This is a genomic window from Marinobacter sp. M-5 (assembly GCF_032911545.1).
Taxonomy (GTDB): Bacteria; Pseudomonadota; Gammaproteobacteria; order Pseudomonadales; family Oleiphilaceae; genus Marinobacter; species Marinobacter goseongensis.
The window spans coordinates 56866-172208 of record NZ_JAWJEK010000004.1 but is presented as its reverse complement, the minus strand read 5'-3'; the positions used below and the strand labels follow the sequence as shown (position 1 = coordinate 172208).

Sequence of the window (115343 nt, the reverse complement as noted above, 5' to 3'; positions counted from 1 at the left end):
CCTTGCGGATCACCTCGGGAATCTCTTCCGGGTGGCGAACGCTCAGGTTGTGTTTCACCACGGGACGGGAGACACCGATCATGTCGGTCTCCTGGAACGCATCCTCGCCAATCAGTGTGGACGCAACCTGACCGCACAGAACCACCATCGGGATGGAGTCCATGAACGCAGTGGCAATGCCGGTAATGGTGTTGGTGGCTCCAGGACCCGAGGTCACCAGCACGGTGCCCGGTTTTCCGGTTGCCCGCGCGTAACCGTCAGCCATGTGGACTGCGGCCTGCTCGTGCCGAACCAGAATGTGTTTGACCTTATCCTGCCTGAACAGCGCATCATAAATATGAAGGGCTGCACCACCCGGATAGCCGTATATGTATTCGATGCCTTCGTCTTGAAGGGACCGGATCAGCATATCGGCGCCAGACAATAACTCCACGTTTTCTACCCTCTTCTACGAGTGAATGAGCCGGGATAGCTCCCGGTTGCCTGGATACCCGGTCTGTCTGCTTCTTTTGAAAGCGACACCGGCTGCTCCTCCACACTACCTATAAGAGGTTGTCTCCTGGCCAGCCGCCCTCCTGAGGGTTGCGGAGAACGGCCAATCGACGGGTTGCAAATAAGCAACAACCATCCCGCGACCTGTGCGCGGCGCGTTCAGTGTGGTGATTAACGGGGGATACTCGCTCGGGATTGCCTGCCGTATTGACCCCTGTCTTCAGGCAATCGGTAATTTTGACAGCGGGAAACTCCCTGTCAATAGCAGTGTGAGGATTCTACGCCCATAGTGGTGAAAGGTCTGCCATACTTTGTGCAGGTATTTGAACCAGCCTGAAGAAATCATGAACGCCAACTGGCATGATAAATAGATCAAAACACAACGGAGCAACCCACAGTTGCCCCGGCTTGGCTAACGCAAGACGAGTAGACTGATGAACAAAAAAACCCTGACACTGGCAATGATTCTGGCAGTAGTGCCTTTGATGTTTCCCCAGGCAGCTACCGCCGCCTCCGTTTACAAGTGGACGGATGAGAACGGTGTGACGCACTTTGGCGACAGAGAGCCCACCGGCAAGCAGACTGAGCGGGTCAATATCCGCACCGGCAAAATCTCCGGCGATCAGCGGCCCAAAAGCCCACAGCAGCAACTGGACGAGCTGGAAGCGCGCCAAGCGGACGCCGCCGGCAAGCGTGAGGAATCTGCCGTGGAGGAGGCCCGCCGCAAACAACGTGAAGCCAACTGTGAGACCGCGCGCAGCAATCTCACCATACTCGAACGCAACAGCCGGATCCGGGTAGAGGAGAACGGTGAACAGCGCTACCTGTCCCCGGAAGAGGTTCAGGAGCAACGGCAGAAATTTGAAGATATCGCCAGCGAAAACTGTGGCGCGGAAAGCAGCGAAAACGCTGAACGCTGAACGCGGCCATAAAAAGAGGCGACCTGATTGGTCGCCTCTTTTTGTTTCAGCCGCTGGCCCCGAAAGGGGCATTGTCAGACCTTGTCAAACACCAGTTTGTGGTCACTTACCTTACCGCGAATGGTGTCACCGGACACGAAATCACCCTGTAACAACCGCTGCGCCAGAGGGTTTTCAATCATACGCTGGATGGCCCGCTTCAACGGTCGCGCGCCATACACCGGGTCGTATCCCACTTCCGCCAGCAACTCCATAGCCGCCTCATCCAGCTCAAGCTTCATCTCCTGCTCTTTCAGGCGTTTGCCGAGCGATTCGATCTGGATCTTCGCGATGCCCTGAATCTGGGTTTCTGCCAGCGGATGGAACACCACAACCTCGTCCACACGGTTGATGAACTCCGGGCGGAAATGCGTCCCTACCACCTCCATCACCGCCTGTTTCATGTCCTCGTAATTGTCCTCTCCGGCTTTCTGCTGGATGATGTCAGAGCCGAGGTTTGAGGTCATTACAATCACGGTGTTGCGGAAATCCACCGTTCTGCCCTGACCGTCGGTCAGGCGCCCGTCTTCCAGCACCTGCAACAGGATATTGAACACATCCGGATGCGCTTTCTCCACCTCATCCAGCAGCAGTACCGAGTAAGGTCTGCGGCGGACGGCTTCGGTGAGGTAACCACCCTCCTCATAGCCCACGTAGCCCGGAGGGGCACCGATCAGACGGGCGACAGAGTGCTTCTCCATGAACTCCGACATATCAATGCGCACCATGGCCTCTTCGGTGTCAAACAGAAACGAAGCCAGGGCCTTGCACAACTCGGTCTTGCCCACGCCGGTGGGACCGAGGAACAGAAACGAGCCGTTGGGCCGGTTCGGGTCCGACAGCCCGGCCCGGGAGCGGCGCACCGCATTGGACACTGCTTCCACGGCCTCTTCCTGACCGATGACTCGGCCATGGAGCGCCTCCTCCATGCGCATCAGCTTGTCACGTTCGCCCTCCAGCATTTTGGAGACCGGAATACCCGTCCATTTGGAGACGATTTCAGCAATTTCTTCATCCGTGACCCGGTTGCGCAGCAGCTTCATTTCCATCATCTCGGCCTGGCTGGCCATATCAAGCTGGCGCTCAAGCTCCGGAATCTGGCCATACTGCAACTCAGACATCTTGCCCAGATCGCCGGCACGGCGGGCATTCTCCAGATCAATCCGGGCCTGTTCGAGCCGGCTTTTGATTTTCTGGGAACCGTGCAGGGCAGCCTTTTCGGTGTTCCAGACCTCTTCCAGGTCGGCGTACTCAAGCTCGATCTTGGTGATCACATCGGACAACTCGTCGAGTCGCTTTTTCGATGCGGCATCGGTTTCTTTCTTCAGCGCTTCGCGCTCAATCTTGAGCTGGATCAGGCGGCGCTCCAGGCGATCAAGGGCTTCCGGCTTGGAATCCATCTCCATACGGATCTGGCTTGCCGCCTCGTCCACCAGATCAATGGCCTTGTCCGGCAGCTGGCGATCGGCGATGTAGCGGTGCGACAGTCGGGCCGCTGCGATGATCGCCCCATCGGTCACTTCAACCCCGTGGTGCACTTCGTAGCGCTCCTTGAGACCCCGCAGGATGGCAATGGTGTCCTCTTCACTGGGCTCACTGACCAGCACCTTCTGGAAGCGACGCTCCAGTGCCGCATCTTTTTCAATGTTCTCGCGGTACTCGTCCAGCGTTGTGGCGCCCACACAGTGCAGCTCGCCACGGGCCAACGCCGGTTTGAGCATGTTGCCGGCGTCCATGGAACCCTCGGCCTTGCCGGCCCCCACCATGGTGTGGATCTCATCAATGAACAGGATGATCTGACCTTCCTGCTTGGACAGCTCATTCAAGACCGCCTTCAGGCGCTCTTCAAACTCACCGCGGAACTTGGCGCCGGCAATCAGCGAGCCCATGTCCAGCGAAAGTACTTTCTTGTCTTTCAGGCCATCGGGCACTTCGCCGTTCACGATGCGCTGAGCCAGGCCCTCGACGATGGCGGTCTTGCCCACGCCGGGCTCACCGATCAGGACCGGGTTGTTCTTGCGGCGACGCTGCAGCACCTGAATCGTACGGCGAATCTCGTCATCGCGACCGATCACCGGATCGAGTTTGCCGGCTTCAGCGCGCTCGGTCAGATCGATGGTGTACTTGGAGAGCGCCTGGCGGCTTTCCTCGGCGGCGGCATCGTTGACCGACTCACCGCCACGCACCTCGTCGATGGCCTTTTCCAACGCCGCCTTGTCGACCCCCTGTTCCCTCAACACCCGCCCCAGCGTGCCGCGATCCTCCAGCGCCGCCAGCAGCATCAATTCGCTGGAGATAAACTGATCCTTTCGCTTCTGCGCCAGCTTGTCTGCAATATTGAACAGCCGCCCCATGTCGTTCGACATGGACACATCCCCCGCCGAGCCCTGAACTTCCGGCAGGTGTTCAATCTCGCGGGCCACCGCCTGTCGAACCCGTCCGGGTTCCACGCCCACCTGTTTCAGCAGCGGCTTGATGGAGCTGGCGTCCTGGTCCAGTAAAGCCTGCATCAAATGCAGGGGCTCGATAAAATTATGATCCTTGCCAACGGCAAGTGACTGTGCGTCCGCGAGAGCGGTTTGCAGCCGACTGGTGAGTTTGTCGATTCGCATAATCTGTTTTCCCCGATTCGGTGACCGGATGCCCGTGCACTATCGCCGACATCCCGTTTGCTTTGATCTTAAATGTAGGGGCAACCGGGGGGACTTCAAGCGGGGAACGACAGAAACTGTCAGAAAATTGACGGGGATCAGGAAGGGTCAGTCAGCCAGATCAGGCTGGCCATGCGTCCGGTCTGACCGTCGCGACGGTAGGAGAAGAACTGCCGCGACTCTGAGACCGTGCACCGGTCACCGCCGTAGACCTGGCTGACACCACAGGCTGCGAGACGCTGGCGCGCCAGAAGGTAGATATTCGCCAGAAAATGGCTCTCCCGTGCGCCGCGAGACTCAAACGCACTGGCCGCGGCGGCATCATGGGCCAGGAACTCGGCCCGCACCTCCGGGCCTACCTCAAACCGGGTCGGCCCGATAGCCGGGCCCAGCCAGGCCATCAATTCCGCCGGCTGACCACCCATGCCGCTGACCAGGGCCTCAACCACACCGCCACACAGACTGCGCCAGCCGGCATGAGCGGCGCCCACCCGCGAGCCTGACCGGTCACACAGCAATATGGGCAGGCAGTCCGCGGTCATGATGACGCAGGCGTGCCCGATCTTACGAGTGTAACTGGCGTCCGCCCGTGGCACGCCGGCGGTGGGCAGAGACACCACGTCGGTGCCGTGGACCTGCTCCAGCCAGCCGATGCTGCCGGGTTCGATCCCGGCAGCATCGGCCAAACGCTGGCGGTTTTGCCGCACGTGATCAAGATCGTCACCCACGTGGGTACCGAGATTCAGCGAATCCCACGGCGCCTCGCTCACACCGCCACAGCGCGTCGAGCACACGGCTTTAACGCGGTCCGGCGCCGGCCAGTCAGGGGTAATCAGCGGCACCTCAGAAGTCATTACTTTCCAGGCCCTGGACGTGCTGGCGCAACGCCGCCAGCAGCTGTTGCATGTCGTCCGGCATGGGTACTTCCCAACTCAGGATTTCCCCGGATTCCGGATGCTCGAGCGTCAGCTGGCGCGCGTGCAGGGCCTGGCGATGGAACGCCGCCAGCACCTGCCGGAGGGCCTCGGTGGTGCCTTTGGGGAGACGCAGGCGACCGCCGTACTGTGGATCACCGATCAGCGGGTGTTTCACATGGGCCATGTGAACACGAATCTGATGGGTGCGGCCGCTCTCCAGTTTGCAGCGCACGTGGGTGTGGGCGGCGAACCGCTCAACCAGCCGGTAGTGGGTGACTGCCGGTTTGCCACCGGGCACCACGGCCATTTTTTTGCGCTCCTGCGGGTGGCGACCGATAGGCGCATCGACGGTGGCGCCGCCGGTCAGCGTGCCGACAACCACGGCCTCGTACTCCCGTCCCATGGTGCGGGTCTGGAGTTGATCCACCAGGGAGGTATGTGCGATCAGGCTGCGCGCCACCACCATGATACCGGAGGTGTCCTTGTCCAGCCGGTGCACAATCCCCGCCCGGGGCAGGTTCTCCACTTCCGGGGCGTAATTGAGCAGCGCATTCACCAGGGTACCGTCGGCGTGGCCGGCAGCCGGGTGCACTACCAACCCCGCCGGTTTGTTGATCACCAGCAGGTGTTCGTCCTCATAGACCACGTCGAGGGTAATCGCTTCTGCCTGCCAGCTCACCTGAACTTCCGGCTCGGCGTCGAGCTCCAGACGATCGTTCAGCATCACCTTGTCCCGCGGCTTCCGGGTCTCGCCATTCACAGTCAGGGCGCCGCTTTTGATCCATCCCTGAAGACGCGAGCGGGAATGTTCCGGCATCAGTTCCGCTGCGGCCTGGTCGAGGCGACGGTCACTCAGTTCCGGCGGAACGGAAAAGGCAGCGGTAATTCGATTTTCAACAGACATTAAGCCCCCGGGGCCGGTAAAGGTGTGTTACGTTTCGGTCAGAAATTTCCAATCAGTCTGGTCAGCCACTGCACAAGGCAATGGTTCCTCGTTACAATGGCTGATCATTCGTTTTTGTCATTATACGGGATTCCGGCATGAGATCAGTTGTTCGATTATTGCTATTGGCCACGACCGCATTGTTGATCAGTGCCTGCGCCTCCAATCAGGAGGAGGAAGTGCTGCCGGAACAGACCTATTACGAGAATGCCCGCGACGCCATGAGTTCCGGCAATTTCAACGAGGCAGAAGAAAATCTCGACGCCCTGGAAACCTATTACCCATTCGGCCGCTATGCCGAGCAGGCCCAGATGGACCTGATCTACGCCCGTTACCAGAACCTTGATCTTGAGGGTGCCCGGGCTGCCGCTGACCGTTTCCTGCGGCTGAACCCCCAGAGCGAGCATGCGGATTACGCCATGTATATGCGCGGACTGGCCTCCTACAACCTGGACATCGGCCTGGCTGCCCGTTATTTCCCGATTGACGTGTCAGCCCGCGATCCCGGTGAGCAACGCCAGGCCTTCCGGGATTTCTCTGACCTGCTCAACCGCTACCCGAACAGCGACTACGCGCCTGACGCTCGGCAGCGTATGATCGCGATCCGCAACCGTATGGCCGAGCTGGAGGTTCATGCGGCGCGTTATTACATCAAGCGCGAAGCCTATGTGGCCGCCAACAACCGCGCCCGTTATGTGGTTGAGAACTACTCCACATCGCCAGCGGTTGAGGAGGCCCTGATCATTCTGGTGGAAACCTTCCGTTTTATGAAGCTGAACAAGGCGGCGGATGACTCCATCGCCCTGCTGGCAGAGAACTTCCCGGACAGCAACGCGCTCGACGACAATGGCGAATTCGTGCCCACGCTGCTGAAACGCGAAAACCGCTCGCTCACCAGCGTGGTGACCTTCGGCCTGATAGGCGATGAATAACGCCGGCGGAAAGTAGGGCCAGCCCTTACTTTCCGATTTTCCAGCCGTTGGTGATCGGATATCGGCGATCCTTTCCGAAGCCCCGCTCGGTGATCCGCACGCCGATGGGCGCCTGGCGGCGCTTGTACTCATTGATATCCACTAGACGCGTCACCCGCTCCACGTCCTGCCGCTCAAAGCCCTCGGCTACAATGGCGTCGGCACTGAAATCCCGCTCCACGTACAGGTTGAGAATCTGGTCCAGCACGTCGTAACCCGGCAGACTGTCCTCATCCTTCTGGTCTGGCGCCAGTTCCGCCGACGGTGGGCGGGTTATCACCCGCTCCGGAATCACCGCAGACAGGGTATTGCGATACCAGGCCAACTGGAACACGAGAGTTTTCGGTACATCCTTCAGTACATCAAAGCCGCCGGCCATGTCTCCGTAAAGGGTCGAGTACCCCACGGCCATCTCGCTCTTGTTACCGGTAGTCAGCACCAGTGAACGGAACTTGTTGGAGAGAGACATCAGCAGCACACCGCGCAGGCGCGCCTGCAGGTTTTCTTCGGTGGTGTCTGGCGTGGTGCCCTCAAACGGCTTTGACAAGGCGGCCATGAACGCGTCGTACATGGGCTCGATGGAGTACACATCGTACTGAACGCCCAGAGCCACGGCTTCCGCCTCGGCATCTTCCAGGCTCATGCCCGAGGTGTAGCGGAACGGCATCATCACCGCTCTGACCCGCTCCGGCCCCAGCGCATCGACGGCCACAGCCAGCGTCACCGCGGAATCGATGCCGCCGGACAAGCCCAGTACAACGGATCTGAATCCGTTCTTGTTGACGTAGTCGCGAACACCGAGCACCAGTGCCCTGTAGACATTCGCCTCCAGCGATGGCTCCGCCGGTACCGGCTGGGAGATAGGCTGGCAGTGATGCTCGCAGAGGAAGTCCACCGGGAACAGCCCCTCCTCGAACTGAGGCACCTCCACATCCAGATGCCCCGAGTGGTCGAACACCATGGAGCCGCCATCAAAGACCAGCTCGTCCTGACCGCCCACCAGATTGACGTAAACGATGCTCACCCGGTTTTCACGGGACTTGCGCTCCAGCAACGCTTTGCGGCGTGCCTGTTTGTCGATGTCGTAGGGCGAGGCGTTCAGGTTGAAAATCAGCTGGGCACCGGCGGCCGCCGCATCCTCGACCGGACCATCACTCCAGAGATCCTCACACACCGTGATACCCACCGGCACGCCGCGGATAGTCATCACCAGAGTATCGCGGCCTTCTGCGAAATACCGCTTCTCATCAAACACCTGGTAGTTGGGCGGAAAGCGCTTGAAGTAGCGTCCGGTGATGGCACCCTCGTCAATAACCACGGCGGCGTTGTACAGCAGCCCACCCTGTCGGAGCGGCGCACCCACCACAATCGCAGGGGCCAGGCTTGCCTGCCTGAGCGTTTCCAGCGCCTCGTTCACGCGCAGGTCCAGGCTCGGGCGCAGCAACAGGTCTTCTGGCGGATAGCCGGTCAGGCAAAGCTCCGGAAACACCACCACGTCGGCCCCGTGCTCCTCGTGGGCTCTCTGGGCTGCGTCAATCACCGCGCGGGTGTTCCCCGGAATATCGCCCACCAGAAAATCCAGCTGGGCCATCACAACACGTAAGCACCGGGGCGCCTCGCCGGTGGCAGACGGTGGCCGTGACTCAGACATAAAGGCAGCTCCTGTAACTTATTGCCGTGAAAAGGCTATTATAACCCGTCAAAGCCACGGAATTCTCGCGGGAAACCCATCAGATTATGACCACACCGGCCACCAACACCCGGGACAACTGGCCCAGCAGCCCCGTCATGACCCAGCGCGGCAAACTGTTCCGCATCTACAACCACTACCGCGTGGTCATCAGCCTGGTGCTGGTGGCGCTGCTGTTCGTTGACCCGGTGAATTTCGACATCCAGTTCCGCATGCTGGATATCTATCAGGCCGGGGTGGTCAGCTACTTTGCCCTGAACGGCTTTATGGCACTGATCATGCTGGCCGGCTTTCATCCCCAGCAACGCCACATCACGCTGTCGGTTCTGCTCGATATCCTGATCATGCATGCCCTGCTGCTGGCCAGCACCGGCATCACCAATGGTCTGGCCAATCTGGTGATTGTGTCCGTGGCGGCAGGCAACATCCTGACGCCAAGTCGCATGGGCACATTCTATGCCGCCCTGGCGGCGATCTGCTCCCTCGGCATTTCCGGCTGGGCCGTGCTGGCATTCGGCGAGTCGGCGGATGACATTGTGCGCGCCGGCTCCCTCGGCATCCTCTATTTCGCAGCGGCCTTCATCCTCCAGAACATCTCCAAACGCATGCTGCGCAGTGAGGAGCTGGCGTCGTCACGGGCACGCAGCATCGCCGAGCTGGAGCAGATCAACCGGCAGATCATCCAGCGCATGCGCACTGGCATTCTGGTGCTGGACCGGTACGGGCAAATCCGGCTGGCCAATGCTGCCGCCGAAGAGTTGCTGTTTGGTGCCGTTGCCGGCTATTCGGACAATGCCAACCGCGGGCGCATCCTGCCACAGCCGCTCCGCCTGGGGCTGGAAGCCTGGCTCAAAGATCCACTGCGCAAGGTCGAGCCCTTCCAGGCGTCGTCAACCTCGCCCCTGCTGCAGGTGAACTTTACCCAACTGGATCAGGACCGTGGCGACCACATTCTGGTGTTTGTGGAAGACATGAGCAAAGTCACCCAGCAGGCCCAGCAAATGAAGCTGGCGTCGCTCGGACGCCTGACCGCCGGCATAGCCCATGAGATCCGCAACCCTCTCGGCGCCATCAGCCATGCTGCCCAGCTAATGGAGGAGTCCACCCACCTGGACACCAGCGACCGGCAGATGCTCGACATCATTCACCGGCACTCACGGCGGGTTAACGGCATCATCGAGAACGTGCTCGACCTGTCACGGCGGCGGGCGGCCAACAGCGAGCTGATCAACGTGGGCGAGTGGCTGGAGCAATTCCGCCGGGAATATGTGCAGACCCAGAGCCAGAATCCGCAGTCCGACGCCGAGATCGAGCTTGAGCTGGACAACACTCTGGCCGCGGCGCGGTTTGATAAAAGCCAGATCGAGCAGGTGCTGATCAATCTCTGTGATAATGGCCTGCGTTATAGTGAACAGCACAGTGGAAGGCGCTATGTTCACCTGCATGCCGGCGCGATCGCCGGCGGGGCAAGAACCTATTTGGACGTTCGCGATATTGGCCCTGGCATCTCAGCGGACAACCGTGCTTCGGTTTTTGAGCCTTTTTTCACAACCGACAAGCGCGGAACCGGCCTCGGCCTTTATCTGGCTAGGGAACTGTGCGAGGCTAATCAGGCTCACCTTTCCCTGGTGGAAGACGATAAACCCGGCTGCTGTTTTCGCATAACCTTTGCCCACCCCGGGCGAATGATTTAACGCCCGCAACCTGGCCGGCGACAGAATAATGATAGGGAATTGATACCATACGATGACCACTCACACCGCGCTGATCGTAGACGATGAACCGGACATCCGGGACCTGCTGGAAATAACCCTCACGCGCATGGGCATTAAAACCCTGACCGCCCCCGACATCACCTGCGCCAAAAAATTGCTGGACGAGCACAAACCCCAGCTCTGCCTGACTGACATGAACCTGCCAGACGGCAACGGCATTGACCTGGTGCACTGGATTCAGAAACACAGCCCGTGCACGCCGGTAGCCGTGATCACAGCGTACGGCAATATGGACACCGCCATCGAATCACTGAAAGCAGGCGCGTTCGATTTTGTCTCCAAGCCGGTCGAGTTACCGCGTTTGCGCGAGCTGGTGAGTAGCGCGCTGAAGCTGTCTGAGGCCCGGCCAAACGACCAACCGACCTCTGATGAGCCCGGCCTTCTACTAGGCAACTCCAGCGAAATCAAGCGACTGCGCAATCAGGTGCGTAAACTGGCGCGCAGCCAGGCACCGGTGTTTATCAGCGGGGAATCCGGCAGCGGCAAGGAGCTGGTGGCAAGGATGATCCACCTGCAAGGGCCGAGAAGAGACGGCCCCTTTATTGCGGTCAACTGCGGCGCTATTCCCTCCGAGCTGATGGAAAGCGAATTCTTCGGCCACAAGAAAGGCAGTTTCACGGGCGCTGTGGACAACAAGGACGGGCTGTTCCGCTCCGCCGACGGTGGCACCCTGTTTCTGGACGAGGTGGCCGACCTGCCACTTGCGATGCAGGTGAAACTGCTGCGAGCCATTCAGGAGAAAGCCGTTCGCCCGGTTGGCGACACCAAGGAAGTGCCGGTGGATATCCGGGTCCTCAGCGCGACCCACAAGAATCTGCCGCAACTGGTGCAGGACGGCACCTTCCGCCAGGACCTGTTCTATCGCATCAACGTAATCGAACTGGCGGTGCCCTCTCTGCGCCAGCGCCCGGACGACATTGAGCTGCTGGCCAATCACATTCTCGAGCGGATTGCGCGGGAATACGAATGTGCGCCCGCTACCCTGACACCGGATGCCATTGAGCGCCTGCAGGCCCATGACTTCCCGGGCAACGTCCGGGAGCTGGAGAACATCCTGGAGCGGGCCTTCACACTCTGCGACGACGAGCGCATCGGGATATCAGACCTGCACATCGGCAACGCTCCACTGTCCGTCGAGCCCGGCGGCGCCCCCACCCAGGAAATCACCCGCAACGCAGAGCCCGCCGACGTGCCCGAAGGCGAAATCAACCTGGAGGGCTACCTGGAGACCATCGAACGACAGACCATCGAGAAGGCACTGGAGGCTACCCGCTGGAACAAGACCGCAGCGGCCAAGCGGCTGGGAATCAGCTTCCGGGCGTTGCGGTATCGATTGAAGAAATTGGGAATGGAGTGATCATTCGGTAACATTCGCAGTGGTCAGCGAGGATCGCTGGCCCGGATAGATCCGGATTAAATCAGACCTGCGTTCCAGGATGGAACGCGACAGGGAGACTCAAGGATGAAATTTTCTTCGCGCGACCGGGGCATCACGCTGGTCGAAATGTTAGTTGTGCTCGTCATCGTTGCTATCGTTGCGATGCAAGTAACCCCTTCTTTTACCCGCCTCCTGAGTACATCGGACCGTCACTCAGAAATCAGTGACTTGATCACCCTGATCAACGTAGCGCGAAATACGGCCATTTACGAGCAAACAACCGTAACCCTCTGTCCAGTCGATGCGGACAGCCGCTGCAGCCGGGACTGGAAGCTTCCGTTGGTGGCTTTTCGGGACCCCCAGCGCACAAAAACCGTCGCCATGCCCTCACAAATCATTTGGCAGCGCCAAATCAACCGTATCGGCACCATTCGGGGGGCCACAGGAATACACACATATTTCCAGTTCAACTCTTCCGGGCTCGCATACGGTGCAATTGGTAACATCACGTGGTGTCCGGACAACGGCGATGCCACCCTCGCTGCTCAAATAAGAATAAACATGGGCGGTCGCCCCACGTTGGCCAAGGACCGGGATGGTGACGACATCGTAGAGGATTCCGGCGGGCGCCCGGTTGCCTGCAGTTAACACACTCTTCCAGAGTGCTTACTTGGACCAGGTGTTTTCCGCTGCACTTAACGAGCCAGAGTTGTCAACATCCCACCCTCTTTGGCCGGTTGACGTCAGCTGTACGAAGCCGTCGCCCGCCTGTGCAGAACCAGCAATCGGCACAGCCCGCAATTCGAAGCTGTTTGCCGTCAGGTTGTAAATGCGGAGGTTGTAAAAGGGCCTCCCATCCGCAGGCGACTGGCTCACAAACACCCCGCCAGCCGGAGCCGTCAGGGTGTTGGTGATTGCTGAACTTCCGCCATCAGCGCCGATATAAGTGTTGTTTTGAGTGTAATAGCGCTCCATCGCGTTGGCGAACGAGGCCAACGCGCCCTGAGCATCCCCGCGCCTTGTACTCGTTACCTGCTCCAGATAACTTGGATATGCAATCGCTGCAATAATGCCAATGATCGCAACCACGATCATCAGCTCAATCAAGGTAAAACCGGACTGCCTGGTTGGCTGTAGATATTTCATTTTGGCTCCTTACTGCTCAAAGATTTCACGCCAACCGGACCGGCCCAGAGTTTTGCCACCGCCGAGGTTCACTTTGGACTGATCAACAGTGCCATCTGAAGCCTGGCGATAGAGGTTATCACCCAGGATATTCATATTGAGAATCATCGCATCTCCATACCGAACGCCGGCGACAATCTCATCGTCGCTGTTCACCAAGCCGTCGTTGTTTACATCAAATACGGAAATATACGGTGTGGTGCCATCAAAGCGCAGTGCCATCGTCCAGCTGGTACCACCGCTTTGGCAAAGGCTCTGCATTGGCGTGACCGTATTGAAGAGAACATATTCACCTCTGACCAACGGGCTCTGAATCACGCGTTCACCAGCCTCGGTATTAAAGTCGACAACCCAACCCAGAACAGCGTTGGCCGACGGATCAACCCAGTTAATGCTTTCTCCGCTGACATCTCTGAGTTCACGGCCCTCAGACGTGAATTCGGTGATCGTGCGCGGCTCCAGATCACTCCGCGCAACCGTTTCTCCCCGGTCCCACACTCCATAAAAACTCTGCTCTGCGGTGTTGGTTGGATCAGTGTCAGTGAGGTATCGCCCGGTGCCGAAAAACACAAATAGATTGGGCGAATCACCGCTCGTATTGTAGATATTTCTCCCCATCACTGGGGCAGTGGTGATGGGTTGACGATCACCGTCACTGTCCGTTGCAATAAAGAATGGGGAGCTATTGTAGACACTGCCCCAGTTGTTCACCCCACCACTCAGATCGATCGCCCAGACGTTACCATCCAGATCTCCAGCGTACACCCGATCCAGAATGCCATCTCTCACTCCGGTTCCGTCTTCATCCATGTAGTCAACCGCACGGGCAGGAGACAATCCCTGCCCTGAGCCCAGCGGGACGAATTCGAAATCCTGACCTTCTGACCAGCCATCCTGGCCCCCTTCAATGTCCAGAACAAACAGTCCGGATTGCCCACTTCCACTGTTATAACCGTTGGGAATCATGGCACTCCATCGATAGTCATTATTCTTCCATTTCACCAGGGCGACCTGCGGCGGCTCAACAACCTGGCCGAGGCGTGGATCGGAAAACTCCCATAGAACCATGTCTTCTGCGGCAGCAGCAGTGGTGTCGAAGTTAGCCGGGTTCGTCACGTTCAGTGCAAAAAGCCCTTTACCCCCTGCTCTAAGACCGCCTACAAGAATTGTTTTCCAACCCGTATTCAAACCACTGGCATCGCTGATATAAACATCTGATACCGCTGGCGACAGATCCACGTAGAAGCGGTGCTCATAGGCAGGATCAGAAAGATAGTTCAGTCCTTGCCCCTCTTGTTCGGAATACACAAAGCTGGGGACATAGGCCATCAGTTCTTGACCGGTTTCTGCGTTGAAGCCATGGAGCATTCCGTCATTGGCGCCAACGTATACCATGGGGGTTCTGTCCGTGTTCTGACGGAACGTGGAATATCGTCCAGTATCAGCAGCACCAAAAGGATCAATGTCTGGCCACCCACTGGCAGGCTTACCCGCGTACACAGGTGACGAATTGACTACGTCACCCAGAACCGTTGACCGTTTGCGGAACGTGCTACCTTCGCTCGAACGATCACCTCGAATATAGGCCAGGCGATTAGGTCCAAGGCTGTCGTTCAGCGGTCCATCGAGATCACCACGCTGGGCGGTGTTCAGCGAGTCCCAATTGAACGGCACACCGCCACCGTTATAGGTCACAATATTCCGTTGGCTCGGCGATAGTTCGTTCAAGGTGTCTGCCGCGTCCCAAACCACACTACCAATGTTGCCTGTGACCGGATTAAGGGCCCGGGCAGCCACCGAACCGGACCAATCACCACTATTGAAAGAGGCGGTGTACACGTTACTACCCTCTTCAAGAGTAGCGGTGTTGAACGTGACGTTTGTAGCTGAACCGGTAGAGCGGATGATATCCCGGAGTGCGGCGGAAATAGAGCTCCTCAACTCGTCAACATTACTGGCATTGTAGAACTCTCCACGACCATTGACTGCCGCGTGGTAAAGGTCGTCTACCTGATTTGCATCAGCTGCCGTGTCATCAATTTCGTCCCAATCCGGGAAAGTACCATATGCATCTTTTACCTTGTTGTACTCCCGGCCTGCATATAAAGCCCCCTTCGCTCCAAAACCGACGGTATAGGTATTCATATGCAAATTCGTATTACAGTCTGCAGAGGCGTCGTAACTGGGGTCTGCTGGCTCTGCCAACGTCAGAGCCGTACTGCTGAACCCGGGGTCCCCTTCCTGCTTAAAGCAGGCTGCAGGTCGACGCACGCCTCCGGCATCGTAGGTTTCACTTCTCAACCGACGCTCGTAAAACTCCATCGCAATGTCTGCAAGCGTGTCAGATGCGCTATCCTCATATGGCGCCCCCTTACCGTCGTCTGCGTTATTAACGGTCACGGGAAAATCATTATTGAAACCGTCTGTAAAAACCAAGGAAAAGTTTTTCTGACATTCTGCCTCGATGATGTTTGCGTTTCCGGCGTACTGATCCCCGGCATGCTTCAACGCTGCTCGGAGAGGCGTACCTCCCCCACCCCAACCAGCCCCGAAACGACCATAGGTATCGTCGAGAAACTCTCCTCTCTCATCATCGAGGTCCTGCATCTCAACTGTTCGGAGGTTGTGCAACCAGAATGTACCAATTTTCATCCCCGACAAGCCCACAAGTGACTCACCAACCGAAGCGCGCGTGGCGTGATGCAAACGTCGATAATAAGTGAACCAATTTGCAAAGTTCTGAAGCTCGTCAGCATCGGTGATTTCAACCCTTGTCAGGCAGGTGTTATCCGGAGCGAGCCCCACAACCCCTTCAGGCAGAGTGGTATCATCTGGGTAACCAGCCCAGTCCTGGTAGAGAGTGGCGGTGTAATTATCCTGGCTGTATAACTGCGGCTCCGGTGGAGAACCACACTCATAAGAGACATTGAAATAGGTGTTTGTCACCGTGCCCCGGGTGGTTGGCTCGAAATAGGTTGCCGGGTAATAACTATTGCCAGCGGAGTCCGTTGTATTGCTTGTCAGATCAAGTGTTTTGCTTGAATTCGATGTGGGCTCATAAGGGGCTGAGCTTGGACTGGCATCCGAGTACGTTTTTGAGTCAGAGTCTGGCCACGGGCTGTAGTCCGACTCCGGATTGTAATAGGCCGCATTAAAATCAGATGAACGCAAAAAATAGTGTCGCGGGATGAACGAAACCTGGCCGGTTCTTCCTGTATTGGTCAACCATCCACCAATATTGTCGTCACCGACAGCACCACTGTTAAACAAATAGGCTCGGCCTGAGTCCCAGAACTCGCTGACAATCTCAAAGTCCATACTCCCTGAGTCATCCACCACGAACATCAGGTTCGGCTTGGCTGATCCGGAGACGAACAAAGGAACGTCGGCAAAAGGCACATTGGCGTAACCGAGCGCTGGAGCAATCAAGCCAACACCAAGTACAAAATGCACGGCCTTACTTGTAGATTTATTCATTAGCAGGTCCTCCAGAGCGCGTTAGAACTCACGCCGATAGTATTCTTCAAGAATTCTCTGACCCTCGCCTGTGGCACCGGTGCCACGGGCAACGATTCGAAAAGCTTTGGCAACCGACGCGCCCGTCTCATGGGAATAATTGGTCATATTCACGTCGGCCGATTCGTTGCCTACCGAAACCTGGGCATCACCTACGTACTCCACCAGATACCGAGGCGCTTCTGGAAACAGTGGGCTGTCATTGACGGTCGGCACTGTTACCGCAACAGAATTGGAGCCGCTCCAATTACTGGCCAGAAAGATATTCTTGCCACGGGGTGCTTCGCCCCTCTCGTAAAAGCCTGCTAAGGAGCCAAGCCCTGAAGGACTCGCCAGATTATCGATGGCGCGCTCTGCCTCACGTAACGCCAGCTCTGCACCTTCCATGGCCATAAAGCCCTCCCTTTGAGCTGACACCATTCTCTCCTGAAGCGTGCTGTTCTGCATGCTTGAAACGGCCAATAGGCTGAGCACCAGCAGTATCAGAAGGCTAGTCAGTAGAACAGCCCCAGATTGACGCCATTGACTTGCTCTCATGTTCACGCCCCTCAATTCTGTTCTACTTTCAATATGCGGTTTCTGATAGTCGCCATGGATGAAAACACGCGATAAAGATGCCTCGAATCCGCAGCCACTTCGTCCACGACGTTAAATTCTCCAGCCCCATCACAATCCGCCCAGTGCGGATAACAAAGCTCCATAGGGCTGTTGACGACACGATTCTCCGGTGACCTGACGAGCATTGAAATTTCAACGGCTACTACATTCGCCGCCGCGGCCTGGCTAAGGGAGTTTGGAGCAGTAATCTCTACCCAGTCGGTTACCTCACCATTCGACAAACCGGTATCGAGACCGACGCGCATCTGTAAATCCCAAACGCCATCCATGATTTCCTCAGCTGTGCCATTAGCTTCCTGGCGGTAAAGCGCCCGATTGCCATCAGCGTCCTCATCAACGAAATACTGATGGTAATACGGTGCAAAAATCTGAGCTGTTTCGTCATACTGTTTGGACAGACAATTCACTGCCTGCCCTGGGCAATTGTTGTCAACCACAACATCCACACCCTCCCTGGGCTTACCATTTCCCGGTGACACGCTGCCGCCGGTATTGTGGTTGATACCTGGATTTGCCCCCGTCTGCAAACCGGTCACCTGGAAGATGTCGCCCGCAATGCAATCACTGATCAGAAGAACGTCGGCCTCATCGATGCCGCTGACCGTGTTCACTTTCAAATTGGCCGACGAGTTGGGCATCTCCTCGGTGATTGAGACATCACCAGCTCCGCCAACTCCGCGCAGAATCATCACGTCGGTCCCTGCCAAACCAAGACCGCTTCCATCACTCTGGAAAGACATAAATCCGTCCTGGAAATCAAACAAATCGGCGACGTAATCAGGGCTGGTGCTGTCGAGCTTGTTGGCAACATTCTCTCGGGGAATGCACCCCCAGTAATCCGCATTTCTGACCGCCCGTCCAAGAAATTCCGACGTCATTCGTCCAGACTCCTGAACCCGCATGTTGGCCTCTGCGACGGTGAAGGAGCGCTGGTTGCCGCTGAAAATTTGCACCAAGCCTGCGGTCAATATCAGGCCCAGGGTTATTGCAATCATCAATTCGACAATAGAAAGGCCCTGCTGCCTGAAGGATATAGAGTTCATCTCAACCTCACATACAAGGTGTAATTCTGGGCAATCGCATCATTGCCGATACCCCGTTCAGTCCAGTTAACGGTGATTTCAGCGAAGGTGCTGTTCGCGGTAGTCGTAACATCCACCTCCGACGCCGCGGTGGGAACATCACTGACCAACAGACCGTGCCACGCCGCGAGATCGCTGTTGCAATCGGTACACTCGGCCGAAAGCGCTTTTTCGAAAGTTGTTACATCGCTGAATTCGGATCGCATACGCTCCGACAGGTCGTAGGCGTGCATGGTAACCAGTGAGCGAATGTTAGAGTTGCTGGTCTGTTTCAGCGACAACGCCTGCATACCGGCGACTCCCAGCAAACCAATTGCGAGAATAATCAGTGCGACCAACACCTCGATCATGGTGAATCCGGCGGATCTGGGCACCGTTGTCTTTGAAATTACGCGCATGGCTCGTCTCCCGCCCTTACTCGACCACCCAGGGTTATGGTGATCTGGCTACCGGTTTCCCCGCTGCGATCATCGCAGACATCGACTGTTACTGCGGAGCCGGCAAACGAAGAGCCACCGCCCGTGAAACCAAAACTGCCTGTAGACGTTACCGTGACGGCGCCCGGAGCGGCAGAGATGACCCGAACAGCTTCCGTGGCATCGAAGGCGTTGTTCGCATTCTGATCAATCCATGCAACCATTCCGTTCGCCCAATCATTACCATCCTGAGGGGATACCCGCACAACGCGGCCCTGCTTTACCGCTTCGGCGCGGGCGTAATTGATGAGCCCGACAAGGTCATTGGACGTACTGGCGATCCGGCTATTGGCAATTATGGTCGCAAAGGAGGGAACCGCTATCGAAGCCACTATCGCAACGATAGCGACAGTGATCAGCAGTTCAACAAGCGTAAAACCTTTTGTTCTGACGTTACGGTACATAGTCCACTTCCAGTTTGGCCTAAGGAAACGTTACGCAGAGTTAACGCCTACTTCCATGAGGAAACGACAAGCGGACCGGATCAGCAGATGAGCGGCAGGTGGGGGCGAGATTATGAGAAAAATATCACGTTATTGCAGGTACTCAGACCTCAGGAAACCTCAACCACATCAATCCGAAGCTCCTTCGGCATCGAGAACACAATGTTCTCCTCGCGCCCCGGGATTTCTTCGGGCACGTCACCGCCGAGCTCTTTCAGGCGGGAAATCACATCATTCACCAACACTTCCGGAGCCGAGGCGCCGGCGGTCACGCCGACTATCTTCCTGCCCTCAAGCCAGGCGGGGTCAATCTGTGCGGCCTCGTCGATCAGATAGGCGGGGGTGCCCATGCGCTCGGCCAGTTCCCGCAGGCGGTTGGAGTTGGAGCTGTTGGGAGAGCCGACCACCAACATCAGGTCGCAGTCGCCGGCGAGCTGCTTGACCGCGTCCTGGCGGTTCTGGGTGGCGTAGCAGATGTCGTCTTTTCTGGGACCCTGGATTTCCGGGAACTTGGCACGGAGGGCATCGATCACCCGTGCGGTATCGTCCATGGACAGGGTGGTCTGGGTGACGTAGGACAGCTTGGCCGGGTCGTTTACCTGCAGGTTGGCGACGTCTTCCTCGTTCTCCACCAGGTAGATTTCGCCACCATTACTGTGATCGTACTGCCCCATGGTGCCTTCCACTTCCGGGTGGCCATGATGACCGATAAGGATGCACTCGCGACCCTCACGGCTGTAGCGCATCACTTCCATGTGCACTTTGGTGACCAGTGGGCAGGTGGCGTCAAACACTTTCAGCCCGCGACGGGCCGCCTCGTTCTGCACCGCCTGGGAAACGCCATGGGCGCTGAAGATCACCAGTGTGTCGTCCGGCACTTCATGCAGCTCGTCCACGAACACCGCACCGCGATTGCGCAGGTTGTCCACCACGAATTTGTTGTGCACCACCTCGTGTCGCACGTAGATGGGCGCACCGAACACATCCAGCGCCCGGTTTACAATTTCGATGGCACGATCAACGCCGGCACAAAAGCCGCGGGGATTGGCGAGTCGGATCTGCATATCAGCCTGCTGCTCTGGTTAGTGGGCCGGTCCGACCGGCTCCACGTCAATGATTTCCACTTCAAAGGTCAGTGTACGCCCTGCCAGCGGATGGTTGAAGTCCACTTCCACCTCGTCGCCCTCGACACGGCTGACCACCCCCGGCAACTCCTGCTGGCGCGCGTCGGCAAAGGAGATCATCACCCCTGGCTCGAGCACCATGTCTGCACTGAACTCATGGCGCTTGTAGGTTTGCAGGTTGTTGGGGTTGTGCTGGCCAAAGGCTTTCTCCGGCGGCACTTCCACAGTTTTGTGTTCACCGGCGGTCATACCCATCAGGTACGCCTCGAAGTTCTCTGGCAGGTTTTCGTCGCCAATTTCCAGGGTCGCCGGGGCCTTGTCGAACGTGGAATCCACCACTTCGCCATCCTGGAATTTCAGAGCGAAGTTCAGGGTCACGCGGGTGCCCTTGTCTACCGGAAGGTTTTTCATCAGTGTTGGTCACTCCCGTCCGCAACGCCCTCGGCGGGCTTGCGGAACATGTCGAGAATCATCATGCCGGCACCGATGGTGATGGCGGTGTCGGCCAGGTTGAAGGCGGGGAAATGCCAGTCGTTCCAGTAAAAATGCAGAAAATCGACCACATAACCATGCACCACCCGGTCATACACGTTACCGAGCGCGCCGCCGAGAATGAGTACGATGGCAATCGCCGTCCAGGTTTCATTGCGCTTGAGGGTTTTCAGCCAAATCACCAGAGCCACGCTGACACCAATCGCCAGCACCACGAAGAACCAGCGTTGCCAACCGGCGGCACCGGCCAGAAAGCTGAACGCCGCGCCGGTGTTGTGCAGCAGGGTCAGGTTAAAACTGGGCATCACCGCCACCGGGCTGGCGTAGGTCAGCATGGCGGTGGCCATGGCCTTGGTGCCGAGGTCGAGGGCGATGACCAGCACCGCCAGCCACAACCACTTCATCTTGGAACCGCTGGCGTCGTCCGTCATGACCGCGTCCATCAGGCGAACGAGCGGGCTTCGCCCGTTCCTTCGACGTTGGTCACACAGCGGCCGCAGAGATCCGCGTGGGCGGCGTGCTGGCCGACATCCTCACGGTGGTGCCAGCAGCGTTCACATTTGGCATGGGCAGCCGGAGTCACTTTCACCAGCAGCCCCTCGTAGGCCGTGGGTTCAGCGTCGCCCGCTTCCGCCACCGGTCTGACCGTGGCCTCGGAGGTAATCAGCACGAACCGCAGCTCGTCACCCAGGTGCTTCAGAGCCGCCGCCAGATCGCCCTCACAATACAATGTGACCTCGGCGCTCAGGGAGCCTTTGATCTCGCCACGCGCCCGCGCCTCTTCCAGGCGCTTGTTGACGGCTTCCTTGACGCTGTAAATCTCGCGCCAGTAATCCCGCCCCAGTTCAGCGCTGTCTGGCAGCGCGGTCAGGCCGTCGTACCAGGCTTCGTAGAACACGGTGTCACCGCGCTTGCCCGGCAGCGTCTGCCAGATCTCGTCGGCGGTAAAGCTGAGAATCGGTGCAATCCAGCGCACCAGCGCCTCAGCCACATGGTACAACGCGGTCTGGCAGGAGCGCCGCGCCAGGCTGTCGGCCTGGGTGGTGTACTGGCGATCCTTGATGATGTCCAGGTAGAAGCCGCCCAATGTGGCCTCACAGAAGTTGTACACCTTCTGATAAATCCGCAGGAAGGCGTAGTTCTGGTAGTCCTCGTTGAGCTCGTTCTGTAACTGCAGGGCGCGGTCCACCATCCAGCGGTCGAGGGCGATCATGTCGTCCGGCGCCACCATGTGCTGATCCGGCTCGAACCCGGTCAGGTTGCTGAGCAGGAAGCGGGCGGTGTTACGGATGCGGCGGTAGCCGTCCGCGGTCTGGCGCAGGATGTCCTTGGACACGGTCATCTCGCCGCTGTAGTCCGTCGCCGACACCCACAACCGCAGAATGTCGGCACCCAGCTCGTTCATCACTTCCTGGGGCGCGATCACGTTGCCCATGGACTTGGACATCTTGTGGCCCTTGCCATCCACCGTGAAACCATGGGTCAGCACCTGCTTGTAGGGTGCCACGCCGTTCATGGCGATGGAGGTTTTCAGGGAGGACTGAAACCAGCCACGGTGCTGATCGGAGCCTTCCAGGTACATGTCCGCCGGGAACTGCCCCAGTTCAGCGCGCGGGCGCAGAACCGAATCGTGGGTGACGCCGGAGTCGAACCACACATCGAGCGTGTCCGTCACTTTCTCGTAGTGCTCGGCATCGTCCCCAAGCAGCGCGCTGGCGTCCAGGTCGTACCAGGCATCAATGCCAAGGGACTCGATCTCTCTGGCGACGGCCTCGATCAGGCTCTGGGTGTCCGGGTGTAGCTCCTGGGTTTCCTTGTGGATAAACAGGGTGATTGGCACCCCCCAGGTGCGCTGACGCGAGATACACCAGTCCGGGGACTGCTGGAACATGGCTTCAATGCGGTTCTGCCCCCAGGCAGGAACCCAGCGCACACCCTTGATGGCTTCCAGCGCGTCGGCACGCAGGTGTTCTTTTTCCATGCTGATGAACCACTGCGGGGTCGCCCGGTATATCAGCGGGGTCTTGGTACGCCAGCAGTGAGGATAGCTGTGGCGGAATTTCTCGGAGAACACCAGTTTGCCCTCCCGACCCAGCGCTCCGCACACCGGCTCATCGGCCTTGTACACATGTACACCGGCGAACTCGCCGGCGGCACTGGTGTAGGTGCCATCCGCCTGCACCAGATTGATGGTGCCAATGCCGTAGGCCTTGCCCACTTCAAAGTCTTCCATACCGTGGTCTGGTGCGGTATGGACCGCGCCGGTACCGGCATCCGTAGACACATGATCGCCCAGAATTACGGGCACCTGCTTGTCGAACACCGGGTGCTTGAGCATCAGATTCTCGAGCGCAGAACCGGAACAGGACGCCAGCACTTCAAAGGCATCAACGGACCAGCGTGCCATGATGCCCTCCACCATGTCAGCGGCAAGAATCATGCGCTCTGGTCCATGACCGGCGTTGACCTGAACCAGCGCATAGTCCAGCTCGGCATTCAACGACACAGCCTGGTTGGCGGGGATGGTCCAGGGCGTGGTCGTCCAGATCACCACCGACACGTCACCCTCACCCTTGTCAGTGCCAAACGCGGACAAGGCCCTCGCCTGGTCCACTGCGGTAAAGCGCACATCGATCTGGGTCGAGGTCTTGTCCTGATACTCCACTTCCGCTTCGGCCAAGGCAGACTGCCCGACCACACTCCAGTACACCGGCTTGTAACCGCGCACCAAATGCCCCTTGGCGACGATCTTGCCCAAGGCGCGAACGATGCCGGCTTCTACTTTCGGGTCCATGGTCAGGTAGGGCTTATCCCACTGCCCCATGACGCCGAGGCGGATAAAATCGGCCTTTTGCCCGGCAATCTGCTTGGTGGCGTAATCGCGACAGGCCTGGCGGAAGGTTTTGTAGTCCACCTTGACCCCGGCCTTGCCAATTTCCTGCTCCACCTTGTGTTCAATGGGCAGGCCATGACAATCCCAGCCCGGCACATAGGGCGCGTCATAGCCCATGAAACCGCGGGACTTGACGATCATGTCCTTGAGAATCTTGTTGACCGCGTGACCAATGTGAATGCTGCCGTTGGCGTAGGGAGGGCCGTCATGCAGAATGAACTTTTCCCGACCCTCACGCTGCTTGCGCAGATTGCCGTATACATCCAGATCCTGCCAGCGCTTGAGCATATCCGGCTCGCGCTTGGCCAGGTTACCGCGCATGGGGAACGCGGTGTCAGGCAGATTCAGAGTGTGCTTGTAGTCGCTCATGGTCTGTGTGCGTGCTCTTGTCGGTCGGTTGTCATCAGAAAAATAGGGCCGGACTGCGCCGGTTACGCCTGTTGTTCGCTGGCGGCGGAGCCATGTTCGGCAATCCACGCCCGGGCGCTGTCAAAATCGCGAGCGATCTGCGCCTTGAGTTCGTCCACGGACTCGAAACGAACCTCCTCCCGCACGCCGTGGCGGAACACCACCTCCAGAGTCTGGCCGTAAAGTGTGCCAGCAAAATCGAAGAGGTGCACTTCAAGGGAGGGCTGTTTGCCATCCACCGTTGGCCGCACGCCAATGTTGGCGACGCCGTCCCGGATCGAGCCGTCCTGTAATCTCGCGCTGACCACGAAAACTCCCTGCAAGGCGGGCATTTGTCGCAGCAGGATATTTGCAGTCGGGGCGCCGATCTCACGGCCCAGCTGGCGGCCATACACCACGCGCCCGCGAATCCGGTACGGATGGCCCAGCAGTTTCTCGGCCGCTTCCAGGCCATTCACGTTGAGCAACTCCCGAATCCGGGTGCTGCTCACCCGCTCTCCGGCCACCGAGACTGTGCGGGTATTCTCGACAGAGAATCCGCGGGCAGCCCCGACGTCTTGCAGCAGGGTAAAATCGCCGGCCCGGTCACAGCCAAAACGGAAATCATCGCCGACCACCAGGTGGCGCACGGCCAGCCCATCAATCAGGACGTCCTCAATGAACCCCATGCCGGAATAGCTGCGAAAACGCTCGTCAAAGCGCAGGCACAGCACCATATCAATGCCCTCGGACATCAGGGTTTCAAACTTCTGGCGGAACGCCATCAATCGCGGCGGCGCCTCGCGGCCCTGGAAAAACTCCCGGGGCTGAGGTTCGAAAATCATCACCACCGAGGGCACGTTCAGCGCCCGGGCCTTTTCCTTGACCTGCTCAAGAATGGTTTTGTGGCCCAAGTGCACGCCATCAAAATTGCCGATGGTCGCAACACAGCCATGGGCCAGTGGCGACGCCTCTTGCAGGGACAGAATTTTCAGGTTGGTCAGACCCCGGATCAGACGCATGTAATGCGAACCTTCAATTGCCAGCGTTGCAGTCAGCCGATTCCCGGTCACCAATGGGAGCCCGGGAATCGCTGGTGAGAAAACGCGCGATTATAACCTACCTGTGGCGGAAATGTCTTACCCGCACGCCGGCCAACGCCAGCGCAATGAAGTAAACCGCCACACCGGCGGCGACCAGGATGCCCATATCGGCTGCCCGCTGCATCCCGGGTGCCGCCAGCCAGTCACTGACCGGAGCGCGAAGGTAGAGCACCACCGCCGCCAGCGCCAGGTTGGCAAACGCCAGTTGCAGCAGAAAACGGGGCCAGCCGGACTGACTTTTCCAGGCGCCCTCTTTTCTGAGCCCCCACCAGAGCAGCAACCCGTTCAACCAGGCCGACAGCGAGGTGGCCAGCGCCAGCCCGGCGTGGGCGAGCGGCACAATCAACGCCAGGTTCATCGCCATGTTCGCTACCATGGCGATGATACCGATCTTGACCGGGGTTTTGGTGTCTTCGCGGGCAAAGAACCCCGGCGCCAGCACCTTGATCAGCATGAACGCCAGCAGCCCGGCGGAGTAAGCCCGCAGACTCTGGGCCGACATGGCTACGTCCCGATCCGTCACCTCGCCATAATGAAACAGCGTGGCAATCAGCGGTTCGGCCAGCAGCGCCAGCGCCACCACCGCCGGCAGACCGATCAGCAACACTGCCCTCACCGCCCAGTCCAGCGTGGCCGCAAACTGGTCCGCCGACGCCGCCGCGTGCTTGCGGGACAGGCTCGGCAGAATCACCGTCGCAATGGCAATGCCGAACACCCCCAGGGGCAACTCGGAAAGGCGGTCAGAGTAATACAGCCAGGACACACTGCCGGTTTGCAGGAACGAGGCCAGCACCGTATCCAGCAACAGGTTGATCTGACTCACCGACACCCCGAACAACGCCGGCGCCATCAGCTTGAGGATGCGGCTGACCCCTTCGTGACGGTAATCCACCCGTGGCCGCGGCAACAGACCAAGCCGCATCAGAAACGGCAACTGGAAAAACAGCTGCAGGGCGCCGGCAATGAACACCCCCCAGGCCAGCGCCATTACCGGCGTTTCCATCAGCGGAGTGAGGAAGATGGCCGCGCCGATCATCGCCAGATTCAGCAGCACCGGCGTAAAAGCAGGGATGGCGAACCGATCGTAGCTGTTGAGAATGCCACCGGCGAAGGCGGTCAGGGAGATCAGCAGCAGATAGGGAAAGGTGATCCTCAGCATGTCGCTGGCCAACCCGAACTTGTACTCGTCATCCAGGAAGCCCGGTGCGAACACCGCAGTCAGCAGCGGCGCACCCAGCATCGCCACAATGGTTACCCCCAGCAGCACCAGGCCGAGGGAACCAGACACAGCGTTAACCAGACGCCGAACTTCCGCGATGTCCTCGTTTTGCCGATAGGAGGACAGCACCGGCACGAAGGCCTGGGAAAAAGCCCCTTCGGCAAACAGACGGCGGAGAAAATTGGGAATCTTGAACGCGACGAAAAAGGCGTCCGCCCCGGCGCCCGCGCCAAAATAACGGGCAATTACCATATCGCGAACCAACCCCAACACCCGGGACAGCATGGTCATGATACCCACCACGCCAGACGAGCGAAGCAGCCCGGGCACTTTAAGGGGCAGGGGCTGTGGTGACGGATCTTCTGCTTGGGATGACATTCGGGCCCTGACATCGGAAATGGCTGAATCGGATGGCGGCAGCTTGTGAGTGTGCTGATATCTCGGTAAATACCTGCGCACTCCGGGACACTGCTGTCCGCTGCGGAGCGAGTTTAGCACAGCCCTTGCGTACCGCGGGATGAAATGGGTTTAAGCCTTGACATTTAAACCCATCGGCGGCATAGTTCCGCGTCATTTATTTCGACGCGCTGGTTTTGGCGCGCCCGCGAATTTTCGAATCAATTACAGATTTTCAGGAGTTACACGGTGGCAAATTCCCCGCAAGCCAAGAAGCGCGCACGTCAGAACGAGAAGAACCGCAAGCACAATGCCAGCCTGCGTTCTATGGCGCGTACGTACATGAAAAAAGTTCAGGCCACGATCGAAGCCGGCAACTACGAAGAAGCCCAGGCGGCTTTCCAGAAGTTCCAGCCGATCATGGACGGCATGGTCAACAAGGGCATTTTTGCCAAGAACAAGGTTGCTCGCCACAAGAGCCGCCTGAGCAGCAAGATCAAGGCCCTGAAGAGCGCGTAAGCGGTTTTACTTCAGCGTCGAAAAAAACCGGCTCGCGAGCCGGTTTTTTTGTGCCTGTCAGACGATCACCATGTTGTCCCGGTGAATCATCTCTTCGCCGGAGACGTACCCCAGCACGTCCAGAATACGATCGCTTGACCGGCCCGCAATCGCCCGAGCCTCATCGGCGCCGTAGTTGACCAGTCCCCGCGCTATCTCCTTGCCAGCGCCATCCACGCACGAGACCATCTCGCCGCGACGGAACTGACCGGCCACGCTCTTGACCCCGACGGGTAACAGGCTGCGGCCACCAAGACACAGCACCCGAACCGCACCATCGTCCAGAGTCAGCTTGCCCCGGGTCTGCAGATGGCTCGCCAACCACTGTTTACGGGCGGCGATCCGCCCCTGCTCAGGCAACAGCAGGGTGCCGATCACGTCACCGGCGCGCAAGCGGGTAATCGCGTGCTCGATCCGGCCACCCACAATTACCGTGAAAGCCCCGGACCGCGCCGCCAGCCGCGCGGCGCGCACCTTCGTCTGCATACCACCACGCCCCAGCGCCCCGGCTCCGCCACCGGCCATGGCATCCAGCTCGTGGTCGCCCGCCTTGCGTTCGGTCACCAGCCGGGCATCCGCGTGCTTGCGCGGATCCTTGTCAAACAGCCCTAACTGATCGGTCAGAATGATCAACCCGTCTGCCTCGATCAGGTTGGCCACCAGCGCTCCCAGGGTGTCGTTATCGCCAAAACGGATTTCGTCGGTCACTACCGTGTCATTCTCATTGACGATCGGCACCACCCCGAAATCCAGCAGCGCCCGCAGCGTGCTGCGGCCGTTGAGGTACCGTTTGCGGTCAGAGAGGTCGTCATGGGTCAGCAGGATCTGGGCGGCATGGATGTCGTGACGCTTGAACTGGGCTTCCCAGGTCTGTACCAACCCCATCTGACCAACAGCCGCAGCAGCCTGAAGCTCATGAAGCTGTTGCGGCCGGGTTTTCCAGCCTAGCCGGCTCATCCCCTCAGCCACCGATCCTGAGGACACGATCACCACTTCCACGCCCGCCTCAATCAACTCGACGATCTGGTCCACCCAAAGCCCAAGGGCGGCGACATCCAGACCCTTGCCGTCGTTGGTCAGCAGGGCACTACCTATTTTCACCACCAGACGGCGGGCCTGGCGTAACTGGGCGCGTTCACTCATGATCGGTCCGGATGCTCTCTGGGCTGTTGTGAGATTATTCGGGGGCGTACACCACTTCGACGTCGTAATCGTCGTCGTCAAAGTCGTCATCATCGTCGTCTTCACGGGCGGCGCGACGGGCCTGACGCTCCGCCTCGATGCGGGCGCGCGCCTCTTCGTCCATCTGGCGTCGGCGAGCGGCCTCGCGCTCGGCGAATTCCGGGTTCTGCGCCTCTTCCTCCGCCTGCTCTTCGATCCAGCGCATGACCGCCTGGGTCAGCGGCTTGGTGCCCTCGCCACTCAACGCCGAGATGCGGAACACCGGACCCTTCCAGTCAAGCTCATCCACGATGGCCTGACAGTGAGCGTCACGGTCTGCTTCCGCCACCATGTCCACTTTGTTCAACACCAGCCAGCGCTCACGATTGGCCAGTGTCTCACTGAACTTCTCCAGCTCGTGGGCGATGGCGCGTACCGCCCCGGCCGGAGAGGAACCGTCGTAAGGCGCTACATCCACCAGGTGCAGCAACAGGCGCGTGCGCACCAGGTGCTTGAGAAAGCGGATCCCCAGGCCAGCACCTTCAGCGGCACCCTCTATCAGCCCGGGAATATCAGCAATCACGAAACTCTGGTGAGCCTGCACGCTGACCACGCCGAGATTAGGCACCAGCGTTGTGAACGGGTAGTCCGCTACCTTGGGTCGCGCCGCCGACACCGACCGGATAAACGTGGATTTGCCCGCATTGGGCATGCCCAGCAGCCCCACGTCCGCCAGCACCTTGAGCTCCAGCCGCAGGTTTCTCAACTCACCCTCGGAACCTTTGCTGGTCTGGCGCGGAGCGCGGTTGACCGACGACTTGAAGCGGGTATTACCGAGGCCGTGGAAACCGCACTGGGCCACCTTAAGACGCTGGCCGGCATGGGTCAGATCGCCGAGCACTTCGTGGGTGTCCATATCGACAACCGTCGTGCCCACCGGCACCGGCAGGATGAGATCCTCGCCCTTGTTGCCGGTGCAGTTACGACCCGCGCCCGGCTCTCCATTCTGGGCCTTGTGCTTGCGCTGGAACCGATAGTCGATAAGGGTGTTCAGAGCGCTGTCCGCTTCCAGATACACCGAGCCGCCGTCACCACCATCGCCGCCGTCGGGACCGCCTCGGGGAACGTACTTTTCACGCCGGAAACTGAGGCAACCGTGACCGCCTTTGCCGGCTTCCACAATGATGGTGGCTTCGTCTACGAATTTCATGGATCAACCCTTTGCGCCGTGCGCATAAACTAAAAAGCCCCGCAGCCTCTAGGAAGCTTTGCGGGGCTCCGGATGGCTCGGTACCTGATCCTGTCAGGATACCAGCGCCACCCAAGGTTCGACAGAACCGGATCGCCGCTGCTTACGCAGCCGGAACGATACTCACGAACTTACGGCTCTGCGGGCCTTTGACTTCGAACTTCACCTGGCCGTCTGCTTTCGCAAACAGGGTGTGGTCCTTGCCAATGCCAACGTTGCTACCAGCGTGAAAACGGGTGCCGCGCTGACGAATGATGATGCTGCCTGCGGATACAGACTCACCGCCATAGCGCTTCACACCAAGTCGTTTCGACTCGGAATCGCGACCGTTACGGGTACTACCTGCTGCTTTTTTGTGAGCCATTACAAGCCTCCTTCTTTAAGGGGTGTGTCGAGAGCTTCAGCCCTTGATACCCGTGATCTTGACTTCAGTAAACCACTGACGGTGGCCCTGACGCTTCATGTGATGCTTCCGGCGACGGAACTTGATGATCTGGATCTTGTCGTGACGGCCGTGGCTGACCACTTCCGCTGTCACTTTGGCACCATCAACTACCGGCGCGCCTACCTGAACCTTGTCACCATCGGCGATCAGCAGAACGCGGTCAAACTCGACGTGGCCGCCGGTTTCCACTTCCAGCTTCTCCAGCTTCAGAGTTTCGCCTTCCTTTACACGGTGCTGCTTACCACCGCTAACAATAACTGCGTACATTGATGCTCTCCGCGATTGACCCATCCCTGCTCTTATCCACCTGGTTCTAAGGGAAGCGCTTCGGCAACCCTATAGCAGGGAGCGCAGGTTGGGATGAGTTGGGCGCGTGATTGTACGAAAACACGCCCGGCAATACAAGCCAAGTTGACACCGAAAGCGCCAGTACCTAGCATTGCCGCGACCTGCCTCATTTACCGACGAACGCACCAGACGAACTGATCATAAAGGGACTCCCAAGCCGCATGACAGCCCAGCGCATCTACGACACCGTGGCCGACGACTTCAGCCGCGTGAACGACCTGATCATCAAACGGCTTTCCTCCGACGTCCCGATGGTGGAGAAAATAGCCCACTATATTATTGAAAGTGGTGGCAAAAGGCTGAGGCCCCTGTTGGTGCTGCTGTCCAGCCGTGCCGCCGGCTACCGCCAGGACGATCACCTGAAGCTGGCCGCGGTGATCGAATTCCTGCACACCGCCACCCTGCTTCATGACGACGTAGTGGACACTTCCGACATGCGCCGGGGCCGTTCCACCGCCAACGCCCGCTGGGGCAACGCACCCAGCGTTCTGGTAGGTGATTTCCTCTACGCCCGCGCCTTCCAGATGATGGTGGAACTGCAGAACCTGCGAATCATGGACGTGCTGTCCCACGCCACGGCTGTGATTGCCGAGGGCGAAGTGATGCAGCTGATGAACGTGAAGAATCCGGATCTTGATGAATCCCAGTACATGGAAGTCATCCACAACAAAACCGCCATGCTGTTCGAGGCATCCTCCCACACTGGCGCCCTGCTCGCCGGAGCTGACAACACTCAGGAAGCGGCGCTGAAAGACTACGGCAAGCATCTGGGGTTGGCATTCCAACTGGTGGACGACGTGCTCGACTATCGCGGCGACGCCGAGGCCATGGGCAAAAACGTCGGTGATGATCTGGCGGAAGGAAAAACCACGCTGCCGCTGATCTACGCCATGGAGAGAGGTGTCGAGGAAGAGCGTCAGCTCATCCGCCAGGCCATTCGCAAGGGCGGTCTGGACGACCTGCCGGCCATCCTCGGTATTGTCGAAAGTTCCGGCGCACTGGAATACACCATGGCCAAGGCGCGAGAACAGGCCGCCCTCGCCGCGGCCTGCCTTGACGCCCTGCCCGACTCCCCTTACCGCGAGTCGCTCAACCTGCTCACTGAACTGGCGGTGGCGCGGGTAAGCTGATTCTTCAACCCAGCGCCTCGCGGCCGTGGGGTGCATCAAAATCGAGGCTCGGCCCCACCGGCACAATCTGGGTGGGATTGATGGTGCGCTGGCTGACGTAGTAATGACGCTTGATCTGCGCTATATCCACGGTTGCGGCCACGCCGGGCACCTGATAAAGGTCCCGCACATACGCCGAGAGCGCCGGATAATCTCCGATGCGCTGCCGGTTGCACTTGAAATGGCTGTAATACACCGCGTCAAAGCGGATCAGTGTGGTGAACAGGCGCCAGTCGGCTTCGGTCAGCTGCCGTCCCGCCAGGTAACGCTGGCCCGATAGCCGCTCTTCCAGCCAGTCCAGTGTTTCGAACAATGCCACGTAGGCCTCTTCGTACTTGTCCTGAGCGGTGGCGAAACCGGCCTTGTAGACACCGTTATTTACCGCGTCGTAAACCCGCGCGTTGATGCCATCAATCTCGTCCTGCAGGGCTTCCGGGTAGAAATCGAGATCCGTACGAACACCGTCGAGACCGTCAAACGCCGAATTGAACATGCGGATAATGTCTGCTGACTCATTGCTGGCAATGGTCTGTTTTTCGGTGTCCCACAGGGTGGGCACGGTTACCCGCCCGGAGTAATCCGGCGCCGCGCGGGTATAAAGCTGGTGCAGAAACTGAAAATCGTGCAAATGATCACGGTGCTGTTCGTCGCCGGGCCGGAACTCCCAGCCGTTCTCGACCATGTCCGGGTGCACCACCGACACCGGAATGTGCTTCTCCAACCCCTTCAAGGCGCGAAAAATCAGCGTGCGATGGGCCCACGGGCAGGCCATGGAAACATAGAGATGATAGCGGCCGGACTCCGCCTTGAACCCACCCTCGCCGTCCGGACCGGGCGATCCGTCCGCCGTGACCCAGTTGCGGAAACGGGCGGCTTCGCGCTCGAACTTGCCCCCGGTTTTGTCCGTGTCGTACCACTGGTCATGCCACTTGCCATCCACTAACAGGCCCATACCCTTCTCCTCGCTATAACCGGTCAAATTTGCGAGAAGAATACCGGCCAGCCTGCTAACCTCTCAAACAAGCAATTTCGGCCAACTACCTCAGATAATTCGAACATGCATACAGCCATCACCATCGACGCCCTTAAAGTTCTGGATGCCATCGAGCGCAAAGGCAGCTTTGCCGGGGCCGCAGGAGAGTTGTTCCGGGTGCCTTCCGCCATCAGCTATACCGTACAGAAGCTGGAAGAAGACCTGGACATCGCCATTTTCGACCGCAGTGGTCACCGTGCCACCCTGACACCCGCGGGCCGTTACCTCCTTGAAGAAGGCCGCACCCTGCTGGAGGCGGCGGAAAACCTGGCGCACACCACACGCCAGGTCGCTCAGGGCTGGGAAACCCGGTTGCGCATCGGATTCAACTCGCTGTTGCCGGCCGACAGCCTGTTCGCTGCCATTGGCGAGTTCTACGCACTGGGCGTTCCGGTGGAAGTGCAGTTGGTAGAGGAAGTGTTCGCCGGCGCGTGGGACGCCCTGCAAAGCCGGCGGGTGGATCTGGTTGTGGGTGCTGACCAGCTCAGCAAACCCGCGGGGCCATTCACCACCAAGGCCCTGGGCACCATGAACTTTGTCTATGCCGTGGCGCCCGATCACCCGCTGACGTCCGCCCCACAGCCATTGAGCGAAGAGGACATCAGCCGCTACCCCGCCGCCGTGGCCGCCGACACCTCCCGTTCCCTGCCACCGGGCAACGCCGGGATCTTCCGCCGGCAACGTACCATTACCGTGGCGAACGTCGACCAGAAAATCGCCCTGCAGCAGGCCGGCCTGGGGGTGGGCTGGCTACCGCTGCCACGGGTGCAGGAACAACTGGCCGCAGGCCAGCTTGTCGCGCTGGAGGTACACGACACGCGACAACCGATCATGCTGCACCTGGCTCGGCACGCCGAAGACCAGGGCAAGGCCCTGATGTGGTTCTGGGAGCGGCTGGGACAACCGGACGTGTTCACCCATTGGCTGGAATCCTGAACCGCTCGGCGAACCTGACTCCCGCGCCGGCAAGATTTGAGGCAAAACAGCCAACGGAATCGGGTCCTACTCGTTTATACTGCCCCAAACTCAACCGCAGAACGGAGTTTATGCATGCGGCAGCTGTCGGAACTGGATGCCTCATTCCTTTACCTGGAGTCGGAAACGGCACCGATGCACATCGGCGGCATCTATCTGTTTGATGCTCGTGGCAGTGGCCAACCGCTGGCCTTCAGCACGTTCGTGGCCTATCTGCGCAGCCGCCTCCACGTGGTTCCGGTGTTCCGGCAACGCCTGAAGGAAATACCGCTTCGCCTTGGTCGTCCTTACTGGATTGACGACCGGGATTTCAGCATTGAACGTCATCTGGCCTACGTAAACCTTGGGGAGCATGGCCAGTCCCACAGCCTGACCGAGCTGGCATCGAAGATTCTGGAAGAACCACTGAAACGTGACCGGCCACTCTGGCACATCACGTTTGTTGACGGTTTTCCCGCCGATGAGGAGGATGACGATCACCACGGATTTGCCTTGATTGTGAAGCTCCACCACGCCGCTATCGATGCCTTCAGCGGTGAGGAAATCATGGGCAAGTTACTGGAATACACGCCCGACGCGCGGCCGATTTCCCAGCCCCGGCCCTGGTTTCCCAAGCCAGAGCCGTCAGAGGAAAGGGTCATACTCCAGACCGGGGCCAACCTGCTGCGCAAACCGCTGCAGGTGACGTCGCTGGCCATCAGTGCGGCAGAAGTGACAGCGCGTGGCCTGGTGCAACGTCAGATTCGTAAACTGCCGCTGCCATTTCCGGTGTTTTCTGCCCCTCACTGTCCATTCAATCGTCAGATCACCGCCAATCGGCAGATCGTGTCCGCGGAAGTGGAATTGTCACGGCTCAAGGCGATCAAAGCGAACCTGGGCACCGTCACCCTGAATGACGTGGTCCTGGGTCTGTGCGCGGAAACCCTGCGGCGCTATCTCGAGAACCACGGCAGTGATGAGGGCAAGTCGCTGGTGGCGATGACGCCGATATCGGTGCGCTCGAACAGCTTGCGCAAAGCCACCGGCAACCAGATGTCCGCGATGTTGCTGGACCTGGCGACCAGCGAGCCGGATCCGGCCCGACGGATTCGCACGATCCACCGCAACGCTGTCGCTTCGGAACCCTATCGCGAGGCCATCGCCGCCGATCGTCTGACCGAATTGCTGCCATCCACCATGCTGGCGCTGTCTGCACGGCTGTATTCGGAGCTGCAAATCGCCCAGCGTTATCAGCCGGCGTTCAACTTGCCGATCACCAACGTGCCGGGTCCTCAGGTGCCACTCTATCTGCAGGGCGCAAAGCTGGTGCGCCAATACAACTCAGCTCCTCTGTTCGACAGCATGGGGTTGGTGATTGTGGCGGTGAGCTATCAGGGGCGCCTGACCATCAACTTTACCCTGTGCCCCGATGTGGTCGCTGACGGTAACTCCCTGAAAACCCTGTTGGAGGAGAGCCTGGGCACCATCGAGACGGCCGCCTCAGCGTTGCCGGAGACAGAAGAAGCGTACAACGAGGGAGGGCAAAGCCATCAGAGCCTGACCGACGAGGCTCTGACCATGCTGGAGGGTGTACTCAAGAAAACGTTTCGGCGGTTTCGCCACTGACGAAACCGCCCTCGGGTGCTGTTACTCGAACGCCCAGCGCAGGAATGCGCGCTTTTCTTCTTCTGATGCATTCTCCCAGAGCGCTTTCAACTGTTCCAGATTGTCGCCCTGTACCGTCGCGGCGCCGCTACCCACGGTGTCCCCGGAAACCGGGGTGCGCGCCGGTGTAGCCGGTGCCTGTCCGTCCCACAACTCGAAACTGGCCACCTCGGTGCCGGCGCTATTGACGATCGCGCCGGAGAAATCCTTGGTCAAGGATTCGGCATCGCGGCGGGACGTGGGCTTGTCGAACTCGAACCGATAGGTTTCCCCCGCCTGAGCGGTGAAAGACGCCACATGGGGCTCGGTCTCTACCACATAGACCTTGGACTCGCCGTTTCTGACCACGCCAGACTTCGCCCAGATGGTCTTGTAGCTGAACACCACCTGGTTCTTACCCGGCAGAAGATCGTAATCCAGTGCCAGATCCTCCATCAGAAAGTTGCCCATGGAGCGACCATTCACACGGGTTACGCGGATTTCGCCGGGAGTCTCCAGCACAGCAGAGCCCTCTGCCGCGGCTTCACCCTCCCAGGTCTGCACTCGGGTCATGGAAGAACTGCACCCGGCCAGCACCAAGCCTGCAATAAGCAGGGTGACTATGCGCAGTGGCGATAGCGGATGCCGGGCAAGCTTGAAGTCCTCAAAAACGCGACAAATACTCATGAAAAGTCCTTCTGGTTTGAATTCGGTTTGTTCGCATTCTGCCGAGTGCGTGTTACGAGGGCAAGACGGAAGACAGGGTTTCGTCATGTCCGCTGGGGCGGGCCTGCAGAGGCGGAATGAGACCCATGGCTTACAAATTGTAAATAAATGTTGAATTCGGCCGGGATTGATTTAATTTTAAACAGATCGGCACACACAACACGGAGCCCTCCCTACAAAAAATAAAACCGGGGCGCAGGAGACGCTATGGACACTCAACGCCGGATCGGAGAAGACGGGCACGTACCGTTTCGCAGCAGCCGTTTTTTTTGTGTGGGGAGCAAGTGGTATTTCACCACCAGAGAAGGCTTCGACAGCGGTCCGTTCGCGACCCGCGAACGAGCGGAAACGGGGCTGAAACGTTTTCTGCACGTCGTCCGTCTGCTGCCTGAAGAGCAACAGCACAAGATTCACTAGGCTCAGGGCGCTTTGTAGCGCTCGGCCGGTCAAAGAATAAGCGGCATGACCCACAGGTCGATGGCGAATAGACACGCCAGTGCCATAAATCCGGCCACCACATCATCCACCATGATCCCCAGTCCGCCCGGAGCACGCTGGTCAATCCAGCTGATCGGCCAGGGTTTGACCACATCAAACAGCCGGAACAGCGCAAAGGCCGTCAGGATGCCGTAAACATTGTCCGGGATCAGGGCCAACGCAATCCACATACCCACGAACTCATCCCAGACGATACCGCCGTGATCGTGAACCTTGAGATCGTCCGCCGTTTTGCCACACAACCAGATGCCCACCAGAAACGCGACAGTCACCACGGCCCAATAGGCAACAGGGGGCAGCCAGGCGATACAGAACCACAGCGGGATAGCCGCAAGACTGCCCCAGGTGCCGGGGGCACGGGGAGCCGCGCCACTGCCGAACCCGAACGCCAGCAGGTGTACCGGATCTTTCAGAAAGCCCGGGGGCAGCAACTCTCCCGCAAATTCAGGCTCCTGAAACTGGTCATCACTGCTCATGTCGTGCTCCCGAAATGGTCATATCCAGAACTGCCTGCCGACGTGTCTACACCGGCGACACCTTGCCCAGCCACCACCTTACCAATAATGGTCAGCTGCGTCCGTACCGACGCGGGCAAAGCGTCCCAGGACGCCGGCGAGATCGTGATGCACAATTCGTAGTCATCCCCGCCGTGAAGCGCAAGGTCCAGAGCGCGCTCCGGCCCGCAAAGCCGACTTACCGCGTCAGACAGCGGTATGGCCGAAAGCTCGAGCTCCGCCCCCACACCGGATGCCTCGAGAATATGCCCGAGGTCGGCCACCAGACCGTCCGAGACATCAATGGCGGCCGTTGCCGCCGCTCTCAGCGCCATACCAAGCTCCAGCCGCGGCGCCGGCTCATGATAGCGCTGCAGAAGCACTTGCTGATCGGCGGTGGGCCGGCTGACACCCAGATAATCCAACGCAGCCCCGGCTTCCCCGAGCACACCGCTGACACACACCAGATCGCCGACACGAGCACCGGATCGCAGCAACGCCGTGCCTGCAGGAACCTCACCGTGCACCTGCAGGGAAAGGGTCAGGGGTCCACGGGTGGTGTCGCCGCCCGCCAGCGTCATTCCGAACTGCCGGGCAGCGCGGCCGAGCCCCCCGGAAAAGCCTTGGAGCCAGCGGGGGTCGGCAGCCGGAAGTGTCAAAGCAAGGGTAAAGCAGACCGGGCGGGCGCCCATGGCAGCGAGATCACTGGCGGCAGCCGCAAGCGCCCGCCAGCCAAGGCGATCGGCATCGTAATCGGCGGGAAAATGAACCCCCTCCACCAGGGTGTCCACGGAAAAAACCAGTTGATGATCGGGCGTGATGCGCTCAATGGCGCAGTCATCGCCAGGGCCAAGCACCAGGAGATCGGTGTGGCCCTGCCCGTTCAGAGGGCTGAAGTAACGGCGTATCAGCTCGAACTCGCCCATGCGTTAGCGCGGGCGCGTCTCGGCCAGTCGCAGGCGGCGGCTGAGTTTGTCGAGGATGCTGTTGACGAACTTGTGCCCTTCGGTACCGCCGAACTTCTTGGCCATCTCGATACCTTCGTTGATGACCACCTTGTAGGGCACGTCCAGGCGATGCTTGAGCTCGTAGGCACCCAGACGAACAATGGCCAGCTCAACCGGGTCGACTTCGTGCAGCGGTCGGTCGAGGAAGGGCTCCAGCAGCCGATCCAGCTCCGCCTGCTCACGGTGAACGCCCCGCAACAGGTCGCGGAAGTAGAGGGCATCGACCTTGCTCATGTCGTTATCGACCATGAACTCGGCTTCGATGTCGGAAACCGGGCTCTTACTGAAATGGCGCTGATACAGACCCTGCATGGCCAGCGCTCGGGCGCGGCGGCGATCGCCGGCTTTCGGTTGCCCGGTCGCGCCCGGCTGGGGAGACGTGTCTTCCGTTGTGCTCATCACTCACCCAGCTTCTTGAACAGGCTGACCATTTCCAGGGCCGTGATGGCGGCTTCCGCGCCCTTGTTGCCGGCCTTGGTACCGGAGCGCTCAATGGCCTGTTCAATGGAGTCGACGGTCAGTACCCCGAAAGTGACCGGTACGTCGGTTTCCAGGCTGACGGCCCCGAGACCACTGGAGGCTTCGCCGGCGACATACTCGAAATGGGGGGTTCCGCCACGGATGACCGCGCCCAGAGCGATGATAGCATCGTGGTTGCCGGTTTCGGCAACACGCTTGACCGCCAGCGGCATTTCATAGGCACCGGGCACCCGTACAACGGTGATGTCGTCGTTGGCGATGCCGTGGCGACGCAGGGTATCCAGCGCACCTTCCACGAGGCTCTCCACCACGAAGCCGTTAAACCGACCAACCACCAGGGCGTAACGGCCGCTGCACTGGGTAAAATCGCCTTCAATCACTTTGATCTCTGCCATGAATGGCTCCTTAACGGGCGGCTCGGCAACGCCAAACCACCGGGTTCATCATTCGGGGGTGTAGGGTACGTACTCTTCCACTTCCAGGTCGAAACCGGAAATGGCGGAAAATTTGATGGGCGGGCTCAGCAGCCGCATCTTGCCAACGCCGATATCCCGCAGGATCTGGGAGCCTGTGCCCACGGTGAAGTACACACCGGAGCTGCCCTTCGCTGCGGACGCCTGCTCCTCGCCAAAAAACTCGTGGATACGGTCTTCCAGGTTGTAGCTGTCTGCGGCGCTGTTGAGCAGAACCACCACACCCCGGCCTTCGCTGGAGACTTTTTCCAGGGCATGGTGCAACGGCCAGCTGCGGGAGTCGGCGCGGCGGGCGCCGAGCAGGTCACGCAGGGTGTCGGTGATGTGCACTCGCACCAGCACCGGCTCCTGAGGCTGGATGTCACCCATGACCATGGCCAGATGGGTCGAGCCCTGAATGCTGTCGCGGTAGGTACGCAGGTTGAACACGCCGTACTCAGTGTCCAGGTCGTATTGCTCGACACACTCAATGGTGCGCTCGTTCAGGGTGCGGTAATGGATCAGGTCGGCAATGGTGCCGATCTTCAAATCATGCTCCGCGGCGAACTTCTCGAGATCTTCCCGACGTGCCATGGAACCATCGTCGTTCATGATTTCGCAGATCACGCCGGCCGGCTCACTGCCGGCAAGCGCCGCCAGGTCACAGGAAGCTTCGGTATGTCCGGCACGGCTCAGCACGCCACCCGGATCGGACATCAGCGGGAAAATATGGCCCGGCTGTACGAGATCGGAGGCCTTGGCGTTCCTCGCCACCGCCGCCTGTACGGTGCGGGCGCGGTCAGCGGCAGAAATGCCGGTGGTGACGCCTTCAGTGGCTTCGATCGACAGGGTGAATTTGGTACCAAACCCCGAGGCGTTGCGCTGAACCATCAATGGCAGACCCAGCTGTTCGCAGCGATCACGGGTCATCGGCATGCAGATCAGGCCACGACCGAAACGGGCCATGAAGTTGATGGCTTCCGGCGTACAGTGTTCTGCCGCCATGACCAGGTCGCCTTCATTTTCGCGGTCCTCGTCGTCCATCAGAATCACCATCTTGCCCTGACGGATGTCTTCAATAATGTCTTCTATGCTATTCAGTGCCATAGGTTGTTGCACCCTTGCAGTTCGCGAGCTCCGGCCTCCGGAGCGAACAAACCGTGAATTTGAAAAGTTACCGTGGCGCCAGGATCAGACGCTGATCCTCACCCACCTGACGACGATCCAGCACCGTCCATTGTACTTTATCCGCCATGGTTTCCAGTGGCAGGTGGGCGGTTGGCCGCCCGGTACTGCCCAAAAATATCGGCGCCTGATAAAGCCAGAGCTCGTCGACCAGGCGCTCATCGATGAAGGTTCCAGCCAGCGTCGGACCGGCCTCCACCAGCAATTCGTTGATGCCCAGGTCACCCAGGGCATCCAGCAGTTCCCGCACATCAATGCCGTTGTCTTTCCAGGCAACCCCGGTAAGACTGATTCCCAGGGCCGCAAGATCTTGCGCCGGCGCGGTGGCCAATGTCGGCGAGGCACAGAACACCTGTACGTTGCCACCCTGCAGGATTCTGGCGCCCGGCGGCGTTCTCGCGTCCCGATCAGCAATCACTCGCAACGGCTGACGGGACGGTTCGGTGGCATCGCCAATGTCGCCAAGTTCCTCACGCCTCACGGTGAGCGAGGGGTCATCAGCCAGCACCGTGCCTACCCCGGTGAGGATGGCGTCGCTGATGGCTCTCAGCCGCTGCACATCCTGACGAGCCTCGGCTCCGGTAATCCACTGGCTCTCACCTGACGCCATTGCCGTACGGCCGTCCAGACTGGCCGCCATTTTCAGCCTCACAAAAGGACGCCCTGAATTCATCCGCTTCATGAAACCGGGATTCAGGCGGATTGCCTCATCGGCCAGCAACCCTTCGGTTACCCGGATTCCGGCATCCCGCAGCATGTCCAGGCCACGCCCGGACACCGACGGATTGGGGTCCTTGGTGGCCGCGAACACATGGGCAACACCGGCTTCGATCAGGGCTTTCGCGCAGGGCGGCGTGCGGCCAAAATGACTGCACGGCTCCAGAGTCACGTAAGCCGTTGCCCCCCGGGCTGCCGGCCCGGCCTGACTGAGCGCACGGATCTCGGCATGGGCTTCACCGGCGCGTTCATGCCAGCCCTCACCCAGAATCCGGCCTCCACGGGCGATGACGCAGCCCACCCTCGGATTCGGGTGCGTGGAGTAGCGCCCGCGCCAAGCCAACTGCACCGCGCGGGCCATGAGTGCAACATCCCGGCTGTCGATCATGCCTTGCCTTTGGTGGAATGGTTGTCTGCCAGAACCTTGGCCACATCCACCGGATCCTCTCCGGAGCTGACCGACAAGCGCTCGATCTCTTCCTTGAACTCGTTGATATCCTGAAAACTGCGGTACACCGACGCGAACCGCACGTAGGCCACCTTGTCCAACTGGCGCAGTTCGGTCATTACCTCCTCGCCCAGCTGCATGGATTTGACCTCACGCTCCCCCGTCGCTCGCAGCCGGAAGCGGATCCGGTTCAGCGCCGCATCGATTGCCTCGATACTGACAGGACGCTTCTCCAGCGCCTTCATGAGGCCCGACCGCAGCTTCTCCTCGTCGAAAGGCTGACGGGTACCGTCCTGCTTGACCACCCGAGGCATCACCAGTTCGGCGGACTCAAAAGTGGTAAAGCGCTCACGGCAGGACAGGCACTCGCGACGACGACGCACCTGATCACCCTCGGCCACCAGCCGGGAGTCGATCACCTTGGTATCTGCTTCACCACAGAAGGGACAGTGCATAGTCGGGAGCTCCGGAAAATAGCCGGGGAAGAGTCACCGGGGGTCAGGGTGGCCGGGCAACCTCGTGGATTGCCCGGCCCGATTACCTGAGTTTAGCCCGCATAGACCGGGAAGCGAGCGCACAGAGCTTCTACCTGCTCGCGCACACGGGTGTTGACCGCTTCGTCCTCGAGATTGTCGAGGATGTCGCAGATCCAGCCCGCCAGATCACGACACTCGGTTTCACCAAACCCACGGGTGGTGATGGCCGGCGTGCCAATCCGCAGACCGGAGGTCACGAACGGCGAGCGCGGGTCGTTAGGAACCGCGTTCTTGTTCACGGTGATATGGGCACGGCCGAGCGCCGCGTCAGCGTCTTTTCCGGTGATGTCCTGCTTGATCAGGCTGAGCAGGAACAGGTGGTTCTTGGTGCCACCGGACACCACGTCGAAACCACGCTCAACAAACACCTCTGCCATCGCTGCAGCGTTCTTGACCACTTGCTTCTGGTAGGTCTTGAACTCTTCGCTCATGGCCTCCTTGAAGCAGATCGCCTTGGCGGCAATCACGTGCATCAGCGGGCCGCCCTGACCACCCGGGAACACCGCGGAGTTCAGTTTTTTCTGCAGGTCGGCGTCGTCGCAGGCCAGAATCAGGCCACCACGGGGACCGCGAAGGGTCTTGTGGGTGGTGGTCGCGATCACATGAGCATGGGGAACCGGATCCGGGTAGACACCGGCAGCAACCAGACCGGCCACGTGGGCCATGTCGACAAACAAATAGGCACCGACCTTGTCTGCAATTTCACGGAACCGGGCAAAATCCAGCTCCTGGGAGTACGCCGAGAAGCCGGCAATGATCATCTTGGGTTTGTGCTCAAGGGCCAGGGCCTCGATCTCATCGTAATCGATCAGCCCGGTCTCCGGGTTCAGTCCGTACTGAACAGCGTGATAGATCTTGCCGGAAAAGTTGACGCTGGCGCCGTGGGTCAGGTGACCGCCATGGGCCAGGCTCATTCCCAGCACGGTGTCGCCCGGCTTGAGCAGCGCCATGAACACGGCGGAGTTGGCCTGGGAACCGGAATGCGGCTGCACGTTGGCGTAAGCCGCACCAAACAGCTGCTTGGCCCGTTCAATGGCCAGATCCTCGGCGATATCCACGAACTCGCAACCACCGTAGTAGCGCTTGCCGGGGTAGCCTTCGGCGTATTTGTTGGTCAGCACGCTGCCCTGGGCTTCCATCACCCGGGGGCTGGTGTAGTTTTCTGACGCAATCAACTCGATGTGAGCTTCCTGACGCTTTTCTTCCGCCTGCATGGCGTTCCAGAGTTCGTCGTCAAAGCCTGCGATTTTCATATCACGATTAAACATGGATGCGCTGCCCCTGTGTGCGTAGCTGCCCGAAAATTTGGGTCGCTATTCTATCTCACAAATGGGTGAAAAATCATCCTTTATACCCGCAGAAGCCCCTCCGCAGAAACCGTCACACCGCAATCGGGGATGCCCCCGGGCGGTTTGCGTCAATTGCTATAGCCTGCCGGTTTCGCTACCTTACGGGGCTTATCTGGCAAATTCCCTTTTTACCTCCGAATCAACAGAGGACATAACCCGTTATGGCCCAGTACGTATACACCATGAACCGCGTGGGCAAAGTGGTTCCGCCCAAGCGTGAAATCCTCAAGGACATTTCCCTGAGCTTCTTTCCGGGTGCCAAAATCGGCGTACTCGGCCTTAACGGTTCTGGTAAATCCACCCTGCTCCGCATTATGGCGGGCGTGGACCAGGATTACATCGGTGAAGCCCGGCCCCAGCCCGGAATCAATGTGGGTTACCTGCCCCAGGAGCCGGAGCTGGACGACACCAAAACCGTGAAAGAAATTGTCGATGAAGCGGTGTCTGGCGTTCACAATGCCCTCGCTGAGCTGGACCAGGTCTACGCCGCCTACGCCGAACCGGATGCGGATTTCGACGCGCTGGCCAAGAAACAGGGCGAGCTGGAAGCCTACATCCAGGCCACCGATGGTCATGACATCGAGCGCAAGATGGAAGTGGCTGCGGACGCCCTGCGCCTGCCAGCCTGGGACCAGAAGGTCAACGTGCTGTCCGGCGGTGAACGTCGCCGCGTAGCCCTGTGCCGCCTGCTGCTGTCCGGCCCCGACATGCTGCTGCTGGACGAGCCCACCAACCACCTGGATGCGGAATCGGTGGCCTGGCTCGAGCGCTTTCTCCACGACTACGAAGGCACCGTGGTTGCTATCACCCACGACCGCTACTTCCTCGACAACGTGGCGGGCTGGATTCTGGAACTGGACCGTGGGCACGGCATCCCGTTCGAGGGCAACTACAGCCAGTGGCTCGAGAACAAGGAAAAGCGCCTGGAGATGGAATCCAAACAGGAAGCCTCCCACCAGAAGGCCATCAAGCAGGAGCTGGAGTGGGTGCGGAGCAACGCCAAGGGCCGTCAGTCCAAGAGCAAGGCTCGCCTCGCCCGCTTTGAGGAAATGAGCTCCCAGGAATTCCAGAAGCGCAACGAAACCAACGAGCTTTACATCCCGCCCGGCCCGCGCCTGGGCAACAAGGTGATCGAGGTGGAGGGCATCAGCAAGTCCTTCGGTGACCGTCTGCTCTATGAGGATGTATCCCTGAGCATACCGCCCGGTGCCATTGTCGGCATCATCGGTGGTAACGGCGCCGGCAAGTCCACCCTGTTCAAGATGATCGCCGGCTTCGACAAGCCCGACTCCGGCAGCATTACCGTGGGCGACACCGTGGAGCTGGCCTACGTCGACCAGATGCGCGATCTGGACGGCAGCAAAACTGTGTGGGAAGAGCTTTCCGACGGCAATGACATCATCAAGGTGGGCAACTACGAGACGCCTTCGCGGGCCTACGTCGGGCGGTTCAACTTCAAGGGCAGCGACCAGCAGAAGCGGGTGGGCGACCTGTCCGGGGGTGAGCGTAACCGCCTGCACTTGGCCAAACTGCTCAAAGAGGGCGGCAACGTCCTGCTGCTGGACGAACCCACCAACGACCTGGACGTGGAAACCCTGCGCGCGCTGGAAGAAGCCCTGCTCAACTTCCCCGGCTCCGCGCTGGTGATTTCCCACGACCGCTGGTTCCTCGACCGGGTCGCGAGCCACATCCTGGCGTTCGAAGACGACGGCGACGTGGTGTACTTCGAGGGCAACTTCAGCGACTACGACGAAGACTTCAAGAAGCGCAAGGGCGACTCGGCAATGCAGCCCAAGCGCATGAAGTACAAGAAGCTGGCCTGATGGCAAAAACCAGAACCGCCTATGTCTGCACCGAGTGCGGTGCGGACTATTCCAAATGGCAAGGCCAGTGCACCGCCTGCCAGGCCTGGAATACCATCAGCGAAGTTCGCGGTGTCAGCGCCAACACCAAGGGTGCCCGAGGCGCCCGCTTCGAGGGCTTTGCCGGCAGTCTGGCGGAAGTCCAGAGCCTGGACGATGTCAGCCTGGCCGAGCAAACCCGCATCAGCACCGGTATGCAGGAATTTGACCGGGTGCTGGGTGGCGGCCTGGTGGAAGGCTCCGCGGTGCTGATGGGCGGTCATCCCGGCGCGGGTAAAAGTACGCTGTTGCTTCAGGCGGTCTGCCATCTGGCCACCAGCGTGCCGGCACTGTACGTCACCGGCGAGGAGTCCCTGCAACAGGTGGCGATGCGCGCCAAACGCCTGGGGCTCCCCACCAAAGACCTGAAAATGCTGTCGGAAACCAGTGTCGAGCGGTTGATGCAGGTGGCGGAAGCCGAGAAACCGCGGATTCTGGTGGTGGACAGTATCCAGGTGATGCACGTGGCGGAAATTGAATCGGCCCCGGGCAGCGTGTCCCAGGTTCGGGAAAGCGCGGCGTTCCTGACCCGCTTTGCCAAACAGACCGGCACCATTCTATTCCTGGTCGGCCATGTCACCAAAGACGGCAGCCTGGCCGGCCCGAAAGTGCTGGAGCATATGATCGATTGCTCTATCCTGCTGGAAGGGTCCAACGACAGCCGCTACCGCACCCTGAGAGGCATCAAGAACCGCTTTGGTGCAGTGAATGAACTGGGCGTCTTCGCGATGCTGGAACAGGGCCTGAAAGAGGTGAAAAACCCTTCGGCCATCTTCCTGAACCGCGGCGAAGAAGCCGCACCGGGTAGCGTGGTGATGGTGGTCTGGGAAGGCACCCGGCCAATGCTGGTGGAAATCCAGGCGCTGGTGGACATGGCCCAGGGGGGCTACCCCAGACGCGTCGCTGTCGGCCTCGACCAGAACCGGCTGGCGATGCTGCTGGCGGTGCTGCATCGCCATGGCGGCCTGCATGTGTCGGATCAGGATGTGTTCGTGAACGTGGTGGGCGGTGTGAAGGTCAACGAGACCAGTGCGGATCTGGCGCTGCTGGCCGCCGTAGTCTCCTCCTTCAGGGACCGCGCCCTGCCCCAGGATCTGGTCATTTTCGGCGAAGTCGGTCTGTCCGGTGAGATTCGCCCGGTACCCAGCGGCCAGGAGCGCATTTACGAGGCCTCCAAGCACGGCTTCACCCGCGCTCTAGTGCCGAAGGCCAACGTGCCGCGCAAACCTGTGGAAGGGATGAGGGTGATTCCGGTGGCCAAGCTCAGTGATGCGCTTTCGGCCTTGGAGGAACTCTGACTTTCGGGCGCAGCCTTACGATACGGGTGTCGGGGCGGGACTGGATGAGGCAAAGCCGTCATCCGATCAACCAGGACAGTAACCCCCTAATCGATCAAATGCGCGAATTCCCGCTCCAACAGCGCCTGATCACCCAAATTCAATTCCACCAATCGCTTCAGATGCGTCGCGCTGTCCAGATCAATGTATTTGCATTTGAAGCCCAGCCGCTCAGGCTCCACATGCCGCAATTCCACCGCCATCACGATGCCACTCTTATGACCGTCAAGGTGGATAATCACCTCACACGGCTGCTTTAACGGCACGTTCCACCGGGCAGGACGCTTGACCAACAGGCCCTTGAGGGAGATATCAAGCACCTCCGTTGCCCACACGCCGTCCTGACAATGGAGCTCGCAGGGAGCGTCAAACTCGATGCGGTGGAAGCGGCGTTTTTCGGGGGGCTGAATGGTCAAGTGGTTACTCCTGTCTACCGGTCTTGGTTTGTATGACTATAGACCCGACACGGGGGATACGGCTAGCGGAGTTTTTGGGTGGCTTTCGGGGATAGATGTCGGATTCGGAGTTAGGCCGTTATGGGGCCCTTTTCAAAACTTCCGGAGGCCATGGATGGTCGGAGAGAAGCACACAGAAATGCGCTCGTAGCGGTTTGGGGAATCCCTTTCCGACCGCTGCCATCCCCTCGCTTACAGGCCAGGGAATGGCAAGCACCAAAATCAGCGGTGATATTCAGGACTGAGCTCAACCACAGCCTCGATAAATGCCTTGGCATGCTCAGGATCCACGTCGGGGGTAATCCCGTGGCCCAGGTTGAAGATGTGCCCCGAACCGGAACCGAAGCGGCGCAGGATATCCGCCACTTCCTCGCGAATCCGCGCCGGCGGCGCGTACAGCATGGCCGGGTCCATGTTGCCCTGCAGGGCGACCCGGTCGCCGATGCGGGCACGGGCGTTACCGATGTCGGTGGTCCAGTCCAGACCGACTGCGTCGGCGCCCGAGTCAGCGATGGACTCCAGCCACTGGCCGCCGTTCTTGGTGAACAGAATCACCGGCACCCGGCGACCCTCGTTCTCGCGGATCAGGCCATCCACAATCTTCTTCATGTAGCGCAGGGAAAACTCCTCGTATGCCCAGCTGCTGAGCACACCGCCCCAGGTATCGAAAATCTGCACCGCTTGCGCACCGGCACGAACCTGGCCGTTCAGGTAGTCGATGACGCAGTCCGCCAGGTGGTCCAACAGGCGGTGCATCACCTCCGGCTGGCCGTACATCAGTTTCTTCGCCTCGCGGAAATCCTTCGACGAACCACCCTCGATCATGTAGGTCGCCAGCGTCCAGGGGCTACCGGAGAAGCCGATCAACGGCACGCTGCCATTGAGTGCGCCACGAATCGTGGACACCGCATTCATCACATAGTCCAGATCGACCTCGGCCTTGATGGTGGGCAAGGCCTCAACGTCTGCCGCTGAGCGGATGGTGTTCTTGAACTTCGGACCCTCGCCGGTCTCAAAGTACAGGCCCAGCCCCAGGGCGTCAGGGATGGTCAGGATATCCGAAAACAGAATGGCGGCGTCGAGTGGGAAGCGCTCCAGAGGCTGCAAGGTGACCTCACAGGCCAGCGGGGTGTTCTTACAGAGACTGAGAAAATCTCCCGCCTGGGCACGGGTTGCACGATACTCCGGCAGGTAGCGGCCAGCCTGACGCATCATCCAAACCGGTGTGCGGTCAACGGGCTGGCGCATCAGTGCGCGCAGGAAGCGGTCATTTTTCAGCTCGGTCATAGGAGTTCCAGTCTGCTCTCGGTCTGCGAAGTGAAGGGCAATGATACCCCGTTTACAGCAATAAAAAAGGGCGGCTTACCCTTAGCAAGCCGCCCTTTTGATCGGAATCCGATCGGACCTCAGATATCGAGATAGTCCAGAATTCCTTCAGCAGCCTGGCGGCCTTCCCATATAGCGGTTACGACCAGATCCGAACCACGGACCATGTCACCACCGGCGAAAATCTTGGGGTTGCTGGTCTGGAACGCAAACTCGGATTCCTCGGGCGCAGCCACGCGTCCGGAATCGTCGGTGTTGACGTTCTGCTCGCCAAACCAGCCGGCCGGGCTTGGCCGGAAACCGAAGGCAACCAGCACGGCATCGGCGGGGATCACTTCCTCGCTGCCGGGAACCACTTCCGGACGGCGACGGCCATTCTCGTCCGGATCACCAAGGCGGGTCTGAATGACCTTCACCCCTTCCACCCGATCTTCACCGATGATGGCGATGGGCTGACGGTTGAACATGAACTTGACGCCTTCTTCCTTGGCGTTGGCCACCTCTTTCCGGGAGCCGGGCATATTGGCTTCGTCACGACGATAAGCACAGGTCACGCTCTCAGCCTGCTGCCGGATGGAGGTACGGTTGCAGTCCATGGCAGTATCACCACCGCCGAGCACCACGACGCGCTTGCCCTTCATGTCGATGAAATCCGCCGCGTCCTGCTCGTAACCAAGGCGGCGATTGACGTTGGAGATCAGGAACGGCAGCGCATCGTAGACGCCCGGCAGCTCTTCACCCGGGAAACCGCCTTTCATATAGGTGTAGGTGCCCATGCCCATGAACACGGCGTCGTAGTCGCCGAGGATGTCTTCCATCATCACATCCTTGCCCACTTCAGTGGACAGGCGGAATTCCACACCCATTTCCTCGAACACCTGGCGGCGACGGGTCATCACCGATTTTTCCAGCTTGAATTCCGGGATACCGAAGGTCAGCAGGCCTCCGATTTCCGGGTAGATATCAAACACCACCGGCTTGACGCCGTTGCGCACCAGAATATCGGCGCACCCGAGCCCGGCCGGCCCCGCGCCAATCACCGCCACTTTCTTGTCTGTCCACTTGACGGCGGACATGTCGGGCTTCCATCCCAGCGCGAACGCGGTGTCGGTAATGTACTTCTCGACCGAGCCGATGGTAACGGCGCCGTAGCCGTCATTCAGGGTGCAGGCGCCCTCACAGAGGCGATCCTGTGGGCAGACACGGCCACACACTTCCGGCAAGGAGTTGGTCTGGTGGCACAACTCCACCGCCCTCATGATATTGCCTTCCGATACCAGCTTCAGCCAGTTGGGGATGTAGTTGTGAACCGGACATTTCCACTCACAATACGGGTTACCGCATTCCAGGCAGCGGTGTGCCTGTGGCGCAGCCTGCTCCTGGGTGAACGGATGATAGATTTCCCCGAATTCCTTCTTGCGTTTCTTTGCGGGTACTTTCTTGGGGTCCACGCGCCCAACTTCGACAAACTGGAAGTCGTTATTCAGTCGTTCTTTCATCATGCTGCTCTCATCAACTCGATTTCGACGGGGGCGACGCTGTCTGGCGCCCCCCTTTTACCCTGTTCAGTCCGGCGCTTATTCCGGGCGCGCGCGCGTGCTTGCCAGCAAGCTGCGGAGGTTCGCCGCCTTGGGTTTCACCAGCCAGAAACGGCCGATGAAGTCGTCGAAATCTTCAAGAATGTGTTCTGCCCACGGACTGCCGGTCTCCGAGATGTGCTCACGGATCACTCCACGCAGGTGATTGCGGTAGGACTCCATGTCCTCACGTGAGATGCGCTGGATTTCCACCAGTTCGTGGTTGTACTTGTCCACGAAGGTGTTGTCCATATCCAGCACATAGGCAAAACCGCCGGTCATGCCGGCACCAAAGTTATAGCCGGTCGATCCCAGCACGGTAATCAGACCGCCGGTCATGTATTCGCAGCAATGGTCGCCTGCACCTTCCACCACCGCATGGGTGCCGGAGTTACGAACGGCAAAACGCTCGCCCGCGGTACCTGCGGCAAACAGCTTGCCACCGGTCGCGCCGTACAGGCAGGTGTTACCCACAATGGAGGTTTCGTGAGTCTTGAAGGTGCTGCCGCGGGGCGGTTTGACCACCAGCTTGCCGCCGGTCATGCCCTTACCCACGTAATCGTTGGCGTCGCCTTCCAGAATCAGGTTAAGGCCACCCACGTTCCACACCCCGAAGCTCTGGCCGGCAGTACCGGTCAGATCCAGCGTGACCGGCGCATCCACCATGCCCTGGTTACCGTGCCGCGCGGCAATTTCACCGGACAGACGGGCACCGATGGAGCGGTCGCAGTTGGTCACACGGTAAGACCAGGCGCCACCGGACTTCTCATCAAGTGCACCGGCAATGTCCCTGACCATCTGCTCGGCGAGAGCGCCCTCATCAAACGGCTGGTTGCGCTCCACCTGACAGGTCTGCGGCTTGTCCGCCGGGATGTGGTCGTTGGCCAGCAAGCGGCTCAGATCCAGCTTCTTCTGACGCTCAGTGTCACCCGGCAGGCGCTCCAGCAGGTCAACCCGACCCACCAGTTCCTCCAGGCTGCGCACGCCCAGCTTGGCCATCCACTCGCGGGTTTCTTCCGCCACAAAGCGGAAGAAATTCATGGCCATTTCCACCGTGCCTTTGAAGTGTTCTTCACGGAGGTGTTCGTTCTGGGTAGCCACACCGGTGGCACAGTTGTTCAGGTGACAGATGCGCAGGTACTTACAGCCCAGCGCCACCATCGGGGTAGTACCGAATCCGAAGCTTTCCGCGCCCAGAATGGCGCCCTTGACCACATCCAGACCGGTTTTGATGCCGCCATCCGTCTGAAGGCGGATCTTGCCGCGCAAATCGTTGGCGCGCAGCGCCTGCTGGGTTTCGGTCAGACCCAGCTCCCACGGGGAGCCGGCGTAACGGATGGAGGTCAGTGGGCTGGCTGCGGTGCCTCCGTCGTAACCGGAAACGGTGATCAGATCGGCGTAGGCCTTGGCCACACCGGCGGCAATGGTGCCGACACCCGGTTCGGAAACCAGCTTCACCGAAACCAGAGCCTGCGGGTTCACCTGCTTCAGATCGAATATCAGCTGCGCCAGATCTTCGATCGAGTAGATGTCATGGTGCGGCGGCGGAGAAATCAACGTCACGCCGGGCACGGAATAACGCAGTCTGGCAATCAGGTCGTTGACCTTACCGCCCGGTAACTGGCCACCCTCTCCGGGCTTGGCGCCCTGCGCCACCTTGATCTGCATGACATCGGCACTGCGCAGGTATTCGGCGGTAACGCCGAAGCGCCCGGAGGCCACCTGCTTGATCTTCGAACGCTTCTCGGTGCCGTAACGCGCGGGGTCTTCACCGCCCTCACCCGAGTTGGAACGACCACCCAGGGTATTCATCGCAACCGCCAGCGCCTCGTGGGCTTCCGGAGACAGCGCCCCCAGGGACATGGCCGCGGAGTCAAAGCGCGGGAAGATGTTCTCGACCGGCTCAACCTCGGTGATATCGATGGCCTGAATGTCCTTACGGAAGCCCAGCAAGTCCCTCAGGGTTGCCACCGGGCGCTCGTTTACCAGCCCTGCGTACTCCTTGTAGTGACCGTATTCACCGCTGCTCACCGCTTCCTGCAATTTGCCAACCACGTCCGGATTGAAGGCATGATATTCCTGACCGTGGACGTACTTCAGCAGACCACCCTGGGAGATCGGCTTGCGGGGTTTCCAGGCCACGGCCGCCAGCTGCTCCTGATCCTGCTGAAAATCAAAGAAGCCAGCGCCCTGGATACGGCTCGGCACGCCTTTGAAGCACAGATCGACCACGTTATCCGCCAGACCGATGGCCTCGAACAACTGGGCGCCCCGGTAGGAGGTAATGGTGGAGATGCCCATCTTCGACAGGATCTTCAGCAGGCCCTTGTTGATGCCCTTACGGTAGTTGTTTTTGGCCTCGATCGGATCCATCAGCACTTCGCCGGTGCGGATCAGGTCGTTCAGAACCTGGTAGGCCAGATACGGATAGACCGCCGTGGCACCGAAACCGAACAACACCGCAAACTGGTGCGGGTCGCGGGCCCAGCCGGTCTCCACAATGATGTTGGAGTCGCAGCGCAGGCCTTTCGCCACCAGATGGTGGTGAACGGCACCGGTGGCCATCAGGGCGTTGACCGGCAACTCGCCTTCTTTCAGATCCTTGTCTGACAGAATCAGCAGAACTTTGCCGTCGCGGGTCGCCTGCTCGGCCTCGTCGCATACCTGACGGATGGCCTGCTCCAGCCCCATCTCGGCGCGGTAGCCCAGATGAATTCGCGCCACCTCAAAACCAGGGCGATCATTATTGGCGATTTTCAGGAACTTGGCCGGCGACAGAACCGGCGTTGTCAGGATGATCCGGTCGGCGTGCTCCGGTGTTTCCTCGAACACGTTCCGCTCGGAACCCAGACAGGTTTCCAGGGACATCACGATTGCTTCACGCAGCGGATCGATCGCGGGGTTGGTTACCTGGGCAAATTTCTGGCGGAAATAATCCCCTACATGGCGAACGCGGCTGGACAACACCGCCATCGGGGTATCGTCACCCATGGAACCGACCGCTTCCTGAGCACTCTCCGCCAGTGGGCGAAGTACCTGATCGCGCTCTTCGAAGGACACCATGAACATTTTCTGGTGAACCAGTAGCTCATCGGCATCCATCAGGCGGAATTCAGGTGTGTCCTGGTTCAGCGTGGTCTCTACCCGCAGGGAGTTCTCGCGCAACCACTGCTTGTAGGGGTGCGCGTTCTTGAGACGCTCATCAATATCCGGCGTGTGGAGCACTTCCCCGGTCTGGGTATCGACAGCGAGCATCTGGCCCGGGCCAACACGGCCCTTGGCCACAACGTCATCGGGCTCATAACCGTAGGTGCCGATCTCGGACGCCAGGGTGATGAAGTCGTCCTTGGTGACCACCCAGCGTGCCGGGCGCAAGCCGTTACGGTCGAGCATACACACCGCGTAGCGACCGTCGGAGAAGACCAGGCCGGCGGGACCGTCCCACGGCTCCATGTGCATGGAGTTGTACTCGTAGAAGGCGCGCAGCTTGGAGTCCATGGTGTCAACGTTCTGCCACGCCGGCGGAATCATCATCCGCACCGCACGGAACAGATCCACGCCACCGGCCAGCAGTACTTCCAGCATGTTATCCATGCTGGATGAATCCGAACCGGTCAGGTTAACCAGCGGCTGCAGGGTTTGCAGGTCCGGCAGGTCCGGCGAGCTGAACTTGGCCGCGCGGGCGATCGCCCAGTTGCGGTTGCCATCAATGGTGTTGATCTCACCGTTGTGAGCAAGGAACCGGAACGGCTGGGCCAACGGCCAGCGCGGCATGGTGTTGGTGGAAAACCGCTGGTGGAACACGCAAATCGCGGTCTGCAGGTCCGGATCGCCCAGATCCTTGTAAAAGTTCGCCAGATCGGCCGGCATCATCAGGCCTTTGTAGGCCAGCGTGCGGTGAGACAGGCTGCAGATGTAGAACTCGGCGTCGTCCGCCATATCACGCTCGGCGTAACGGCGACCGATAAACAGGCTGATGGCGAACTCTTTTTCTGCCTTACCGGCGGGCGCCACGAAGACCTGCTCGATACGTGGCAGGCAATCCAGCGCCATCGGACCGAGGCAGCTGTCATCGGTGGGCACTTCACGCCAGCCCAGAATATCCAGGCCCTGCTCGGTCAGCCGCGCTTCGATGGCAGCACGCCCGGCTTGCGCCTTGGCTTCGTCCTGATTCAGGAACACCTGACCAACCGCGAACAGGTCGCCGGGCTCTTTGCCAAAGGCGGCCTTGGCGGCCTTGCGCAGGAAGGCATCTGGACTCTGGATCAGCAGGCCACAACCGTCACCGGTCTTTCCGTCTGCAGCAATACCACCACGGTGGGTCATGCAGGTCAGCGACTCGATGGCAGTTTGCAACAACTTATGGCTGACCTCGCCCTTCATGTGGGCGATCAGTCCGAAACCGCAGTTGTCCCTGAATTCCTCGGGATGATACAAACCTGTCATCATAAGCGTTCTCTCACATAGAAATGCTTTTCAATCAAAGAGTTGTAAACAAATACCGTTAAAGTCACCCTTTGACACTGAAAATGGGGGCTGGATATTCTACACACGTAGAAATACGTACTCAATCCGGAGACTGCTTATTTTAGGGGCAAGAAAATCATTTGGATCACCTAAACCCATTGATTCTCTGGACTTTTACCGGTGCCTTCCCGGTCTCACTGACGAAGCGCGAATGACGATCAAAACCCGCCAAATGGCCGGATCCAGGGCGAAATGGTCTGCAAATCCGCCGGCAGCTTCGCCAGCGCCGACCTGGCAGCATCCGCATCGGCAAACTCACCATAGAATACCACGAACCAGTCCCGATCCTGGCGTGTAGAACGGGTATATTGCAAGCCCATCACCTCGGCATGCTGCTCCAGGAAGTCCGTTGCAGTCTTTTCGAGGAACCCGGCGAGGAGCTGCGCGGTAACACCTTCGCGCTGACGCGCCTCCGCGAGGGTGACAAAGCGTTCAGGCATGGATGGCGCGAACTCCGGATCCGACGCCAATTGAGTGTCGAGCTCAGGCTGCGGCTGGAGTTCCGGCAAGGGTTCGGACCGGGCTTCGGCCTGTGGCACCGGCTCGCGGTCCGGGGTAAGTGGCGTCGGCTCCACTGCAGACACCACCGGCGCCGGCTGGGAAGCAGGCTGATCGGGGCCTATGGTAATACTTTTACGGATGCGCTCGGGCACCACCTCCACCGGCTCTGGAACCAGAGACTCGTCGTATTGAGCCGAAACGATCCACCAGGACAGGCCGAGCAGTGCCAGAGCCAGCGCCGGCCAGCGGAAACTCAGAAGGCTCCGGAACGGGAATTGCCTTGCGGACGACGCCGCAGGCACCATACCAAGCCAAACTGCGGGCGTGACCCGCTTGACGCGGCCGAAGCTGCCCTGGCTGAGCTCGTGGATCTGCCGCAATCGGGCGGCACTGAGAAGGTTGGCAAGATCTCCACCGGCACGATGCACGCGAGGCTCGAGATAGCCGCGAACTTCCTCCTGGGTTAACGGTCTCAGATGCACCTGATGAACCCCTGTGGTCGCCTCATCCAGGCCCAGCATGGCAATCAGTTCGTGGCCACCGCTGAATACCGGGACCGCGGCCGCGCCGCGATCGGCCGCGAGAAACGCTGCCAGAAGCATTCGTAAACACTCGGGCGGCGCACGGTCAGCGTCATCCACCAGCAACACCATGCGCTGCCCTTTCCGGGCGCGGGCCTCAGACCAACGGAAGAATCCGTAGATGGCCTCGCTGGGGTTTTGCGGGGTCTCGATACTCTTGTGGGCAATGGCCAGCAGGCAGCGGGCCAGCGCCTGACTTGTGGTCAGTGCCGCCGCTGGGAGCCGATGAAACTCCAGGCGGGACGACTCACTGCGCACCAGTTCCGCCAGAATCCGCGACTTTCCAACGCCGGGTGACCCGGTCAAAAGCAGCGCCATATCTCCAAAACCACTGAGGTGCCGGAGCGTTTCTAGGGCATGGTGACGCATGGCATCCGGATAAAACGGCGATTCCATATCCAGCGGATTGGCTCTCAAGCCGTACACCTGTTGCAGCCTCGGAAACAGACCGCCATCGTCAAGGCTGTTCAATCCCGCATCGTTCACTGTCAGTCCCTGTTGCGCGTGGTCCAAACCCGATCAACGCCTGATAAATCAGGCTGACCTGCAGAATTCGTTCAAGGTGGCGGCAAGCGACCCGGGCTTTGCGTCAGCCGTGACAAAAGCGTCACCGACGGCCCGCAGCAGCACCAGCCGCAATGCACCATCCACGTTTTTCTTGTCGACGGACATCAGTTCCATAAAGTCCGCAGGTGTCATCTCCCGGGGCGGCAAAGCCGGTAACCCAGCACGAAGTATTAACGCCCGGCAGCGCTGGAAATCCGCTTCGGAAATCATGCCGTCTCTGCGCGATAGGTCCGCCGCCATGATCATCCCCGTGCCAACGGCCTCGCCGTGCAGCCAGTTGCCGTAGCCGGCAAAGGTCTCGATCGCATGACCGAAGGTATGCCCCAGATTCAGGATGGCTCGAAGCCCACCCTCACGTTCATCCTGCGCGACGACGTCGGCCTTGCAGGCGCAGGAGCGGAAGATAGCCTCGACCAGAGCCTCCGCTTTGAGTGCCATCAGACGGTCGATGTCACGGTCCAGCCAGGCCAGAAATTCGGTATCGCGGATCAGACCATACTTGATCACTTCCGCCAGTCCCGCCGACACTTCCCGCGGCGGCAGAGTTGCCAGGGAATCGGTGTCAATCAGCACCACTTCAGGCTGATGGAAGGCACCAATCATATTCTTGCCCAGCGGGTGGTTGATCCCGGTCTTACCGCCTACTGACGAATCCACCTGCGATAGCAGCGTGGTGGGAATCTGGATAAATGGCACTCCGCGTTGATAGCTTGCGGCTGCATACCCGGTCATGTCGCCGATCACGCCGCCGCCGAGCGCGACCAGCGTGGTTTTCCGGGTGTGCCGCTTCGCCAACAAAGCATCAAAGATAAGGTTGAGCGTTTGCCAGTCCTTGTACTTCTCGCCATCTGGCAGGATGACCGTATCCACGCGCTTGCCGCGAAAACACGCCTCGGCCTTTTCGAGGTAGAGCGGCGCGACCGTCTCATTGGTGACGATCATGACCTGGCTGCCCGCCACGTAGGGGGTCAGATCCCGGCTACCCAGCAGCCCCGCGCCGATAAAAATGGGGTAGCTACGATCACCCAGATCCACGTTGAGCTCTCTGACCGCTCTATGCATGATTTCGCCCTTCCTTCCGCACCTGACGTTTGTGGCGCGGCGTTCTCGGATTCACCCTGTTAACCAATTGACGGACCACCAGCCTGGGGCTTTTCCGGTCCGTGTACATAACGATGTCGGCCAGCCCGGTGTAAAGCGGGTCGCGCACTGTGAACAGGTGCCGCAGGACCGCCTCGGGATCGTCATTCTGGAGCAGGGGCCGATTGCGGTCGCGACGGGTGCGCTCGACCTGCTGGTCGATCGAGGTTTTCAGATAAACCACGGCAGCATCACGCTTGAGGAGTTCGTGATTTTCGGGGCGCATGACGGCACCACCACCCGTGGCCAGCACGGTACCGTGCACCGCAGACAGCTCCGCCAACATTGCCGTTTCCCGTTGCCTGAACCCCTCCTCACCCTCGACATCAAATATCCACGGGATGTTGGCTCCGCAGCGCTCTTCAATGATTCGGTCTGAATCCAGAAAACGATAGCCGAGCTCCCTGGCCAGCATTCGGCCAATCGTGCTTTTGCCCGCCCCCATGGGACCAACCAGGACTATTCGTTTTGGCAGTGACATAACTTGAGCTCATAAACATTCTGGCGGGTGAGAATAGCACAGGGCCGCAGAATCGATAAATTTCACCCGTGTCCGGACGAAAAAAAGCCGCCGGTGCTAGGCGGCGGCTTTCGTTACACGGTGAGCTTAATCGATCAGGTCGCTTTTGATGATCTTCGGGGTGATGAAGATCAACAGCTCGCTACGCTCGTCGATTCGCTCGGTGCGCTTGAAAAGACGACCCAGGTAGGGAATATCGCCCAGGAACGGCGTCTTGGTGACGGTGGTGGCGACTTCGGACTGGAAGATACCACCCAGAACGACGGTCTCGCCGTTGCCCACCAGCACCTGAGTGGTGACCTCGTTGGTGTTGATGGCCGGTATACCGGCAGTCACTTCGCCACGGGAATCCTGGTTCACCACAAGGTCCATGATGATCTTGTCGTCTGGCGTAATCTGCGGCGTCACTTCCAGCGACAGCGCAGCTTCCTTGAAGGAAACCGATGTAGCACCACTGGAGGAGGCTTCCTGGTAAGGAATCTCTTCACCGGACTTGATCTTGGCGGTCTGCCTGTCAGCCGTTACCACACGAGGCTGGGATACAACCTCCGCCTGACCGTCGCTCTCGAAGGCGGACAGCTCGAGGTCGATCAGCAGGTCGGTGCCGATATACCCGAAGGCAACCGATGATGTGTTGGTGCGGGTTACGCCGAGATCAACGTTCAGATCGGAAGGCAGCGTCAGCGGACCGCCGCCGGTGCCGATGCCCGGCAAGCCACCCTGGGAGCCACCCACCACAATGCTGTCAGTGCCGCCATCGGCGGTTGCACGCCCCTGCGCGCCCCAACGAACACCCAGCTCTTCAGCGACATTGTTTTGGGCACGCACGATCCGCGCCTCAATCGATACCTGGCGTACGGCCACGTCCCAGGTTGTCACCAGACGACGAATTTCCTCAAGCTTTTCTGCCGTTTCACGCACGCTGATGGTGTTGGTACGCGCATCGGACGAAACGAATCCGCGGGAAGAGACAAGCTCCGCGTCAGCCTGGATCAGAGCAACGATGTCGGCGGCCTTGGCGTAGTTGACCTGAATGATATCAAGGCGAACCGGGGCCAGTTCCGCGATCTGCTTGGTGGTTTCCAGCTCGAGCTTTTCACGGGCAGCGATCTCGTCAGCAGGCGCTACCAGCAGAACGTTGCCGATCTGACGCTTGTCCAGGCCCTTGGTCTTGAGGATCAGATCCAGCGCCTGATCCCAGGGCACATTTTGCAGGCGCAGGGTGATGCTGCCGCTGACCGTATCACTGGCAACCAGGTTAAGGCCGGTAAAGTCGGCAATCAGCTGCAGCACCGAACGGACCTCGATGTCCTGGAAGTTCAGTGACAGCTTATCGCCCGTATATGGGAACCTCTCCTCGCGGCGCTCTTCCGCCTCCTGCTCAGACAGCTTCTCAACGCTGACGGTGAACTGCGAGCCGGACTGGTACGCGATGTAATCGTAGTTGCCTTCCGGACGAATCTCGACAACGGCGTTGCCGTTCTCGATGAAGGTGTCAACACGGGTCACCGGCGTGGCAAAATCGGTGACGTCGAGACGGCGGCGGAGATTCTCCGGAACCGTGGTGCCGTCCATGGTCAGGCGAATTTTGCCACCCAGCTCGGACAGATCCACCGGCGTGCTCGGACTGCCGAGATCAACAATCACCCGACCCTCGCCATCTTTGCCGCGACGAAAATCGACGCCGGCCAGCGCATCGCGGCTGCGCGAGGACGCTGGCGCGGCAGACGAGGAACCGCCGCCATTGGCAGCCATGGTCGTGCCACTGCTTTCACCACCAATAGTCAGCACCAGTGAATTACCCTGCCGGGCGGTCTCGTAGGGTGCCAGCTCGATCAGATTGAAGATCAAGCGGGTGCGGTCTTTGGTTTCCACCACGGTCATGCTTTGGGCATTGCCGGAACCCAGTGGGACACTGCGACTATCCAGACCGCTCTGCGTATCTCGCAGATCGACCGCAATCCGTGCCGGGCGCTCGATGGTGTAACCCGTTGGTTCGGGGGGTTGACCGTCAAATTGCAACGTCACTTCCAGCTGGTCGCCGGGCAACGATGAAAACGACACGTCTTCCAGCGTGACCGCATTGGCCAGGCCAGATAACAACCCCAGAGCAATCACGCTGACGTATACATTGAGTTTTCTGAACATCGCTAGCCTCGACCCCAAACTTTTTTGTTCATGCATGTTTCTTTCGCTATTCATCATCCCGCTCCTTAGCCTTCTTCATCGAGGGACAGGAAACGAGGACGTTCGACCCATCCACCCCGGCCATTGGGAACGATTTCAATGAGCTCCACACGGGACTCGCCTATGCCGACAATGCGGCCGTAGTTTTGCCCCATGTAATTGCCCGAACGTACCCGGTGTACGCCACCCGCGTTGTCGCGAATCAGCGCAAAAAGACCACCTGAGGTGTCTGTCAGGGTTCCCACCATGTTCAGATCCTTCAGGTCGAAGTTTTCCAGCACCTCTCTCGGGCGATCGAGATCCGGCTCGACGTCACTGACCGGCTCGTTATCCACCATGGTCAACTGCGCATCAATCGGCGGTTCAAAAGGCGCGCGCCGATCGGCGGCAGAGTAACTGAACGCTTCGTATGCCTTGAACTCCGGCAAGGGTTCAACGTGCCCCCTCGGTTTCGCCCTGGTATCGGCCATGAATTTGTCAAGATCAGAGAAACCACTTCCCTGGGAACAAGCCGTCAGAAGGGATGCCAGACAAATACCCAGCCAGGCTTTTCCCGCATGCTGTCCTGCCATGCTCATTCTCCAGCCCGGTAGCGGTAGGTGCGTGCGAGGACCTGCATATCCAGTCGCTCGCCATCACCGCCAGTTGGTTTAATCGTCAAGTCGTGCAGCGTCACAATCCGTGGCAGGCTTGCCACACTGCTGACGAAGGATGCCAGCTCATGGTAAGAGCCGGAAACGCGGATGTTGATCGGCAACACCGAGTAGAAATCACGACGCTGTTCAGGCTGGAGAGCGACTTCCTGCAGCGCAAGGCCGCTACCGAGCGCTGTGTTGGTTATGTCCTCCAACAGCCCGGGCACCTCGGTTTCACTGGGCAGCTGCCGAACCAGAGCCCCGAACGTCTCTTCCATTTCCTCCATCTGCGCCTTGAACACGTCAAGGTTGGCAACCTGGTAGGCCTTGTCTTCGTATTTCTTGCGGAGCTCCTGCTCGGTGCTTTCAACTCTTTCGAGCTGCGCGTACTGATCCTTGATAAAGAACCAGTACCCACCACCCAGGATCAGACCGAAAATGATCAGTGCCACGATGGCTTTGATCGGCGCTGGCCAGATACCCGCGTTGTTGACATCAAGATCGTTGATGTCGAATTCATTCAGACTTTTGAGTGAGTCCGCGAGGCTCATTACTTATCCTCCCCTTCGGGCTCTGGAGTTTGCTGCTGGACCGACATCTTGAATTCACTGTACCCGGTCCGACGACTGTCGGCGGCGGCAACGTTGGTCAGGTTCGGATCGCTGAACCAGTCTGACTCCTCGAAACGCCGCAACAAGGTGGAGACCCGGCCATTGGATTCGGCCATGCCAACGATATCCACGCGGTCTCCGGTTTTCTTCAGATCCGAGTAGAACAAGCCATCCGGCAGCGTCCGCACCAGCTCGTCGAAGACGCGGACGATGACCGGGCGGGTGCCCTGAAGCTCCTGGATCACCTGCATGCGGGCCAAAAGCTCGTCCCGCTTGCGCTTCAGATCCTCGATTTCCTTGATCTGTTGATCAAGCTGCCTGGTCGCTGTCTCGATGTAGGCGTTGCGGGACTGCTGGTAGGCAATGCGGCTGTCCATGTCGGACTTCCACAGAAACGCCAGGCCGGCTGCCACTATGGCCGCCCCCAGAATCATCACCACGAACTGCTTCTGTTTTTCCGCGCGAAGTTCTTCACGCCAGGGTCTGAGGTTAATCTTTGCCATCAGTCAAAGCTCCTCATCGCCAGACCACACGCAATCATCAGCGAGGGCGCGTCATTGCCAAGTGCCGACGCGTTAACCCGGGATCCGACTGCCATATCGGCAAACGGATTGGCCACCAGCGTTGGCGTGCCTGTTTTTTCCTCGACCATTTCCGTCAGCCCCTGAATGGAAGCCGTACCGCCGGCAAGCACCACATAATCCACCGCGTTGTACTGACTCGCTCCGAAAAAGAATTGCAGCGCTCGTGCCACTTGCTGCACCACGGCTTCACGGAAGGGAGTGAGTACTTCTGAGTCGTAATCGTCCGGCAGGCCACCCTGCTTTTTGGCCAGCCCCGCCTCTTCCAGCGACAAACCATACCGACGCTGAATTTCCTCGGTGAGCTGTTTGCCGCCGAAGATCTGCTCACGGGTATAAACCGTTTTGCCCTCGGCCAGCACGCTCAGCGTTGTCATGGTCGCGCCGACGTCGACGATGGCCACGACCAGTTCCTCGCCCTGAGATTCGAGCTGGCGCTCGATCAGCGAGTAGGCACGCTCAAGCGCGTAAGCTTCCACGTCCACAATCTTGGTATTCAGCGACGCAATCTCGAGGGCATCCTCGCGAATATCGACGTTCTCTTTCCGGCACGCGGCAAGAAGAACGTCAACCTGGTCAGGATTGGTTTCAGAGGCGCCCTGAACTTCGAAATCAATGGCCACTTCGTCAAGCGGGTATGGAATGTACTGGTCCGCCTCCAGAGCGATCTGGTCCTCCATCTCGAACTCGTTGAGGCCGCCATCCATCTGGATGACTTTGGTAATGACGGCGGAGCCCGAGACAGCCACGGCGACCTGTTTGACGCCGGTGCGGGATTTCGACGCGACGCGCTTGAGCACCTCTCCAACCGCTTCGACGTCCGTAATGTTTTTCTCGACAACAGCATTCGCCGGCAACGGCTCTACTGCGTAGCTTTCGACCTTATACCGGTCACCCGTCTTTGAGAGTTCCAACAGCTTCACCGAGCTGGAGCTGATATCGACACCCAAGACGGCACTGGATTTTTTACCAAACAATCCGAACACGCGCTCACCCTATACCTGGTTACATGCACCGGGTTACGTAACTTATGTGTTTTTTATTTAAGAGAATTTCTTCAATTTTCCGTCTACAATGCGAGTTCTTCATTATTTGAATGACATTGCAACGGTGAAGCGAATTATCCTTCCTAAAGCAATTTCTCAAATGATAGACCTATATCCAACAGTTGTCAGAAAAAAATGTCTCATTTGTTGCGTACATCCCGCCTGTTTGCCTGGCTTTTTATCACCGGATTAAGTCTCGCGATGATCGTGACTTCCGGTTTCTATCTTTATCTTCGCCCCGGACTTCCGCCAGTGGATCAGCTTCTTGATATCAAGTTGCAGACGCCACTGAGGGTCTACAGCGCGGATGACAGATTAATAGCAGAATTCGGTGAAAAGAGAAGGGCACCGGTCACAATCGAACAGATCCCTACAATTCAGTTACATGCCTTTCTGGCCGCGGAAGACGCGCGTTTTTACGACCACTTCGGGGTGGACTTCAAAGGCCTGATGCGGGCTGCCATCGAACTGGTCTCCACGGGAGAGATCCAGTCTGGGGGCAGCACCATCACAATGCAGGTTGCAAAAAATTACTTTTTGTCACGCGACAGAACGTTTATCCGCAAGTTCAACGAGATACTTCTGGCTCTTCAAATAGAACGTGAACTGAGCAAGGAGCGCATCCTCGAGCTCTACCTGAACAAGATCTATCTCGGCAACCGCTCGTACGGCATCGCTGCCGCCGCTCAGGTTTACTACAACAAGCCGATCTCCGAACTGTCCCTGGCACAGATGGCCATGCTTGCCGGCCTGCCCAAGGCACCGTCCGCCTTCAACCCTCTCGCCAATCCTGAGCGCGCACAGATTCGCCGCAACTGGATTCTCGGGCGCATGCGAGACCTCGGCTACATCACGCCGGACGCATATGAACTGGCAGCCAATGCCCCCCTCACCGCGCGCTACAATGCCGCGGATACCGAAGTGGATGCCGATTTTGCCGCGGAAATGGCGAGAACCGAAATGGTTCGGCGGTTTGGCGACAAGGCCTACACCGATGGCTACGAAGTCAAGCTCACCGTTAACAGTACCAAGCAGCAGCAGGCCACGTTGGCCCTCCGCAAGGGCCTGGAGACGTATGACCGCAGGCACGGCTTCCGGGGACCCATCGGCCAGATTGACAGTGTCGAGCTGGAACCGGAGAACCTGGAGCGATTGATTGCCGGCTATCCGCGGGTGGAAGCCCTCATACCCGCCATCGTGACCGCGGTCCGGGACGACGACGGCGAAGTGGATCTGTTTGCCCGAACCCTGGGCAAAACCGTCATGACCTTTGAGTCCATGACCTGGGCCCGACGCTACAGAACCGAAAACCTGACCGGCGCCAAACCGGAAAAACCCTCGGACGTGGTCAGCAGAGGCGATGTCGTCTACGTCAAACCGGCCGCAGACCCGGCACTCGAGACCATGGCCACAGAAGCCGGCGCTGATGATGGCCGCAGCCCGCAGATCGACACCATCAATATCCGTCAGGTTGGTCTGGCTCAGGCGCCTCGCGTGGAGGGCGCCCTTATTTCTCTGAATACTGCCACGGGGGCCATCGAAGCACTTGCTGGCGGGTACAGCTTCAGCCAGAGCAAGTACAATCGCGCCACCCAGGCGAAGCGACAGCCTGGCTCCACCTTCAAGCCTTTCCTGTACCTGGCTGCTCTCGAAAACGGCATGACACCTGCCACCATCTATAACGATGCCCCGATCGTGTTTGATGACGACGAACTGGAAACAGCCTGGCGCCCGCAGAATTCGTCTGGCCAGTTCTATGGCCCAACGCGGCTTCGCAAGGCGCTCTACCTGTCACGAAACCTGGTCTCCATCCGGCTACTCCGGGACCTGGGCATCCAGAACACACTGGATTACCTTGACCAGCTGAAGATCCCCACCGGCGACATGCAAAAAGACCTGTCCCTGTCTCTTGGCAGCGGCCAGCTGACGCCTATGGAACTGGCAAGGGGCTTTGCAGTGATCGCCAACGGCGGGTATGACGTGACGCCCTACCTGATAGCGAGCATCACAGACGTCAACGACGAAGAGATTTACAGCGCGCCGAAAGTGATTTTATGCAACCGGGACTGCGATGACGTCCTACAGCAGGCATCGGCAGAAGGCGACGCAGCCAGCGATGGTGAACCTAAAGTACGCATTGCCCGCCGCCTTGCCGATGAGCGCTCGGTGTATATTCTGCACTCGATGATGCGGGACGTGATCAAGCTGGGCACGGGGCGCCGCGCGCTGGCACTGGGTCGCAGCGACTTGGCCGGCAAAACCGGAACGACCAACGAGCAGGTAGACACCTGGTTTGCCGGATACAATCACGACATTGCCACCACCGTGTGGGTCGGCTTTGACCAACCTGCCCCATTGGGACGCCGCGAATTCGGTGCCAGCACGGCACTGCCGGTCTGGATGGACTATATGAAAGTTGCTCTGAACGGCAGCTCCAGCTCGCTGATGCCCCGCCCGAACGGCATCGTCAACGTTCGGATTGACCCGGAAACCGGAAAGCGCGCCCGACCGGGGCAGGATGGTTTGTTTGAACTGTTTCGCGAGGAGGATGCGCCGCCGCCAATGGATCCGCGGGACGAATCCGGAAACGGCGGTAATGGCGATGATGATCTGTCACGCCAGATCTTCTGACCTGACCGAAGCATTCAGGCACAAAAAAACCGGCGGGATCACCGCCGGTTTTTTTATGTGCTCAGCTCACCGGGAACGACTCAGATGATATCGTCCATGGACTTGAGCGGGTAGTGAGCCGGATACGGGTTACGCGCAACACCGGAATCAACCGCTGCACGGGCTACCGCCGCCGGAACCACTCCCAGCAGGCGCACATCCATCGGCTTGGGAATGATGTATTCCTTACCGAATTCAAACGCCTCAACACCATAGGCTTCGCAGATCTCACGGGGTACCGGCTCTTTCGCCAGCTCGCGAATCGCGTTTACCGCAGCCACTTTCATCTCCTCATTGATGCTGGTGGCACGCACGTCCAGAGCACCGCGGAAAATGAACGGGAAGCCCAGCACGTTGTTCACCTGGTTCGGGTAGTCCGAACGACCGGTCGCCATGATCAGGTCATCGCGGGTTGCCAGGGCAACTTCCGGGCTGATCTCGGGATCCGGGTTGGAGCAGGCAAACACAATCGGATTGGGCGCCATCAGCTTCAGCTGATCAGCGGTCAGCAGGTCCGGACCAGAGAGACCCAGGAACACATCGGCACCGGTCATCGCGTCATCCAGCGTGCGCTTGTCGGTGTCGTTGGCAAACATAGCCTTGTACTGGTTCAGATCGTCACGACCCGAGTGGATCACACCCTTGCGGTCAAGCATGAAGATGTTTTCAGAGCGAATACCGCAGCTGATCAGCAGCTTCATACAGGCAATCGCGGCGGCACCGGCACCCAGGCACACCACTTTTGCTTCTTCAATTTTCTTACCCTGAAGCTCCAGAGCGTTGATCATGCCGGCCGCGGTTACAATGGCGGTTCCGTGCTGATCGTCGTGGAAGATGGGCACATTGCATTTTTCGATCAGAGCGCGCTCGATCTCGAAGCACTCAGGTGCCTTAATGTCTTCCAGGTTGATACCACCGAAGGTATCGGCGATACGCTCTACGGTTTCAATAAACGCCTGCGGGCTTTCAGAATTGACTTCGATGTCGAAAACGTCAATCCCAGCAAAGCGCTTGAACAGTACGCCCTTGCCTTCCATTACCGGCTTGCTCGCCAGAGGACCGAGGTTACCCAGACCAAGGATGGCGGAACCGTCAGAGATCACGGCTACCAGGTTGCCCTTGGCAGTGTACTTGTATGCGTTCTCGGGGTCCTTTGCGATCTCGCGGACCGGTTCGGCAACCCCGGGGCTGTACGCCAGGGAAAGGTCGCGGGAGGTCTTGGTCGGCTTGGTGATTTCAACACTCAGCTTACCAGGCCGCGGCTTGGCGTGATATTCAAGGGCTGCTTCTTTCAGATCTTGAGACATTGCCACTGTTCCGTTTGTCACGTTTAAGAGGTAATAAACCCGCCGGGACCTGTCCCAACGGAGCGCGCCATTATGGCGCGAAGGCGTAGATCAGACAAGGCCTGATTGTGCATTTACTGAGCAGTCAATAGGGCCAACTGCGTATACACCGCCACTATTTACGAATGTCCCGGGGGTTCGGGCACAAAAAAAAGCGTCCCACAGGACGCTTTTTTCAGAAAGAACCGGATAATCAGTCTTTCTTGCCACCGATGCGGCCACCGAAACGCTTCTGGAAGCGATCGATACGACCACCGGTATCCATAACCTTCTGCTTTCCAGTGTAGAACGGGTGGCACTGGGAGCACACATCCAGCTGCAGATCCTGACCGATGGTGGAACGGGTCTTGATCACGTTACCGCATGAGCAGGTAGCGGTAATCTCTTCGTACTTGGGGTGGATACCTTCTTTCATGGCGAACCTCTGTCGGTCATGCCGCTACCTGATCGCGGGAGCTTCTTACTCCGGGCGCCGGGCACCGCATGTTTGAATCAATGAAGAAGACGGGGCACAATCATGCCCTGCCGGAAACAGACCGCGAATCTTACTTGCAAACGCTACGGCAGGCAAGCCCAAACCTTTGGGGCATTTCCCCCGCACGCCGTACCGGCCGCCTCCACGTCGATATCAAGGATACGCAAATACCGTGACTGCCTCACCGAAACGGACTTCCAGCGGAACCGGGCAACCGCCGGCCACTGTGCGTATTGCCCTGAACCGTCCTTTGCGCCGTCTTTTCGACTACCGCACGCCCGACCATCTGGCGCTCCAGCCAGGCCAGCGAGTGAACATACCGTTTGGCCGGCAATCGGCCATGGGCCTGGTCGTGGAAACCGGCGTAGAGCCGCCCGCAGGAATCGAATTGAAATCGGTGTATTCCACCCCTGAGCCCTGGCCGGCGCTACCGCCGGAAACCTTTCGGCTATTGAGCTGGGCATCAGACTATTATCAGCACCCTTTGGGGGAATGTCTTTTTACTGCACTGCCGCCGGCATTGCGGCGCGGCCGCCCGGCCGCGGAAAAACCGGACACCTGGTGGCGTGCCAGCGGACTCCCTCAAACGCTCTCCGCCAACGCCCATCGTCAAAAGGCACTGCTTACCTGGCTCAGGGAGCGCCCTGCCGGCGCTCCTGTGTCGGCCATTGTCGCCGCCGGCTTCACCCGCGAGCAGATTCGCACACTGCACCAGAAAGCACTGGTAGAGGAGTCTGCCGCCTCAGGCGAAGCGCCGGCTCCGGCACCGCCAACACCGGGGCCGACCCTGTCGCCGGTGCAGCAAGCAGCCGCTGACCAGATTCCCGGGCCAGACGAGGGCTTCAACGCATCGCTTCTGTTCGGCATTACCGGTAGCGGCAAAACCGAGCTCTACCTTCATTACCTGAAGCAACGGCTCGATGACGCCTCGCAGGCGCTGGTGCTGGTGCCGGAAATCAATCTGACGCCGCAAACGGTGGCCCGATTCCAGCGCTATTTCGGCCACCGGATTGTGGTCTGGCATTCGGCCCTGAATGATGGCGAGCGCCTGTCTACGTGGCTGAAAGTCCGTAACGGCGAACCGGTCATTCTGATCGGTACACGGTCCGCCGTGCTACTACCGTTCACGCACCTGAAAACCATTGTCGTTGATGAGGAGCACGACAGCTCCTACAAGCAGGGCGAGGGTTTCCGCTACTCAGGGCGGGATGTGGCCGTATATCGGGGACACCTGAACCAATGCCCGGTGATACTGGGCTCGGCGACTCCCTCCCTGGAGTCCTATCACAACGCCCTGTCCGGAAAATACCGGCTGATCAGGCTCGAGGAACGGGCGGGTAACGCCCGGCCGCCCACCATCAGCCTGCTGGATATCCGCAGCCGTCCGCTCGAGGGCGGCCTGTCCCGCCCTAGCCTGCAAGCCATCGAGAAATGCCTTGCAGCTGGCCAGCAGGCCCTGGTGTTTGTAAACCGGCGTGGCTTCGCTCCGGTGATGATGTGTTTCGATTGCGGGCATATGGTGGAGTGCCCGCGCTGCGACACCCGGCTGACCTACCACCGACGAGACCGGGCCATGCGCTGCCACCATTGCGATTACCAGACCGCCGCCACGGAACACTGCCCCAAATGCCAGAGCGAGGCCTTCAAACCGGTCGGCCAGGGTACCGAACGCACCGAGGACATTCTCGCCTCGCAGTTTCCGGACACGCCGGTGGTGCGGGTGGACCGCGACAGCACCCAGCGCAAAGGAAGCATCCAGGGCATTCTCAAAAAAGTGAACACCGGGGAGCCCTGCATCCTGGTCGGCACCCAGATGCTGGCGAAAGGTCATGATTTTCCCAACGTCACGCTGGTGGTGGTGGTCAACGCCGACGGCGGTCTGTTCAGCATCGATTTCAGGGCCCCCGAACAGCTCATTCAGACCTTGCTGCAGGTCAGCGGTCGCGCGGGTCGTGGCGAAAAACCGGGACACGTCCTGGTCCAGACCTGCCACAGCGACCATCCGATTCTGAAATCCCTCTGCCAGGGCCACTATCTAGCCCTGGCCGATCAATTGCTTGCGGAGCGGGAGAACGGTCTGTTCCCGCCTTTTCGTGCCATGGCAATATTCCGGGCAGAAGCCGACACCATGGCAAAAAGCCTGGCACTGCTGGACACCCTGAAACCGAAAGCCAGCGTAACCGGCATCGATGTCTGGGGGCCGCTGCCGGCGCTGATCGCCCGCCGCGCGGACCGCCACCGGGCACAGTTGGTGCTGTGCTGTGACAACCGCAAACGACTGAACCAGGTACTTGCCCATCTGTGTCAGGGTCTGGATCAGCAAAAACTGCCGAGTGGGCTGAAATGGATGATTGATGTGGATCCGCAGGAAACCGGCTGAGACACGCGTAGGCTTTTTGCTTGCAGCTGCCGTTTCCGCGATAATAGCGAGCTTCGATTCCCGGCGGTCTCCCGCCTGATACCCATTCTTCCGTAAACCGAGTCATCCGACAGCATGAAAGAAACCGTCTCCGATCTGCTCCAGTCTGCACTGGCCACTCTGCAATCCGAGGGCACCCTGCCCGCGGATCAGTCCTACAGCCCGCAGGTTGGTAACACCAAGGACAAGTCCCACGGTGATTACGCCTGCAACATTGCCCTGGTGGCCGCGAAGGCGGCGGGCTGCCCGCCGCGGCAACTGGCAGAGGCGTTGGTGGCAAGGATTCCACAAAGCTCGGCCGTGGAAAAAGTGGAAATTGCCGGTCCCGGTTTCATCAATTTTTTCATGAGCACCGCCAGCGCCTTTGGCGTGGTGAATACTGTTCTGGACGAAGCCCATCAGTTCGGCCGCAACCGCACAGGCCAGGGCGAGAAAGTTCAGGTGGAATTCGTGTCCGCAAACCCGACCGGCCCCCTGCACGTTGGTCATGGCCGTGGGGCCGCCATCGGCGATTGCCTTTGCCGGCTGCTGGAAGCCAACGGCTATAAAGTGACCCGGGAGTTCTACTACAACGACGCCGGAGCCCAGATCAACAACCTGGCCCTGTCGGTACAGTCCCGGGTGAAAGGACTGACACCGGAAGACGACAGCTGGCCGGCCGATGGCTACCGCGGTGACTACATTGTGGACGTGGCCAACGCTTATCTGGCCGGCGAGACCATCACCGCAGACGACCGCCAGGTGACCGGTAAAGCCGATCCCGACGATATGGACGCCATCCGTGAATTCGCCGTGGCCTATCTGCGCCGTGAGCAGGATCTCGATCTGAAGGCCTTCGGCGTAGAATTTGACGTCTACTTTCTGGAATCCTCCCTCTACCAGGACGGCAAGGTCGAAGCGACCGTCAACCGCCTGCAGGAAAACGGCTACACCTACGAACACGACGGCGCCCTTTGGCTGAAAACCACCGAGTTCGGTGACGACAAGGACCGTGTCATGCGCAAGAAAGACGGTGGCTACACCTATTTCCTGCCGGACGTGGCCTATCACCTGGACAAGTGGCAGCGTGGATTTACCACGGTGATCAACGAGCAGGGCGCGGACCACCATTCCACCGTCACCCGCGTGCGGGCCGGCCTTCAGGCGCTCGACGCCGGCATTCCCGGAGGCTGGCCGGATTACGTATTGCACCAGATGGTCATGGTGACCCGCTCCGGACAGGAAGTAAAAATCTCCAAGCGTGCCGGCAGCTACGTGACCGTTCGTGATCTGATTGACGAAGTGGGCCGTGACGCCACGCGCTTTTTCCTGGCAGCACGGCGCGTCGACTCCCAGTTGACCTTCGATATTGATCTGGCCCGCTCCCAGACCAATGAAAATCCGGTGTACTACATCCAATATGCGCACGCCCGTATTTGCAGCGTGCTGCGCAAACTGGCTGAGGAAGGCGTAAACCGCGGCCTGAATGAATGCGTCGGCGATCTGTCCTTACTGACACTGGACGAAGAAAAAGAACTGGCCAACCAGCTGGCAAAATATCCTGAGCTGATTGCCAATTCCGCTGCCCAGCGTGAGCCGCACCACCTGACCCATTACCTGCGGGAGCTGGCGGGACAATTCCATACGTACTACAACGCCCACAAGGTGTTGATTGAAGATACCGCTCTGCGCGACGCTCGCATCAGCCTCTATCTGGCTGTGCGCCAGGTGATCGCGAACGGTCTGGACCTTCTTGGCGTTAGCGCGCCGGAAGAAATGTAACTCGGGAATTATCGACACATGTCACTGAAGTGGGTTCTGTCACTCGCAGCCGTTGGCGGCTTTATCGGCTTCATCGCCTACCTCAATTCGCTGCCAGCCCCGGACCCTGTGCCGCGGGAAACCACCAGGCAGACACCGGCGGCAACGCCGCCTCCTGAGCGGGAAACCGCCTCCGGCAAAGAAGAAAAGCAACGCTATCGGTTCTACGAGCTGCTGCCGGAATCCGAGGTGGTTCCTCCGAAAGTAGAGGAGTATACGCCCGGGCCGGCATCCCAGGATTTTACCTATCTGATTCAGTCAGGCTCTTTCCGCAGCCAACAGGACGCTGAGCGCCAGCGCGCGCAGATCGCGTTCCAGGGACTGCGGGCCAACGTTCAGCGCATCGATCTCGACAGCGGCAGTACCTGGTATCGGGTCAACGTGGGCCCCTTCACCTCCCGCAGCCAGATGAACTCCGCCATCGACAAGCTGGTCTCCATCAATATCGAACCTCTGGTGCGGAAAATTCCCAAAGAGGGCTGAACGCCAGCCCTTGAAAACACACCGCCAGCCTCCATAACTGCTGAATACCGTTTTTCATCAGGCAACTGGAGCCCACATGACTACCATTCTCTCCGTCAGGCGCGACGACGAAGTCGCCATGGCTGGCGATGGCCAGGTTTCCCTTGGCAACACCGTTATGAAAGGCAACGCCCGCAAGGTTCGCCGGCTCTACAACGGCAAGGTCCTGGCGGGCTTTGCCGGCGGCACCGCCGACGCGTTTACGCTGTTTGAACGGTTCGAGGCCCAACTGGAGAAACACCAGGGCAACCTGACCCGGGCGGCAGTGGAACTGGCCAAGGACTGGCGAACAGACCGCGCACTGCGCAAGCTCGAAGCATTGCTGGCGGTGGCGGACAAGACCGCCTCGCTGATCATTACCGGCAACGGCGACGTCATCGAGCCGGAACAGGGCCTGATTGCCATTGGTTCCGGCGGGCCATTCGCCCAGGCCTCCGCCCGCGCCCTGCTTGAAAATACCGACCTGAAAGCCAGTGAGATTGTGGAGAAAGGCCTGGATATCGCGGCCGACATCTGCATCTACACCAACCACAATCGCACCCTGGAAGTGCTTTCCGCCAACGACTGATCCGGAGCCACCATGTCTGCAATGACTCCCCGTGAAATTGTTCACGAGCTCAACAAACACATCGTCGGCCAGGAAGAGGCCAAGCGCGCGGTTGCCATTGCCTTGCGTAACCGATGGCGCCGCATGCAGCTGGATGCCGATCTGCGTGAAGAGATTACCCCGAAAAACATCCTGATGATCGGCCCCACCGGCGTGGGTAAGACCGAAATTGCGCGACGGCTCGCCAAACTCGCCGATGCGCCATTCCTCAAAGTGGAGGCCACCAAGTTCACCGAAGTGGGCTACGTGGGCCGGGACGTGGAATCCATCATCCGTGACCTTGCTGACATGGCGGTCAAGATGCTCCGCGAAACCGAGAAAAAACGCCACGAACACCGCGCCCTCGATGCCGCGGAAGAGCGCATTCTGGATGCCCTGCTGCCCCCCGCCCGGGACTTCAAGGAAGACAGCCAGCGCACCGACGGCGAATCGTCCACCCGCCAGTTGTTCCGCAAGAAGCTGCGGGAAGGTGAGTTGGATGACAAAGAAATCGAAATTGATCTGCGCAGCGGCGGCGCCGGTGTCGAGATCATGGCGCCTCCGGGCATGGAAGAGATGACCAACCAGCTGCAAAGCATGTTTTCCAGTATGTCCGCCGACAAACGGAAAACCCGCAAGATGAAAGTGGCGGACGCGCTGAAGCAGGTCAAGGACGAAGAAGCTGCCAAACTGGTGAATGAAGAGGAAATCAAACAGCGCGCGGTGCAGTCCGTCGAGCAGAACGGCATTGTGTTCATCGATGAGATCGACAAAGTTGCCAAGCGCTCCGAGAACACCTCCTCTGACGTCTCCCGTGAAGGGGTTCAAAGGGACCTGCTGCCATTGATTGAAGGCAGCACCGTCAGCACCAAGTACGGCGCGGTGCGCACAGATCACATTCTGTTCATTGCATCCGGCGCCTTCCACCTTTCAAAGCCATCGGACCTGATTCCGGAACTTCAGGGGCGACTGCCCATCCGGGTAGAATTGCAGGCGCTGACACCGAATGACTTCAAACGCATCCTGACTGAGCCGGACGCCTCACTGGTGCAGCAGTATGAAGCGCTCATGGGCACCGAAGGCGTCAAACTGACGTTTGCGGACGACGCCATTACACGCATTGCGGAAGTAGCGTGCAAGGTCAATGAGACCACGGAGAACATCGGCGCCCGCCGGTTGCACACGGTGCTTGAGCGGCTGCTGGAAAGCCTGTCTTATGACGCGGGTGATCAGGTTACAGACGGTTTCGAAGTGACTGCGGCGTACGTGGATGAGAAACTCGGCGAACTGGCAGAAGACGAGGACCTGAGCCGCTACATCCTTTAACGCAGATATCGGTGTGCGGCTGAACGGGTCGGGTTGCGCAGCGCGAGCCCGACCTTCAGCGGCTCACTGCGCCTTGGAAAACAGGTGGCTGACGTTTCCCAGTCCACTGACCAACTTGCCCTTCTGGGCCCGCTTCTTGCGGCCCTTGGCCACATACAGCGGCAACATCTCACCGTACAGACTGGTGCTGATGGTGCGCTGCTCATCTTCCAGCCGATCCCGGCGCAACTTGATGCCGTATCGGGCCAGCCTGGGTTCCAGCTCATCCGCCCGCTGGAGCAGATCGCGACGGGTCATCTGATAGGCGTGCTCACACACCATGCGGCGGGACTGGAAACTGAACACGTTTGAGAAAAACAGCTTGGCGTCGTCCCGGGTAGGCTCGAACAGGAGGATATCCTTATCCGGGTAATCCCGTTTGTACTGAGCAATACCCGACTGCATGCGAGAATACACCATGGTGCGGAACATCTGGGACAGCAGGTTGGGCATACCGGAGCGGGTCAGCTCCCCTGGCTTCATGGTGCCAGCGCGCACTGCTGCGCTGGCGTCAATGGGCACCTGGGGGTTGACGGCAAACACCAGATCGGCCCCATCCTCAAACGCGACTGACGCATGCAACCCCTTGCGCAGGGTTCCGTCCACGTAATAACGGCCGTCAATGTTGACCGGCACATACAGCCCCGGCGAGGCCGTGCTGGCCTGGATCGCGCGGGAAATGGGCACGTGATCGAAGCCGGGGGCACCAAAACAGACCGCTTCGGTGCTTTCCACGTCGGCTGCGACAATGTAGAGACTGCGTTTCAGTTGCCGGAAGTCGTTCGTCCGGCCCAGCATGGTGAAGGCTCGCTCCAGGTACTCGTGCAGACCCTCGTTATCAAACAAACCGGCAGGCGCCGCCTGAGCGAGAATGGTCATCGCTTCCAGCAGGCTCTGATCGTAGGGGTTTTTCACAAACCGGCGGAGGGCGGTGGTCACCAGCCCCGGCACCGCCAGCAGCCGGCTGCCGAGTTCGCGAAAAGCCGGCCGATAGAAGACTTCCGGGTGAAAGGGGTGAACTTCCGCCTCATTGCGCACAAAAATACGGCAGAGCTGGGCGGTGGTCATCTGGTTGGCCAGGTTAGCGGCCACGAAGGACCCGCCATTCACCCCGACGTAGACGTCGATGTTATTGAAGTCCAACCCGTCGAGAGCCTCGTCCAGCGCCCGCAGCGCCCCAATCTCGTAAATCCCTCCCAACGGGCCACCACCACCCAGGGCCAGGCCGATACGGGGTTTGGATTTGATATCCGTGGTCGCTGACGTCATACAACATTCCCGGTCGGGTTCTTGTTCGATAAAAGCCTAGACGGCTGAGTTTCCAAGGTAACAGCGGTTTTTAGAGTCCACACCCTATAAAGTGGCCCAAAAGGCCAACTCTTCAGGATGCGGCCTGCTCCGCGATGACGGCACTGGTGGATTTGCCCGGGCGCAGATAACGGCCGAATCCGGCATTGCGCAAGGCCAGGTCCACGCAGCTCTTGATAACGTGGGGCGAATCCAGCAGCAATACATCTTCCAACAGCTGGCAGGCCCACTCGCGGGTCACACTGCGGATCACCGATTTGACCTTGGGCAGGCTGGCCGCGTTCATGGACAGAGAATCATACCCCATGGCCATCAGCAGCAGGGCACCGCCGGGATCACCGGCCAGCTCGCCGCAGATACCCACCGGCTTGCCCACTGAATGGGCATCCTGGGCCACACGCACCAGCGCCTGCAGTACAGCCGGGTGATAGGAGTGATAGAGCTGGGCCACGCGGGGATTATTGCGATCCACCGCCAACAGATACTGGGTCAGATCGTTGGAGCCAACCGACAGGAAGTCCACCCGGTCCGCCAGCTCACGGATCTGATAAACCGCGGCGGGAATCTCCACCATCACGCCCACTTTGGGCATATGAATGTCGTAACCTTCTTCCCGCACCTCGTGATACACCCGGTAGATCAGGTGCAGGGACTCTTCCACCTCGGAGATGTTGCTGATCATGGGCAGCATGATCTGCAGATTGTTCAGCCCTTCGCTGGCCTTGAGCATCGCCCGCACCTGAACGAGGAAGATCTCCGGGTGGTCCAGGGTTACCCGGATACCCCGCCAGCCAAGGAACGGGTTTTCTTCTTCGATCGGGAAGTAAGTCAGCGCCTTGTCACCACCGATGTCGAGAGTGCGCATGGTGACCGGGCTGGGCGCAAAGGCCTCCAACTGTTCGCGATAGTACTCCCGCTGCTCCTGCTCGGATGGAAAACGGTCCTTGATCATGAACGGCACTTCAGTGCGATAAAGCCCGATACCCTCGGCGCCGTGATTCAGGGAGCGCACCACATCGGTCATCAGGCCGGTATTGACCAGCAATGACACCCGATGCCCATCGGTGGTCTCACAGGGCTTGTCCCGCAGGACTTCCAGCCCTTTGACCAGTTCATCCTCTTCGTTGCAGATTTCCTGGTAATAAACCCGCAGTTCCTCGGACGGAGAGGCAAAGATCTGCCCTTCGAACCCATCGACAATCAGGTCGCGACCGTCGAGCTGATTGACCGGAATGTCCACCAGCCCCATGACCGTGGGCACACCCATGGCGCGGGCCAGAATCGCCACGTGAGAGTTGCTGGAACCCTTCACCGATACCAACCCGACCAGTTGGCCCTTGGGCACCTCTCCCAGCATCGCCGGTGTCAGCTCCTCACTGACCAGAACGGTCTGCTCCGGATAAACCAGGTCTTTCTGTTCGCCTTCCTGCAGGTGCGACAGCAACCGTCGACCGAGGTCGCGGATATCCACCGCTCGCTCCTGCAAATAGTGATCGTCCATCATCTCGAAATGGCGAACGTATTGCTGCACCACCTGCTTCAGCGCGCCCTGTGCCCAGTAACCCTCACGAATCTTGTTGGCGACCTCGCCGGGCATGGCATCGTCACCCAGCATCCGCAGATATACATCAAACAATGCCTGCTCTTCCGGGCGCAACTGGGAGGCCAGGCGAGCGGCTACCCGCTCGATGTCCTCTCTCACCGCAGTAACCGCACCACCGAATAACTCCAGCTCGAGGTCAATATCGTCGGTCGGTTTTTCCGGCACCACATCCAGATCGGCGCCGGGATACACCACCACCCCCTTGCCGATGGCCACGCCGGGGGCACCGGGAACACCGTTGAAACTGACGTCCCTGGCTTCCTCCCCGGTCAGGGACAGGCCGCTGATTGCGCCCGTGGCCTCGCTGTGGGCAATCACCCCTGCCAGCTGCGCCGATACGGTAACCAGAAAGGCTTCCTCGCCTTCATCGAAACACCGTGAGCTTTCACGCTGCTGCACCACCAGCACACCGAGTACGCGGCGATGGTGAATGATGGGAACGCCCAGGAAAGAGCGGAAACGCTCCTCACCGGTTTCCGGGAAGTAACGATAGCGGGGGTGAGACGGGGCATCCTCAAGATTGATCGGCTCCTCCCGGGAGCCCACCAGACCCACCAGACCCTCGGAATGAGCCAGACTGACCTGCCCCACCGCCTTGCTGTAGAGTCCCTCGGTCGCCATCAGAATATAGCGATTGGTTGCCGGATCCAGCAGGTAGACTGAACAGACCTCGGTGCTCATGGCTTTCTGCACACGGGATACAATGATCTCCAGCGCTTCCTGCAGATCGCGGGCGCTGTTCACCTCTTGTACCAGATTTCGCAGTATGCTCAGCATGGCGGTTTCAGCCCGTCATTTCTGTGGATCCTATGAGCGCCGGATCTGCTCGCTCCGATGCCACTGCTCCATGTTATAGAACAGCCTCGGCGCCAGCTCTCTGAGCGCACGTCTGTAAACTTCGCGTTTGAATGAGACCACCTGCCCGAGGGGGTACCAGTAACTCACCCACTGCCAGCCGTCAAATTCCGGCGAATCGGTGCCGTCTACGCGCACCTGCGCATCCGGCGATAACATCCTCAGCAGGAACCATTTCTGTTTCTGTCCCACACAGACGGGATGCGAATTCTGTCGCACCATCCGCCGCGGGAGGCGATAACGCAACCAGCCCCGCGTGCAGCTGATGATCTCGACATCTGCCGCAGCCAGGCCGATCTCTTCCCCCAGTTCCCGATACAATGCATCTTCCGGCGATTCGTTGTGCTTGATACCGCCCTGCGGGAACTGCCAGGAGTCTTGCCCTATTCGCCTTGCCCAGAGAACCTCGCCCCTGTGGTTGGCCAGAATGATTCCGACGTTGGGTCTGAAACCGTCTGAGTCGATCACGGCACAGTCCTTTTGAAAGTCGGTTGACCGGCGCAAAAATTCACCGGTCGGAATTGTCCAAGTTGCTATCATTCTTACAGAATCCCAAGGGTTCGGCAAACGAAGCCGTCACCGATGTGTCGTGATAGACTGACGCCTTTCCTGCAACCCCTGTCATGACCGGAGGTAACACCCTTGACGCTCGCAATCTTTGACCTCGACAACACCCTGCTCGCCGGAGACAGCGACCATGCCTGGGGCGAATTTCTGGTGGAAGAGGGCATTGTGGATGCCGAGGAATACCGCAAGGCGAACGATCGCTTCTATCAGGAATACCTCAACGGCGAACTGGACATCCTGCACTACCTCGGCTTTGCCCTGCAGCCTCTGGCAAAGCACGCCATGGAAGACCTGCTGGCCTGGCGCGAGCGCTTCATGGACAAAAAAGTACGCCCCATGTTGCAGGACAAGGCCTTCCAGCTGCTGGACAAGCACCGCGATCAGGGCCACACCCTGATGATCATTACCGCCACCAACCGCTTCGTCACCGAACCGATCGCTGAGCTGCTGGGCATCACACATCTGATCGCCACCGATCCGGAACTGATCAATGGCCGTTACACCGGCCAGGTCGCGGGGGTTCCCAGCTTTCAGGACGGCAAAGTCAGCCGCCTGAACGACTGGCTGGCCTTGCAGAATGAGACGCTGGAGGGCGCCTGGTTTTACAGCGACTCCCTCAATGACGTGCCCTTGCTGAAAAAAGTCGACAACCCGGTGGCGGTTGATCCGGATCCGACACTGGAGAAGCTGGCTCTGGAGAAAGGCTGGAAAGTGATGTCTCTGCGGGATTGACCACTTTACCCGCTGAAGGACCTCCGCCAAGCGTTAAAGGGAGTCTAGAAAAACCCCGTTAACGAACGGACAAAGCAGGATTTGATGTAATCCGTCTCCGGAATGCCCGGAATCACCGGATGATCCGGCGCTTGATGGCCCTGCTCCAGCAACTGAACGAAGCGGTCAATCTTGCGACCACTGCCGCGGATGATGTCGATCAGCTTGTCCTGGGACAGATGCATCGAGCAGGACGCGGAAATCAACAGCCCGTCCCGCTCCAGCAGCCGCAGTCCGAGCTGGTTCAGCCGCGCGTAGGCCTGCTCACCGGCTTTCTGGTCACGGCGGCGGGGAATCAGTGCCGGCGGGTCCAGCACCACGATATCGAATTTCTCCTTCTCCTCCGCCAGCGCCTTCAGAGCATCAAACGCATCCCCCTCCAGGGTTTCCACGTTCTCCAGCCCGTTCAGCCGGGCGTTGTGGTGCACCGAATCGATAGCCGTAGCGGAACTGTCCACGCAGGTAACCTGGCTAGCACCGGCACAGGCCGCCTGAATACCCCAGCCGCCAACATAACTGAACACATCCAGCACCCGCTTGCCGGGCGCATAAGCCTGCAAGCGCTGACGATTCATGCGGTGATCATAGAACCAACCGGTTTTCTGGCCGCCTTCCAGCGGCACCTCAAACCGCACACCGTTCTCTTCCACCTTCAGCAGACTGGTCTCCGCACCGTGAGCCTGCTCAACATAAGTGTCCAGCCCCTCTACCTTGCGCATCTTGCCATCGTTTTTGAGGATGATAGCCGCAGGATGGGCCAGGCGCTGCACCGCGCGAATGATCGCCTCCTTCATCAACTCCATCCCGGCAGTAGAAATCTGCACCACCACCGTGTCGTCAAACCGATCGATCACCAGCCCGGACAGCCCGTCGCTGTCACCGAACACCCAGCGGTAAAACGGCTTATCAAACAAACGCTCCCGCAACGTCAGCGCCGTCTCCATGCGCTGGGTCAGGCGTTGAGGCGTCATACCGTGACTGGCATCCCGACTGATCAGCCGGCCGCAAATCAGTGCATGGGGGTTCACGAACACGGTCCCCATGGGCTTATCGTTAGACGCCCGCAACTCCGCCTGCACCCCGGCTTCAAAGCCCGTTAACGGTGAGCGCTGGATGTCTACTTCATTACTGTAAACCCAAAGGTGGCCGGCTTTGAGCCTGCGCTCAGCGCCTTTGCGGAGATAAAGAACCGGGAAATTCATAAGGCCTACCTAATGGATTGCGAAACGGGGAGGGATTATACACAAGCACTGGAAACCAACGCCGCAGCCGGCCGACTCAGACCCTGCGCGAACCCTAACTTTCGGCGGCTACGTGCTCAGCATAAGCAGCAGGGTCCATCAGCCCATCCAGCTCGCCCTTGTCCGCCAGGCGCACCTTGAACAGCCAGCCATCGCCGTATGGATCGTCATTCACCTTCTCCGGCTCATCTTCCAGCGCTTCATTCACCTCAATGACCTCACCGGTAACCGGGCTGAACACATCCGACGCCGACTTGACGGATTCCGCCACACCGGCCTCCTCGCCACCGTTCACCGTTGTGCCCACGTCCGGCACGCCCACGTAAACTACATCCCCCAACTGCTCCTGGGCGAAATCGGTAATGCCCACGGTGGCGATGCCATCGTCGGCCACGCGAACCCACTGGTGGGTTTCGATGTATTTCAGGTCTGCGGGTACATCACTCATGATCGGATTCCCTGTTGGTTTTTGGCGCAGTTTAACCGAAGACGCTAACGCCAGCGAACCCCCCGAGCCAGGTTCATGAACGAATTCAGGTAATCCACGTCCCGATCCCGTTCACGAAGGCCCAAAAAGATCTGCTTGGAAATACCCGCCTGCCCAAGCCGGACCGGCGCTATCGGCATTCTCTCGCCATACTCCTCCACCAGCCAGCGCGGCAGCGCCGCCACTCCCCGACCCGCCGCGACCATCTGCAGCATGATGTCCGTGGTTTCGATGGTTTTATGCCGGGTCGGGCTGGCATGGGCGGGCAACAGGAAATGCGTGTAGATATCCAGGCGCTCCACCTCCACCGGGTAGGTAATCAGGGTTTCATTCGCCAGATCCGCCGGTTCCGCCCAGGCTTTCGATGCAAGGTCATGACCACTGGCGACCACCAGCACCTGCTCGTAATCGAACACCGGCTCGAACGCCAGCCCGGGCCGGTGCAGGGGGTCCGGAGTGACCAGAACATCGATGTCGTCCCCGAACAGCGCTCCGATGCCACCGAACTGGAACCGCTGCTTCACGTCCACATCCACCGTGGGCCACTCTTCTAAATACGGCCCCACCACTTTCAACAGCCATTGGTAACACGGGTGGCACTCCATGCCGATACGCAGGGTGCCGCGCTGCCCGCGGGCAAACTGACCAACCAGCATTTCCGCGTGTTCAAACTGCGGCAATAGCCGGGTTGCCAGCGACAGTAAGTACTGACCCGCCTGGGTCAACCGCAGCTGCCGCCCCTCCCTCTGCCACACCGGTGTCCCGAGCTGCAGCTCCAGTTTCTTGACAGCGTGGCTCAGCGCAGACTGGGTCAGATGCAACGCTTCGGCCGCCGCCGTCAGCGAACCCTGACGCTCAACTTCCCGCAGAATTTCCAGATGACTCCGCTCGATCATAGCTCGTGGCAACCTCGCCAAAAGGTGAATTAAATTCATGGATTGGTGAAATATTACCATTATTATTCATCTATCCCGATGCGTAATCTTGGTGGCCTCTCAAGTCACCCCAAGATTCCGGACGAGGACACCATCATGATTACGACTCACAACCTGGGCTTTCCGCGCATCGGCGCACGACGGGAGCTCAAGTTTGCCCAGGAGGCCTTCTGGAAAGGCGAAGTCAGTGCCGAGGAACTCAACATCACCGCCCGCGACCTGCGACGTCGCCACTGGCAACAGCAATCATCGCTGGCGCTTGCCCCGCTGGGTGATTTCTCGCTTTACGACCAGGTGCTGGACATGAGCATGACCCTCGGCCACCTACCGGCCCGGGCCCGGGACACCAACGGCAGCGAACTGGACCGCTATTTTCGTGTCGCACGGGGTCGGTCTGCCAACGACAACGCCTGCTGCGCCATTCATGCCGGGGAAATGACCAAGTGGTTTGACACCAACTACCACTACATCGTGCCCGAGTTCGACCGCGATACCCGCTTCCAGCTGAATCCCCAGCGCCTGCTGGCGCAACTGGCGGAGGCCAGGGCCCAGGGTGTGACGGCAAAGCCGGTGATCATCGGCCCGGTCACCTATCTCTGGTTGGGTAAAAGCAAGGACGACAGTGACCGGCTGGCGCTGCTGGATGACCTGCTGCCGGTGTACGCTGAGCTGCTGAACCGGCTCGCCGACCAGGGGGTGGACTGGGTGCAGATTGACGAGCCCGCTCTGGTCACCGAGATGGGCGGCGCCTGGCGGCATGCTTTCCATCTCGCCTACCACCAACTCAAAGCGTGCCCGGTCAGACTGTTGCTCACCACCTACTTCGGCGAACTGCGGGAAAACCTGCAACTGGCCTGTGAGCTCCCGGTGGCGGGGTTACACATAGACGCCATCAGCGCCGCGAGCGAAGTCAGCCGGGTCGCCGACTGGCTCCCGGCCCACAAGGTACTGTCGCTGGGCGTCATCAACGGGCGCAATGTCTGGAAAACGGACCTTCAGGCAACGCTGGATTGGCTCGAACCGCTTCATCAGCGTCTGGGCCAGCGGCTGTGGCTGGCCCCATCGTGCTCACTGCTGCATGTGCCGGTCGATCTGGCTTCGGAAACAACCATGGACCCGGACATTCGTTCCTGGCTGGCCTTCGCCGTTCAGAAACTCGACGAACTGCACATTCTCGCCAGGGCACTGGAGCAAGGGCGCGAAGCTGTCGTTCAGCCGCTGGCGCAGAATGCATTGGCCATCGCCGGCCGCCGGCAATCCCCGCGCGTTCATAACCCGGAGGTCACCGGGGCGATCGCAGCGATCACGCCCGACCTTGGGGCCCGAACGAGCCGTTATGCACAGCGTCTGGAAACGCAGAAGCAGCATCTGAATCTGCCCGCCTTTCCAACCACAACCATTGGCTCGTTCCCGCAAACCCGGGAGATTCGCCACACCCGATGTCAATATCGCATGGGCGAACTCAGCGAGCGCGAATACACCGCTCGTATCCGCGAGGAAATCGCTCACTGCGTGCGGGAGCAGGAGGCGCTCGGGCTGGACGTTCTGGTACACGGCGAGGCCGAACGTAACGACATGGTGGAATACTTCGGCGAGCAGCTGGACGGCTTCACCTTCAGCCAGTTTGGCTGGGTTCAATCCTACGGTTCCCGCTGCGTGAAGCCGCCGATCCTGTTCGGCGACATCCAGCGGCCCAAAGCGATGACCGTGGCGTGGACCGAATACGCCCAGTCACTGACCAACCAACCCATGAAGGGCATGCTTACCGGCCCGGTGACCATCCTCAACTGGTCCTTCGTAAGGGACGACCAGCCCAGAAAAGACACCTGCCTGCAGCTGGCCCTGGCCATACGGGAGGAGGTTCTGGATCTGGAGCGCGCCGGCGTGCGCATCATCCAGATCGACGAAGCGGCCCTGCGCGAAGGGCTGCCCCTGCGACAATCAGACTGGCAAGGCTATCTGGACTGGGCCATCGAAGCGTTCCGCATCAGCGCCAACGGCGTCAACGACGGCACCCAGATTCACACCCACATGTGCTATTCGGAGTTCAACGACATTATAGAAGCTATCGCCCGCATGGACGCGGATGTGATTACCATCGAAACCTCACGCTCGGACATGGAACTGCTGGACGCGTTCAAGGGATTCGATTACCCCAACGATATCGGTCCCGGGGTATACGACATTCACTCGCCAAACATTCCGGAACAGCGACACATGGTCTCGCTGATGGAAAAAGCGGCACAGCGGATACCGGCAGAGCGTTTATGGGTGAACCCCGATTGCGGGCTGAAAACCCGCAACTGGGAGGAAGTGATCCCGGCGTTGCGGGCGATGGTCGAGGCCGCCCGTCGCTTGCGGGTAAATTGACAGCTTCTTCGAACGAGATGCACCGGCTACGGGTCAGTAGCCGGTGCTGTTGCTGTCGAGATCGAACTCGAAATCCGCAGCCCGCCGGACTTCGGTGCGGAATTCACCAGAGGCCTCCAGCTCGAACCAGCGGTAGCCCGGAGGCAATTCCTCCACAGCAAACTTGCGAGAACCGGAGGTAAACTGAATGCAGGTCGAAGGTGTGGCCAACAGCCGCACGCCCTTGCGGTGGAGGTCATGCTCCTGGTGAATGTGGCCCCACAACACGATTCTTACCTGCGGGAATCGATCCACCACGCCCCAGAAGGCGTCGCGGTTGCGTAACCCGATCTGCTCCATCCAGTCAGAACCGATGTCCACCGGGTGATGGTGCAGTGCCACCAGCGTGGGCAATGCCGGGTTCTGCGACAATGTATCCTCCAGAAACGCCAGCTCGGAGTCTGCCAGCTCGCCGAACACCTTTCCCGGCACCGAGGAGTCCAGCAGGATGAACTGCCAGCCACCCTGGACAATGTGCCGTCGATTGGCCTGCTGCTCACTGGCAACCTGCTCCAGGACGCCTCTGGCATCATGATTCCCGGCAATCCAGCCCGCACCACACGGAAAAACCCGCAATTTTTCACCAAACACCCGGTACGCCTCCGCAGAGCCGTCCTGGGCAAGGTCACCGGTGGCGAGCACCAGGTCCGGCTGCCCATGCTGCGCGAGCACCTGCTCAATCACAGCGTCGAGACTGTCCCGTGTATTCACACCAAGCAATGCGCCGGCCGGATCGGCCATCAGATGGGGATCTGTTAACTGCAGTACCCGGAGAGGGCGGGGGTTATCCTTTTCGTTCATGGCACTCTTTTTCGTTGCTGGGCAGAACACTTAGCTTGGTACACGTATACGCTGAGAGTAATCCGTTTTCTCAAGGCCAAACAGAACAGCAATCACATTCTGCCCATTTTCACGCGACATAGCGCACAATTTGACAACCATGGCACAGCCACCGACGTTGGCTATGCCTTCTTAGTCCACGCCTTCACCGGCAGACCACAGGGCATGCTCCATGGGCAGGTGCCCGAAACGCAGGCAGTAATCCAGCCAGTCCGCCAGAAACCCGTTCACCTGCACTTTCTCGTCCGGGTGGTGCATGAAGCGATTGGGGTAATCGTTGACCGCGGCAATCTGACGATCCCGATAGCAGCTGATCACTTCGGCCATGGAGGCATCATGATACACCCGCACCGTCAGTTGGGGGTTATTGAGCCAACGGCCAGCGTTATGGATCTGCTCGAGCAGCAGCGTCTCGGTAAACCGGGCTGTTTGCAGCACCTTGATCCGCACACGCCCGAGATACTGGGATTCCCGGTGCAGCTCGAACTCGGACACCGGTTCGCCACCGGATTCCAGTTGCCGCAACTGGCGCAGACGCACGTAGTTGCCGTCACACAGGGCGCCGAGCTGCCGCAGATCCGGCACATAACGTTTCGGCTTCATGGTCCATTCGCCCATCAGGCCCACCCTTCCCGCAAGCGGGGACGATTCAACTGAAGCCACTGCAACGCAATTATCGCCGCCGCGTTGTTGATGCGGCCATCGGCGATCATGGCAATGGCCTCGTCGGCGGAGACCACGTGGGCACGGATGTCCTCGTGCTCATGCTCCACTCCGAACAGACCGCCGGCCGATTCGGTGCTGATGCGACCGCAGTAGAGATGAATCAGTTCGGTGGTGCCCCCTGGCGAGACCAGGTAGTTGCAGATTTTCTCAAGAGAGCTGAATGTCAGGCCAGCTTCTTCCTGCCCTTCCCGCTGCGCGACGTCTTCCGGGGTTTCGCCCGCTTCGTTCATGCCGGCGACCAGTTCCAGCAACCAGGGCGATTGGCCCCGATCCATGGCGCCGAGGCGGAATTGTTCCAGCAGCACGACTTCGTCCCGCTCCGGGTCATAGGGTAGTACGCAGGTGGCGTCACCGCGGATAAACAGCTCGCGGGTGAAGACGGGCATGTCGCGGCCATCAAAACGCGGATGGGTCAGCCACAGCTTGTCCATGCGGAAGAAGCCCTGGAAGACGGTTTCGCGTTTTTCGACCTTGACGTCGCTGGCTTTGAACTGGAACGGCTGGATCATCGTTTATCCGGTTGCGAATTCGATTTTGAACGATAGCCGGAACTGCTGCAGTGGTGCAAGCTTTGGCCCCCGGTTCAAGACACCCAACCATCAGGCCAGGTGCCACCAGACTCAAAGTCAGATCTTGTCGTACAGCTTACTCCCGGATTCAACAAACTCCCGCGATTTCGCCTGCATGCCGGCATCCACCGCCGACACCTCATCGAGACCATGCTCCTTTGCATACTCCCGAACCTCCTGTGAAATCTGCATGGAGCAGAACTTCGGTCCACACATGGAACAGAAGTGGGCCACCTTGGCGGATTCCTTGGGTAGAGTTTCGTCGTGGTAGGCCCGGGCGGTGTCCGGATCGAGGCCGAGGTTGAACTGGTCTTCCCAGCGAAACTCGAAGCGGGCCTTGGAGAGTGCGTTGTCGCGAATCTGGGCCCCCGGGTGTCCCTTGGCGAGATCGGCGGCATGGGCCGCGATCTTGTAGGTGATGATGCCGGTTTTGACGTCGTCCTTGTTGGGCAGGCCCAGGTGCTCTTTCGGGGTGACGTAACAGAGCATGGCGCAGCCGTACCAGCCAATCATCGCAGCACCGATGCCGGAGGTGATGTGGTCGTAGCCTGGTGCGATGTCGGTGATCAGGGGGCCGAGGGTGTAGAACGGGGCTTCGTCACAGCATTCCAGCTGCTTATCCATGTTCTCCTTGATCAGCTGCATGGGCACGTGGCCCGGGCCCTCGATCATGCATTGCACGTCGTGCTTCCAGGCGATTTTGGTCAGTTCGCCGAGGGTTTCCAGTTCGCCGAACTGGGCCGCATCGTTGGCATCGGCAATGGAGCCGGGACGCAAACCGTCACCAAGACTGAACGAGACGTCGTAGGCTTTCATGATTTCGCAGATGTCTTCGAAGTGCTCGTAAAGGAAGCTTTCCTTGTGGTGCGCCAGGCACCATTTGGCCATGATCGAACCACCGCGGGAGACGATGCCGGTGGTGCGTTTGGCAGTCATCGGTACGTGGTGCAGGCGCACGCCAGCGTGAATGGTGAAATAGTCCACGCCCTGCTCCGCCTGTTCAACCAGCGTGTCGCGGAAGATTTCCCAGGTCAGGTCTTCGGCCACGCCCCCGACTTTCTCCAAAGCCTGGTAAATGGGTACGGTACCGATCGGCACCGGCGAATTGCGGATGATCCACTCACGGGTTTCGTGGATGTTCTTGCCGGTGGAGAGGTCCATGATCGTGTCGGAGCCCCAGCGGGTACCCCAGGTCAGTTTCTCGACCTCTTCCTCGATGGAGGAGCTGACCGCGGAGTTACCGATGTTGCCATTGATCTTCACCAGGAAGTTGCGACCGATGATCATCGGCTCGGTTTCCGGGTGGTTGATGTTGGCGGGGATAATGGCACGGCCGCGAGCCACTTCGTCCCGGACAAATTCCGGCGTGATATCCTGCGGCAGGGAGGCGCCAAAAGACTGCCCCGGGTGCTGGTCCTGCAGGAGGCCCTGTTCTCTCGCCTCATGAAGCTTCATGTTTTCACGAATGGCGATGAATTCCATCTCGGGGGTGATGATGCCCTTGCGGGCGTAATGCATCTGGCTGACGTTTTGTCCGGACTTGGCCCGCAGCGGTTTACGCTCGTCCATAAAGCGCAGAGGGTCCAGCAGGGGGTCTTTCATGCGCCGGCGGGTGAATTCGGAAGTGTAGCCCTCCAGCTGCTCCACATCGCCCCGCTCCGCGATCCATGCCGCGCGGATGGGTTGCAGGCCTTTACGCAGGTCGATGGTGGCTTCGGGGTCGGTGTATGGCCCGGAGGTGTCGTAAACTCTGACCGGTGGGTTCTTTTCTCCACCCATTTCCGTGGGTGTGTCCTGCACGGTAATTTCCCGCATAGGCACTCGCAAGTCCGGTCGGCTACCCTCCACGTAAATTTTACGAGAGTTGGGCAGCGGCTGGATAGCGGCGGAGTCGACGCGGGCGGAATCGCTCAGGTATGAGGGTAAAGAGGAAGATGTATCGGTCATCATGCGCTCCCGGAACGGGGTGGGTGGTATCGGGTCGCGTATGACGGAGCACGGAAGATTCCACGTGCTTCACTGCTGTCTGGTCTTAATTCCTACGCCGGTATTATCCGGATCAGGTCGCGGGTTTTGCGATGCAATCTCAGCCGGCCAGAGAACGTTCCGGCCAGCACCCCGTCAAGACGCGATGTACTTATGCATAACACTCTAAATGAGTGACATTTGCAAGTGTAGAGATGCGCGCAATTATTGTCCATAATGACCGGCCAGACTCGTCCACTGTTGCTCGCGGGCGCTGTCACAACGCTGCAACAGATGCGCTCCGGAGTGGAGCGACGCGCTAACGAACCAGGAGACACAATGAAGAAACGATTCCTTTCCGGGATGATCGGACTGCTCGCGGCCAATCCGGTACTCGCCATGAATCTGATCGAGACCTACGAGAAAGCGCTGTCTTATGACTCCGGAATTGCAGCAGCACGGGCCAGTTTCGAGGCGCAGGAAGCCGCCACCGATGTGAGCCGCGCCAACCTGCTGCCGCAAGTCAATGCGTTCGGTGAAGCCAACTACACCGACACGGAGTCGTCCGATCAGAACGCCGATTTCACCACACTGGCTTATGGCGTGCGACTGAGCCAGCCGCTGTTCCGAGCCGACGCATGGTACAGCTTCGACGCCAGCAAATTCCAGAGCGAGGCTGCGCGGGCGCAGTACAACCTGGCACAGCAGCAGCTGATTCTCGACGTAGCGAGCGCTTACTTCAACGTACTGAGGGCGGCCGACACCCTGACCACCGCCCGCGCCACTGAAGCCGCTATCCAGCGCCAATATGAACAGGCTCAGGAACGCTTCGACGTCGGCCTGATCGCGATCACCGAGGTGTATGAAGCCCGCGCCAGCTACGATGACAGCAAGAGCCAGCGCATCGCCGCCGAGAGTGACCTGGACATCGCCCGCGAGCAACTGGCGCGGCTGACCGGCGAGTACACAGAAGAACTCGATAACCTGCGGGAAAATTTCCCGCTTGGCCGCCCCGAACCCATGGATCCGTCCCAATGGGAAGCCACGGCACTGGAGCAGAACTGGACCATTCAGGCCGCCGCGTTCGATCTGAACACCAGTGAAGCCAATTTGAAAGTTGCCAAAGCCGGCCACTACCCGACACTCGACCTTAATGCGTCCTACGGCAAAAGCGACATTGACGGACTCGACGACGGAGCCTCACCGCTGCAGCAGCGCAGATCGGACGGCACCACCACAGAGGCGGTGATCGGGGTCACCCTGAACGTACCCTTGTACATGGGCGGTGGCACCCAGGCCGGCGTGCGTCAACAGCGGTCCCTGGTCACGGTTGCCGAGCAGAGCCTGGAAACCACCCGCAGGGACGTTCGGGTCAATACCCGCAGCCTGTTCCGCACGGTGAACACCAACATTGAGACAACGTCAGCACTGGAGCAAACCATCATTTCCCGCCGCAGCGCCCTGGATGCGACCCGGGCCGGGTACGAAGTGGGCACCCGTAACATCGTGGAAGTGCTGGATGCCGAGCGTGCGTACTATGTGGCGCTGCGGGATTACGCAAACTCCCGTTACGACTATGTGATCAACACCCTGAGCCTGAAACAGGCGGCCGGCACACTGAGCCCGCAGGATCTGATTGATCTGAATAACTGGCTCAGCGCTTCTGCACCGGGCATCGAAGCCCTTGCCAATGACGAGGAAACCCTCGAGGGCCCGGTCGGTAACTGATCCGACCTCCCCGAGCCCTGCGACAGTAAGAGCTGTCGCAGGGCTTACACCCGCCTGAGAATACCGTCGACCACCTTTTCCAGCGCTCCGCGATTGGCATCCACCACGGCCAATGCGTTATCGCCCGACTGTCGGGCCACCGCCGGATCTTTCAATAATTCGCTGACACACCCCGCCAGGGCGTCCGATGTAGGCGTCAGGTATAAACCGTGCCCGGCGGCCAGGCGATGGTAGATCGTCTCAAAATTGAAAATGTGCGGGCCCGACAACACGGGCAGGCCCCAGGCGGCCGGCTCCAGCGGGTTATGGCCACCCCGTTCGATCAGTGAACCACCAACAAACGCAACATCGGATGCACCATAGAGCATCAGCAACTCGCCCATGGTGTCACCCAGGTACACCTGCATGTCCGTCGCCAGCGTGGTCTCTGCCAGTGACCTGCGCGCCAGCCTCAGGCCGAGTTTTTCAGTCAACGCTGCCACATCGTCAAAACGCTCCGGATGCCGTGGCACAATCACCAGCAAGGCGTCGGGAAAGTCGGATAACACGCACCGGTGCGCCTCCAGAATCTGCTCATCCTCACCTTCGTGGGTGCTGGCGGCAATCCACACCGGCCGCCCGTTGCCCAGTTGCGCCCGCAGTGTTGCCGATTCGTTCCTCAAGGCTTCGGCGATATCTACATCGAACTTGATGCTGCCCGTCACCGAGACTGATTCCGGCTGCGCCCCGATCCTCAGAAACCGGCCAGCGTCTTCATCCGCCTGAGCGGCGATCCAGCAAAGGCTGCGCAGCAGTGGCCGGACCAGGGAGGCGACACGCTCGTAACCTTTCGCCGAACGCTCGGATAACCTCGCATTGATCAGGAAAACGGGCACGTCGTGGCGGCTGGTGTTGGCAATCATGTTGGGCCACAGTTCGGTTTCCATAATCACCAGGGCCCGAGGCTGTACTCGGCTGGCGAACCGGCGCACAGCGCCAGGGGTATCGTAGGGGGAATACGCATAACGGACCTGATCTCCGAACATGGCTCTGGCCCGGGCCGAGCCTGTCGCGGTCATGGCGGTCATCAGGATCGGAATATCGGGGCGGCGGCGAAGCAGTGCCTTCACCAGAGGGGCAGCGGCAATGGTTTCCCCAACCGACACAGCATGCACCCAGATCACCGGCTCCGTCGAAGGCTCAACAAAGCCCAGCCGTTCCTGCCAGCGGTTCCAGGCGCCCGGGTTGCGCCGGCCGATCCACCACAAACGCAACAGTACAAACGGCAACGCAACGCGAAAGAACAGTGAATACAGAAAATGAAGCATGGAGTCTCCGGGCCGGCAATTGGAGGGCATTCTACCGAAACACGTTCACGTTCGCCCACATTGCCACTTTAGTCGAGCGGAAACACCCTGCTAAACTCCGGTTCTGATTCCGATTTACAGACGAGACAACCCCAGCGTGAGCAAGCGCCCCTCTAGAAAACGCGACACCCGATACACTCAGTACCGTCATCCCCGTTGGTGGCCGACCTGGATGGGTATTGGCCTGATGTGGCTAATGTCCCGACTGCCCCTGCGCTGGCAATGGAGGCTGGGCAAGTTGATCGGAGAACTGGCCTACCGGCTGATTCCACGCCGTCGACATATTACCGAGGTCAACATCCGCCTGTGCTTCCCCGCGCTGTCTCCGGAGGAACAGCAGCAACTGGTACGCAAGACCTTCCGCTCCAACGGTATCGGCATGATGGAAATCGGCCTGGCGTGGTTTCGCGACCCCAGAAGCTTTTTACCGGTGACCACCGTGCACGGTCTGGAGCACGTGGACGAAGCCCTTGCAAAAGGAAACGGCATTCTGCTGCTGGGCGGACATTACAGCACCCTGGATCTGGGCGGCAGCCTGGTGACCGAGTTCATCGAGGCCGATGTCATGCAACGGGATCACAACAACCCCCTGATGAACGCCGTCATGACCCGCGCGCGGGAGCGTCGCTACGGCGTAGCACTGGACAGTAGAAACCTGCGGGGCCTGCTAAAGCAGCTCAGGAGGAACCGGGTGGTGTGGTACGCCACGGATCAGGATTACGGGCGCAAGGGCATCGTGTTCGCTCCGTTTTTCGGCGTACCCGCCGGCTCCATCACCGCTACGTCACGCATTGCCGAGCACAGTGGCTGTGCCGTGGTGCCTTTCAGCCATTTCCGTCGCGAGCACGAACCCGGGTACGACATCTACTTCCATCCCCCGCTGGAAAGCTTCCCGTCGGGAGACGACCTGGCCGACGCCACGCTGGTAAACCGGAGCATCGAGCAGGAAGTGCGCCGCTTTCCGGACCAATACCTGTGGATGCACCGGCGCTTCAAGACCCGGCCGTCCAAAGACGACCCGGACCTGTACAGCAAGGAAGCACACTGAATGGCCTCTGACGCCCCCGCGATCTGGCTGCTGACCGACAACAAGCCCGGGCACCGCAACCAGCTCAAAGGACTGGGCAACCGCCTGCGGGTGCACGCTGGCGCTACCGTGCACTGGATCGATGCCCCGGCGAAGAAGGTTCCGCTGTGGCGGGCTTTGACCGGACTGGCCCCGGCCATGGACGCCGCCCTGCCCGCTCCGGACCTGATCCTTGCCGCCGGCTCCTCTACCCATCGGCTTCTCCTCGCCCTGCGCCGCAAGGCCCGAGCAAAAACCGTGGTGCTGATGAAGCCCGCCTTTCCGCTGGGATGGATTGACGCGGCCATCGTGCCGGAACACGATCGGGTGCCAGCCGGCAAGCGCGTGCTGGTCACCCAGGGCAGCATCAACAGCATCACCCCGCTGGCCCGGATTACCAACAAGCCCGAGGCCCTGATCCTGGTGGGCGGTCCGTCACCCCATTTTGACTGGAACGACGACGTGGTGTTCGAGCAGATCACCCACCTGATCCGCACCTATCCGTCCTGGCGCTGGACCATCTCCGGCTCACGACGCACACCGGACACCCTGGCCAGCAGACTTGAGGAGCTGGCGGGCATCAAGATCACGGTTGTTGATCCCCAACGGACCCACGCCGACTGGCTTTCCCACCAGCTGGCCGCCTCACGGGCCATCTGGGTCACACCCGACAGCCTGTCTATGGTCAGCGAGGCCGCCACCTCCGGGGTGTCGGCAGGCCTGCTGCAGCTGACCCCACAACAGGGCAGCCGCGTCGCCCATGGCGTTGATCTGCTGGTGGAGCGTGGCCATGTGGCACGCTGGAGCGATCATGCTACCGTCATGGGCGACACCGTGCACGACAGCCCGCATCGCCTGTGGGAGGCCGATCGCGCTGCCCGATGGCTGATCCGGACATTTCTGAAACGAGGCGCGGCATGAGAGTGGTTCAGATTCTGCCAGCCCTGCACAGTGGCGGCGTGGAACGGGGCACCGTGGAGTTTGCCGCCGAACTGGTCCGCCGCGGCCACGAATCCATCGTCATCTCTAACGGCGGCCCATTGGTGCGCCAGTTGGAGGTGCAGGGATCCACCCATATCGAGCGGCCCGTTCATCGTAAGTCGCCGGCTTCATTCGGCCAGATCCGTCCGATGCGGCGTCTGTTGCAGCAGCTCCGCCCGGATGTGGTTCATGTGCGCTCACGCATGCCGGCCTGGATCACCCGGCTGGCGTTACGGGGCATACCCGCGAACGAGCGCCCGGTGGTGGTGTCGACCTTCCATGGCATGTACTCGGTGAATGCCTATAGCGCTATCATGGCCCGGGCGGATCACATCATCGCGGTCTCCGACTGCGTGCGGCAGTACGTGCTTCGCCATTTCAGAGTGGCCGACAGCAAACTCACCGTCATCCAGCGCGGCGTTGATGTGGACGGCTTTCGCAACCAGACCCTCAGTGCCGACTGGTCTGCCGCGCTGGAGCGCGACTACCCTCAGCTTGCCGGCAAACGCCTGATCATGATGCCGGGCCGGATTTCCCGCTGGAAAGGTCAGCTTCTTTTCCTGGAAGCCATGGCCGAGATCGTACGCCAGAATCCGGACTGCCACGGCATCGTTGTGGGCGGCGTGGAGCCGGGCAAAGACCGCTTCATGGAAGAGTTGCTGGCCCGGCGCTCAGAGCTGGGGCTGGATGACCATGTGACGTTTCTGGGCCAACGCCGTGACATGGCAGAGCTGTACCTGGCGTCGGATCTGGTGTGTCACATGTCGACCAAAGCGGAACCCTTTGGTCGCACCGTAACCGAGGCGCTGGCGTCCGGTATCCCGGTAGTGGCCTTCGATCGCGGCGGCGCCGCCGAAACCCTGCGGGCCTGTTTTCCTGAAGGCCTGGTGGAGCCGGATAACACCCAACGATTTGCCGCAGCCGCATTAACTTTGCTGAGCCACCCCACGCCGCCTATCCGGGTGCCGGAACGGTTTCATCTGAAAGCCCAGACCGAGGCCACACTGGCGATCTATCAGCGCCTGATCGCCGGGCGCGAGGCCTGAGGGTGGACACCGGGCTCACCATTGCCATGATCCTCGCCACTCCCGGCACCGGCTGGGGCGGCATGGAAAAGCACACCGCAGAGCTGGCCGCGGCTCTCGCTGGACGGGGGCACCGCATACACGTGCTGGCCCACCCGGCCTATCTGTCGCAGTTCGCGGCTGCAATTACCGTACACCCTCTGCCGCTGCATCTGGGCCGCCGCAACCCCTGGCTCCGGTTCCGGGTTCAACGGACGCTGCGCTCGATCCGGCCAGACATTACCCACGCACAGGGCAACAAGGCGGCCAGTTTGCTGAGCCGCACCCAGAAATTTGCCGGGGTCACCCTCGGCACCGTACACGGCACCAAAACCTCCCACAGGGCCTTTGCCGGGCTGGACGGTGTTATCGCCGTCAGCGCTGACATTCTGGCCGCTTTGCCTCATCGGAATAAACGCCTGATTCACAATGGCCTCATCCCGGCGACCACAAACCACGGAACAACCGGCACCACCATACCGATTCCCGACGACCGACCGGTTCTGCTTGCCGCCGGCCGACTGGAGCCGGTCAAACAGTTCGACCGATTGATTCAAGCGTGGATCGATGCGCGTGTTGCCGGCACGCTGGTGATCCTTGGAGAAGGCAGTCAACGAGGACGGCTCACCGCCCTGATCAGAAAGCTTGAGGTGGAGGACCGGGTTCTGCTGCCGGGTTTCGAGACCAATACCGGAGCATGGCTGAAGGCCGCGTCGGCCTGTGTGATCAGCTCACAACGGGAGGGCTTCCCCTACATTCTGGTGGAATCCCTGCTCGCCCGGTGTCCGGTGCTGGCCACACCGGTGAGCGGTGTGCGGGAATTCCTGCCGCTGGATTGCATCGCCAACTCGGACAGCACCGCCGACCTCAGCCGCCTGATTAGCCAACACGCCCACTCGCTGCACGCGCTGGCAAACCATCAGACAGCGGCGTTTGAGCGCGCCGCCCACACCCTTTCTCAAGAGGCTATGGTGACGGCGACCGCCCAGTTCTATCACCAGCTTATTGCTGACGCGTCTCCGGCGGGGTCTTCTCCAGCGCCGCGATGACGGCCTTGGCCACGACCCGATGACCCTCGGCGCTCAGGTGAGTACCGTCCGCCATCAGGCACTCGGACCGGCTCGCCCAGAGCTGATCGTAAGCATCTGCCACAACCGCATTGCGGTGTTGCTTCGCAAGATCCCGCAGCGCCTGATTGTAGGCTCGGATTCGCGGGTTACGGGGCTCGTCCAGATTCGGCGGCGTTGCCACCAGCACAAACCGGGTCTGCGGGGCCGATCCGACTACCTGACTTACATTGGCGAGGTACTCCGGCAACGGCACCTGCTCCACCGCACCGAGGCGCTGCAGAAGATGCAGTCGTCGCCCGAGTTTCTTGATCTTCTTCACCAGCTTGCGCGCGATCTTGCGAAACGGGTTATCCGGGTAGTACAACACGTAAGGCGCGCCGCGAAATACCTGCCAGGAGTCCACGAGACCGTACTGGATAAAGCCCACCTGATAATCGCCCGGCGGAAACGCCTGGGCGTAGCGCAGCAGCTCCCGGGTCGTGCTCATGGTATGACCGCAATTGACCAGACTCTGCCCGAGATACAACGCCACCAGCTCCGGCCACACCGGCTCCTGGTAGCCTTTCAGCCCCTCGGTGTTACAGTCACCGTAAGCGATACAACGTGTTGTCATGGTACGATTCCGTTTCCATTACTCAAGGATGGATCTTCTTTCAGACATAAAAGGTTCTGTGACCGCCCATGATTGACCTTGGCACCTGCCAGCCGTTCGCCTCAGGCTGTAACCGTCACTGCTTTCGTCACCCGGACGATCCATTATTGTGTCTGAAAGTACTGCGCCCTGAAAACATCGAGGCGCGCTATCAGCGCCAGCCGTGGGCCAAGAAACTGTTGGGCAGACGCCGCATTGATGACAACGCCCAGGAACTGAAAGCCCACCGGCAAGGAGCCATCCGCCGCTTGCTCGCCAAGGGCGAAGCCGAAATGGTCTGGCAGCATCTGCCCCATTTTCATGGGGCTGAACCCACCTCTCTGGGCCGCGCCAATGTCAGCGAACTGTTGCTGGATGATCAGGGCCAGCCTGCACAGACCCTGGAGCACTACCTGCGCCAACGGGGCTTTGACCAGCCCATGCGCGACGCTGTGGGCCGTTTCTGCAGCTGGTTACAGGACACGGGGATTCTTACCCGCAACCTGCTGCCCCACAACCTGGTGGTAGTGGCCCGGCACCAGCGGCCGGAGTTGTATCTGATAGACGGGCTGGGAGCACCTACCGTTCCCGACAAACTCGCCATGGTTCCGGCCTGGCGAAAACGCTACATTGAACGTCGCATACGGCGCTTCTATTTACGGATCGACTGGGAGATGAGCGACCGCAATAACAGCTGGGAGAACGCTCAGAAGCTGTAGATCGGACCCACTCTGCCTTGCCGCCCCGGCCCGATGGTGATAGCTTCCGCTCAATCTGACGAAGAGAGATGAATCCCGATCCATGGCCGTGTCCAAAGCAACGTTTCTGATCCTCGCCCTCAAACTGGCCGGCAAGCTGCCCCTGAGCGGCGCGCAGCTGATTGGCCGCCTGTTGGGCACCCTTGGCTGGGTATTCAACAGCAAAGCCCGCAAAGTGACAGAAACCAACCTGCGCATCTGCTTCCCGGACCTGCCAGAGACCCGGCGCCGGGACCTGGCCCGATCCAGCCTACGCCACACCGGGCAAACCCTGATGGAGATTCCCTTGATGTGGGAGTGGCCGGTCGAGGATTGCCTGGGGCTGATTCGGGAGATCGAAGGCGAGCATCTGTTGGACGCCGCTATGGCCAAAGGCAAGGGACTGGTACTGCTGGCGCCTCATCTTGGCAACTGGGAGCTGACCGGCCTGTATTTCTCGTCTCGCCACAAAATGGCGGCGCTATACAGCCCGCCGCATATCCGCGAATTCGAGGACTACATGATCCGAGTGCGCGGCCGCATTGGCTCCGAACTGGTACGTGGCGACCGTCGCGGGCTTGCGCGGCTGATCACGCTGTTACGGGAAGGCGGCGTGGCCGGTATCCTTCCCGACCAGAGTCCCCGTGCGAAGGGCGTGGCCCATGCGCCATTCTTCGGGCTGAATGTACGCACCATGACCCTGGTATCGAAGCTGCTTCAGAAATCCGGCGCTACCCCACTGATGACCTTTTCGGAGCGCCTGAAAGACGGCCAGGGGTTTCGACTGGTCATCCGCGAATGCGAGCCTGACCTGGATTCCACCGACCCGGTGGTCGCAACCACGGCACTGAACCTCTCGATTGAAAACTGCGCGCGTGAAATTCCGGAACAGTATCAGTGGGAATACAAGCGCTTCCGGCACCTGACGCCGGGCACACCGAACCCTTACAATCCGAAGAAACTGTGCCGCTGAGCCGTCCGTCTCGCGCGCGGTGATGATGAGAATCCCTGACAGGCAAGCCGCCGCCAGCGCGTGTATACTAGACGCCTTATTTAAATACCTCATCGGCACGGGCCAGACAGAGTTATGACACCACAATCCATCGGCGTGGTTATCACCACTTACAATTCGCCCCTGTGGCTTGGAAAAGTTCTGACCGGGTATGAGAACCAGACCCGGAAGGACTTCCGGGTGATCGTGGCCGATGATGGCTCCACTGAGGAAACCCGCGCCTTGATCGATCGGTTCCGCGATCGCGGCATTCTGACCATCGATCACGTCTGGCACGAGGACGATGGCTTTCGCAAATGCCAGATACTCAACAAGGCCATTTGCGAAACCGATTGTGACTACCTGATTTTTACTGACGGAGATTGCATCCCCGAACCTGACTTCATCGCCACGCATCAGCGTCTGGCTGAGCCTGGCTACTTCCTGTCAGGCGGATACATCAAACTCACCATGCCGGTGTCCGAGGCCATTTCGGACGACGACATCCGCAGCGGCGTTATCTTTTCGCCAGAATGGCTGGTCAGCAAGGGTCAACCCAGAAACCACAAATTGTGGAAGCTGTCCCGCTCCGAAATGAAGAAGAAGCTTTTAAATGCCGTAACCCCTGCGGCCTCAAGCTGGAATGGAATGAACAGCTCGACCTGGACCAAAGACCTGATCGCGGTCAATGGCTTCAACGAAGACATGCAGTACGGCGGGCTGGACCGGGAATTAGGAGAACGGCTGTGGAACTACGGCCATAAATCGAAGCAAATTCGCTACAGCACGGTGTGCCTGCACCTGGATCATGCCCGCGGTTACTCCAAGCCGGAAATCTGGGCGAAGAACCGGGCCATCCGCAAGGCGGTGAAAGATGACCGGACCTTCTGGGCGGTTAATGGAATCGAGAAGAAGCCCACCGCATGAGAACCCTGGTCGTCATTCACAGCCTGAAAATGGGGGGCATGGAGCGGGTTGCCGTTAATCTCGCAGACGCCTTTGCCGAAGAAGGCCACGAGAGCCATTTGCTGGCCTGCCGCAATCAACCCAATGATCTGAAGCCTGCCCACGAAGCCGTGAAGCTCCATCACTTTGATCAACTGCAGGCCCTGCTGAAGTCGGTGATTGGCGTTCCGATCTTCCTGTTATCACGCCTGGTTCTTGGCGTTGTGCTGCCGAAGTCCCACTTCATCTGGGTTGGCTGGCTCAGCGGATGGCTGCTGAAGCGCCATATCCAGAAACTGGAGAAGCAATACGGCCACTTCGACCGCATCGTTTTCCGCGGCCTCGGCACCTTCAAGTATTTCTGGTCCTTCCAGGATGACCGCAATGTCTACGTACTGGAAAATGTTATCCATTACGATCGCCCACTTTGGCAAAAGAAGCTGGAGTGGAAACTGGTGTTCCACAACCGACACCTGGCGTGCGTGTCGTCCGGCGTTCTCGAGTCGGCGCAGGAGGCATTTGCCAAAGGGTCTGTTGAACCCAAAACACTCAGGGTCATCACCAATCCCTGCCCGGTTGCCCAGATCCACGCCATGGCAAAGGAGAACGACCCCGACCTGCCCACCACGCCTTACATCGTAAACGTGGCCAGACTGGTTCCGCAAAAGGGACACGCCCTGTTGCTGGACGCTTTCGCCCGGGCTCGTATTCCTCACCAGCTCGTCATCGTTGGCGAGGGTCCGCTGCGACAGGAACTGGAGCAGAAGGCCCGGTCACTGGGTATTGCCGACCGCGTGCTGTTCGCCGGTAAGCGCACAAACCCCTATCCCTGGATGCAGCGGGCCGACCTGTTCGTGCTCGCCTCCGAATACGAGGGACTCGGCATAGTTCTAACCGAAGCGCTGGCGTGCGGCACGCCCATCCTGTCCACGGACAGCCGGGGAGGTGTCAGGTTTGTTTTTCAGGGAGAACTGGAGCAATACCTGACCCCGGGCACGCCGGAAGGGCTGGCGCAGGGCCTTGAATCCGCGGTCAATAAGCTGCCGATCGAGGTGAAAGCGGAATGGCTTGAGGCCTTCCGCTCGGAAGCAGTGGTTGAGCAGTTTCTGGCCTAGCCCAGCGTATCCACAATGGAGCGAATGGATTCCAGCCTGGCAATGGCGTTCATGAAATCATGGCGCGACTCACTCCACTTGCTCAGGAAGATAAAATCCAGTCCGGCCCGTGACGCTGCTTCAATATCGTACTGGCTGTCCCCAACAAACACGGCCGGTTGCTCAATTACCCCGGAGGCCAGTTCCCGACTCAGAATGTCATCCTTGGTCTCCGGGCTGCCGAAGATGCCGCCGTCAAAGTGGCCTGCCAGCCCCCGGTCATGGAATACCTCCCGGAGCTCTTTCTGGTCACCGCCCGAGACGACCAGCCAGCGCGCGCCTTGTGTGTTCTGCCTCAGTTCGGCCAGACCTGAGGCCACCTCGCAGTTTCTTAATCCCTGCTTCACGTAGCCTGCATAGCGATCCAGTAGCTCATCCAGTTCGACAGGCTCAACCTCGCGCCGGCCCACTATGCTGACCAGAAAATGCTCGAATTTTACGTATCGGGATATTCCACCGTTCCGGACGTGGTAATCCACCAGCATCCTGGCCTTGTCTTCGCCATAAGGTCGGGCGGTTTCGTAGAAGGCCCCGGTCTTGACCCGGTTGGAGTCAAGCAGGACTCCGTCGCAGTCAAACACCCAGGTTTTGTAGTGATTCAGGACCGGCATTCATCAGCTCCAGTAAAATCCCGCACATTCAGCAAATTCCGCTGGGGTTCAGCGCCCGACGCGTGCCTCGCGCAACTTTTCCAGGGCTGATATATGAACCACGCCTAACTGCGCGGGAAACGGCGTATCCAGCATGAGAGCCATGGCAAAACGGTGGCACCCTGCCCCGGAAAATATGGGTTCTCCTCCGGGGCCAAGGTGCATCAGGATACCGTCTAACTCGCGGAAGGCTCCGGGATCGAGTTCCTTTCGGGGTGGCAGGCTCCCCCGCTGGCGAACTTCATCCCAGATCACATCCAACGCGTGAAAACGTTTTGCAACATCTTCAGGGGTACGGCATTTATCGGTCATCCCTGTCGGCGACACGGCTATGCGACTGAGCATGAAATCGATGGCACCGGCTTCTTCCCAGCTCTTACCTTCCCGCCAATGCTTCCAGCAGTAGGTCAGTTTGGGATGCCTATCAAACGATTGCTCCAGTTCGGCTGGCCATTCCGATACCACAGAACCTGAAATTCGTCTTACGCGGGATCCTAAGTGCGCCGCCAGGTCCGCCGCTTCTATGTAACGCTGGCACTGGGAGGGCTGAACCCAGATGCGTTCTGCGTACAGTGGCGCTTCACGGCCGAACCGCTGACGGCTCAGCATGTCTTTCCAGAGTGCCCTGAGATGGTACTTGATAGTCAACTAATGTCCTTCATTCATTCGATCCTGTTCTGGCCCAAAAAAGAGCTGCCTGGTTTCCCGAATCATGCGTTCAAGTCCGAACTCACAGTCGATCCATGCCCGCAACTCGGTCGGCGCAAACGTCTGCTCCCCCTCCATGATGGACCGGACACCCCGGGCCAGAGCCGAAACGTCATCCACGGCCGTCAGGATGCCGTAGCGGCCATGGGCAAGCAGTTCCTCACTGCCGGGCACACGGGTAGAGACCACGGGTATACCATGGCTCATGGCCTCGTTCAGGACATTGGCCATCCCCTCATTCCTTGAGCACAGCAGGAAAAGATCGATCCCCTGGAAAAAGGCGCCCATATCCGTCTGGTAGCCAAGGAAATGAATCCTTGCCGCTTCCGGCCGTTGATTGATGGCCCCTTTGATCTCTTGCTCAAACTCCCCTTCGCCTACATGCACCACATGCACATTGTCCGGAAGCCCGGCGAGAATATCCGGCAACAGGTCGAAGCCCTTCTGTGGGCTGAAACGGCCGGCACATCCGACAATAACGGTGCCTGGAGAGAGATTCAGCTGGGTCCTGAAATCCGTCGGCCGGCGCTCTCCGGCAGGCAGCGCAAAGCCGTTGTACACCCGCACCACATTACGTTCGTCAAAAATCCTGGAATGCTTCAGCATGGCACTCCTGAGGGAGTCACTATTGACCATCAGCAGTGCCTTCATCAACCGAAAGATCACGAAGAACTTGACCGGACTCTTCACCCTCCGGGCGATCCCGAGATACAACACGACCCGATCAACCCCCGCGAGTTTTGAAGCCAGGGTGACCAGCCACCAGTCTTTCTTCAGCGCAGCAAACACCACGTCGGGGTCAATCTTCCGAAGAATCCTCACATAGTTTGCGACCACAAAGAAATTGAAATCTCCACCACGGGAGGCCACTTCAATGACCGAGACGTTCTCCAGTCCTGCAAAACGGTCTGCAAAACAGCCGTCCAATAGAACGACGTAAACCCTGACACCGCTCTGCCCAAGGAAACGAGCCCGAAGGCGCACATTTTTTTCAATGCCGCCCCACACTTTCGAGGGACAAAACAACACCGCTTTTTCCATGGTTCAGTACCTTTGGCTTATGGGCCCGGTGGATTCGATATAGTTCAGGCGCGGTTTTTCCGCTTCCTGCGGTTTCTGACCCGCCGCTTGAGATTGCGCACCCCGAAGCTCGCGGATTCCAGGCTTGAGGCCAACCATAGCCAGAAAGATGAGGCCTCAGTACTGGAAAGCAAGTGCCGGGCTTCGGGACAGCTGCGCAAGAAACGGTCTATCTCCCTGGCTTTTTGAAGCTTGGGCAGAAACCGTGGTTGCTTCAGCCGGAAGTCAATAAACGTGACAGTTCTGTCCACCATCAGAAAGTTGGCAAGCTGGGCATCGCTTCGAAGATAGCCCTGCCGGTGCAACGCCTGCAACTCGACGAGAATCTTTTCCGCATCCCTCGGCTCCGCTGGTCGACCCTCAACAAACCGGTAGCACACAAAGGAATCGACCACCACGCCCCTCCACCTGCGCTCGCACGCCAGGACCGGTTGCGGTGCGCCGAAGCCAAGGTCAGACAGCCGCTCAATATGCCGGAAGGTCCGTAATGCATCACTCTCACGGAAGAGCGTCAAAAAGCGCTCCCAGCGACGGTTATTCCGTGCCCGGGGCACTTTGAGCAGGAGTGCGTCATCACCAAAACGGACTTTCGCGCTCAGGGTCCGCCAGTTATCGCGAAACACCGATTCCCGCAGCAGTTGGTCATTGGAAATGGCGTCCACCAGCTGTCGGCTGGCCGGGTCTTCAAGCCGTGAAACAACACGATTCTTGCCGTATGTGAGTAAGCGAGACATGAGTCAGCCTTTAGATGAGAGCACGGTCCCCGGCTCCATGTGCATTCTGTAGCTCATCGAGATAGCGCCGAAGGCCCATTTCCATCACATCACTGAAACGCTCATCGCCGGAGAGGTATCCCAGCGTCCAGAGTCGCCTCGTGACCGCGTATTGAAGGATCGGATCGTGGGTCTTGATGAAGGAGCGGATGTAATCGACCGGAGGGGCGCCTGCCGGGTTGTAGCCTGCGAACCGGCCAGACGAGAGCATCAGGTCGGTGTTGAAAACCCGAACGCCAGCGGGCCGAAAGCGGAGCATATCAACCATGGCATTCGGGCCTGCGTTAAAGTGGGTATCCGCCAGGAGCCACATGAACGAGACCAGTTGCCGGGTACCTGAACATTCCTTCGGTAATTGCGCGTGCCCTTTGCGATTGTGGAAAACCGCCCAGCGCAGGGAGGAGAGTACGGCCCCATAATTGGCCCGGGCGAGCTGTTGGGACTGGGTGTTGTTGTAATAACTGACATCAATACGCGCGCCCTGGGTGTCGGGGTCTCTGCCCTTATCGCCGCCCCGGTAGCCGAATTTCACCACGACATCGTGGTCATCGATTTCCGCCCCCTGGGCTTTCTCAATGGGCACAGGGCCAACCAGCGCGATTCGCTGGCCCCGGATAAACCTGCCGAAGGCCAGGTCCTCTAGCGCGGCCAAACTGGTCATCCCATCGTCGGAGCCATCCCAGGTGCCTGCCAGCAACTGAAGGAACCACCGGGCCTGCGCAATTTTCATCGGGTCCGCAAGCTCGCGCCCCATCTGCTTCAGAAGGATGGCTGCGTCCGCAAAATCTTCCCGTTCAAGCTGCGCGTACAGTCCCAGGGCCAGGGTGTCGGCGCGAGCACTGTCCCGCTTATGGGCATCCGCCACCATCCGGGTCAGGCCGTGCTCTCGCAAAGCGCGGGCAAGCTGGAAGAAACCAATGCCCAGGCACAACCGATAAAGATCGAGCCAACAGAGTGCAGGGAGCATCGCGGGATCCATCTGGCCCACCTGATGCTCAATCCGTTGAAGATCGTCGGGCTGCAGTTGCTCCTTCCGTGTAGCACCATGGCTTAACAGTTCTCGCCAGAAGAACGCAAGACGCTCGGGAGCCGCCCCATAACCGATTCGGCGCAGCGCACGGTCCAGCAGCACAAGCTCCTTTGTGTTGCCTACCGGTACCTGTTGGGCCTCGATAAACGTGTCCTTGAGGACAGTGAACCGCCACCAGCGGTCCCGTCGCTTTTTTGAGTACAGTAGCTTCCCGATCATGCCAGCGTTCAGTCCATCCCGTAGATCGATTGTGAGGCAAGTTCGTATCGGGTCGGTGTTACGGAAACCAGTTCCCTAGCGCCCGCCGTCTGCTGATACAGATCCAGTACATCTTTCATTTCCCGGTTTCTCGGATCGTCAGCGCCGTAGCCGTCAAACCCGGCCATCAGCACCCTTGAGGCCTTTCCGCTCGCTGTAATCGCCAGCGCATAGGCCACCACAAGGGAGGTGGGCAGTGTGCAGGACACCTCGGCAAACCGGAACACATCGGACTCAACGGAGAGCCCGAAATCCAGTACTTCCTTGCCCTCAAGCGCGCGCTTCACATCCCGGGGAAGCGCAGCCCAAGGGGTAATCAGGGGCTGAGGCAACAGCGAATGGGCATGACAGTCCGCCAGCAACCGGACCGGATGGCAAGCAACACGAAGGCTGATCAATTCCGACGCAATCGCAGCCTGGGTATTGAGTGCGATGACCACTGGTTCGTGCCGGCGGATATAATTTTCCAGCGCCCATTTATGGCGCAGCACCCCGGGCCCGGTGCCTAGCAGTAGCACCTCCCTGTTGCCAAGTCGAGACTCCGGATTCCAATTGCCGCTCTGGCCATCGCCATAGAAGTGCTTGGCGGCGTCGAGTGTGTGGAGACTGAACTTCTTGCCGCCCTCCACCCGAAGGTGTTCTATAGCCGCGAGAATGTCTTCTTCGTCGTAACGGGAATCGCTCAGCATTTCCTGGATGTAGGTCGGGTGGATACCGTACTTCCCCGCCAGGTAGTAGAAGGGATTGGTACCCCAGCCGAAGCGCTCCTGCATCGGTCGAAAATCGTTTCTCAGTATCCGCATGAGCGGCACGAGCGATACCTGCTGCTGCCGCAACTGCGCGATCTCGATCGCTAATTCTTCTGTCCTCGCATTGCCCGGTCCCCGACCCATGCCGGTCACCGTGGAGTCCACCCAGGTCACGCCCTCACCGAGGGCCGCCAGGGTATTCTGCAAGGCCATGCGAAGGTTGTCATGGGTATGGATGCCCAGTTCGCCCTGCCAGTGGTGGCGAAGCCAGCCGATGATCACCGCGGTCTGCTCTGGAGACATGCTGCCCATGCTGTCAGCGAAATAGAGGACATCGATCGGGTACAAGGATGCCTTGCGGGCGATGGCTTCAATCTCATCCTGGCCACGATCCGCGACCTGCATCAGGTTGAACCCGACCCGGTAACCCCGGTCACGCAGCCAGCCGCTGGCCTCCGCCGCTTCATCGAATTCATGCACATGGCAGGCGATCCGCACCACGCTGACGGGAGAGTCGCCGGCAGTCGTTGGGAACAGGATGGCCAGCCTTTCTTCCAAAGACCCTTCCCCAACCAGTTCCGAGGCGTTCACCATTACCCCGACCGTCAGGGATTGCGGGATCGACAGACTGCGGAGAAACTCGTCCGTGGTGTAGGCGCAGGGGCCCTTGAACCCTTGGTTCTGGAGGGTTCGAAGCCCCATTTCCACCACATCAACTCCGGCGGCAGCCATCGCATCCAGGTAGAGTGCGATCAAATCCGTGTCAAAATCCCAACCGTTGTAATAGCCACCGTCACGCAGCGTGCAATCGAGGAAAGTTAGCTGTTGCTTCGTCATAGCGTCGTTCATCCGCAAGCGCAGGGTCAGATATCGGAGATTCCGGCTGTGAGCATGGCCTCGGCAATCAGGAAGTCTTCCTCCCAGTCAATATCGAAGCCCTGGATCTTATCCACAACGTATTTATAGGGTCGCTCACCTATCCGGTCCGCTTTCTGCTTATAGATTGAAAAAGGGGCCAGGAAAACACCACTGTTGATCTCATAAAGCGGCGCCAGTGTCTGGGTGCGGGGCCATTTCTCAACATTCCGATCGTACGTGATAGGCCCGGATTCATCCCAGACAAACCCCCGCAGTTCACTGACAGTCATCAGCGAATCGTGGCCGTTTTTCAGCTCCCTGAAATACCGCTCTATCACTTCGTCATAAAGGGCCGCTGTCAGAAACGGAGACGTCACATGGGTCCAGAGAATGTGCCCTTCTTCTATTTGGGAACCGGCATACTCAATGAGTTCGTCTGTGCTTGTGCTGCTGGAAGACAGCGTATCGTCCCGCAGGCGAATATCTAGCTTAGGTGAATCGAGAGTCAGGGCGTACTCGATGATGTCCTCGTCGTTGGTAGAGAGAACGACCTTATCGATAAGCCTGGCGGCAAGCAGCTGCTCAAGCTTGATCTGCAGCAGTCCGAACGGCTTCTCGGCAATCGGCCGAATATTTTTCCGGGGCACCCTCTCACTGCCTTTCCGACAGGGCAAAAAACAGGTCACAGTCATTTTGTCTCTCCCGGGAGCTCACTCAGTGTTGTCATGAGTTGGCGCGGCTGCAGTCTTCTCTGGTCAAGACGGACCGACGGCTTTTCGCCTCTTCCCGTTTCAGGATCGCCCAGACAAAAACCACCATGAATACAAACATGGTAACGCCTATGTTTCTCTCCAGCATGCTCTGAGTCAGATTAACAATCGCGTGCAGGGTTACAAAGAACGAGCCTCCCAACGCCAGGGCCTGAACCTGCGGTACATCTGAGCGTGTTTTCTTCATGAACAGGCGAAGCGAGACCAGCAGCAGAAGAAGATAAGTGACCAGCCCAACAATGCCATAACGGGCCATCACTTCCACATATTGATTATGCAAATGACGAAAATCCCGGACTGCGGGGTGAATTTCGCCCCCGGCAATTAGCTCATCAACAACTTGGTCGGTTCCGGTCGGACCAGAGCCGATTAGCGGGTTCTGTTTGAAGGCCCCGATACCGGCTTTCCACATGTCCAGCCGCAGCCCCACCGATGTGCTGTTTCGGCCGTCCTCGTAGTAGTCAACAAACTCGCTCACCGCCACCGCCGTGCGACGTTCCACTAGGTCAACCTGGGAGGCCGCCATGAACCCGACCGCGACCACCGCTACCGTAAGTGCAAACAGAATCTTACGCTGGATAAGCGGTCGCCAGAACGCGTACAGGCCAATCACCGTGACCACAGGAAAGGCAACCCAGCCACTCCTCGTGCCCGACACAAGCGAGGCGTATATACCGGCCACGGTGCCCAGACACAGATACGCCTGCCAGATTCGCCGGCACGGCTGCTTTTCAGCCCACACAAGTCCCGAGAACGCCAGCAGCCCAAGCGCCATCGCACCATTGCCATAGTGAATGGGATTATCGAACGCAGTGACGCGCATAACACCCTGGAATTCTGCCTGGTATAAACCGTATCCGCCTGCCATCACGGCACCGAGCGCGGCAAGTGCGAAAAACCAGCCTGCGCTCATGCCATACCTCAGCACAAATACCATAACCAGTGAAGCCGCCACGTATCGTGTGGAGAGGTCAAATTCCGACAGATCTTCGCCATGCACCAACAGGGTCAATGCCTGACTCAGGAAAAACATCCAGAGCACCCCCAGCAGCGCCAGGCTCTCCCTGTCGATACCGGCACGCAGCTTTTTCCAGCGGTAGGTCAGCAATGCCAGAATTAACATCAACGATGGGCCGAAGGCGTATGCGTCAGGTACCAGAACGTAAAAAAGCAGGTAAGAAGCCAAAGCCAAGAACGACAGCCAGGATAAAACTCTATCCCAGGCGGACCCGGAGGTAATAGCGTCCGGGTGAGCAGTGGGGTTCTTTGTCAAAGTGGCACCATCTGAATTGATAAAGGGTTCGTGTTGCATCCGCGTTAGGCGTCCTTACGAGAGGGCTGCGCCTCATACCCGGCAAGGAGTTCATGCCAGAGCTTTTTCTTGCCGGCTGCCTCCTGCGGGACTCGCTTCTCCACTGAGCGCCGCAATCGCTGGAGGTTTTTTTCTTTCCAACGGGCCGAGGAATCCAGACGCCATCGACAGCGATCAAAATCGATCAGGAAGACCCGCGCGTCTGACACAAGAATGTTGTCACAGTTAAGGTCTACATGATCGAGGCCCGACCGGTGAAACCCGGCGATGGTCTGCCCGACCCGGTACCAGAGTGCTTTGTCAGTCACCTCCGGATGCTCAGGCAATGGCACGGCACCTTCGATCCTTTCGATCAGGATGGCAGCCTCGTACGAAAAGACTCCCTGCCTATCAACCAACGCAGCTATTGGTCTGGGCACGGGCAAGCCTAAGCTCCTCAGTTCACTTAGCAGCCTGAACTCAGCAAATGAGCGGGCGCGGCCGTAACCGGTGAACAGATAACGGCGCTCGGTGAGGCGGGCAATCAGTCCACCTCTCCGGTAGTGCCTGAGCACCAATGGACCTTTGGGAGAATTCACAAACCACGCGCTACCCCGGCCACCAGCCGACACGGGCTCCGCTTTCTCGCCCCAGTAACCCGGCGAAAACCACTGCTCATTGACGTCTTCGCAACCGGCTGCGCAGAGCACTGAAACCATAAACGGAATTACCGAATGATGCCCTGCCAAGGCCCGCAAGACGTTGGCCGGGGAGTACGTTAGAATGGCGCACAGTTTACCAATGACACTCCCCCGGCACTACATCCGCCGGTTAAAGAATCGAAACGGACCGTAACTTGGGCACGCAACCAGACACCTCCAGCATCCAATCCATCTGCATTCTGCGCCTCTCCGCCATCGGCGACGTTACCCACGTCGTCCCTGTGGTGCTCAGCCTTCAGGAGCAGCTGCCAAACGTCAGGATCACCTGGATCATAGGCAAGATCGAGGCCAAGCTGATTGGCGACCTGCCAGGGGTCGAGTTTATTATCTTTGACAAGAAAGCGGGGCGGAAAGGCTATGCGGCCCTCCGCGAGGCACTGCGCGGGCGCCGCTTTGATGCACTGTTGCACATGCAGGTCGCGTTGCGGGCCAATCTGGCAGCGGCGCTGGTACCGGCTCGCGTCAAAGTCGGCTATGACCGAGCTCGCAGCAAAGATCTCCACAGCCTGTTTATCAACACCCGCATTACCCCTGCACCAAATCAGCACGTGCGGGACTGCCTTGCCAGTTTTCTGGAACCTCTGGGACTGCAGCCGGCGCCGCCCCGCTGGACAATTCCCCTGTCAGAGAGCGACCACGAATTTGCAAAAGCGCAGCTGGCCGACGACCGTCGTAATCTGGTGATCAGCCCGTGCGCCAGCCATCCGTTGCGCAACTGGCCGGCCGAGCGCTATGCGCGGTTGGCTGACCATGCCGTGGCCAGGCACGGCATGAAGGTGATTTTGGTTGGCAGCCCGGCGCCGTTTGAAGCGGAGTATTGCGCGGCCATCGAAAACGCGATGAAAGAGAAAGCCCACAACATCTGCGGTAAAGACACCCTGAAGCAGCTCACCGCCCTGCTCGCACACGCAGATCTTGCCGTCGCTCCGGACACGGGTCCGGGGCACATCGCCAGCGCGGTGGGTACGGACGTGCTGGGCATTTTTGCCGCCAGCAACCCCTACCGTTCAGGCCCCTACAATTCTCTTGAATGGTGCGTGAACCGCTATCCGGAGACACTGGCGCAGTTTACCGGCAAGACCGTGGATCAGGCCCGCTGGGGTGCCAAGGCAGAATTCGAGGGGGCGATGGAGCTGGTGACGGTGGAGGATGCAACCGCAATGCTGGACCGGTGGATTGAGGCTCAGCGGGTGGCTAAACCAGAAACGACGCCGAATCCAAAGTGATCCGGCGCCGTTTCTGTGGGACGGGTTAGCATGCGTAACCCGACACTTGCGTTGATGCTGGTTGTCGGATTACGCTGCGCTAATCCGACCTACGATGAAGTTTGTGCCGGCGGCTACTTGCGAGCGGTGTAATCCTGGTAGGACTTCTCTTCCACAAAGCGGGAACCCAGTGCCAGGTTCACTTCTTTCTTGATGGCGGCGCGCTTGTCGTTGGTGACGTAAACGGCACGGGCCAGTTCGATGAACTTCGGGCCGAAATCCTGGTCCGCTTCCTGGTCGCGAATATCGTCTTCAATCACCCACAGCTCCTCGTTCACAGCTTTCAGCTGCTGCCGCAGATCCGCGATTTCCGAGGCCTGGTCTTTCACCGCCTCGTCCCAGGTGGCGCTCAGCTCGTCCAGCTCCAGCCGCACATTTTTGAGTTTGGCCTCATCCTTGATGCGCTCGGATTTGATTTCCAGAATGGTGATCTTGTCCAACACCTCACCAAACGATACGGGTACCTTGATTACGTCCGCCATGTGCTCGTCCTGCCGGTCTCTAGAGGTTTGAAATAACAAAGCCGCCGGGCTGCGACAGTCCACGGCGGCTCGCGGGTGTTCCGGTATCAGCTTGTAACGTGAGTCAGCCAGCCGCCGTGGTCAGCCGATTTGCCCTTCACCGCATCAAAATACATCGCCTGCAGCTTCTCGGTCAGCGGGCCCCGCTTGCCGGCGCCAATCAAGCGGCCATCCAGCTCACGAATCGGCAGCACTTCGGCGGCGGTGCCGGTGAAGAAGGCCTCGTCCGCGATGTACACTTCGTCACGGGTGATGCGGCGCTCTTTCACCGGAATGTTCAGCTCGCGGGCAAAATCAAGAATGGTGGCGCGGGTGATGCCCTCAAGGCAGGAGGTCAACTCCGGCGTATGCAGCACGCCGTCACGCAGAATGAAAACGTTTTCACCCGACCCTTCAGCCACATAGCCTTCGTTGTCGAGCATCAAGGCTTCTTCACAGCCGCTGGCGATAGCTTCGTTCAGGGCCAGCATGGAGTTGATGTAGTTGCCGTTAGCTTTCGCCTTACACATGGTGATGTTGACGTGATGACGAGTATAGGAAGAGGTGCGCACCTTGATGCCCATTTCCTTGGCTTCCGGCGACATGTACGACGGCCAGCTCCAGGCCGCGACCATTACATGCACCTGTAGGTTGTCGGCACGCAGACCCATGCCTTCGGAACCCAAGAACACCATGGGGCGCAGGTACGCCTCGTCCAGGTTGTTTTCGCGAACGGCCGCGCACTGGGCATCATTCAGCTGTTCTTTGGTGAACGGCATTTTCATATTCAGGATATGAGCAGAACGGAACAGACGGTCAGTGTGCTCTTTCAGGCGAAAAATCGCCGGGCCATTGGCGGTGCTGTAGGCACGCACGCCCTCAAAACAACCCAGGCCGTAATGCAGGGTGTGGGTCAGCACGTGGGTTTTGGCTTCACGCCAGGGAACCATTTCACCATCCAGCCAGATCAGGCCATCGCGATCAGCCATCGACATTGTTTCTGCTCCATACAAGCTTTTTCAGGGAGACGGCATTCTAGCAGGAATTTTCTGAAGAACATAAATGTCCGGTGCTACGCCAGCATCACCTTTTCCCACATGCCGCGGATGTATTCCCGCTCGTCGGGAAAGGCATCCCCTTCCACCTGGCTGTTGAGATTCTGCAAGGCCCGGCGGTGAATGGTCGAGCGCAGTGTAATGTACACTTCACGCAGTTTTTCCGCATCCTCGACAGCGATCACCCCTGCGCGGCCAAGCTCTTCCAGCTGCCGTATGTTATCCGACCATTGTGTCAGCTCAGGATGTTCACCGCTTTGGGCCAGCATCAGATACTGCACCATGAATTCGATATCGATGATGCCGCCCTGGTCGTGCTTGATGTGGAACGTCGCGGCCTGGCTGGACTCCGCGGTACCCAGGCTGGTGCGCATTTTCTCTCGCATGTTCACCACATCCGCGCGCAGGGCCTCACGATCCCGCATCTGACACAACAGTTGGTGACGCAGGGCCTCGAATTCGGCGAGGGTACCCGTGCAACCGGCAACCCCCCGGGCGCGGGCCAGCGCCTGGTGTTCCCAGGTCCAGGCATCGTTGCGCTGATATTTCTCAAAGGCTTGTAGCGTGCTGACCAACAGCCCCGAACTGCCCGATGGCCGCAGCCGCATATCCACTTCATAAAGCTGGCCCGACGGCGTCTGGGTGCTGAGGATATGCACAATGCGCTGACCAAGGCGGGTGTAAAACACGGCGTTATCGATAGGCCGGTCGCCGTCGGTGGCCTGCTCCGGATCCGCGTTGTGCACGAACACCAGATCCAGATCCGAGGTATAACCCAGCTCGATACCGCCGAGTTTGCCATAGCCAATAATGGCGAAATCGGTATCACAGGCTGACCCATCGGCGCGACGAGGGTAGCCGTGGCGACTGACCAGGTTAGCAAAGGCGACATCCACCACGTGGTCCAGCACCACTTCGGCAATCCAGGTCAGGTAGTCACTCACCTTCATCAGTGGCAGGGTGCCTTTCAGCTCCGAGGCGGCCACTCGCAGAATATGGGCCTTCTTGAAGTGCCGCAAAGATTCCATCTGCTCCTCAAGATCTTCGAACGGAATGCGCAGCATCTGCTGGCGCAGATCGTCCTGGAGCTCCTCTTTGGCGGGCGGATGATACAGACTTTCCGCATTCAGCAGCTCATCCAACAGCAACGGCGTTTCCGCCAGCTGCCTTGCGATCCAGGGGCTCTCGCTGCACAGCTTGACTAACTGGGTCCGTGCACCGGGGTTTTCGAGCAACAGAACCATGTAAGCGGTTCGCCTGAGAATGGCCTCCACCAGTTGCAACACCCGCCCCAAGGTTTCGGAGGGCGCATCCACCTGGGTCAGGGCCTGCAGCAGCACCGGCATAAATTGATTCAGACGTTTACGGCCTTGAGTCTGCATGACCTGAACGGTCCGGCTCTCGCGCAGATCGTTCAGCAACGCCAGACTGTCTTTGGCAGCCTCATATCCATGCTCTTGCAACCATTGACGGGCCGCATCGTCCTCCATTTCCGACAGCCACAACTCATGCCAACCCTCATCAAGCGAGGCCGAGTCGTCTTCCTCCTCCTCAGTCGCGATGATGTCGGAGAAATGACCGGCGACCCGCTCCCGATGGACGTCCAGCACCTGCAGGCAATCGCTCCAGTTGTCGAACCCCATGATCAGCGCTATGCGGGCCTGGCTCAGCGTGTCTTCTGGTAAAAGCTGAGTCTGTTTGTCCTCCATACCCTGCAGAGCGTGCTCAAGATTGCGGAGGAACACGTAGGCCTCACGCAACTCCTTAACCACTGTCGATGGCAACAGTTCAAGCTTCTCCAGCTCCTTCAGAACGTTCAATAGCTCCCGCTGCTGCAATTCCCGGTCACGCCCACCGCGGATGAGCTGAAACGCCTGCACCACAAACTCGATTTCCCGAATGCCGCCTCTGCCCAGTTTGATGTTGTTCTCCAGGCCTTTACGCCGGACCTCCCGACTGATCATCCCCTTCATGTTGCGCAAAGATTCGAACGCGCTGAAATCCACGTATTTTCGGTAAACAAAGGGGCGAAGGCTGTCCATCAGCACCTGGCCCGCCTGCTCGCCACCCGCGACCACCCGAGCCTTGACCATGGCGTAACGCTCCCAGTCACGCCCCTGGTCCTGATAGTAGGTTTCCAATGCAGAAAAGCTGAGGGCCAACGCGCCACTCTGGCCATAGGGGCGCAAACGCATATCCACCCGGAACACAAAACCGTCAGCAGTGATCTGGTCCAACGCCTGAATCAGCCGTTGTCCGAGGCGAATGAAAAACTGCTGATTATCGATAGAGCGACGCCCACCCCGGGTTTCGCCCTTGCCGGGAAACGCAAAAATGAGGTCGATGTCGGAAGACACATTCAGTTCGCGCCCGCCGAGCTTACCCATCCCCAGCACGACCATGGACTGAGGGCACTCCCTCCCGGTGGCCGGGTCGGTTCCCCACGGTGTGCCGGATTGTTCGCAGGTATCCTGGTACAGCCAATCCAGGGCGCCCTGGATACAAGTGTCCGCAAACGCGCTCGTGGCGGCGATGGTTTCATGCATGTCGGCCCACCGCAGGAGGTCGCGCCAGATGATGCGAAACTGGCTTTCCCGGCGAAACTGGCGCAAAGCCCTGTGCAGCGTGTGTTCGTCTTCAATCTCGCTCAGATACTCCTGCCAGCGCTGTTGCAGATAGCCCGGTTCCGTTGCCTCGCGCAGGGAGCGCGAGGCCACCAGCGCCTCAACCTGCTCCGGATGCCGCTCCAGGGTGTGTTTCAGGAACACGCTTCGGGCCATGGCGTTGGCCACATCGGTCTCAGCCAGACCCGCATCCGGTGTCATCCAGCCCTGGGGGCCGCCCTCAAACACTGAGGACCAACCAGCCGACACATCCTCGGCAAGCACTTTCGGAAGACCGCTCCATGGCTCGGACATAATGCAAACCCCTGTATCTCTGTTATATTTCCCGTACTGTATAACGAACCGTTACCCGACTGAACAGCTCAGGCCCTTAATGCTCAGAAACCGTCGTCCACTCAACCCGGAACATCAGCTTGCCCATCTACCGATGTCGGGCATCATCCGCTCACGAATCAAGAGGCTGTTCATTATTCTTGGCGGACTGATGGCTTTCCAGGTGCTGGTACTCTGGTGGGCAGAAAGCCTCAGCCTGTTCGAGGCTTTCTGGCTTACCATGACCACGCTGGTCACCGTGGGCTATGGCGATTTTTCGCCGCAAACCACCGTTGGTCGCATCAGTACCATTGTGGTGATGTTTATCAGTGCAATCACCCTGCTCACACTGATAGTCAGTGATTTTATTGAATACCGGTTTTACCGCCGGGAACGTATCGTAACCGGACGATGGGTATACAAAATGAAAGACCATATTGTCATCATCAACACCCCCCAACACGGCGGGGAACAGTACTTCGCGCGTTTCGCGTCGCAAGTGAGGGCAGTGCCGGGGTACGAGACCACTCCAATTATCATTCTGACCCGGATGTTCCCCACCGGACTGCCGCCGGAGCTGGCCGATGTGGGACTGGTTCATTTCCACGGCTCCGGGGGCGACCCCGACGCCCTGAAAGCCGTCCATGCTGGCAGCGCACGGCACATTGTTGTGCTGGCGTCCGACGAATCCGACCCCACGTCGGACAGCCTGACGTTCGACATAGCCCACCGGCTCACCGAATCCAACCTTGGTCATCACACGACGGTGGAGTGCGTGAGTGATCGCAATCGGGACCGTTTCAGGGCCGTGGGCGTGCGCACGATTATTCGGCCGGTCAGAACCTACCCGGAGATCATGGTACGTGCCGTT

100 protein-coding genes and 1 riboswitch (2 of these 101 only partly in view) are annotated in these 115343 nt (G+C 59.4%); of the genes, 31 read left to right on the top strand and 69 right to left on the bottom strand.

What is annotated here, in order from left to right:
• Positions 1-433, bottom strand: partial view of an acetolactate synthase 3 large subunit gene (locus R0125_RS16090; RefSeq protein WP_317238804.1) — the start only. 1286 nt of this gene lie to the left of the window's left edge; the window shows 433 of its 1719 coding nt (coding positions 1-433); the start codon lies at positions 431-433; its stop codon lies beyond the left edge, outside the window.
• A gap of 493 nt (positions 434-926) precedes the next feature.
• Here R0125_RS16090 and R0125_RS16085 point away from each other — a divergent pair, with 493 nt between their 5' ends.
• Entirely contained in the window at positions 927-1412 is a 486-nt protein-coding gene (locus R0125_RS16085; protein WP_317238803.1) for a DUF4124 domain-containing protein, read from the top strand.
• A gap of 74 nt (positions 1413-1486) precedes the next feature.
• Here R0125_RS16085 and clpB read toward each other — a convergent pair whose 3' ends face one another.
• From clpB to rluD, 3 genes are all read right to left on the bottom strand, one after another.
• Positions 1487-4063, bottom strand: a complete 2577-nt coding sequence (gene clpB, locus R0125_RS16080) for an ATP-dependent chaperone ClpB (protein ID WP_248185513.1) — start codon at positions 4061-4063, stop codon at positions 1487-1489.
• 137 nt (positions 4064-4200) lie between these two features.
• Positions 4201-4956: a peptidoglycan editing factor PgeF gene (pgeF, locus tag R0125_RS16075; RefSeq protein ID WP_248185512.1), complete on the bottom strand. Its 756-nt coding sequence runs from the start codon at positions 4954-4956 to the stop codon at positions 4201-4203.
• The gene (rluD, locus tag R0125_RS16070; RefSeq protein WP_317238802.1) at positions 4946-5923 is read right to left on the bottom strand and encodes a 23S rRNA pseudouridine(1911/1915/1917) synthase RluD; all 978 of its coding nucleotides are present in this window, start codon (positions 5921-5923) and stop codon (positions 4946-4948) included. Before rluD ends, pgeF begins: the two co-directional genes overlap by 11 nt.
• A 137-nt stretch (positions 5924-6060) precedes the next feature.
• On the opposite strand from rluD, the gene R0125_RS16065 reads away from it, so the two are divergent.
• Positions 6061-6894 carry an outer membrane protein assembly factor BamD gene (locus R0125_RS16065; RefSeq protein WP_248185508.1) on the top strand — a complete coding sequence of 278 codons (834 nt, stop codon included), beginning with the start codon at positions 6061-6063 and terminating at the stop codon, positions 6892-6894.
• A gap of 25 nt (positions 6895-6919) precedes the next feature.
• Here R0125_RS16065 and R0125_RS16060 read toward each other — a convergent pair whose 3' ends face one another.
• Entirely contained in the window at positions 6920-8584 is a 1665-nt protein-coding gene (locus R0125_RS16060) for an NAD+ synthase (RefSeq protein WP_317238801.1), read from the bottom strand.
• An 86-nt stretch (positions 8585-8670) separates the two neighbouring features.
• On the opposite strand from R0125_RS16060, the gene R0125_RS16055 reads away from it, so the two are divergent.
• The 3 genes from R0125_RS16055 to R0125_RS16045 all read left to right on the top strand — a co-directional run bounded on the left by R0125_RS16055 (position 8671) and on the right by R0125_RS16045 (position 12424).
• Positions 8671-10317: a sensor histidine kinase gene (locus R0125_RS16055; RefSeq protein WP_317238800.1), complete on the top strand. Its 1647-nt coding sequence runs from the start codon at positions 8671-8673 to the stop codon at positions 10315-10317.
• Between the two features lie 52 nt (positions 10318-10369).
• Positions 10370-11755, top strand: coding sequence for a sigma-54 dependent transcriptional regulator (locus R0125_RS16050; protein ID WP_317238799.1), 1386 nt, complete (start codon positions 10370-10372; stop codon positions 11753-11755).
• A gap of 105 nt (positions 11756-11860) precedes the next feature.
• Entirely contained in the window at positions 11861-12424 is a 564-nt protein-coding gene (locus tag R0125_RS16045) for a GspH/FimT family protein (protein ID WP_317238798.1), read from the top strand.
• A gap of 18 nt (positions 12425-12442) precedes the next feature.
• On the opposite strand, the gene R0125_RS16040 is transcribed toward R0125_RS16045, so the two are convergent.
• From R0125_RS16040 to murJ, 12 genes are all read right to left on the bottom strand, one after another.
• Positions 12443-12922 carry a type IV pilin protein gene (locus tag R0125_RS16040; RefSeq protein WP_317238797.1) on the bottom strand — a complete coding sequence of 160 codons (480 nt, stop codon included), beginning with the start codon at positions 12920-12922 and terminating at the stop codon, positions 12443-12445.
• Between the two features lie 9 nt (positions 12923-12931).
• A complete protein-coding gene (locus R0125_RS16035; RefSeq protein WP_317238796.1) occupies positions 12932-16438 on the bottom strand; it encodes a pilus assembly protein in 3507 nt (1168 codons plus the stop codon).
• 21 nt (positions 16439-16459) lie between these two features.
• Positions 16460-17014: a pilus assembly protein gene (locus R0125_RS16030; RefSeq protein ID WP_317238795.1), complete on the bottom strand. Its 555-nt coding sequence runs from the start codon at positions 17012-17014 to the stop codon at positions 16460-16462.
• Positions 17015-17025: 11 nt separating this feature from the next.
• Positions 17026-18138 (bottom strand): PilW family protein, encoded by a 1113-nt coding sequence (locus R0125_RS16025; protein ID WP_317238794.1) that lies wholly within the window; start codon positions 18136-18138, stop codon positions 17026-17028.
• The gene (gene pilV, locus R0125_RS16020; RefSeq protein WP_317238793.1) at positions 18135-18575 is read right to left on the bottom strand and encodes a type IV pilus modification protein PilV; all 441 of its coding nucleotides are present in this window, start codon (positions 18573-18575) and stop codon (positions 18135-18137) included. Before pilV ends, R0125_RS16025 begins: the two co-directional genes overlap by 4 nt.
• The gene (locus tag R0125_RS16015; protein ID WP_317238792.1) at positions 18566-19057 is read right to left on the bottom strand and encodes a GspH/FimT family pseudopilin; all 492 of its coding nucleotides are present in this window, start codon (positions 19055-19057) and stop codon (positions 18566-18568) included. Before R0125_RS16015 ends, pilV begins: the two co-directional genes overlap by 10 nt.
• A 149-nt stretch (positions 19058-19206) precedes the next feature.
• Positions 19207-20160, bottom strand: coding sequence for a 4-hydroxy-3-methylbut-2-enyl diphosphate reductase (gene ispH, locus R0125_RS16010; RefSeq protein ID WP_248183806.1), 954 nt, complete (start codon positions 20158-20160; stop codon positions 19207-19209).
• A gap of 18 nt (positions 20161-20178) precedes the next feature.
• Entirely contained in the window at positions 20179-20631 is a 453-nt protein-coding gene (locus tag R0125_RS16005) for a peptidylprolyl isomerase (protein ID WP_248183804.1), read from the bottom strand.
• The gene (gene lspA / locus R0125_RS16000; protein ID WP_317238791.1) at positions 20631-21155 is read right to left on the bottom strand and encodes a signal peptidase II; all 525 of its coding nucleotides are present in this window, start codon (positions 21153-21155) and stop codon (positions 20631-20633) included. The genes R0125_RS16005 and lspA overlap by 1 nt, the downstream gene beginning before the upstream one ends.
• Positions 21155-23974 carry an isoleucine--tRNA ligase gene (gene ileS / locus R0125_RS15995; protein ID WP_317238790.1) on the bottom strand — a complete coding sequence of 940 codons (2820 nt, stop codon included), beginning with the start codon at positions 23972-23974 and terminating at the stop codon, positions 21155-21157. The genes lspA and ileS overlap by 1 nt, the downstream gene beginning before the upstream one ends.
• 62 nt (positions 23975-24036) lie before the next feature.
• Entirely contained in the window at positions 24037-25014 is a 978-nt protein-coding gene (gene ribF, locus R0125_RS15990) for a bifunctional riboflavin kinase/FAD synthetase (RefSeq protein ID WP_317238789.1), read from the bottom strand.
• 97 nt (positions 25015-25111) lie between these two features.
• A complete protein-coding gene (murJ, locus tag R0125_RS15985) occupies positions 25112-26692 on the bottom strand; it encodes a murein biosynthesis integral membrane protein MurJ (RefSeq protein WP_317238788.1) in 1581 nt (526 codons plus the stop codon).
• A 267-nt stretch (positions 26693-26959) separates the two neighbouring features.
• Between murJ and rpsT the strand changes: the two genes are divergently transcribed.
• Positions 26960-27229, top strand: a complete 270-nt coding sequence (gene rpsT / locus R0125_RS15980) for a 30S ribosomal protein S20 (protein ID WP_248183798.1) — start codon at positions 26960-26962, stop codon at positions 27227-27229.
• A 57-nt stretch (positions 27230-27286) separates the two neighbouring features.
• Here the strand turns inward: rpsT and proB are convergent, their stop codons facing one another.
• The 4 genes from proB to rplU form a co-directional block, all read right to left on the bottom strand.
• The gene (gene proB, locus R0125_RS15975) at positions 27287-28411 is read right to left on the bottom strand and encodes a glutamate 5-kinase (protein ID WP_248183796.1); all 1125 of its coding nucleotides are present in this window, start codon (positions 28409-28411) and stop codon (positions 27287-27289) included.
• A gap of 34 nt (positions 28412-28445) precedes the next feature.
• Positions 28446-29639 carry an Obg family GTPase CgtA gene (gene cgtA, locus R0125_RS15970; RefSeq protein WP_248183794.1) on the bottom strand — a complete coding sequence of 398 codons (1194 nt, stop codon included), beginning with the start codon at positions 29637-29639 and terminating at the stop codon, positions 28446-28448.
• 142 nt (positions 29640-29781) lie between these two features.
• Positions 29782-30042, bottom strand: coding sequence for a 50S ribosomal protein L27 (gene rpmA, locus R0125_RS15965; RefSeq protein ID WP_248183792.1), 261 nt, complete (start codon positions 30040-30042; stop codon positions 29782-29784).
• Between the two features lie 36 nt (positions 30043-30078).
• The gene (rplU, locus tag R0125_RS15960; protein ID WP_317238787.1) at positions 30079-30390 is read right to left on the bottom strand and encodes a 50S ribosomal protein L21; all 312 of its coding nucleotides are present in this window, start codon (positions 30388-30390) and stop codon (positions 30079-30081) included.
• 242 nt (positions 30391-30632) lie between these two features.
• On the opposite strand from rplU, the gene ispB reads away from it, so the two are divergent.
• Positions 30633-31601 (top strand): octaprenyl diphosphate synthase, encoded by a 969-nt coding sequence (gene ispB / locus R0125_RS15955; RefSeq protein ID WP_317238786.1) that lies wholly within the window; start codon positions 30633-30635, stop codon positions 31599-31601.
• 4 nt (positions 31602-31605) lie between these two features.
• On the opposite strand, the gene R0125_RS15950 is transcribed toward ispB, so the two are convergent.
• The gene (locus R0125_RS15950) at positions 31606-32592 is read right to left on the bottom strand and encodes a glutathione S-transferase family protein (protein ID WP_248183787.1); all 987 of its coding nucleotides are present in this window, start codon (positions 32590-32592) and stop codon (positions 31606-31608) included.
• A 105-nt stretch (positions 32593-32697) separates the two neighbouring features.
• Here R0125_RS15950 and R0125_RS15945 point away from each other — a divergent pair, with 105 nt between their 5' ends.
• Entirely contained in the window at positions 32698-33609 is a 912-nt protein-coding gene (locus tag R0125_RS15945) for a LysR substrate-binding domain-containing protein (RefSeq protein WP_248183786.1), read from the top strand.
• A gap of 114 nt (positions 33610-33723) precedes the next feature.
• The gene (locus R0125_RS15940) at positions 33724-35253 is read left to right on the top strand and encodes a wax ester/triacylglycerol synthase family O-acyltransferase (protein ID WP_317238785.1); all 1530 of its coding nucleotides are present in this window, start codon (positions 33724-33726) and stop codon (positions 35251-35253) included.
• A gap of 21 nt (positions 35254-35274) precedes the next feature.
• Here the strand turns inward: R0125_RS15940 and R0125_RS15935 are convergent, their stop codons facing one another.
• Positions 35275-35958 (bottom strand): DUF2057 family protein, encoded by a 684-nt coding sequence (locus tag R0125_RS15935; RefSeq protein WP_248183783.1) that lies wholly within the window; start codon positions 35956-35958, stop codon positions 35275-35277.
• 246 nt (positions 35959-36204) lie between these two features.
• Between R0125_RS15935 and R0125_RS15930 the strand changes: the two genes are divergently transcribed.
• Positions 36205-36414 carry a DUF6316 family protein gene (locus tag R0125_RS15930; RefSeq protein ID WP_248183781.1) on the top strand — a complete coding sequence of 70 codons (210 nt, stop codon included), beginning with the start codon at positions 36205-36207 and terminating at the stop codon, positions 36412-36414.
• 29 nt (positions 36415-36443) lie between these two features.
• Here the strand turns inward: R0125_RS15930 and R0125_RS15925 are convergent, their stop codons facing one another.
• The 8 genes from R0125_RS15925 to glyA all read right to left on the bottom strand — a co-directional run bounded on the left by R0125_RS15925 (position 36444) and on the right by glyA (position 43082).
• Positions 36444-36971: a phosphatidylglycerophosphatase A gene (locus R0125_RS15925; RefSeq protein ID WP_248183779.1), complete on the bottom strand. Its 528-nt coding sequence runs from the start codon at positions 36969-36971 to the stop codon at positions 36444-36446.
• The gene (gene thiL / locus R0125_RS15920) at positions 36968-37915 is read right to left on the bottom strand and encodes a thiamine-phosphate kinase (protein ID WP_248183778.1); all 948 of its coding nucleotides are present in this window, start codon (positions 37913-37915) and stop codon (positions 36968-36970) included. Before thiL ends, R0125_RS15925 begins: the two co-directional genes overlap by 4 nt.
• 3 nt (positions 37916-37918) lie before the next feature.
• On the bottom strand, positions 37919-38395 hold the full coding sequence (gene nusB / locus R0125_RS15915; protein ID WP_248183776.1) for a transcription antitermination factor NusB: 477 nt from the start codon (positions 38393-38395) through the stop codon (positions 37919-37921).
• The gene (gene ribE / locus R0125_RS15910) at positions 38395-38871 is read right to left on the bottom strand and encodes a 6,7-dimethyl-8-ribityllumazine synthase (RefSeq protein WP_248183774.1); all 477 of its coding nucleotides are present in this window, start codon (positions 38869-38871) and stop codon (positions 38395-38397) included. The genes nusB and ribE overlap by 1 nt, the downstream gene beginning before the upstream one ends.
• A 48-nt stretch (positions 38872-38919) precedes the next feature.
• Complete coding sequence (gene ribBA / locus R0125_RS15905) at positions 38920-40035, bottom strand: bifunctional 3,4-dihydroxy-2-butanone-4-phosphate synthase/GTP cyclohydrolase II (protein WP_248183772.1); 1116 nt, start codon at positions 40033-40035, stop codon at positions 38920-38922.
• A 67-nt stretch (positions 40036-40102) separates the two neighbouring features.
• Positions 40103-41218 carry a bifunctional diaminohydroxyphosphoribosylaminopyrimidine deaminase/5-amino-6-(5-phosphoribosylamino)uracil reductase RibD gene (gene ribD / locus R0125_RS15900; protein WP_248183770.1) on the bottom strand — a complete coding sequence of 372 codons (1116 nt, stop codon included), beginning with the start codon at positions 41216-41218 and terminating at the stop codon, positions 40103-40105.
• On the bottom strand, positions 41215-41733 hold the full coding sequence (gene nrdR, locus R0125_RS15895) for a transcriptional regulator NrdR (protein WP_248183768.1): 519 nt from the start codon (positions 41731-41733) through the stop codon (positions 41215-41217). The genes ribD and nrdR overlap by 4 nt, the downstream gene beginning before the upstream one ends.
• A gap of 92 nt (positions 41734-41825) precedes the next feature.
• The gene (gene glyA, locus R0125_RS15890) at positions 41826-43082 is read right to left on the bottom strand and encodes a serine hydroxymethyltransferase (protein WP_317238784.1); all 1257 of its coding nucleotides are present in this window, start codon (positions 43080-43082) and stop codon (positions 41826-41828) included.
• A gap of 242 nt (positions 43083-43324) precedes the next feature.
• Between glyA and ettA the strand changes: the two genes are divergently transcribed.
• Together ettA and radA are read left to right on the top strand one after the other, a co-directional pair.
• Complete coding sequence (gene ettA, locus R0125_RS15885; RefSeq protein WP_248183764.1) at positions 43325-44986, top strand: energy-dependent translational throttle protein EttA; 1662 nt, start codon at positions 43325-43327, stop codon at positions 44984-44986.
• Positions 44986-46362, top strand: a complete 1377-nt coding sequence (gene radA, locus R0125_RS15880; protein WP_317238783.1) for a DNA repair protein RadA — start codon at positions 44986-44988, stop codon at positions 46360-46362. The genes ettA and radA overlap by 1 nt, the downstream gene beginning before the upstream one ends.
• Positions 46363-46448: 86 nt before the next feature.
• Here radA and R0125_RS15875 read toward each other — a convergent pair whose 3' ends face one another.
• The 12 genes from R0125_RS15875 to R0125_RS15820 form a co-directional block, all read right to left on the bottom strand.
• A complete protein-coding gene (locus R0125_RS15875; RefSeq protein ID WP_317238782.1) occupies positions 46449-46817 on the bottom strand; it encodes a PilZ domain-containing protein in 369 nt (122 codons plus the stop codon).
• A 261-nt stretch (positions 46818-47078) separates the two neighbouring features.
• Entirely contained in the window at positions 47079-48143 is a 1065-nt protein-coding gene (gene hemE / locus R0125_RS15870) for a uroporphyrinogen decarboxylase (RefSeq protein ID WP_248183761.1), read from the bottom strand.
• Between the two features lie 119 nt (positions 48144-48262).
• Positions 48263-49681, bottom strand: coding sequence for an FAD-dependent oxidoreductase (locus tag R0125_RS15865; protein ID WP_248183831.1), 1419 nt, complete (start codon positions 49679-49681; stop codon positions 48263-48265).
• A gap of 78 nt (positions 49682-49759) precedes the next feature.
• Positions 49760-54208, bottom strand: coding sequence for a glutamate synthase large subunit (gene gltB / locus R0125_RS15860; protein WP_317238781.1), 4449 nt, complete (start codon positions 54206-54208; stop codon positions 49760-49762).
• Positions 54209-54444: 236 nt separating this feature from the next.
• Positions 54445-55881 carry an AAA family ATPase gene (locus R0125_RS15855; RefSeq protein ID WP_317238780.1) on the bottom strand — a complete coding sequence of 479 codons (1437 nt, stop codon included), beginning with the start codon at positions 55879-55881 and terminating at the stop codon, positions 54445-54447.
• Between the two features lie 21 nt (positions 55882-55902).
• Positions 55903-56997 carry a 3-dehydroquinate synthase gene (gene aroB, locus R0125_RS15850; RefSeq protein ID WP_317238779.1) on the bottom strand — a complete coding sequence of 365 codons (1095 nt, stop codon included), beginning with the start codon at positions 56995-56997 and terminating at the stop codon, positions 55903-55905.
• A complete protein-coding gene (gene aroK, locus R0125_RS15845) occupies positions 56990-57556 on the bottom strand; it encodes a shikimate kinase AroK (RefSeq protein ID WP_317238778.1) in 567 nt (188 codons plus the stop codon). The genes aroB and aroK overlap by 8 nt, the downstream gene beginning before the upstream one ends.
• A gap of 126 nt (positions 57557-57682) precedes the next feature.
• Entirely contained in the window at positions 57683-59743 is a 2061-nt protein-coding gene (pilQ, locus tag R0125_RS15840) for a type IV pilus secretin PilQ (protein ID WP_317238777.1), read from the bottom strand.
• 65 nt (positions 59744-59808) lie between these two features.
• Complete coding sequence (locus R0125_RS15835) at positions 59809-60354, bottom strand: pilus assembly protein PilP (RefSeq protein WP_248183751.1); 546 nt, start codon at positions 60352-60354, stop codon at positions 59809-59811.
• 2 nt (positions 60355-60356) lie between these two features.
• Entirely contained in the window at positions 60357-60968 is a 612-nt protein-coding gene (locus tag R0125_RS15830) for a type 4a pilus biogenesis protein PilO (RefSeq protein ID WP_248183750.1), read from the bottom strand.
• Positions 60968-61531 carry a PilN domain-containing protein gene (locus R0125_RS15825; protein WP_248183749.1) on the bottom strand — a complete coding sequence of 188 codons (564 nt, stop codon included), beginning with the start codon at positions 61529-61531 and terminating at the stop codon, positions 60968-60970. Before R0125_RS15825 ends, R0125_RS15830 begins: the two co-directional genes overlap by 1 nt.
• Positions 61531-62595 (bottom strand): type IV pilus assembly protein PilM, encoded by a 1065-nt coding sequence (locus R0125_RS15820; protein WP_248183748.1) that lies wholly within the window; start codon positions 62593-62595, stop codon positions 61531-61533. The genes R0125_RS15825 and R0125_RS15820 overlap by 1 nt, the downstream gene beginning before the upstream one ends.
• Before the next feature lie 195 nt (positions 62596-62790).
• Between R0125_RS15820 and R0125_RS15815 the strand changes: the two genes are divergently transcribed.
• A complete protein-coding gene (locus R0125_RS15815) occupies positions 62791-65286 on the top strand; it encodes a penicillin-binding protein 1A (protein ID WP_317238776.1) in 2496 nt (831 codons plus the stop codon).
• Positions 65287-65366: 80 nt separating this feature from the next.
• On the opposite strand, the gene R0125_RS15810 is transcribed toward R0125_RS15815, so the two are convergent.
• Together R0125_RS15810 and rpmE are read right to left on the bottom strand one after the other, a co-directional pair.
• Positions 65367-66632 carry a malic enzyme-like NAD(P)-binding protein gene (locus tag R0125_RS15810; protein WP_248183746.1) on the bottom strand — a complete coding sequence of 422 codons (1266 nt, stop codon included), beginning with the start codon at positions 66630-66632 and terminating at the stop codon, positions 65367-65369.
• Between the two features lie 232 nt (positions 66633-66864).
• The gene (rpmE, locus tag R0125_RS15805) at positions 66865-67086 is read right to left on the bottom strand and encodes a 50S ribosomal protein L31 (protein ID WP_248183744.1); all 222 of its coding nucleotides are present in this window, start codon (positions 67084-67086) and stop codon (positions 66865-66867) included.
• Positions 67087-67318: 232 nt separating this feature from the next.
• Here rpmE and R0125_RS15800 point away from each other — a divergent pair, with 232 nt between their 5' ends.
• The 5 genes from R0125_RS15800 (at position 67319) to hslU (ending at position 73799) form a co-directional block, all read left to right on the top strand.
• The gene (locus R0125_RS15800) at positions 67319-69526 is read left to right on the top strand and encodes a primosomal protein N' (RefSeq protein ID WP_317238775.1); all 2208 of its coding nucleotides are present in this window, start codon (positions 67319-67321) and stop codon (positions 69524-69526) included.
• 114 nt (positions 69527-69640) lie between these two features.
• The gene (argS, locus tag R0125_RS15795) at positions 69641-71326 is read left to right on the top strand and encodes an arginine--tRNA ligase (RefSeq protein WP_317238774.1); all 1686 of its coding nucleotides are present in this window, start codon (positions 69641-69643) and stop codon (positions 71324-71326) included.
• An 18-nt stretch (positions 71327-71344) separates the two neighbouring features.
• Positions 71345-71848, top strand: a complete 504-nt coding sequence (locus R0125_RS15790; RefSeq protein ID WP_248183741.1) for an SPOR domain-containing protein — start codon at positions 71345-71347, stop codon at positions 71846-71848.
• 76 nt (positions 71849-71924) lie between these two features.
• Positions 71925-72455, top strand: a complete 531-nt coding sequence (gene hslV / locus R0125_RS15785; RefSeq protein WP_213478305.1) for an ATP-dependent protease subunit HslV — start codon at positions 71925-71927, stop codon at positions 72453-72455.
• Between the two features lie 12 nt (positions 72456-72467).
• Positions 72468-73799 (top strand): ATP-dependent protease ATPase subunit HslU, encoded by a 1332-nt coding sequence (gene hslU, locus R0125_RS15780; protein WP_248183740.1) that lies wholly within the window; start codon positions 72468-72470, stop codon positions 73797-73799.
• Between the two features lie 63 nt (positions 73800-73862).
• Here the strand turns inward: hslU and R0125_RS15775 are convergent, their stop codons facing one another.
• The 3 genes from R0125_RS15775 to R0125_RS15765 form a co-directional block, all read right to left on the bottom strand.
• Complete coding sequence (locus tag R0125_RS15775) at positions 73863-75107, bottom strand: patatin-like phospholipase family protein (protein WP_317238773.1); 1245 nt, start codon at positions 75105-75107, stop codon at positions 73863-73865.
• A 112-nt stretch (positions 75108-75219) separates the two neighbouring features.
• On the bottom strand, positions 75220-77526 hold the full coding sequence (ptsP, locus tag R0125_RS15770) for a phosphoenolpyruvate--protein phosphotransferase (protein ID WP_248183738.1): 2307 nt from the start codon (positions 77524-77526) through the stop codon (positions 75220-75222).
• 30 nt (positions 77527-77556) lie between these two features.
• Positions 77557-78072 carry an RNA pyrophosphohydrolase gene (locus tag R0125_RS15765; RefSeq protein ID WP_248183736.1) on the bottom strand — a complete coding sequence of 172 codons (516 nt, stop codon included), beginning with the start codon at positions 78070-78072 and terminating at the stop codon, positions 77557-77559.
• A gap of 174 nt (positions 78073-78246) precedes the next feature.
• Here R0125_RS15765 and R0125_RS15760 point away from each other — a divergent pair, with 174 nt between their 5' ends.
• The gene (locus tag R0125_RS15760; RefSeq protein ID WP_248183734.1) at positions 78247-78903 is read left to right on the top strand and encodes an HAD family hydrolase; all 657 of its coding nucleotides are present in this window, start codon (positions 78247-78249) and stop codon (positions 78901-78903) included.
• A 44-nt stretch (positions 78904-78947) separates the two neighbouring features.
• Here the strand turns inward: R0125_RS15760 and R0125_RS15755 are convergent, their stop codons facing one another.
• The 3 genes from R0125_RS15755 to R0125_RS15745 all read right to left on the bottom strand — a co-directional run bounded on the left by R0125_RS15755 (position 78948) and on the right by R0125_RS15745 (position 81566).
• The gene (locus R0125_RS15755) at positions 78948-80144 is read right to left on the bottom strand and encodes a class I SAM-dependent rRNA methyltransferase (protein ID WP_317238772.1); all 1197 of its coding nucleotides are present in this window, start codon (positions 80142-80144) and stop codon (positions 78948-78950) included.
• A gap of 94 nt (positions 80145-80238) precedes the next feature.
• Positions 80239-80631: a glycine cleavage system protein GcvH gene (gene gcvH, locus R0125_RS15750; protein ID WP_248183729.1), complete on the bottom strand. Its 393-nt coding sequence runs from the start codon at positions 80629-80631 to the stop codon at positions 80239-80241.
• A 44-nt stretch (positions 80632-80675) separates the two neighbouring features.
• Positions 80676-81566, bottom strand: coding sequence for a LysR family transcriptional regulator (locus tag R0125_RS15745; protein WP_317238771.1), 891 nt, complete (start codon positions 81564-81566; stop codon positions 80676-80678).
• Positions 81567-81701: 135 nt separating this feature from the next.
• Between R0125_RS15745 and metE the strand changes: the two genes are divergently transcribed.
• Positions 81702-83975 (top strand): 5-methyltetrahydropteroyltriglutamate--homocysteine S-methyltransferase, encoded by a 2274-nt coding sequence (gene metE / locus R0125_RS15740; RefSeq protein WP_317238770.1) that lies wholly within the window; start codon positions 81702-81704, stop codon positions 83973-83975.
• Positions 83976-84008: 33 nt separating this feature from the next.
• On the opposite strand, the gene cpdA is transcribed toward metE, so the two are convergent.
• From cpdA to thiC, 4 genes are all read right to left on the bottom strand, one after another.
• Positions 84009-84815 (bottom strand): 3',5'-cyclic-AMP phosphodiesterase, encoded by an 807-nt coding sequence (gene cpdA / locus R0125_RS15735; RefSeq protein ID WP_317238769.1) that lies wholly within the window; start codon positions 84813-84815, stop codon positions 84009-84011.
• Between the two features lie 171 nt (positions 84816-84986).
• Positions 84987-85472: a DUF1249 domain-containing protein gene (locus R0125_RS15730; RefSeq protein WP_248183725.1), complete on the bottom strand. Its 486-nt coding sequence runs from the start codon at positions 85470-85472 to the stop codon at positions 84987-84989.
• Positions 85472-86089 (bottom strand): NUDIX domain-containing protein, encoded by a 618-nt coding sequence (locus tag R0125_RS15725; RefSeq protein WP_248183724.1) that lies wholly within the window; start codon positions 86087-86089, stop codon positions 85472-85474. The genes R0125_RS15730 and R0125_RS15725 overlap by 1 nt, the downstream gene beginning before the upstream one ends.
• Positions 86090-86206: 117 nt before the next feature.
• Positions 86207-88096 (bottom strand): phosphomethylpyrimidine synthase ThiC, encoded by a 1890-nt coding sequence (thiC, locus tag R0125_RS15720; protein ID WP_317238768.1) that lies wholly within the window; start codon positions 88094-88096, stop codon positions 86207-86209.
• A gap of 72 nt (positions 88097-88168) precedes the next feature.
• Positions 88169-88280, bottom strand: a riboswitch (TPP riboswitch).
• Positions 88281-88453: 173 nt separating this feature from the next.
• Between thiC and R0125_RS15715 the strand changes: the two genes are divergently transcribed.
• Positions 88454-89842 carry a TolC family outer membrane protein gene (locus R0125_RS15715; protein ID WP_317238767.1) on the top strand — a complete coding sequence of 463 codons (1389 nt, stop codon included), beginning with the start codon at positions 88454-88456 and terminating at the stop codon, positions 89840-89842.
• Positions 89843-89886: 44 nt separating this feature from the next.
• Here the strand turns inward: R0125_RS15715 and waaA are convergent, their stop codons facing one another.
• A complete protein-coding gene (gene waaA / locus R0125_RS15710; protein ID WP_317238766.1) occupies positions 89887-91149 on the bottom strand; it encodes a lipid IV(A) 3-deoxy-D-manno-octulosonic acid transferase in 1263 nt (420 codons plus the stop codon).
• 136 nt (positions 91150-91285) lie between these two features.
• On the opposite strand from waaA, the gene lpxL reads away from it, so the two are divergent.
• Genes lpxL through R0125_RS15690 form a run of 4 tightly spaced genes read left to right on the top strand, consistent with a single transcriptional unit; the run spans position 91286 to position 95348 of the window.
• Positions 91286-92236 carry an LpxL/LpxP family Kdo(2)-lipid IV(A) lauroyl/palmitoleoyl acyltransferase gene (lpxL, locus tag R0125_RS15705; RefSeq protein ID WP_317238765.1) on the top strand — a complete coding sequence of 317 codons (951 nt, stop codon included), beginning with the start codon at positions 91286-91288 and terminating at the stop codon, positions 92234-92236.
• Positions 92237-93175 carry a mitochondrial fission ELM1 family protein gene (locus R0125_RS15700; protein WP_317238764.1) on the top strand — a complete coding sequence of 313 codons (939 nt, stop codon included), beginning with the start codon at positions 92237-92239 and terminating at the stop codon, positions 93173-93175.
• A complete protein-coding gene (locus R0125_RS15695) occupies positions 93172-94281 on the top strand; it encodes a glycosyltransferase family 4 protein (protein ID WP_317238763.1) in 1110 nt (369 codons plus the stop codon). The genes R0125_RS15700 and R0125_RS15695 overlap by 4 nt, the downstream gene beginning before the upstream one ends.
• Positions 94282-94283: 2 nt before the next feature.
• On the top strand, positions 94284-95348 hold the full coding sequence (locus tag R0125_RS15690; RefSeq protein WP_317238762.1) for a glycosyltransferase: 1065 nt from the start codon (positions 94284-94286) through the stop codon (positions 95346-95348).
• On the opposite strand, the gene R0125_RS15685 is transcribed toward R0125_RS15690, so the two are convergent.
• Positions 95302-95982 (bottom strand): SGNH/GDSL hydrolase family protein, encoded by a 681-nt coding sequence (locus R0125_RS15685; protein ID WP_317238761.1) that lies wholly within the window; start codon positions 95980-95982, stop codon positions 95302-95304. The two genes, R0125_RS15690 and R0125_RS15685, sit on opposite strands and share 47 nt — an antisense overlap.
• Before the next feature lie 68 nt (positions 95983-96050).
• Between R0125_RS15685 and R0125_RS15680 the strand changes: the two genes are divergently transcribed.
• The 4 genes from R0125_RS15680 to R0125_RS15665 all read left to right on the top strand — a co-directional run bounded on the left by R0125_RS15680 (position 96051) and on the right by R0125_RS15665 (position 99788).
• Positions 96051-96719 (top strand): YrbL family protein, encoded by a 669-nt coding sequence (locus R0125_RS15680; protein ID WP_317238760.1) that lies wholly within the window; start codon positions 96051-96053, stop codon positions 96717-96719.
• A gap of 82 nt (positions 96720-96801) precedes the next feature.
• A complete protein-coding gene (locus tag R0125_RS15675) occupies positions 96802-97710 on the top strand; it encodes a lysophospholipid acyltransferase family protein (RefSeq protein WP_317238759.1) in 909 nt (302 codons plus the stop codon).
• A gap of 114 nt (positions 97711-97824) precedes the next feature.
• Positions 97825-98655, top strand: coding sequence for a glycosyltransferase family 2 protein (locus R0125_RS15670; protein ID WP_317238758.1), 831 nt, complete (start codon positions 97825-97827; stop codon positions 98653-98655).
• On the top strand, positions 98652-99788 hold the full coding sequence (locus tag R0125_RS15665) for a glycosyltransferase (protein WP_317238757.1): 1137 nt from the start codon (positions 98652-98654) through the stop codon (positions 99786-99788). Before R0125_RS15670 ends, R0125_RS15665 begins: the two co-directional genes overlap by 4 nt.
• Here R0125_RS15665 and R0125_RS15660 read toward each other — a convergent pair.
• Genes R0125_RS15660 through R0125_RS15620 form a run of 9 tightly spaced genes read right to left on the bottom strand, consistent with a single transcriptional unit; the run spans position 99785 to position 108713 of the window.
• On the bottom strand, positions 99785-100438 hold the full coding sequence (locus R0125_RS15660; RefSeq protein WP_317238756.1) for an HAD-IA family hydrolase: 654 nt from the start codon (positions 100436-100438) through the stop codon (positions 99785-99787). The two genes, R0125_RS15665 and R0125_RS15660, sit on opposite strands and share 4 nt — an antisense overlap.
• 48 nt (positions 100439-100486) lie before the next feature.
• Positions 100487-101125, bottom strand: coding sequence for a hypothetical protein (locus tag R0125_RS15655; protein ID WP_317238755.1), 639 nt, complete (start codon positions 101123-101125; stop codon positions 100487-100489).
• A complete protein-coding gene (locus R0125_RS15650; RefSeq protein ID WP_317238754.1) occupies positions 101126-102226 on the bottom strand; it encodes a glycosyltransferase in 1101 nt (366 codons plus the stop codon). It lies immediately after the preceding gene.
• A gap of 44 nt (positions 102227-102270) precedes the next feature.
• Positions 102271-102999 (bottom strand): hypothetical protein, encoded by a 729-nt coding sequence (locus tag R0125_RS15645; protein ID WP_317238753.1) that lies wholly within the window; start codon positions 102997-102999, stop codon positions 102271-102273.
• 10 nt (positions 103000-103009) lie between these two features.
• Positions 103010-104287: a hypothetical protein gene (locus tag R0125_RS15640; protein ID WP_317238752.1), complete on the bottom strand. Its 1278-nt coding sequence runs from the start codon at positions 104285-104287 to the stop codon at positions 103010-103012.
• 8 nt (positions 104288-104295) lie between these two features.
• On the bottom strand, positions 104296-105912 hold the full coding sequence (locus R0125_RS15635) for an aldolase catalytic domain-containing protein (RefSeq protein WP_317238751.1): 1617 nt from the start codon (positions 105910-105912) through the stop codon (positions 104296-104298).
• 26 nt (positions 105913-105938) lie between these two features.
• Complete coding sequence (locus tag R0125_RS15630) at positions 105939-106625, bottom strand: acylneuraminate cytidylyltransferase family protein (RefSeq protein ID WP_317238750.1); 687 nt, start codon at positions 106623-106625, stop codon at positions 105939-105941.
• Between the two features lie 31 nt (positions 106626-106656).
• Complete coding sequence (locus tag R0125_RS15625) at positions 106657-108015, bottom strand: O-antigen ligase (RefSeq protein ID WP_317238749.1); 1359 nt, start codon at positions 108013-108015, stop codon at positions 106657-106659.
• A gap of 5 nt (positions 108016-108020) precedes the next feature.
• Positions 108021-108713, bottom strand: a complete 693-nt coding sequence (locus tag R0125_RS15620) for a 3-deoxy-D-manno-octulosonic acid kinase (protein WP_317238748.1) — start codon at positions 108711-108713, stop codon at positions 108021-108023.
• A 164-nt stretch (positions 108714-108877) separates the two neighbouring features.
• On the opposite strand from R0125_RS15620, the gene R0125_RS15615 reads away from it, so the two are divergent.
• Positions 108878-109942: a glycosyltransferase family 9 protein gene (locus tag R0125_RS15615; RefSeq protein WP_317238810.1), complete on the top strand. Its 1065-nt coding sequence runs from the start codon at positions 108878-108880 to the stop codon at positions 109940-109942.
• A 113-nt stretch (positions 109943-110055) separates the two neighbouring features.
• Here R0125_RS15615 and R0125_RS15610 read toward each other — a convergent pair whose 3' ends face one another.
• The 3 genes from R0125_RS15610 to glnE form a co-directional block, all read right to left on the bottom strand.
• The gene (locus tag R0125_RS15610; protein WP_317238747.1) at positions 110056-110463 is read right to left on the bottom strand and encodes a DUF6165 family protein; all 408 of its coding nucleotides are present in this window, start codon (positions 110461-110463) and stop codon (positions 110056-110058) included.
• Positions 110464-110549: 86 nt separating this feature from the next.
• Positions 110550-111476 carry a branched-chain amino acid transaminase gene (locus R0125_RS15605; protein WP_317238746.1) on the bottom strand — a complete coding sequence of 309 codons (927 nt, stop codon included), beginning with the start codon at positions 111474-111476 and terminating at the stop codon, positions 110550-110552.
• 77 nt (positions 111477-111553) lie between these two features.
• Entirely contained in the window at positions 111554-114454 is a 2901-nt protein-coding gene (glnE, locus tag R0125_RS15600; protein ID WP_317238745.1) for a bifunctional [glutamate--ammonia ligase]-adenylyl-L-tyrosine phosphorylase/[glutamate--ammonia-ligase] adenylyltransferase, read from the bottom strand.
• 79 nt (positions 114455-114533) lie between these two features.
• Between glnE and R0125_RS15595 the strand changes: the two genes are divergently transcribed.
• On the top strand, positions 114534-115343 hold the 5' portion of the coding sequence (locus tag R0125_RS15595; RefSeq protein ID WP_248183690.1) for a potassium channel family protein. Its footprint extends 342 nt past the window's final position; only the first 810 of its 1152 coding nucleotides appear in the window; it begins with the start codon at positions 114534-114536; its stop codon lies off the right edge, out of view.

Bases quoted from the DNA above. Each gene is read 5' to 3' on its own strand.
- R0125_RS16085 (WP_317238803.1), top strand. From the start codon at position 927: ATGAACAAAAAAACCCTGACACTGGCAATGATTCTGGCAGTAGTGCCT.
- clpB (WP_248185513.1), bottom strand. From the start codon at position 4,063: ATGCGAATCGACAAACTCACCAGTCGGCTGCAAACCGCTCTCGCGGAC.
- pgeF (WP_248185512.1), bottom strand. From the start codon at position 4,956: ATGACTTCTGAGGTGCCGCTGATTACCCCTGACTGGCCGGCGCCGGAC.
- rluD (WP_317238802.1), bottom strand. From the start codon at position 5,923: ATGTCTGTTGAAAATCGAATTACCGCTGCCTTTTCCGTTCCGCCGGAA.
- R0125_RS16065 (WP_248185508.1), top strand. From the start codon at position 6,061: ATGAGATCAGTTGTTCGATTATTGCTATTGGCCACGACCGCATTGTTG.
- R0125_RS16060 (WP_317238801.1), bottom strand. From the start codon at position 8,584: ATGTCTGAGTCACGGCCACCGTCTGCCACCGGCGAGGCGCCCCGGTGC.
- R0125_RS16055 (WP_317238800.1), top strand. From the start codon at position 8,671: ATGACCACACCGGCCACCAACACCCGGGACAACTGGCCCAGCAGCCCC.
- R0125_RS16050 (WP_317238799.1), top strand. From the start codon at position 10,370: ATGACCACTCACACCGCGCTGATCGTAGACGATGAACCGGACATCCGG.
- R0125_RS16045 (WP_317238798.1), top strand. From the start codon at position 11,861: ATGAAATTTTCTTCGCGCGACCGGGGCATCACGCTGGTCGAAATGTTA.
- R0125_RS16040 (WP_317238797.1), bottom strand. From the start codon at position 12,922: ATGAAATATCTACAGCCAACCAGGCAGTCCGGTTTTACCTTGATTGAG.
- R0125_RS16035 (WP_317238796.1), bottom strand. From the start codon at position 16,438: ATGAATAAATCTACAAGTAAGGCCGTGCATTTTGTACTTGGTGTTGGC.
- R0125_RS16030 (WP_317238795.1), bottom strand. From the start codon at position 17,014: ATGAGAGCAAGTCAATGGCGTCAATCTGGGGCTGTTCTACTGACTAGC.
- R0125_RS16025 (WP_317238794.1), bottom strand. From the start codon at position 18,138: ATGAACTCTATATCCTTCAGGCAGCAGGGCCTTTCTATTGTCGAATTG.
- pilV (WP_317238793.1), bottom strand. From the start codon at position 18,575: ATGCGCGTAATTTCAAAGACAACGGTGCCCAGATCCGCCGGATTCACC.
- R0125_RS16015 (WP_317238792.1), bottom strand. From the start codon at position 19,057: ATGTACCGTAACGTCAGAACAAAAGGTTTTACGCTTGTTGAACTGCTG.
- ispH (WP_248183806.1), bottom strand. From the start codon at position 20,160: ATGCAGATCCGACTCGCCAATCCCCGCGGCTTTTGTGCCGGCGTTGAT.
- R0125_RS16005 (WP_248183804.1), bottom strand. From the start codon at position 20,631: ATGAAAAACCTTCCGGTAGACAAGGGCACCCGCGTGACCCTGAACTTC.
- lspA (WP_317238791.1), bottom strand. From the start codon at position 21,155: ATGGACGCGGTCATGACGGACGACGCCAGCGGTTCCAAGATGAAGTGG.
- ileS (WP_317238790.1), bottom strand. From the start codon at position 23,974: ATGAGCGACTACAAGCACACTCTGAATCTGCCTGACACCGCGTTCCCC.
- ribF (WP_317238789.1), bottom strand. From the start codon at position 25,014: ATGCGTCTGATCCGGGGTCTGACCAACCTGAAAATTCTGTCCCTGCAA.
- murJ (WP_317238788.1), bottom strand. From the start codon at position 26,692: ATGTCATCCCAAGCAGAAGATCCGTCACCACAGCCCCTGCCCCTTAAA.
- proB (WP_248183796.1), bottom strand. From the start codon at position 28,411: ATGAGTGAACGCGCCCAGTTACGCCAGGCCCGCCGTCTGGTGGTGAAA.
- cgtA (WP_248183794.1), bottom strand. From the start codon at position 29,639: ATGAAATTCGTAGACGAAGCCACCATCATTGTGGAAGCCGGCAAAGGC.
- rpmA (WP_248183792.1), bottom strand. From the start codon at position 30,042: ATGGCTCACAAAAAAGCAGCAGGTAGTACCCGTAACGGTCGCGATTCC.
- rplU (WP_317238787.1), bottom strand. From the start codon at position 30,390: ATGTACGCAGTTATTGTTAGCGGTGGTAAGCAGCACCGTGTAAAGGAA.
- ispB (WP_317238786.1), top strand. From the start codon at position 30,633: ATGACAGCCCAGCGCATCTACGACACCGTGGCCGACGACTTCAGCCGC.
- R0125_RS15950 (WP_248183787.1), bottom strand. From the start codon at position 32,592: ATGGGCCTGTTAGTGGATGGCAAGTGGCATGACCAGTGGTACGACACG.
- R0125_RS15945 (WP_248183786.1), top strand. From the start codon at position 32,698: ATGCATACAGCCATCACCATCGACGCCCTTAAAGTTCTGGATGCCATC.
- R0125_RS15940 (WP_317238785.1), top strand. From the start codon at position 33,724: ATGCGGCAGCTGTCGGAACTGGATGCCTCATTCCTTTACCTGGAGTCG.
- R0125_RS15935 (WP_248183783.1), bottom strand. From the start codon at position 35,958: ATGAGTATTTGTCGCGTTTTTGAGGACTTCAAGCTTGCCCGGCATCCG.
- R0125_RS15930 (WP_248183781.1), top strand. From the start codon at position 36,205: ATGGACACTCAACGCCGGATCGGAGAAGACGGGCACGTACCGTTTCGC.
- R0125_RS15925 (WP_248183779.1), bottom strand. From the start codon at position 36,971: ATGAGCAGTGATGACCAGTTTCAGGAGCCTGAATTTGCGGGAGAGTTG.
- thiL (WP_248183778.1), bottom strand. From the start codon at position 37,915: ATGGGCGAGTTCGAGCTGATACGCCGTTACTTCAGCCCTCTGAACGGG.
- nusB (WP_248183776.1), bottom strand. From the start codon at position 38,395: ATGAGCACAACGGAAGACACGTCTCCCCAGCCGGGCGCGACCGGGCAA.
- ribE (WP_248183774.1), bottom strand. From the start codon at position 38,871: ATGGCAGAGATCAAAGTGATTGAAGGCGATTTTACCCAGTGCAGCGGC.
- ribBA (WP_248183772.1), bottom strand. From the start codon at position 40,035: ATGGCACTGAATAGCATAGAAGACATTATTGAAGACATCCGTCAGGGC.
- ribD (WP_248183770.1), bottom strand. From the start codon at position 41,218: ATGATCGACAGCCGGGATGTTGCACTCATGGCCCGCGCGGTGCAGTTG.
- nrdR (WP_248183768.1), bottom strand. From the start codon at position 41,733: ATGCACTGTCCCTTCTGTGGTGAAGCAGATACCAAGGTGATCGACTCC.
- glyA (WP_317238784.1), bottom strand. From the start codon at position 43,082: ATGTTTAATCGTGATATGAAAATCGCAGGCTTTGACGACGAACTCTGG.
- ettA (WP_248183764.1), top strand. From the start codon at position 43,325: ATGGCCCAGTACGTATACACCATGAACCGCGTGGGCAAAGTGGTTCCG.
- radA (WP_317238783.1), top strand. From the start codon at position 44,986: ATGGCAAAAACCAGAACCGCCTATGTCTGCACCGAGTGCGGTGCGGAC.
- hemE (WP_248183761.1), bottom strand. From the start codon at position 48,143: ATGACCGAGCTGAAAAATGACCGCTTCCTGCGCGCACTGATGCGCCAG.
- R0125_RS15865 (WP_248183831.1), bottom strand. From the start codon at position 49,681: ATGAAAGAACGACTGAATAACGACTTCCAGTTTGTCGAAGTTGGGCGC.
- gltB (WP_317238781.1), bottom strand. From the start codon at position 54,208: ATGATGACAGGTTTGTATCATCCCGAGGAATTCAGGGACAACTGCGGT.
- aroB (WP_317238779.1), bottom strand. From the start codon at position 56,997: ATGCATAGAGCGGTCAGAGAGCTCAACGTGGATCTGGGTGATCGTAGC.
- aroK (WP_317238778.1), bottom strand. From the start codon at position 57,556: ATGTCACTGCCAAAACGAATAGTCCTGGTTGGTCCCATGGGGGCGGGC.
- pilQ (WP_317238777.1), bottom strand. From the start codon at position 59,743: ATGTTCAGAAAACTCAATGTATACGTCAGCGTGATTGCTCTGGGGTTG.
- R0125_RS15835 (WP_248183751.1), bottom strand. From the start codon at position 60,354: ATGGCAGGACAGCATGCGGGAAAAGCCTGGCTGGGTATTTGTCTGGCA.
- R0125_RS15830 (WP_248183750.1), bottom strand. From the start codon at position 60,968: ATGAGCCTCGCGGACTCACTCAAAAGTCTGAATGAATTCGACATCAAC.
- R0125_RS15825 (WP_248183749.1), bottom strand. From the start codon at position 61,531: ATGGCAAAGATTAACCTCAGACCCTGGCGTGAAGAACTTCGCGCGGAA.
- R0125_RS15815 (WP_317238776.1), top strand. From the start codon at position 62,791: ATGTCTCATTTGTTGCGTACATCCCGCCTGTTTGCCTGGCTTTTTATC.
- R0125_RS15810 (WP_248183746.1), bottom strand. From the start codon at position 66,632: ATGTCTCAAGATCTGAAAGAAGCAGCCCTTGAATATCACGCCAAGCCG.
- rpmE (WP_248183744.1), bottom strand. From the start codon at position 67,086: ATGAAAGAAGGTATCCACCCCAAGTACGAAGAGATTACCGCTACCTGC.
- argS (WP_317238774.1), top strand. From the start codon at position 69,641: ATGAAAGAAACCGTCTCCGATCTGCTCCAGTCTGCACTGGCCACTCTG.
- R0125_RS15790 (WP_248183741.1), top strand. From the start codon at position 71,345: ATGTCACTGAAGTGGGTTCTGTCACTCGCAGCCGTTGGCGGCTTTATC.
- hslV (WP_213478305.1), top strand. From the start codon at position 71,925: ATGACTACCATTCTCTCCGTCAGGCGCGACGACGAAGTCGCCATGGCT.
- hslU (WP_248183740.1), top strand. From the start codon at position 72,468: ATGTCTGCAATGACTCCCCGTGAAATTGTTCACGAGCTCAACAAACAC.
- R0125_RS15775 (WP_317238773.1), bottom strand. From the start codon at position 75,107: ATGACGTCAGCGACCACGGATATCAAATCCAAACCCCGTATCGGCCTG.
- ptsP (WP_248183738.1), bottom strand. From the start codon at position 77,526: ATGCTGAGCATACTGCGAAATCTGGTACAAGAGGTGAACAGCGCCCGC.
- R0125_RS15755 (WP_317238772.1), bottom strand. From the start codon at position 80,144: ATGAATTTCCCGGTTCTTTATCTCCGCAAAGGCGCTGAGCGCAGGCTC.
- gcvH (WP_248183729.1), bottom strand. From the start codon at position 80,631: ATGAGTGATGTACCCGCAGACCTGAAATACATCGAAACCCACCAGTGG.
- R0125_RS15745 (WP_317238771.1), bottom strand. From the start codon at position 81,566: ATGATCGAGCGGAGTCATCTGGAAATTCTGCGGGAAGTTGAGCGTCAG.
- metE (WP_317238770.1), top strand. From the start codon at position 81,702: ATGATTACGACTCACAACCTGGGCTTTCCGCGCATCGGCGCACGACGG.
- cpdA (WP_317238769.1), bottom strand. From the start codon at position 84,815: ATGAACGAAAAGGATAACCCCCGCCCTCTCCGGGTACTGCAGTTAACA.
- R0125_RS15730 (WP_248183725.1), bottom strand. From the start codon at position 85,472: ATGGGCGAATGGACCATGAAGCCGAAACGTTATGTGCCGGATCTGCGG.
- R0125_RS15725 (WP_248183724.1), bottom strand. From the start codon at position 86,089: ATGATCCAGCCGTTCCAGTTCAAAGCCAGCGACGTCAAGGTCGAAAAA.
- thiC (WP_317238768.1), bottom strand. From the start codon at position 88,096: ATGACCGATACATCTTCCTCTTTACCCTCATACCTGAGCGATTCCGCC.
- R0125_RS15715 (WP_317238767.1), top strand. From the start codon at position 88,454: ATGAAGAAACGATTCCTTTCCGGGATGATCGGACTGCTCGCGGCCAAT.
- waaA (WP_317238766.1), bottom strand. From the start codon at position 91,149: ATGCTTCATTTTCTGTATTCACTGTTCTTTCGCGTTGCGTTGCCGTTT.
- R0125_RS15700 (WP_317238764.1), top strand. From the start codon at position 92,237: ATGGCCTCTGACGCCCCCGCGATCTGGCTGCTGACCGACAACAAGCCC.
- R0125_RS15695 (WP_317238763.1), top strand. From the start codon at position 93,172: ATGAGAGTGGTTCAGATTCTGCCAGCCCTGCACAGTGGCGGCGTGGAA.
- R0125_RS15685 (WP_317238761.1), bottom strand. From the start codon at position 95,982: ATGACAACACGTTGTATCGCTTACGGTGACTGTAACACCGAGGGGCTG.
- R0125_RS15680 (WP_317238760.1), top strand. From the start codon at position 96,051: ATGATTGACCTTGGCACCTGCCAGCCGTTCGCCTCAGGCTGTAACCGT.
- R0125_RS15675 (WP_317238759.1), top strand. From the start codon at position 96,802: ATGGCCGTGTCCAAAGCAACGTTTCTGATCCTCGCCCTCAAACTGGCC.
- R0125_RS15670 (WP_317238758.1), top strand. From the start codon at position 97,825: ATGACACCACAATCCATCGGCGTGGTTATCACCACTTACAATTCGCCC.
- R0125_RS15665 (WP_317238757.1), top strand. From the start codon at position 98,652: ATGAGAACCCTGGTCGTCATTCACAGCCTGAAAATGGGGGGCATGGAG.
- R0125_RS15660 (WP_317238756.1), bottom strand. From the start codon at position 100,438: ATGCCGGTCCTGAATCACTACAAAACCTGGGTGTTTGACTGCGACGGA.
- R0125_RS15650 (WP_317238754.1), bottom strand. From the start codon at position 102,226: ATGGAAAAAGCGGTGTTGTTTTGTCCCTCGAAAGTGTGGGGCGGCATT.
- R0125_RS15645 (WP_317238753.1), bottom strand. From the start codon at position 102,999: ATGTCTCGCTTACTCACATACGGCAAGAATCGTGTTGTTTCACGGCTT.
- R0125_RS15640 (WP_317238752.1), bottom strand. From the start codon at position 104,287: ATGATCGGGAAGCTACTGTACTCAAAAAAGCGACGGGACCGCTGGTGG.
- R0125_RS15635 (WP_317238751.1), bottom strand. From the start codon at position 105,912: ATGACGAAGCAACAGCTAACTTTCCTCGATTGCACGCTGCGTGACGGT.
- R0125_RS15630 (WP_317238750.1), bottom strand. From the start codon at position 106,625: ATGACTGTGACCTGTTTTTTGCCCTGTCGGAAAGGCAGTGAGAGGGTG.
- R0125_RS15625 (WP_317238749.1), bottom strand. From the start codon at position 108,015: ATGCAACACGAACCCTTTATCAATTCAGATGGTGCCACTTTGACAAAG.
- R0125_RS15620 (WP_317238748.1), bottom strand. From the start codon at position 108,713: ATGGTTTCAGTGCTCTGCGCAGCCGGTTGCGAAGACGTCAATGAGCAG.
- R0125_RS15610 (WP_317238747.1), bottom strand. From the start codon at position 110,463: ATGGCGGACGTAATCAAGGTACCCGTATCGTTTGGTGAGGTGTTGGAC.
- R0125_RS15605 (WP_317238746.1), bottom strand. From the start codon at position 111,476: ATGTCGATGGCTGATCGCGATGGCCTGATCTGGCTGGATGGTGAAATG.
- glnE (WP_317238745.1), bottom strand. From the start codon at position 114,454: ATGTCCGAGCCATGGAGCGGTCTTCCGAAAGTGCTTGCCGAGGATGTG.